Annotated in this window: 75 protein-coding genes, 3 pseudogenes and 1 other annotated feature; of the genes and pseudogenes, 68 read left to right on the top strand and 10 right to left on the bottom strand. The window is 45.5% G+C overall.

The window, feature by feature from the left end; translation table 11 throughout:
- The 4 genes and pseudogenes from lexA to BLR88_RS08390 form a co-directional block, all read left to right on the top strand.
- A partial coding sequence (gene lexA / locus BLR88_RS08405; protein WP_139184947.1) for a transcriptional repressor LexA occupies positions 1-391 on the top strand: 391 nt, incomplete at its 5' end.
- An 11-nt stretch (positions 392-402) separates the two neighbouring features.
- Positions 403-609 (top strand): hypothetical protein, encoded by a 207-nt coding sequence (locus tag BLR88_RS08400; RefSeq protein WP_254778268.1) that lies wholly within the window; start codon positions 403-405, stop codon positions 607-609.
- A 278-nt stretch (positions 610-887) separates the two neighbouring features.
- Positions 888-2,372 carry a recombinase family protein gene (locus BLR88_RS08395; RefSeq protein ID WP_091260428.1) on the top strand — a complete coding sequence of 495 codons (1,485 nt, stop codon included), beginning with the start codon at positions 888-890 and terminating at the stop codon, positions 2,370-2,372.
- Between the two features lie 17 nt (positions 2,373-2,389).
- Positions 2,390-2,476, top strand: a pseudogene (locus BLR88_RS08390) (helix-turn-helix domain-containing protein); the annotation flags it as partial.
- 162 nt (positions 2,477-2,638) lie between these two features.
- On the opposite strand, the gene BLR88_RS08385 reads toward BLR88_RS08390, so the two are convergent.
- The 4 genes and pseudogenes from BLR88_RS08385 to BLR88_RS08375 form a co-directional block, all read right to left on the bottom strand.
- On the bottom strand, positions 2,639-3,424 hold the full coding sequence (locus tag BLR88_RS08385) for a sigma-70 family RNA polymerase sigma factor (RefSeq protein ID WP_057897831.1): 786 nt from the start codon (positions 3,422-3,424) through the stop codon (positions 2,639-2,641).
- Complete coding sequence (gene rsbW / locus BLR88_RS08380) at positions 3,387-3,875, bottom strand: anti-sigma B factor RsbW (protein ID WP_057897832.1); 489 nt, start codon at positions 3,873-3,875, stop codon at positions 3,387-3,389. The genes BLR88_RS08385 and rsbW overlap by 38 nt, the downstream gene beginning before the upstream one ends.
- 139 nt (positions 3,876-4,014) lie before the next feature.
- Positions 4,015-4,158, bottom strand: a pseudogene (locus tag BLR88_RS18990) (IS256 family transposase); the annotation flags it as partial.
- A 141-nt stretch (positions 4,159-4,299) separates the two neighbouring features.
- Entirely contained in the window at positions 4,300-6,150 is a 1,851-nt protein-coding gene (locus tag BLR88_RS08375; RefSeq protein ID WP_091260427.1) for a sigma-54-dependent Fis family transcriptional regulator, read from the bottom strand.
- 734 nt (positions 6,151-6,884) lie between these two features.
- Between BLR88_RS08375 and lipB the strand changes: the two genes are divergently transcribed.
- The 8 genes and pseudogenes from lipB to BLR88_RS08330 form a co-directional block, all read left to right on the top strand.
- Entirely contained in the window at positions 6,885-7,682 is a 798-nt protein-coding gene (lipB, locus tag BLR88_RS08370; protein ID WP_217639382.1) for a lipoyl(octanoyl) transferase LipB, read from the top strand.
- The gene (locus tag BLR88_RS08365; RefSeq protein ID WP_057897835.1) at positions 7,642-8,634 is read left to right on the top strand and encodes a thiamine pyrophosphate-dependent dehydrogenase E1 component subunit alpha; all 993 of its coding nucleotides are present in this window, start codon (positions 7,642-7,644) and stop codon (positions 8,632-8,634) included. Before lipB ends, BLR88_RS08365 begins: the two co-directional genes overlap by 41 nt.
- Positions 8,635-8,663: 29 nt before the next feature.
- Positions 8,664-9,701 (top strand): alpha-ketoacid dehydrogenase subunit beta, encoded by a 1,038-nt coding sequence (locus BLR88_RS08360; protein WP_057897836.1) that lies wholly within the window; start codon positions 8,664-8,666, stop codon positions 9,699-9,701.
- Between the two features lie 82 nt (positions 9,702-9,783).
- Positions 9,784-11,025 (top strand): dihydrolipoamide acetyltransferase family protein, encoded by a 1,242-nt coding sequence (locus BLR88_RS08355; protein WP_057897837.1) that lies wholly within the window; start codon positions 9,784-9,786, stop codon positions 11,023-11,025.
- A gap of 19 nt (positions 11,026-11,044) precedes the next feature.
- Entirely contained in the window at positions 11,045-12,424 is a 1,380-nt protein-coding gene (gene lpdA / locus BLR88_RS08350; RefSeq protein ID WP_057897838.1) for a dihydrolipoyl dehydrogenase, read from the top strand.
- 70 nt (positions 12,425-12,494) lie between these two features.
- The gene (lipA, locus tag BLR88_RS08345) at positions 12,495-13,370 is read left to right on the top strand and encodes a lipoyl synthase (protein WP_057897839.1); all 876 of its coding nucleotides are present in this window, start codon (positions 12,495-12,497) and stop codon (positions 13,368-13,370) included.
- 252 nt (positions 13,371-13,622) lie between these two features.
- Positions 13,623-14,690 carry a 2,3-butanediol dehydrogenase gene (locus BLR88_RS08340; protein WP_057897840.1) on the top strand — a complete coding sequence of 356 codons (1,068 nt, stop codon included), beginning with the start codon at positions 13,623-13,625 and terminating at the stop codon, positions 14,688-14,690.
- Positions 14,691-15,156: 466 nt separating this feature from the next.
- Positions 15,157-15,243 (top strand): annotated as a pseudogene (locus BLR88_RS08330) (helix-turn-helix domain-containing protein); the annotation flags it as partial.
- A gap of 126 nt (positions 15,244-15,369) precedes the next feature.
- Here BLR88_RS08330 and BLR88_RS19505 read toward each other — a convergent pair.
- Positions 15,370-15,510, bottom strand: coding sequence for a hypothetical protein (locus BLR88_RS19505; RefSeq protein ID WP_156423995.1), 141 nt, complete (start codon positions 15,508-15,510; stop codon positions 15,370-15,372).
- Positions 15,511-16,034: 524 nt separating this feature from the next.
- Between BLR88_RS19505 and racE the strand changes: the two genes are divergently transcribed.
- The 12 genes from racE to yihA all read left to right on the top strand — a co-directional run bounded on the left by racE (position 16,035) and on the right by yihA (position 29,512).
- The gene (racE, locus tag BLR88_RS08325; RefSeq protein ID WP_057897842.1) at positions 16,035-16,844 is read left to right on the top strand and encodes a glutamate racemase; all 810 of its coding nucleotides are present in this window, start codon (positions 16,035-16,037) and stop codon (positions 16,842-16,844) included.
- Between the two features lie 78 nt (positions 16,845-16,922).
- Entirely contained in the window at positions 16,923-17,975 is a 1,053-nt protein-coding gene (locus BLR88_RS08320) for a GerMN domain-containing protein (protein ID WP_057897843.1), read from the top strand.
- 180 nt (positions 17,976-18,155) lie between these two features.
- Positions 18,156-18,920, top strand: a complete 765-nt coding sequence (gene rph, locus BLR88_RS08315) for a ribonuclease PH (RefSeq protein WP_057897844.1) — start codon at positions 18,156-18,158, stop codon at positions 18,918-18,920.
- Positions 18,913-19,530 carry an XTP/dITP diphosphatase gene (locus BLR88_RS08310; protein WP_057897845.1) on the top strand — a complete coding sequence of 206 codons (618 nt, stop codon included), beginning with the start codon at positions 18,913-18,915 and terminating at the stop codon, positions 19,528-19,530. Before rph ends, BLR88_RS08310 begins: the two co-directional genes overlap by 8 nt.
- Complete coding sequence (locus BLR88_RS08305) at positions 19,527-20,054, top strand: metallophosphoesterase (protein ID WP_091260421.1); 528 nt, start codon at positions 19,527-19,529, stop codon at positions 20,052-20,054. Before BLR88_RS08310 ends, BLR88_RS08305 begins: the two co-directional genes overlap by 4 nt.
- 47 nt (positions 20,055-20,101) lie before the next feature.
- Positions 20,102-21,163, top strand: a complete 1,062-nt coding sequence (locus BLR88_RS08300) for a tetratricopeptide repeat protein (RefSeq protein WP_057897847.1) — start codon at positions 20,102-20,104, stop codon at positions 21,161-21,163.
- Between the two features lie 145 nt (positions 21,164-21,308).
- Positions 21,309-22,595: a trigger factor gene (gene tig / locus BLR88_RS08295; RefSeq protein ID WP_057897848.1), complete on the top strand. Its 1,287-nt coding sequence runs from the start codon at positions 21,309-21,311 to the stop codon at positions 22,593-22,595.
- Positions 22,596-22,695: 100 nt separating this feature from the next.
- Positions 22,696-23,280 carry an ATP-dependent Clp endopeptidase proteolytic subunit ClpP gene (clpP, locus tag BLR88_RS08290; protein ID WP_057897849.1) on the top strand — a complete coding sequence of 195 codons (585 nt, stop codon included), beginning with the start codon at positions 22,696-22,698 and terminating at the stop codon, positions 23,278-23,280.
- 17 nt (positions 23,281-23,297) lie between these two features.
- Positions 23,298-24,569 (top strand): ATP-dependent protease ATP-binding subunit ClpX, encoded by a 1,272-nt coding sequence (gene clpX / locus BLR88_RS08285; RefSeq protein WP_057897850.1) that lies wholly within the window; start codon positions 23,298-23,300, stop codon positions 24,567-24,569.
- 186 nt (positions 24,570-24,755) lie between these two features.
- Entirely contained in the window at positions 24,756-26,450 is a 1,695-nt protein-coding gene (lonB, locus tag BLR88_RS08280; protein ID WP_057897851.1) for an ATP-dependent protease LonB, read from the top strand.
- A gap of 120 nt (positions 26,451-26,570) precedes the next feature.
- Entirely contained in the window at positions 26,571-28,901 is a 2,331-nt protein-coding gene (lon, locus tag BLR88_RS08275) for an endopeptidase La (protein WP_057897852.1), read from the top strand.
- Positions 28,898-29,512, top strand: coding sequence for a ribosome biogenesis GTP-binding protein YihA/YsxC (gene yihA, locus BLR88_RS08270; protein ID WP_057897853.1), 615 nt, complete (start codon positions 28,898-28,900; stop codon positions 29,510-29,512). The genes lon and yihA overlap by 4 nt, the downstream gene beginning before the upstream one ends.
- A 46-nt stretch (positions 29,513-29,558) precedes the next feature.
- On the opposite strand, the gene BLR88_RS08265 is transcribed toward yihA, so the two are convergent.
- Positions 29,559-30,479 (bottom strand): DMT family transporter, encoded by a 921-nt coding sequence (locus tag BLR88_RS08265; RefSeq protein WP_057900235.1) that lies wholly within the window; start codon positions 30,477-30,479, stop codon positions 29,559-29,561.
- 237 nt (positions 30,480-30,716) lie between these two features.
- Here BLR88_RS08265 and ppx point away from each other — a divergent pair, with 237 nt between their 5' ends.
- The 12 genes from ppx (at position 30,717) to BLR88_RS08210 (ending at position 44,831) form a co-directional block, all read left to right on the top strand.
- Positions 30,717-32,246, top strand: a complete 1,530-nt coding sequence (ppx, locus tag BLR88_RS08260; protein ID WP_057897854.1) for an exopolyphosphatase — start codon at positions 30,717-30,719, stop codon at positions 32,244-32,246.
- A 34-nt stretch (positions 32,247-32,280) separates the two neighbouring features.
- Positions 32,281-33,831 (top strand): polyphosphate kinase 1, encoded by a 1,551-nt coding sequence (gene ppk1, locus BLR88_RS08255; protein ID WP_322787660.1) that lies wholly within the window; start codon positions 32,281-32,283, stop codon positions 33,829-33,831.
- A gap of 6 nt (positions 33,832-33,837) precedes the next feature.
- Positions 33,838-34,455: a polyphosphate kinase gene (locus BLR88_RS20475; protein ID WP_322787661.1), complete on the top strand. Its 618-nt coding sequence runs from the start codon at positions 33,838-33,840 to the stop codon at positions 34,453-34,455.
- A 261-nt stretch (positions 34,456-34,716) separates the two neighbouring features.
- Positions 34,717-36,066, top strand: coding sequence for a glutamyl-tRNA reductase (gene hemA / locus BLR88_RS08250; protein WP_057897856.1), 1,350 nt, complete (start codon positions 34,717-34,719; stop codon positions 36,064-36,066).
- Between the two features lie 30 nt (positions 36,067-36,096).
- Positions 36,097-36,918, top strand: a complete 822-nt coding sequence (locus BLR88_RS08245) for a cytochrome C assembly family protein (protein ID WP_057897857.1) — start codon at positions 36,097-36,099, stop codon at positions 36,916-36,918.
- A 17-nt stretch (positions 36,919-36,935) separates the two neighbouring features.
- Positions 36,936-37,862, top strand: a complete 927-nt coding sequence (hemC, locus tag BLR88_RS08240; RefSeq protein ID WP_057897858.1) for a hydroxymethylbilane synthase — start codon at positions 36,936-36,938, stop codon at positions 37,860-37,862.
- Positions 37,859-38,641 carry a uroporphyrinogen-III synthase gene (locus tag BLR88_RS08235; RefSeq protein ID WP_057897859.1) on the top strand — a complete coding sequence of 261 codons (783 nt, stop codon included), beginning with the start codon at positions 37,859-37,861 and terminating at the stop codon, positions 38,639-38,641. Before hemC ends, BLR88_RS08235 begins: the two co-directional genes overlap by 4 nt.
- Positions 38,642-38,660: 19 nt before the next feature.
- Positions 38,661-39,644 carry a porphobilinogen synthase gene (hemB, locus tag BLR88_RS08230; protein ID WP_057897860.1) on the top strand — a complete coding sequence of 328 codons (984 nt, stop codon included), beginning with the start codon at positions 38,661-38,663 and terminating at the stop codon, positions 39,642-39,644.
- An 18-nt stretch (positions 39,645-39,662) separates the two neighbouring features.
- Positions 39,663-40,952: a glutamate-1-semialdehyde 2,1-aminomutase gene (gene hemL / locus BLR88_RS08225; protein ID WP_057897861.1), complete on the top strand. Its 1,290-nt coding sequence runs from the start codon at positions 39,663-39,665 to the stop codon at positions 40,950-40,952.
- A gap of 196 nt (positions 40,953-41,148) precedes the next feature.
- The gene (locus BLR88_RS08220; protein WP_091260420.1) at positions 41,149-42,819 is read left to right on the top strand and encodes a LysM peptidoglycan-binding domain-containing protein; all 1,671 of its coding nucleotides are present in this window, start codon (positions 41,149-41,151) and stop codon (positions 42,817-42,819) included.
- An 18-nt stretch (positions 42,820-42,837) separates the two neighbouring features.
- Positions 42,838-43,824: a hypothetical protein gene (locus BLR88_RS08215; protein ID WP_057897863.1), complete on the top strand. Its 987-nt coding sequence runs from the start codon at positions 42,838-42,840 to the stop codon at positions 43,822-43,824.
- Positions 43,824-44,831 (top strand): phosphotransferase, encoded by a 1,008-nt coding sequence (locus tag BLR88_RS08210; protein ID WP_057897864.1) that lies wholly within the window; start codon positions 43,824-43,826, stop codon positions 44,829-44,831. Before BLR88_RS08215 ends, BLR88_RS08210 begins: the two co-directional genes overlap by 1 nt.
- Positions 44,832-44,856: 25 nt before the next feature.
- On the opposite strand, the gene BLR88_RS08205 is transcribed toward BLR88_RS08210, so the two are convergent.
- Complete coding sequence (locus BLR88_RS08205) at positions 44,857-45,039, bottom strand: hypothetical protein (RefSeq protein ID WP_057897865.1); 183 nt, start codon at positions 45,037-45,039, stop codon at positions 44,857-44,859.
- A gap of 420 nt (positions 45,040-45,459) precedes the next feature.
- Between BLR88_RS08205 and BLR88_RS08200 the strand changes: the two genes are divergently transcribed.
- The 10 genes from BLR88_RS08200 to BLR88_RS08150 all read left to right on the top strand — a co-directional run bounded on the left by BLR88_RS08200 (position 45,460) and on the right by BLR88_RS08150 (position 61,108).
- Positions 45,460-46,842 carry a cbb3-type cytochrome c oxidase subunit I gene (locus tag BLR88_RS08200; RefSeq protein ID WP_057897866.1) on the top strand — a complete coding sequence of 461 codons (1,383 nt, stop codon included), beginning with the start codon at positions 45,460-45,462 and terminating at the stop codon, positions 46,840-46,842.
- A gap of 20 nt (positions 46,843-46,862) precedes the next feature.
- Positions 46,863-47,357 carry a cbb3-type cytochrome c oxidase subunit II gene (locus BLR88_RS08195; protein ID WP_057897867.1) on the top strand — a complete coding sequence of 165 codons (495 nt, stop codon included), beginning with the start codon at positions 46,863-46,865 and terminating at the stop codon, positions 47,355-47,357.
- 22 nt (positions 47,358-47,379) lie between these two features.
- Positions 47,380-47,802, top strand: coding sequence for a c-type cytochrome (locus BLR88_RS08190; protein WP_057897868.1), 423 nt, complete (start codon positions 47,380-47,382; stop codon positions 47,800-47,802).
- 320 nt (positions 47,803-48,122) lie between these two features.
- Positions 48,123-49,331, top strand: a complete 1,209-nt coding sequence (locus tag BLR88_RS08180; protein WP_091260419.1) for an ABC transporter permease — start codon at positions 48,123-48,125, stop codon at positions 49,329-49,331.
- A complete protein-coding gene (locus BLR88_RS08175) occupies positions 49,331-50,002 on the top strand; it encodes an ABC transporter ATP-binding protein (RefSeq protein ID WP_057897871.1) in 672 nt (223 codons plus the stop codon). Before BLR88_RS08180 ends, BLR88_RS08175 begins: the two co-directional genes overlap by 1 nt.
- A 155-nt stretch (positions 50,003-50,157) precedes the next feature.
- Positions 50,158-50,388: a binding site (T-box leader), on the top strand.
- An 89-nt stretch (positions 50,389-50,477) separates the two neighbouring features.
- Positions 50,478-53,138, top strand: coding sequence for a valine--tRNA ligase (locus BLR88_RS08170; protein WP_091260418.1), 2,661 nt, complete (start codon positions 50,478-50,480; stop codon positions 53,136-53,138).
- Between the two features lie 7 nt (positions 53,139-53,145).
- Positions 53,146-54,474, top strand: a complete 1,329-nt coding sequence (locus tag BLR88_RS08165; protein WP_254778266.1) for a bifunctional folylpolyglutamate synthase/dihydrofolate synthase — start codon at positions 53,146-53,148, stop codon at positions 54,472-54,474.
- 1 nt (position 54,475) lies between these two features.
- Positions 54,476-55,882 (top strand): UDP-N-acetylmuramate--L-alanine ligase, encoded by a 1,407-nt coding sequence (gene murC / locus BLR88_RS08160; protein ID WP_091260434.1) that lies wholly within the window; start codon positions 54,476-54,478, stop codon positions 55,880-55,882.
- A 176-nt stretch (positions 55,883-56,058) separates the two neighbouring features.
- Positions 56,059-58,011, top strand: a complete 1,953-nt coding sequence (locus BLR88_RS08155; RefSeq protein WP_091260416.1) for a methyl-accepting chemotaxis protein — start codon at positions 56,059-56,061, stop codon at positions 58,009-58,011.
- Between the two features lie 202 nt (positions 58,012-58,213).
- The gene (locus tag BLR88_RS08150; protein ID WP_091260414.1) at positions 58,214-61,108 is read left to right on the top strand and encodes an Ig-like domain-containing protein; all 2,895 of its coding nucleotides are present in this window, start codon (positions 58,214-58,216) and stop codon (positions 61,106-61,108) included.
- Positions 61,109-61,118: 10 nt separating this feature from the next.
- On the opposite strand, the gene BLR88_RS08145 is transcribed toward BLR88_RS08150, so the two are convergent.
- Genes BLR88_RS08145 through BLR88_RS08135 form a run of 3 tightly spaced genes read right to left on the bottom strand, consistent with a single transcriptional unit; the run spans position 61,119 to position 64,371 of the window.
- Positions 61,119-63,107 carry a hypothetical protein gene (locus BLR88_RS08145; protein WP_057897876.1) on the bottom strand — a complete coding sequence of 663 codons (1,989 nt, stop codon included), beginning with the start codon at positions 63,105-63,107 and terminating at the stop codon, positions 61,119-61,121.
- A 7-nt stretch (positions 63,108-63,114) separates the two neighbouring features.
- A complete protein-coding gene (locus tag BLR88_RS08140; protein WP_091260412.1) occupies positions 63,115-63,900 on the bottom strand; it encodes a PilW family protein in 786 nt (261 codons plus the stop codon).
- A gap of 3 nt (positions 63,901-63,903) precedes the next feature.
- Entirely contained in the window at positions 63,904-64,371 is a 468-nt protein-coding gene (locus tag BLR88_RS08135; RefSeq protein ID WP_057897878.1) for a type IV pilus modification PilV family protein, read from the bottom strand.
- Between the two features lie 197 nt (positions 64,372-64,568).
- On the opposite strand from BLR88_RS08135, the gene BLR88_RS08130 reads away from it, so the two are divergent.
- The 22 genes from BLR88_RS08130 (at position 64,569) to BLR88_RS08025 (ending at position 86,048) form a co-directional block, all read left to right on the top strand.
- Positions 64,569-65,732: a Yip1 family protein gene (locus tag BLR88_RS08130; RefSeq protein WP_091260410.1), complete on the top strand. Its 1,164-nt coding sequence runs from the start codon at positions 64,569-64,571 to the stop codon at positions 65,730-65,732.
- A 71-nt stretch (positions 65,733-65,803) separates the two neighbouring features.
- Positions 65,804-66,667: a PRC-barrel domain-containing protein gene (locus BLR88_RS08125; RefSeq protein ID WP_057897880.1), complete on the top strand. Its 864-nt coding sequence runs from the start codon at positions 65,804-65,806 to the stop codon at positions 66,665-66,667.
- A 37-nt stretch (positions 66,668-66,704) separates the two neighbouring features.
- Positions 66,705-68,228, top strand: coding sequence for a VanW family protein (locus BLR88_RS08120; RefSeq protein ID WP_139184946.1), 1,524 nt, complete (start codon positions 66,705-66,707; stop codon positions 68,226-68,228).
- Between the two features lie 53 nt (positions 68,229-68,281).
- Entirely contained in the window at positions 68,282-69,904 is a 1,623-nt protein-coding gene (gspE, locus tag BLR88_RS08115) for a type II secretion system ATPase GspE (RefSeq protein ID WP_091260432.1), read from the top strand.
- Between the two features lie 25 nt (positions 69,905-69,929).
- On the top strand, positions 69,930-70,973 hold the full coding sequence (locus BLR88_RS08110) for a type IV pilus twitching motility protein PilT (protein WP_057897882.1): 1,044 nt from the start codon (positions 69,930-69,932) through the stop codon (positions 70,971-70,973).
- Positions 70,974-72,182, top strand: a complete 1,209-nt coding sequence (locus BLR88_RS08105; RefSeq protein WP_091260408.1) for a type II secretion system F family protein — start codon at positions 70,974-70,976, stop codon at positions 72,180-72,182. It abuts the gene before it with no gap.
- Between the two features lie 24 nt (positions 72,183-72,206).
- Positions 72,207-72,653: a type II secretion system protein gene (locus tag BLR88_RS08100; RefSeq protein WP_091260406.1), complete on the top strand. Its 447-nt coding sequence runs from the start codon at positions 72,207-72,209 to the stop codon at positions 72,651-72,653.
- A gap of 92 nt (positions 72,654-72,745) precedes the next feature.
- Complete coding sequence (locus tag BLR88_RS08095) at positions 72,746-73,504, top strand: prepilin peptidase (RefSeq protein ID WP_091260404.1); 759 nt, start codon at positions 72,746-72,748, stop codon at positions 73,502-73,504.
- Positions 73,505-73,538: 34 nt separating this feature from the next.
- Positions 73,539-74,606, top strand: coding sequence for a type IV pilus biogenesis protein PilM (gene pilM / locus BLR88_RS08090; RefSeq protein WP_091260402.1), 1,068 nt, complete (start codon positions 73,539-73,541; stop codon positions 74,604-74,606).
- Between the two features lie 5 nt (positions 74,607-74,611).
- Positions 74,612-75,274 carry a PilN domain-containing protein gene (locus BLR88_RS08085; RefSeq protein ID WP_057897887.1) on the top strand — a complete coding sequence of 221 codons (663 nt, stop codon included), beginning with the start codon at positions 74,612-74,614 and terminating at the stop codon, positions 75,272-75,274.
- Positions 75,275-75,277: 3 nt separating this feature from the next.
- Positions 75,278-76,048 (top strand): type 4a pilus biogenesis protein PilO, encoded by a 771-nt coding sequence (gene pilO, locus BLR88_RS08080; protein WP_057897888.1) that lies wholly within the window; start codon positions 75,278-75,280, stop codon positions 76,046-76,048.
- A 63-nt stretch (positions 76,049-76,111) separates the two neighbouring features.
- Positions 76,112-77,311: a hypothetical protein gene (locus BLR88_RS08075; RefSeq protein WP_057897889.1), complete on the top strand. Its 1,200-nt coding sequence runs from the start codon at positions 76,112-76,114 to the stop codon at positions 77,309-77,311.
- 167 nt (positions 77,312-77,478) lie between these two features.
- Positions 77,479-78,084 carry a Maf family protein gene (locus tag BLR88_RS08070; RefSeq protein ID WP_057897890.1) on the top strand — a complete coding sequence of 202 codons (606 nt, stop codon included), beginning with the start codon at positions 77,479-77,481 and terminating at the stop codon, positions 78,082-78,084.
- A 90-nt stretch (positions 78,085-78,174) separates the two neighbouring features.
- A complete protein-coding gene (gene radC, locus BLR88_RS08065) occupies positions 78,175-78,888 on the top strand; it encodes a RadC family protein (protein ID WP_091260401.1) in 714 nt (237 codons plus the stop codon).
- A gap of 104 nt (positions 78,889-78,992) precedes the next feature.
- Positions 78,993-80,030 (top strand): rod shape-determining protein, encoded by a 1,038-nt coding sequence (locus BLR88_RS08060; RefSeq protein ID WP_057897891.1) that lies wholly within the window; start codon positions 78,993-78,995, stop codon positions 80,028-80,030.
- 14 nt (positions 80,031-80,044) lie between these two features.
- The gene (mreC, locus tag BLR88_RS08055) at positions 80,045-80,950 is read left to right on the top strand and encodes a rod shape-determining protein MreC (RefSeq protein ID WP_057897892.1); all 906 of its coding nucleotides are present in this window, start codon (positions 80,045-80,047) and stop codon (positions 80,948-80,950) included.
- 30 nt (positions 80,951-80,980) lie between these two features.
- Positions 80,981-81,496, top strand: coding sequence for a rod shape-determining protein MreD (gene mreD, locus BLR88_RS08050; protein ID WP_057897893.1), 516 nt, complete (start codon positions 80,981-80,983; stop codon positions 81,494-81,496).
- A 63-nt stretch (positions 81,497-81,559) separates the two neighbouring features.
- Positions 81,560-82,234 carry a septum site-determining protein MinC gene (minC, locus tag BLR88_RS08045; protein ID WP_057897894.1) on the top strand — a complete coding sequence of 225 codons (675 nt, stop codon included), beginning with the start codon at positions 81,560-81,562 and terminating at the stop codon, positions 82,232-82,234.
- A gap of 11 nt (positions 82,235-82,245) precedes the next feature.
- Positions 82,246-83,043, top strand: coding sequence for a septum site-determining protein MinD (gene minD, locus BLR88_RS08040; protein WP_057897895.1), 798 nt, complete (start codon positions 82,246-82,248; stop codon positions 83,041-83,043).
- A gap of 29 nt (positions 83,044-83,072) precedes the next feature.
- The gene (rodA, locus tag BLR88_RS08035; protein WP_057897896.1) at positions 83,073-84,209 is read left to right on the top strand and encodes a rod shape-determining protein RodA; all 1,137 of its coding nucleotides are present in this window, start codon (positions 83,073-83,075) and stop codon (positions 84,207-84,209) included.
- Between the two features lie 140 nt (positions 84,210-84,349).
- Positions 84,350-85,195 (top strand): M23 family metallopeptidase, encoded by an 846-nt coding sequence (locus BLR88_RS08030; protein ID WP_057897897.1) that lies wholly within the window; start codon positions 84,350-84,352, stop codon positions 85,193-85,195.
- Complete coding sequence (locus BLR88_RS08025) at positions 85,188-86,048, top strand: M50 family metallopeptidase (protein WP_057897898.1); 861 nt, start codon at positions 85,188-85,190, stop codon at positions 86,046-86,048. Before BLR88_RS08030 ends, BLR88_RS08025 begins: the two co-directional genes overlap by 8 nt.
- The last annotated feature ends 107 nt before the right edge of the window (positions 86,049-86,155 follow it).

Genomic DNA, 86,155 nt, shown 5'->3' with positions numbered 1-86,155 from the left:
CGCGTCCGTTAAGACTGTAACGATTCCCGTATTGGGGAAAGTTACGGCCGGTATGCCGATTACAGCGGTGGAAAACATTGAGGAATACTTCGTGTTGCCGGAAAACATGGTTGGAAATGATACGGTCTATATGCTGCGTGTGCAAGGAGAAAGCATGATTGATGCCGGTATTTTAGACGGGGATTACGTCATTGTTCGCCAACAACAAACCGCCAACAATGGGGACATTGTCGTGGCGATGACAGAAGAAAATGAGGCAACAGTGAAGCGATTCTACAAGGAGAAAGACCATATTTGTTTGCAGCCTGAGAATCCGACGATGGCTCCGATTCTGCTTCCGGCTGTCACAATACTCGGAAAAGTCATAGGGCTATATCGGAACATTGAATAGGGGTGGGTGATATGATGAACTTTTTCACATACCTGGGCCGGACTGTTGAAATCATCTACTTGGACCGAAATGGGCAATTGAGTCAGAGGAAGATACGGTTGCTGTCGGTGAAAGACGGGAGGATTTGGGCGCATTGTTTCAAGCGACGGGCAACGAGATACTTCTCAGTCGAAAACGTGCTGGCGATGCGGCCTGTGAAAGAAATGAGAGTAAGCTAAAAAAGAAACCCGGCGCAAGGCCGGGTTTTTGTGTGCCGTTTGTGTGCCAACTCATCCATTTTGATAAAAATTCAACAAAACAGCCTACCAAGAAAAGAGTTTAAAAACATAATAATATCAATGCTTACACACACTCAACAAAACTGCACAAAATAAGCCCAGCTACCCTGACTATCTGTTTTTGATAACTTTTCCTTTTTAATTATGAAGCGTTACTTTTATGAAGAAAGCGGTTAGAATGATAATAAAAGTGTACTTTTTGCAAACTGGAGGGAAAAATGGAAAAGCAAAAATATGCGGTCTATGTTCGTGTATCTACAGATAAGGATGAACAAGTATCTTCGATTGAAAATCAAATCGATATCTGTCGGAACTGGTTGGAACGTAACGGCTACGAATGGGATGAGGATTGCATATATAAAGATGAAGGAATTAGTGGAACACTATTCCTAGAACGTCCGGCAATTCAGTTGATTTTAGAAAAAGCAAAGAAGAAAGAAATTAATATGGTGGTATTTAAGTCCATCTCTCGTTTGGCTCGGGATATGAAAGATTCATTGGAGATTCGAGAAGTATTTGCTGCCTACAATGTACGTCTTATTTCAATAGAAGAAGGATATGACTCATTTAAGGCCGGCAAAAACGATATCTCATTTGAAATCTGGAGTTTATTCGCTGCCCAGTACAGTCGAACGCTGTCTGCTGGTGTATCAGCTGCTCTAGCTGCTAAGGTGCGCCGCGGCGAACATATCGGAAAAACGCCATACGGTTATGATAAAGTGGACGGAAAGCTTGTTATTAATGAAACTGAGGCTGCGGTTGTTCAGAAAATATATGGATGGTATAACAGCGGTTGGGGGTTCAAACGTATTACACAGGAACTGAATGACCGGGGAATACCTGCTAAGTTGAATCCAAGATGGCAGGTAACATCTGTACAACGCTTAATCCAAAATTGTATTTACTGCGGTGACTTCATCTTAAATCAATACGGTACAGTTAAAGTAGGGGGACGGAAGAAACAGATCCGGAACCCAGAGGAGCAGTGGCTTATTTTTAAAGATCATCATCCCCCTATTGTGCCAAGAGAAACCTGGGAGAAGGCTAATTCGAAGAAACATAAAGCGACACGTAGAAAAATTACACCGTGGAATGAACTGCGCGGCCTAATGAAATGCTCTGTATGTGGATGTAATATGGTAATCCTTCAAGGAAAAGTAAGAAGAGAAGCTAAGACAGGAGAGCGAAAGTATTTTGCGTATGTAAAGTGTAGCAGCTACAGACGTGCCGGTCAGCACGGATGTGTAAATCACGTTCCAATTCGGTATGAAGAGCTTCGGGAACTGGTTGTTGAAAAGCTGCAGGAAAAGGGACAAACCCTTACAATGAATCTTAAAAGCGAAATAGAGAAGTTAAAGGAAGAAGAAATAAGAAACCTTCAGAGAAAAATAGAAACAATGAGCGAAAAGAAAAAATCTTTGGTGGATTTGTTTTTGGAGAAGCTAATTACAAAAGAAGAGTTCGAGCAGAAGAGGAACGAACTGGATCGTGAGCTTCAATATTCTGAGGAAGAATTATTTATCCTTCAGCGTACAGAGCACGTACAGCAAAACGAACAGAATATAAAGGAAGCTTTTGAACAACTGGAGAATACGGAACAGGATTTGTACCAGGTATTTAATACGCTAATTGATGAGATTGTGATCGAGCCAGACGGAACGGTTAACATTAAATATACCTTCCAACAACCGGTACAGGTATAAGTTTGCAAAAGGTATGCATTAGAAACGTTATGCAGAAACTGAATGTGAAAGGTCGTTCTCAAGCAGTTGTTGAACTTGTCCGTTTGGGTGAATTAAAAATTTAATATCACCTGAAACGGGAAACCCGCCTCGTATGAGGGGGGTTCTTTATTTTTGAAAAAAGCTCGCAGGCGTGGTTCGGTCGTTTTTTTCTACAAGCATTGCGGACACGCACAGCGAGCTTCTCATTATTTATGCGCGCCATTTTCCGATGATAAGCGTCATCGTTAACGGAAGCCATCCGTGTTTTTCATATAGGCTTCTCTCATTTGCTGCAGCGTCCTGCGGAGGATACGGGAAACTTGCATTTGAGAGATACCCAGCTTCTCGCCGATTTGCCGCTGTGACCATTCTTCGTAATATACGTAATGAATTACTTGGCGTTGTTGATCGTTCAATTGTTCGAGCAGTTGGGCCAAATCCATTTTACGATCCACATCCAAAAAACCAGGGTCTTGATCCGGGATCATATCCATTAATGTATGGGAATCCTGCTCATTATTGTCGGATTTTATCGGTGTATCAAGGGAAAGTGCATGGATATTTCCTTTATTCTCCATAATCTCCAGCACTTTTTCTTCGCTGATGCCGAGCCTTTGGGCGATTTCGCTAATGCGTGGCGAACGCTGCAATTCCGCTGTAAGCTCATCGATGGTTTTTTGTAGATGATATCCCATTTCTTTAATCGTTCGCGGTACGCGGATGCTCCATGTTTTATCGCGTAAATAATGTTTCATTTTGCCGATGACAGTTGACAAAGCGTACGCGTCGAAATTTTGGCTGACTTCGTTGTTAAACTTTTTGATAGCGCCCAGCAGAGCGAGCATACCTACTTGATATAAATCGTCCACCAGATGAAAATCACGAGCCATTTTTGAAGCAAGCTTCTTTACGGTCGCCTGATAATTTTTAAGGATTTTCGTCAATATTTCTTCAGAGCCAGTTTCCTGGTAGATTCTAAGTTGTTCGACGATGTCACGGTTGAATGATTTCTTGGTGGACGTTTGGTTCACTTTCGCTCACCCCATCTCTTTTGAGGTATTTGGTTAGTGAAACTTTAACCCCCTTCTCCGTAGTGTCGTATTCGATTTCATCCATTAATGTTTTCATCAGATAAATGCCGAGGCTCCCGATATCGATTTCATCTAGACTTTTCCTATGAAAAGATGAAACTTCCTTTTTTAATTTCTGGGTGTGAAAAGCGGTGCCTTCGTCCGTTACGACGATGCGTAACCGATTTTTTTCCACGTAGAAATCTACTAGCATATCGCCGATTTGCCTGCTTTTGTGCGCACGGCTTACGATGTTGTTACACGCTTCCGCAAGCGCAGCTTTAATGTCCTCAATATCACTGTAAGAAAAGCCCATCTGGTACGCGAGACCGGAGACGGTCAAACGAATAACGCTTATATAATCGGCACGCGCCGGTACATTTATTTTGACGTGATCGTTCAATTCTGGCATACGAAATCCTCCTGTAGAATTACGCAAGCATTATATACTAGTCGACGCCTCAAATTTAGAAAATACGCTGAATTTTTCTGGGACTCTTTTTTTCCTACCATTTTTTCATCAATCGCTTTCCACATCTATTTTACCATAGTGCGGAAAGTTGTTCAGTAACTTGAGCCTTCAAGATCTGGTTCAGAACAGATTCCAGCAATTTGGCCACTCCATCATCTTTTGAATCTTTCAAAAACAGGTGATGCAAAATCTCCGAATCTACGGTAATCTGATATTGAGCCATTGTGAAACCCTCTCCGATTAGGGATATTTGCCAATGCTTATTCTAACCGAGGAATTTCACCATGGCTCACTTATTTTTTGTGAGGACCATTTTTACACAATTATACGGACTTAACTCCGGTACGCTCTTAGGTAACACAGTTTACAGATTAAACTTCTGTAATCTTCGATAAAATGTACTTCGCGGGATGTTCATCAATCGGGCAGCCTGCGTAGCGTTTCCTCCGGTTTTTTGCAACGCCTGAATGATCTTCTCCTTCTGAATCTGTTCTCGCAATGTAAGAGTGTTTGATCCACCAATACTATTTGATTGTTCCCCGGGTGATGACAGATCTGTTGAAGCAAATAACGGAGGTAAATGAGAGAGATCGGGTGACTCATCTCCACAGAAGATGCGCATGCGTTCCAAGGCATTAAAAAGCTCACGGATGTTCCCAGGCCAGTCATATTGGATGAATTTATTCATAATTTCGTCCGGGATCTCAACCGGCCAATTTTTCTGACGACAATAGTATTTAACCAGATAAGGAATATCTTCCTTGCGTTCACGAAGCGAGGGAACATTGATCGGAAAAACAAAAAGACGATAAAATAAATCTTCGCGAAAATTTCCTTGTTGCACCAGTTCCCGAAGGTCATGGTGTGTAGCCGTAATCACCCGGATATCAAGTGGAATCGCTTTCATTCCGCCGAGTGGAATCACCTCACGCTCCTGTAGCACACGCAAAAGTGCAACCTGCATAGCTGGCGGGATCTCCCCGATTTCATCAAGAAATAATGTTCCGTGATTTGCCTGCTCTAGCTTTCCTTTATGTCCGTGGCGTCGAGCACCAGTGAAAGCTCCCCTCACGTAACCAAATAATTCGCTTTCCATCAGGCTTGGCGGAATCGCTCCACAGTTTACGGTGATAAAAGGACCATTCTTGCGGGAACTATTCTGATGAATCGCACGAGCAATGACCTCTTTTCCCGTTCCGGTTTCGCCATGAATATAAATGTCTGCATCGGAGTGTGCAACCAGTTCAATTTCGCGCAATGTCTGCTGAAAAACCTTACTAATTCCGGTTTCACCGGGAAAATGAAGAGATCTCGTGTAGAACTTCTTGCTTGATGTTGATTTTGATGGTGCTTCGAATTGAATACAATACCCGATCAATTGACTGTGCCGGGCAGAATATAAAGGAGTACAAAGACGTTCTCTGTATCCGTATTCCCTTAAATCCGCCAGATTCAGATTAGACCACTCAGGAACAGCCGACTGGAAAGCTTGGTTCACACAAACCATTTGTTTGCGCCTGTTAAAGATTGCCATGAGTTGATTTGTCTGCAACAAGTCGATGGACCGTTGCATGAGTTCCAGTTGATCTTGCTGTTCGCGCAAGCTCCATTGATGTTCAATCGCGTATGCGGTGGATACAACCGTCGCCAACGTATGAGGATGATAGTGCTGAACAGGACTGGAGACATTAAGCACTCCGACCAGATTCCCTTGATCATCGCGAACGGGTGCAGCTGAACATGTCCATACATGAGACGCAATCGAGTAGTGCTCTGCCCCTTTTACATTGATTGGTTCACCTGTCCTCAGTGCCGTACCAATCGCATTGGTTCCAACTTCATCTTCAGTCCATTTGACTCCTTCTACAAAATTGATTTTTCTTGCTCTCCCCAAAATCTCCGCATCACCTTTCATGACCAATACATATCCTTGAAGATCAATCAACAATACAATTGATCTCGAACCTTTCATATGTTGGTTGAGCTTGTCCAAATAAGGTAATGCAATATCGAGCAACACAGAGTTTTCTTCCTTTTTCTGAAGAAATGACTTTCCTGTAAGAATCTCCCGCCCTTCCCCTGAATGCGGATTTACACCTGAATGTTGACAACGATACCAAGATTCAATGATTCGTTTGTTTATTCGGGATGAATCTAATACCCCTTCCTGAATGAATTGTTTCCATAATCTCTTGGACATTGCACCATCCACCATTTATTTACCTCCTTTTCAAATTGAAAAAGAATTTTTGGTCGGAAATGGCTTCGTTTTATTTTCCCTGTTTATCATTTTGTGAATTTTCTATTTATTTGGGTGAAAGAAGTTTGTTGATCGTCGGAGTTAATCCTGTAGGCACAAAAGGTTCTCGAAAGGGTTGATCATGACTGCCGCTGTATATGGCAACTTCATGGAGTTTATTCATGCAATTCATGAAGACGAATGGCAATTTGCTTCTACCTATGAACAGGAAGAAGATTGTCTATCAATATTGTAATGTAAGATTTTGTCTGATGAAATACGGTGTGGGATCGCCGGCTCCGTCCCAATCCAGTTGCGAGTCGCCATCTGCAACCCAGCCCTCCTGCTTCTTTTCAGTTCAATTTATTTTATATAGAAATTGTCGATATCTTTTGTTGTGAGTGATATTTATTAAAATGCTCTCATTCATTATAACAAATATTCAATCTATTATACTCAATAAAATAATGTAAGTGCTGATGGATGAACCATAGCTGCCTGATCGGAAAGAGGAGCTTCCCTGAACAGAGGGTAGACTTCCATGCTGATCAAAACGGTACATCCGTCATTTCTGTGTTTCAGGATGTTTGCTGAGGGGAAGAATCTATCTTCCATATACACGTGACACGGTTTTTTGTTTTATACAAAGTGGGACAAAACGGGACAGTTGTCTCATTTTGTCTAAAAAACTACTCTTTTATGCAAGATGATTGTACCTGATCTCAGGTGAAAAAGAAAAAATCGATGTTGGCACGGGATTTGCGATGGATAAAGTGGCAGAAGGAGGTGAAAAGGGATTGCGGGCTTATGTATGCCAGGAACTAGATTATGAGATCGCGCTTCGTTGGCAAAAGGATCTGGTTGCCAAGAGAAAGTCAGGAGAGATTGAGGATACGCTGATCTTGCTTGAGCATCCCCCCACCTATACGATGGGTTCGGACCAAAAATGGGAGCACTTGCTATATCCTCAAGATTTTCTTAAGAGTCAGGGATTTAGTATTTGCAAGTGTGACCGGGGAGGGGATATTACCTATCATGGCCCGGGGCAGCTTGTTGTATATCCCATTATACGTTTGCGTGACTCCGGGTTAACACCGATCGGATACGTACGATTATTGGAACAGATCATATGTGATGTTCTGACCATGTACAACCTCGAGGGACAACGAAAAGAAGGGTATCCCGGTGTCTGGTTGGAAGACTGCAAAATTTGTGCCATTGGTATAGGAATCAGTCGGGGTGTGACATTCCATGGTCTGGCGTTAAATGTAAACCCTGATCTTACTCACTTTCAAAATATTGTTCCCTGCGGACTCGCAAAGTTTGGAGTGACGTCACTTGCACGGGAACTGGGGTTTTCCCCCGAAATGTTTATAGTCAAACAGCAGATCATCGCTTCGTTTGAACGAAATCTGAATGTGAAATGCAGAGTATCAATTGATCAACGAATGTCAGGAGGAGTCCGTCATGAAAATGGCTCAGAAGAAAAATCAGTTGCTCTCCCGTGAGAAAGCGACTTGGATGTATCGAAAAATGGTGGAAATCAGAAAGTTTGAAGACAAAGTGCATGAACTGTTTGCGAAAGGCAAATTACCCGGATTTGTTCATTTGTACGCGGGTGAAGAAGCGGTAGCCGTTGGTATTTGCGCGCATTTGAATGAAAAAGACAGCATTACCAGCACGCATCGCGGGCATGGCCATTGTATTGCAAAAGAGTGCGATTTGAATGGAATGATGGCAGAGATCTACGGGAAAGCAACAGGTTTATGTAAAGGAAAAGGCGGCTCGATGCATATTGCCGACCTGGAGAAAGGTATGCTTGGGGCAAATGGGATTGTCGGAGGAGGCTTTCCGCTGGCGTGTGGTTCCGCACTGACAGCAAAATTGAAAAAAAACGATGCTGTATCAGTTAGCTTTTTTGGGGATGGCGCAAACAATCAGGGCACATTCCATGAAGGGCTTAATTTGGCTGCCATTTGGAAATTGCCGGTTATTTTCGTGGCAGAAAATAATGGATATGCAGAAGCGACTCCTTTCTCTTACGCTTCCAGTTGTACGGATATTGCACAAAGGGCGGCTGCTTATAACATTCCCGGTGTCGTAGTAGACGGAAAGGACGTAGTTGCTGTTTACAAGGTGGCTCAAGAGGCTGTAGAAAGAGCGAGAAGGGGCGAAGGACCAACCCTTATCGAGTGCAAAACTTATCGTAATTATGGTCACTTTGAAGGGGATCAGCAGACGTACAAGACGAGCGAGGAGTCACAATATCATCGTAACGAAAAAGATCCAATCAATCTATTCCGTGCTTACTTGGTAGAGTCTAAACTTTTGACTGAAGAAGAACTTTCTAACATTGACAGCGATGTGGAGAAAGCGGTTTCAGACGCTGTCAAATTTGCGGAAGAAAGTCCGCTGCCATCTGCAGAAGAACTGTTAACAGATGTTTATGTGTCTTATTAATAAATTTCATAATTGTAGAGGTGTTAAGAATGACCAGAAAAATGAGTTTCGCAGATGCGATTAATGAAGCGATGAAACTGGCGATGCGTGAAGATGAAAATGTGATTCTTTTAGGGGAAGACGTAGCCGGAGGGGCAAAAATTGATCATTTGGCAGATGATGAAGCATGGGGCGGTGTCTTGGGGGTAACCAAAGGATTGGTGAAGGAATTTGGGCGTGACCGCGTGTTAGATACGCCCATTAGTGAAGCCGGTTTTGTGGGAGCAGCAGTGGCAGCGGCTGCCACGGGATTGAGACCGATTGCAGAATTAATGTTTAACGATTTTATCGGTTCATGTTTGGATCAGGTTATGAATCAGTGTGCAAAATTGCGGTATATGTTTGGCGGCAAGGCGCAAGTGCCCGTAACGATCCGAACCATGCACGGAGCCGGGTTCCGCGCAGCTGCTCAGCATTCACAGAGTTTGTATGCGATGTTTACCCATTTGCCCGGCATTAAAGTGGTTGTGCCGTCCACTCCGGCTGATGCGAAAGGTTTGCTTCTGGCTTCGATCGCTGACAACGATCCGGTCATTTTCTTTGAAGATAAGACATTGTACAACATGAAAGGGGAAGTACCTGAAGGTTATTATACGATCCCGTTTGGGAAAGCGGATGTGAAGCGGCAGGGGACTGACCTTACCATCGTAGCGATCGGGAAACAAGTACACACCGCTCTGACTGCGGCGGAACAGCTTGCGAAAAAAAGGATTCAAGTCGAAGTCATCGATCCACGTACGCTGTCACCGCTGGATGAAGATACTATTCTTTCTTCCGTGGAGAAAACCAATCGCCTCATCGTGATTGACGAAGCGAATCCCCGTTGCAGCATGGCAACCGATATTGCAGCTCTTGTAGCAGATAAAGGATTTGACTCGCTGGATGCACCGATTAAGAGAATAACGGCTCCACATACGCCGGTTCCGTTTGCACCGAATCTTGAGGATCTTTATCTGCCTTCACCGGAAAAAGTGATTCAAGCTGTTTCTGAACTTCTTGGTGATGAGTCTATCGTGGCTGTTTCGTAAGCGTATTCATAGAAGTATTCAAGCAATGGAAAGAGGTGGGTTGAGACCCCACCTCTTATCTGGAAAAAGGAGTGTAAAAGACATGGCAACTGAAATAATTATGCCGAAACTGGGAATGGGGATGAAAGTAGGAACCGTCGTCGAATGGAAAAAAAACATCGGCGATTCCGTCCAAAAAGGGGATATCGTTGTTGTTATCAGTTCCGAGAAAATTGAAATGGAAGTAGAGTCACCGGCAGACGGAGTGGTCCTGGATATGTCGGCTCAAAACGGAGAAGTGGTTCCGGTTGGAGAAGTGATTGGCTATATTGGCGTGGAAGGTGAGAAGGTAGGGAGTGTTGAAACGCCAGAGGCGCTCTTCGTGAAAGGGGGAGAGCAGGTGGCTGCTTCTTCTGAAACCGCTGTCCAAGTGGTTGCCCCGCCTAAGAAAAGCCAAGTGAAAATCTCACCGGTTGCCCGAAAAATGGCGGAAGCCGCCGGATTGGATATAGCGACTCTTGTCGGAACCGGCCCACAGGGACGGATTACGAAAGAAGATGTTGAAAAGGCGATTGAAAGCGCTGCACAAACGTCTTCAACCAAAGACGGGAAACAAGCCGTTTTAACAGGAGAGCAAGAAAAGCCAGAATCTGCTGCAATTGAACGTACTCCTGTCGGTGGTATGCGGAAAGTAATCGCTACACGAATGTTTGAAAGTTTGCAGCAAAGCGCACAACTGACGATCAGCATGAGTGCCGATGTGAGTGACCTGCTTAGACTAAGAAAACAAGTTTTGTCTGATGTTCAGGAACGTTATGAAGTCAAACTGACTGTAACCGATTTTATCGCCCGTGCAGTCGTATTGGCCCTGCTTAAGCATAAACAGATGAATAGTGCTTATATTGAAGACAATATCCACACTTATGGAAATGTTCACCTGGGAATTGCAGTCGCTTTGGAAAAAGGGTTAGTCGTACCTGTGATCCGAAATGCGGAGCGTTGTTCAGTTATTGAATTGTCACAGGCTATGAAATCGTTGAGTCACAAGGCGCGAAATGGTCAATTGAGCGCCGAAGAAATGAAAGGTTCAACATTTACGATCACAAACCTGGGAGCGTACGGCGTAGAACTGTTCACACCTGTGCTCAATCCGCCAGAAGCGGGCATCCTGGGTGTTGGTTCGATTCAGGATACACCTGTTTATATCGGGGACTCACTGGAACGCCGCCGTTTATTGCCGTTAAGCTTGACGTTTGATCATCGTGTGCTTGATGGAGCGCCTGCGGCGGAGTTTCTCGCAACTGTCAAGCGATATCTCGAACAGCCGCACACCATGTTGTTATAGGCGAGGAGGGCGTGAAAAAGTGAGTACAGTAACCATTATCGGAGGCGGACCGGCTGGGTATGTTGCGGCTATCACAGCCGCCCGCCTCGGTAAACAAGTCGTATTGGTCGAAGAAGCCAAACTGGGTGGAACCTGTTTAAATGAAGGATGTATGCCGACCAAGTCATTGCTGGAAAGTGCGGAAACGTATGACCGGATCAAACACGCGAGTCGTTTTGGAATCGATTTGCCGCTGGATCAGGTGCACCTGAATTGGAAAAGCGTTCAACAGTATAAAAATAACGTGGTCAAAAAGCTGGTGCTCGGAATCGGGTACTTGATGAAGAAGAATAAGGTGCGTGTGGTAAAAGGAAAAGCTTCTTTTTTGACAGATCACCTCATCCGGGTTCATACAGAAGATGGTATCGAGGAAATTACAGCAGATCAATTCATTATAGCGACAGGAGCCGAGCCGATCGCATTGCCTTTTGCTCCGTTTGACGGGGAGTGGGTGATCCATAACGGGCATGCGATTGCACTGCCGGAAGTTCCTTCTTCATTGCTGATTGTTGGCGGCGGTGTGATCGGTTGTGAATTTGCGAGCGTTTACAGCCGGATGGGCAGTAAGGTGACCATTGTGGAAATGGCAGACCAGATTCTCCCCGGAGAAGATTCGGATATTGCGGCGATTTTGCATCAACAATTAGCAAAAGACGGAGTTCTCATTCATACATCGACAAGTGTGCAGGAGATCGACCGCAATGAACGATCGGTCACACTGGCAATGAATGGAGAAATTACGAAAATTACAGCCGATTATGTACTGGTGTCTATTGGACGTAAACCGCGTGTGGAAGGATTGGGACTGGATCAGATCGGAGTGCTCTATACAAAACAGGGAATTCAAGTCAATGAGCACATGCAGACAAGCATTCCCCACATTTACGCATGCGGCGATGTTGTCGGCGGTATCCAGTTGGCTCATTTTGCTTTTCATGAAGGGGAAGTGGCTGCCGAGAATGCATGTGGCAAGCAAAAGAAGGTAAACCCCCGCGTCGTCCCGCGATGCATTTACACCTGGCCGGAAATCGGCAGTGTGGGATTGACAGAGAAAAAGGCCAGAGAGATATACGGGGATATTCGGATCGGAGAATTTCCTTTCGCCGCAAATGGGAAAGCGTTAATTCTAGGTGAACAAACCGGAAAGGTGAAAGTGATCGTTCATCCGGAATTTAATGAGATCATCGGTTTTTCGATTGTTGGGCCGCGTGCGACAGAGCTGATCGGACAGGGGGCCATGATGTTGCACTCCGAAATGACTGTAGATACAATGGAAGGTTTTATTGCAGCGCATCCGACACTGTCTGAAGCGTTACAAGAAGCGGTCTTGAGTGCAACGGGTCTCGCCGTGCATCTATAACAGCGGATTGATTTTTACTTTTATTATGAAAAAGTCGTCCAAGATTTAGCAACAATTTGGAGTGAGATAAATGTCAACTCGCAAACCGGAATGGTTGAAAGTCCGCTTGAAAGCAAGCGAGAATTATCACGACCTGAAGAAGATGATGCGCAGTAAAGTCTTGCACACCGTATGTGAAGAAGCCCAGTGTCCAAATATCTACGAATGCTGGAGCCAGCGTACAGCCACCTTTATGATTCTGGGCGATATTTGTACACGGGCGTGCCGATTCTGTGCCGTAAAAACGGGCCAACCGACAGAATTGGATTGGCAGGAGCCTGAACGGGTAGCAGAATCGGTTGAATATATGGGTCTGAAGCATGCGGTTGTCACTTCTGTAGCCCGCGATGATCTTCATGACGGCGGGGCAGCGATCTTTGCCGCCACCATACGGGCCATCAGAGACAGGAATCCGTTTTGCAGTGTGGAGGTATTAATTCCTGACTTTATGGGAAATTGGGATGCTCTCCGTACCGTCATGAACGCTGATCCTGACGTGTTGAATCATAATATTGAGACGGTCCGCCGGTTATCGGACCGCATCCGATCCAAAGCCAAATTTGACCGTTCACTCGACCTGCTTCGACGTGCTAAGGAAATGAAGTCCCATATTCCGACCAAGTCAAGCATTATGGTTGGGGTAGGAGAAACGTGGGATGAAATTTTGGAAGCAATGGATGAGTTAAGAGCGGTTCGCTGTGATATCATCACTATCGGTCAGTACTTGCAGCCGACCAAACGGCACGTAAAGATTAAAAAATATTATCATCCAGATGAGTTCAGGGCGTTGAAGGAAGAGGGGATAAAACGAGGTTTTAAACATGTTGAATCAGGTCCTCTGGTAAGAAGCTCTTATCACGCTCGAGAGCATATCCAGGGTGTGACAGCAACATCTCTTCAAAATTAGCATCTCATTCTCTAAGATATGATTTCTTGATGAAATATGGAGACGGCACGCAAAACTCAATCATAAGATCGTGCTGTCTCTCCGGATACAATATCCGGAATATCTAGATAAATGAATGTTTCCGATTTATTTCCAATCCGCCAACCATCCTGTGTCTCTTTAACCCACATGGATGATAGGGTGCTTTTACTCTTTCTCAGACTGGAATGAGAAATTAGTTTCCACAATTGAAAAATGTAATGAGGTGAAAACATGAAAGCAGCACGATGGTACGGAGTTAAAGATGTCCGTGTAGAGGAAATTCCCGAGCAACAAGTAAAGCCGGGTATGGTAAAAATAAGAGTGGAATGGTGCGGGATCTGCGGTACCGACTTGCATGAATATTTAGCAGGTCCCATTTTCCTTCCTTCAAAAGAACCTCATCCTTTAACGAATGAAAAAGTACCTCTTGTGCTTGGACATGAATTTGCAGGTGAAATTGTAGAGATTGGTGAAAGCGTTACCAAATTTAAAGTAGGTGACCGAGTTGCAGTAGAGCCGATTCTTAATTGTGGGGAGTGCGGTGCCTGTAGATCGGGAATTTACAATCTTTGTGAAAAGCTCGGATTTCATGGTCTGGCCGGAGGCGGCGGTGGCTTCTCTGAATACACGGTGGTCAAAGAAAACATGGTTCATAAATTACCGGATCAAATGAGTTATGAACAAGGGGCTATGGTAGAACCTGCCGCGGTTGCGGTACATGCGATAAGACAAAGCAAACTTCAAGTTGGTGACAAAGTTGCGGTGTTTGGTGCAGGACCAATCGGTCTGTTAATGATTCAAGCCGCGAAAGCTGCAGGTGCAAGTCAAATTATTGCTGTCGAACTTTCAGAAGAACGCAGAGAATTCGCCCAAAAAGTCGGTGCGGACATTGTCTTGGATCCGAAAAGTGTGGATGTAGTAAAAGAAATTCAAACCCTTACAAATGGAGGGGTTGACGTAAGTTTTGAGGTTGCCGGTGTGGAAAGGGTTTTAAATCAAGCGATTGAGAGCGCAAAATTTGACGGACAAATTATTATTGTCAGTGTTTGGGAAAAAGCAGCAACCATCCTTCCAAACAGCCTTGTCTTAAAAGAGCGTGAAATGAAAGGGATACTTGGCTATCGAGATATCTTTCCGGAAGTGATCCAACTGATCGCGAACGGCAGCATCAAAGCGGAAGAACTGATTACGAAAAAAATTAACATTGATCACATTATCGAAGAAGGGTTTGAAACGTTGGTGAAAGAGAAAAGCCATGTGAAAATCTTGGTAAGTCCAAGAGCTTTCTATTTAACATGATAATGGGAGTAAAAAATATGAGTAATATTACATTTATGGGTAATCCGTTGACATTACAAGGCAATCAAGGGTTACGCCTCCTATGGGGAAAAGGGTCCAAATGGTGGGTGAAAAAACCGATAATGAACAGTGCAGTGTTGTACCTCAGTGCTTTTCACAAGCCAATTCGTTCTTCATTGCAGTAGATATTAATAAAGCACTCCCCATCCGGTGGGAGTGCTTATTATTTTGTACACGATGAATTAGTACATGACATTGCCGGACTTTAAACGAGGCTTGGTGTATCACTTCAAGAAAGAGATGAAGCAAAGGGGGGATGACCTTTAAACCTGAACCGATTCCACTTTCCGACACCTACAGGAACGAATTGCTGAACAGATTGGAACCAAGGATGGCTAAGATATTTAAAAACTCATTAGTGTTGGTTCAAACCGACAACCCGTCCCAAAGTTTGCAAAAGGTATGCATTAGAAACGTTATGCAGAAACTAAATGTGAAAGGTCGTTCTCAAGCAGTTGTTGAACTTGTCCGTTTGGGTGAATTAAAAATTTAATATCACCTGAAACGGGAAACCCGCCTCGTATGAGGGGGGTTCTTTATTTTTGAAAAAAGCTCGCAGGCGTGGTTCGGTCGTTTCTTCTACAAGCGTTGCGGGCACGCACAGCGAGCTTCTCATTATTTATGCGCGCCATTTTCCGATGATAAGCGTCATCGTTAACGGAAGCCATCCGTATTTTTCATATAGGCTTCTCTCATTTGCTGCAGCGTCCTGCGGAGGATACGGGAAACCTGTTTTGACGTGATCGTTCAATTCTGGCATACGAAATCCTCCTGTAGAATTACGCAAGCATTATATACTAGTCGACGCCTCAAATTTAGAAAATACGCTGAATTTTTCTGGGCCTCTTTTTTTCCTACCATTTTTTCATCAATCGCTTTCCGCATCTATTTTACCATAGTTTTGCACGCATACGCGTACTTTTAGACTGTTGACAACTTCTGTAATTCATGTAATGCGACGCGGGCAGAGCGCCATGATCAAACATGAAGTTTTTCCATATACTATTTTAAGAAGTTGGCACAACGGTTCATGCAGTACAATGAATATGCAGGGGAGTGAAAACTATACACTAGGGATTCTTAGAAACACAAGGGATGATGGTACAATGAATATGCAGGGGAGTGAAAACCCCCTTGACCATTTGCTGACAAAGGCGTATCGTAAAACAGGTTAACGCATGTATAAGCTCTGCTTGGACATATATGAAATTCGTAGCTTGTATTTATTTGGCGAAGTCGTCAAGATAGAAGAGAATGACGAAAAGAAGGAAGCGACAAGAAAAAATGAAACGAGGAATAGGAATTATTGATTCAGGAGTCGGCGGGTTGACCGTCGCCAAAGAAGTATTGCGCCAGTTGCCGAGGGAGGCGATCTACTACTTCGGCGACACGGCGCGCTGTCCGTACGGCCCTAGACCGGCGGAAGAAGTGCGTGCTTTTTCCTTGCAAATGATTGAATTCTTGCTTGAACAGGATATCAAAGCGCTCATGATCGGATGCAATACCGCTGCTGCGGTTGTTCTTCAGGAGGTAAGCGAATGGCTGGATATTCCAGTTATTGGCGTAATTGAGCCGGGAGCCAGAACAGCGATTAAAGAAACGAAGACTGGACAGGTTGCTGTTATTGGTACGGAGGGGACGATTCGCAGCGGCGCTTACGAAAAAACATTAAAAAAGCTGAACCCGCAAATTCATGTTGAAAGCTTAGCGTGTCCCGCGCTTGTCCCTCTAGTAGAAAGCGGAAGCTTTTATGATAGAAAAAGTTTGGAAATCGTACGCGAGACGTTGCGGCCGCTTCAAGATAAAGTATTTGATGCGCTTATCTTAGGGTGCACGCATTATCCGCTTATTGCCCATTTTATTCAAGAAACGGTTGGGCCGGGTGTAACGTTGATCAGTTCGGCAGAAGAGGCAGCGCGGGAATTGAGCGCTGTACTGTCCCACCGGAAGATGCTTGCGAATGGTGGGGACATAGTGAATCCTAAACATCGTTTTTTTACGAGCGGAAATCCGGAATTATTTATGTCTATCGCCGAGGAATGGCTTAATATTCGTGTTCAAGCTCGTCAGGTAAGATTGGGGGAACGAAAATAAAATTCGGACAAAGTATGTATAAAACCCGAACAGGCTCGTATACATAGTAGTACAAAACGAGCCTGAGGAGGGGAATTTATGGCACGAAAGTTACCATTGCTAAGTGCCTTTCTTGGTGTTCTATTCATTATTAGTGCTTGCGGTCTGTTTGGACCGAAGGATATGCCAAGCAATGGACAAATCGATCCGCCGCAACTTCATCCACAGTCAACCGCTGGCGGTGAAAAAATGGACGCGCCTTCAACAAAGCAAAAGAAGACAGCGGACAATCCGGTCAGTATGCACAAAGTATATGTTATTGATGCGGAAGGATTTGTCGTTCCTTGGCCGATGGAGCTGCCAAAAACTGAAGGTATGGTAAAGCAAATTTTAAGTTACATGGTACAGGGCGGAGAAGGGGAAAAAGCGCTGCCACCGGGATTCAGGGCTGTATTGCCGAAAGGTACAAAAATATTGGGTGCAAACATTAAAGACGGGGTTGCTACGGTTGACTTCTCGCCAGAATTTAAAAAGTATAAGCCGGAAGATGAGGAGAAAATTCTCGATGCGATTACATGGGCGCTGACCGAGTTTGATACGGTAAAAGAAGTGAATATTTGGATTAATGGACATCCGCTGGAAGTAATGCCAGTAAAAGGTACGCCGGTAACGCATTTAAGTAGGAAGAATGGGATTAATCTGGAACTGGCCGATACAATTAAGCCGGGCCAGACGATGCCAGTAACGCTCTATTTCCAGAATCAGCTGTCTAACGATCTTACGTATTTCGTGCCGGTGACACGCATGATTCCAAAAACGGAAAACAAAGGCCTGGCAGTTGTTCAACAGTTAATCCAAGGCACGAAGATCAACTCGCCATTATTCTCGCCGCTTTTGCCTACTATGAACGTAAAAAGCGTAAAACAGCAGAAAGATGTTATTGTCGTTAATTTTGACAACAAAATTCTTTCCTATAATCAAGGACAAGCGAATCCTGACGTGTTGGAAGCGGTCGTGCTATCGTTGACCGAAAACTTGGATGCGAAAAAAGTACAAATCATGGTGGATGGCAAAAATACTGTAAAGGCGGGCAATGTAGACTATACGAAGCCGGTGACCCGTTCCATGCTAACTAACAGCAAGGCATATTGATTCGAGAGAAAAGCGGGGGCAACCCCCGCTTTTTATGTAAACTGCTCGCTTATTCTTTAATAGCAAGGCTTGGAGTTCGTACGTTATGTGTATATAGTTTAACATGACACTACGTTCAGTACATGTTATTTTGTGGGTTGTGCTATAATAAGCCAGAAACGAGAATTGGGAGGGAATGGCATGAGAATCGACGGACGGGAATACAATCAGATTCGACCGGTTACTATTACGATGGATTATATAAAGCATGCTGAAGGCTCGGTATTAATTGAGATGGGAGATACTAAAGTAATATGCACAGCTACTGTGGAAGAGAAAGTACCGCCATTTATGCGCGGCCAGGGATGCGGCTGGGTAACGGCCGAATATTCCATGCTACCGCGGGCGACGGAAACACGCAACGCGCGGGAATCCAGTCGCGGCAAGGTAAGCGGAAGAACGCAGGAGATCCAGCGTTTAATCGGGCGTGCGCTTCGCTCGGTCGTAGACCTGGAAGCGCTGGGCGAAAGAACGATCTGGCTTGACTGCGACGTGATTCAGGCGGATGGTGGCACACGTACTGCGTCAATTACTGGGGCATACGTAGCAATGGTATCCGCTATGGACAAACTTGTCGAAAAACAACTGATTCCTAAATTGCCGGTAACCGACTTTCTTGCTGCGGTTAGCGTGGGAATCGTAGAGGAAAAAGTCCATCTCGATTTATGCTATGTGGAAGATTCTCAGGCTAAAGTGGACATGAACATCGTGATGACGGGGAAAGGGAAGTATGTAGAAGTCCAAGGAACGGGTGAAGAATCCCCATTTAGCCCGGAAGAGCTCCAGGAGCTTTTGGCTTACGGTAAGAAAGGGGTTACTGACTTAATCGCCGTACAGAAGGAAGTGTTAGGTGAATTGGGCAACCGAATCGGCGGAAGGGATGAGGAGACGGTTGAGAATGCCTAAACAGACTTTTCCATGGAAAAAGATTGTGCTAGCAACGAAGAATAAGGGGAAAATCGGCGAGTTTAGCCGAATGTTTGCAGTGTTTGACGTAGAGGTGCTCACGGTTGCTGATTTTCCCGATATGCCGGATGTAGTGGAAGATGGGGAAACATTTGAAGCCAACGCACGAAAGAAAGCGGAGACAATTGCGCAAGTGACAGGTCTTCCTGCATTGGCGGATGATTCCGGGCTTGAAGTGGATGCGCTGGACGGGAAGCCGGGGGTGTATTCAGCCAGGTTTGCCGGACCGGATGCGACAGATGAAGAGAATAATGCTAAACTCGTTTCACTTTTGCGCGATATCCCTGAAGACAAGCGGTGTGCACGCTTTGTATCCGTGCTGGCGCTGGCTGTGCCGCAGGGGGAAACATTGCTTGTGAGGGGAACATGTGAAGGACGTATTGTTCTTGCACCGAAGGGGGAAAATGGATTCGGGTACGATCCGCACTTCTTTTTGCCTGAAAAACAGCGGACGATGGCGGAACTCTCTCCGGAAGAGAAAAACCGCATCAGCCATCGCGGCCAAGCTTTAGGTAAATTGGAGGCGGTGCTCAAGGAGCGCTTTGTATGAGGCTTATTGTGATCAGCGATACGCATGGGAGCCTGAAGCATATTCCGGATATATTGGCGCGTCATCCGCATGATGTCGCGTTTCATTGCGGGGACTTTTGCTACCCACGGGAGAAAGCGCCGGAACTTACATATGTCCGGGGCAATTGTGACAGCGATATGGAAGTCCCTGAGGAAAACGTTATCCGAATTGGCCCACTGCTGATTTTTCAGACGCACGGACATTTATATGGCGTAAAGCAAACTCCGATGCGCTTGCGATATAAAGCAATAGAAACGGGAGCAAACCTTGTGCTGTTCGGCCATACACACGAAATTACCGCCATTGAAGACGACGGGATTTTATACGTTAATCCGGGTAGCCTGCTTTTGCCTCGTTCTTATACGCTTCCTACGTACGCGGTGCTGGATGTGGAAGAGGCAGAAAAGGATAAAGTAAAGATTACGGTTTCTTTTTATTCAATGGGAGGGCGCAAACAGCCGGGATTGAGCCGTGATTTTTTGCTGCCCAGAGCCAATGACTGAGAATAAACGGAGGGTGATTCAGAAGGCTTCGAAGAGGTGAGCATTTAATGTCGCAAGGACGTAGAAAAGACAAGGTGATTTTGTTTCCAGGTCTTGTGGAAAGAAAAATTGAGCAGGCGAGGGAAGCCCTTGAGCGCGGACAGCATGATGAAGCGCTTGAATACGCCCAGTCGATTCTTCGATTTGATCCGTATCATTCTGAAGCTTTGCAGACAAGCGCTGAGATATTGATGCGAATCGGACAATACGATGAAGCGCTTCAGTATGCGGAGAGAATGTGGAAACAGAAGCGTGGAGACACGATTCATGCATTTCGTATTTATCTTGCTATCCTTTTAAAAATGGAGGATTTTGCAGGTGTTAGGGAATTATTGGAATCTGCAACAGAGATGAAGGAGCTTGCGCCTTTTCTAAGTGAGATTGAGGCGTTGCACAAGATGCTTCAGGCTGAAAAGACGAATGAAGAAGAGATGACTGACAGGGAATATTTTACACGAAGAACGGTTCTGCGGAAGACAGAAGTAAATCCAGAGTATATATCTCGACTTTATGAAAAGCTGGAAGATGGCACTTTTGAAGAACAGTTAGGAGCAATTGAACAGTTAAAGCACATTTCTTCTCCGGAAATCGTAGCAGCTTTAAAAGAATATTTAATGCTTGTATATCCGGATCCCATTTTAAAAACGTTCGCGTTACGGGCGTTGAAACAGATGGGAGAAACCGGCCCAGTTTTCCTCTACAAATTCGGGGAAAAGTTTGATGTTCTTATTGAGGAAGTGCCGCTATGTGATGAAGAGCTGCCAGCGGAGGAACGACAGGTGCTTACATGTTTGTTTCGTATCGCGCATCATCAGGCGCCTTCTTTTCTATCATTTGCTTTCCAACTTTGGCTTGAATATTTGTTCACGGTCTATCCGTTGCATCCGCAGGTCGATTCGCCGCAAGAATGGGCCGCGGCGCTTCATTATAGTGTGGCCAGACTTTTGGCTACGGCACAGAACGAACAGGAAGTTGCCGAATTGTATAATGTTCCCTCTTTTACTATCAGGCAGCGTTATCAGGTATTAGCGGAAGTGTTGAACTTGGATTCACGTTGTTTGGATAGATGACAAAAACGAGCGAATAGAAAGTTGAAAAGAGATTTGATTATGATATAATGAAGTGGTTATAATGGCAGATGTAGTAACATACATAGTGTGTATTTTCGCAATAGCACTTGTATTGGTTATAGATTTTTAGGAGGGGAAAGTTTAAATGAAGGCAACTTGGGAAAAGTTAGAGAATAACCAGGGCGTGCTCACTGTCGAAGTGGAAGAAGCCCGTGTAGACAAAGCGATCGACCAAGCATTTGTGAAAGTCGTGAAAAAAGTAAATGTTCCCGGATTCCGTAAAGGTAAAGTGCCTCGCAAGATTTTTGAAGCGCGTTTCGGGGTAGAGTCTTTATATCAAGACGCTCTTGATATTATTCTTCCTGAAGCATATACCGAAGCGGTGCAGGAAACGGGTATCGAGCCAGTTGACCGTCCGGAAGTGGATATACAGCAAATTGCCAAAGGCCAGCCTTTGATTTTCAAAGCGACCGTAACGGTTAAGCCGGAGGTAAAACTGGGTGAATACAAAGGTCTAACAGTAGAAGAAAAAGACTTCTCTGTGACCGATGAAATGGTAGAAGAGGAACTTAAGAACATGCAGAACCGCAGCGCCGAGCTTGTTGTTCTGGAAGATGATGCAACGATTGAAAAAGGCGACTATGCCATTATCGACTTTAAAGGTTTCGTGGATGGCGAAGCGTTCGAGGGTGGTGAAGCTGATAACTATCAGCTTGAAATCGGTTCTGGAACCTTCATCCCTGGATTTGAAGACCAGGTTATCGGCATGAAAAAAGGCGAAGAAAAAGATATCAACGTCACGTTCCCGGAAGAATACCATGCAAAAGAATTAGCCGGTAAGCCTGCCGTATTCAAAGTGAAAGTAAACGAAATCAAGCGCAAGAACCTGCCTGAGCTTGATGATGAATTCGCAAAAGACGTGAGCGAATTTGATACGTTGGAAGAATTGAAAGCCGATATCAAGAATAAACTTGAAGAAAAAGCAAAAATTGACGCCGAAAACTACAAAAAAGAAGCTCTGATTGAAAAAGCGACAGAAAATGCGGAAATCGATCTGCCGGAAGTGATGGTAGAGCATGAAGTGAATCACATGGTGAATGACTTTGCGCAACGCCTTCAATTCCAAGGCATGAACCTGGATCTGTACTATCAATTTACAGGTCTTGACGAAGAAAAGCTCCGCGAACAGTTTCAGCCGGATGCTGAAAAGCGCGTGCGCACGACATTAGTGCTTGAAGCGATTGGAAAGGCTGAGAACGTGGAAGTAACGGATGAAGACGTGAATAAAGAACTGGAAGAGCTGTCCGAGCAATACAATCGTCCGGTTGAAGAGCTGCGCAAAATCTTTGAAGCACGTGACAACTTGGAAAGCCTCAAAAACGATATCCGCATACGCAAAACCATCGATCTGCTTGTCGAGAGCAGCAAATGATGTCATAATATAACAACAACCAGAAACAAGGCACGAATTTTCGTGCCTTGTTTTTCAAAACCATAATACATAATGAGTGTTGAAGGGAGGATTGCTCGCTATGAGTGTTATACCTTATGTTGTGGAAAGTACAAACAGGGGAGAACGTGCGTATGATATTTATTCCCGCTTATTGAAAGACCGCATTGTTATGCTCGGCTCTGAAATTGATGACCAGGTGGCGAATGCGGTGGTGGCGCAGCTTTTATTTTTAGCTGCTGAGGATCCGGACAAGGACATACACTTATACATAAATTCTCCCGGAGGCTCGATTACAGCGGGTATGGCGATTTACGATACCATGCAATATATTAAACCGGATGTATCAACCATTTGCATCGGCCTGGCTGCTAGCATGGGTTCGTTCCTGTTGATGGCCGGGGCTAAGGGTAAGCGGTTCGCGCTGCCGCACAGCGAAGTTATGATTCACCAGCCGCTCGGCGGAATCCGCGGGCAGGCAGCGGACATTAAAATCCATGCGGACTGGATTTTAAAGACGAAAGAAAAGATAAATAAAATTTATGCGCAGCGAACAGGCCAGCCGCTTGAAAAAATCGAGCGCGACACGGACCGCGATTTTTTTATGTCTGCCCTTGAAGCGAAGGAATACGGGTTAATTGACGAAGTCATCACTCGTAGGGATTAAAAGTAAGGGGTGATTTCATGTTTAAATTCAACGATGAAAAAGGTCAACTTAAGTGCTCGTTCTGTGGAAAATCTCAGGAGCAAGTCCGTAAGCTTGTGGCTGGCCCTGGAGTATATATTTGCGATGAATGCATCGAGTTGTGTACGGAAATTGTGGAAGAGGAATTGGGTACAGAGGAAGAAATTGACCTGAAAGAAATTCCGAAACCGCATGAAATTCGAGCTTTTCTCGATGATTATGTTATCGGTCAGGACGAGGCGAAGAAGTCGTTATCCGTCGCTGTTTACAACCATTATAAGAGAATCAATACCGGTGCAAAGATTGACGATGTAGAGTTGGCAAAAAGCAATATTTTGATGCTTGGACCTACGGGAAGCGGAAAGACGTTGCTGGCCCAGACGATGGCCCGCATTTTGAACGTACCATTCGCAATTGCGGACGCAACCTCCCTTACGGAAGCTGGATATGTAGGCGAAGACGTTGAAAATATTCTTCTCAAGCTTATTCAGGCAGCGGATTATGATGTGGAAAAAGCGGAACGCGGCATTATTTACATTGACGAAATTGACAAGGTAGCGCGCAAATCCGAGAATCCATCCATTACCCGCGATGTTTCTGGGGAAGGTGTACAGCAGGCATTGCTGAAAATTCTTGAAGGGACGGTGGCTAGCGTGCCGCCGCAGGGCGGGCGCAAGCATCCGCACCAAGAATTTATTCAAATTGATACTTCGAACATCTTGTTCATTGTAGGCGGCGCGTTTGACGGTATCGAATCCATTATTAAGCGTCGTGTCGGTAAAAAGGTTATCGGATTCGGGGCAGAAACTGACTCGAACAAAAAAGATTTAAAATCCGGCGAAATCCTGAAGCAAGTACTCCCGGAAGATTTGCTGAAATTTGGTTTGATTCCGGAATTTGTCGGTCGTCTGCCGGTAATTACTACGCTTGATCCGCTGGATGAAGATGCTTTGGTTCGCATTTTAACCGAACCAAAAAATGCTCTTGTCAAGCAATATCAAAAATTACTTGAAATGGATAATGCCGAATTGGTGTTTACGGAAGGTGCGCTTCGCGAAATTGCGAAAGAAGCAATTAAGCGCAATACAGGCGCGCGTGGTCTGCGTTCCATCATTGAAAGTATCATGCTTGATATCATGTTTGATATCCCGTCCCGCGATGATATTGTTAAGTGCGTGATCACGGAAGAGACCGTCAAACAAAAAGGCAACCCTGAATTGTATACCAAACAGGGTAAACTCATCACGGACAGCAAACCAGAAAGCGCGTAAATGTAGTAAAAGTTGAAAAAAGACGTCGGAATTTTTTCCGGCGTCTTTTTTTTTGGGAAGATGTAATCCAAAAGCAGAAGATATGTCCCGTATTTGCTTTTCGTTTATTCCCTCTCCTTATAGGCAATAATACACCTAGATAACACGGGGCGTTGGAATTCTTGACTTTATACATAGGAGGGACATATGAACTGGACACTTATACTAACATTGATTCAAGTTTTTTTCGCTGTGATTATCGGCATGTATTTCATGAGCTTGCTCAAAAATCAGCGCAGTAGCCGAACCTATGTAGATCGGGAATCGAGAAAAGAAATGGAGCAGCTTCGCAGGATGCGTTCCATTTCTCTTTCTGAACCGCTTGCTGAAAAGACGCGTCCGGCTACGCTAAGCGACATCATTGGTCAGGAGGATGGTCTTCGTGCTTTACGTGCTGCGCTATGCGGCCCGAATCCGCAACACGTTATCATCTATGGTCCTCCTGGGGTCGGCAAAACGGCGGCAGCCCGCGTCATCTTAGAAGAGGCAAAAAAACAGTCTTCTTCTCCGTTTAAAGAAGATGCACAGTTTACGGAAATTGATGCTACAACTGCGCGCTTTGACGAGAGGGGGATTGCTGATCCGCTCATCGGTTCGGTGCATGACCCGATTTACCAAGGCGCGGGCGCCATGGGACAGGCAGGCATTCCGCAACCGAAGCCGGGCGCGGTTACGAAGGCGCATGGTGGGATTTTATTCATAGACGAAATTGGGGAACTTCATCCTGTGCAACTTAATAAATTGTTGAAAGTGCTCGAGGATCGCAAAGTGTTTCTTGAGAGCGCCTATTATAGCGAAGAAAATCAGCAAATCCCTAAACATATTCATGATATTTTTCAGAATGGCCTTCCTGCTGATTTCCGGCTTGTAGGAGCGACAACGCGCACGCCGGATGAACTTCCCCCTGCGCTTCGTTCGCGTTGCTTGGAGATTTTCTTCCGTCCGCTTGTTCCTTCAGAAATTTATACAATCGCAAAAAATGCGGTGGAAAAAATGAAAATGGAAGCGGAAGAAGGAGCGATTGAGTTTTTGACCCGCTATGCTACGAACGGCCGCGAGGCGGTCAATATGATGCAAATCGCTGCTGGAATCGCTATTACGGAACAGCGACAAAAAATTACGAAAGCGGATATCGAATGGGTTGTCAACAGCAGTCAAAAATCCCCACGTCCAGACAAGAAAGTGTTGGGAGGAGCGTACGTCGGACTTGTGAACGGTTTAGCCGTCTACGGACCGAACATGGGCGCTTTATTAGAAATTGAAGTAACGGCCGCGAAAGCTACGGCCCCTGGAATGGGCACGATCACAATTACGGGGGTTGTCGATGAAGAAGAGGTAGGAGGTAGAGGAAGAACGCTGCGTCGTAAGTCAATGGCGCGCAGTTCGCTTGAAAATGTGCTGACCGTTCTTCGGTTGCAGGGAATAGATACATTGGGTTATACGTTGCACGTTAACTTTCCAGGCGGCGTTCCGATTGATGGCCCTTCAGCTGGAATTGCGATGGCAACCGCTATTTATTCTGCGATCACAAAACAGCCGGTGGATAACTACGTCGCTATGACAGGGGAGTTAAGCATTCATGGTACAGTCAAGCCGATTGGGGGCGTGGTTGCTAAAGTGGAAGCAGCCCGCCTGGCTGGCGTCAAAAAAGTGCTGGTGCCGAAAGAGAACTGGCAGGATATTTTTGCGCAGATGGAAGGTATCGAGGTTGTAGCAGTAGAAAAGCTGGATGAAGTGCTGCGCTATGCAATTGTACCACAAAACGAGACGGCGTCCCAGACACTTGAAACCGTTCTGCGCCATACGGGTGAAATGCTCAATCCATCTCCCACCTCCATTTGACGTAGTTTATGTTGCTCTAGGGTTAGACAACCAATAGCAGTTAAGCTAAAATGAAGTGAAGAAAACCTTGTATTGGTACTCATTTCATGCCGAAGGTACAGGGATTTGGAGGTAGAAAAGATGGGAACAAACGAAAAAGAGAGACGAATCCCTCTTCTCCCGTTGCGAGGATTGCTGGTGTTTCCCGGCATGGTTCTACACCTTGATGTAGGCCGTCCCAAGTCTGTGAAAGCGCTGGAAAAAGCAATGGTCGACGATAATCTTGTTCTTCTTTCTACACAGGAAGAAGTGCACATTGAGGAACCTGAAAAAGAGCAGATCTTTACCATCGGAACTGTAGTACGAGTAAAGCAAATGCTCAAATTGCCAAATGGAACCATTCGCGTGCTTGTGGAAGGGGTCAGCCGCGCAAAAATAGAGAATTATGTTCAAGAAGATGAGTATTTTGAAGTTCAGATTTCATATCTGGAAGAAGATCAGACAATTACCCCCGAAATTGAAGCATTAATGCGAACCGTGCTTGCCAACTTTGAGCAGTATGTCAACTTATCGAAGAAGATTATTCCGGAGACATTCGCTTCTGTTGCTGATATTAACGAACCCGGCCGTTTAGCGGATATCATTATATCCCACCTTCCGCTTAAAATTCGTGACAAGCAGGATATACTGGAAACCGTGTCGGTGAAGGAGCGCTTAGAAAAGCTGCTTACTATCCTGAATAATGAACGTGAAGTGCTGGAACTGGAGCGGAAAATCGGGCAACGCGTGAAAAAACAGATGGAAAGAACGCAGAAAGAATACTATCTGCGTGAGCAAATGAAGGCCATTCAAAAAGAACTGGGTGAAAAAGAAGGGCGCGCTGGCGAAGTGGAGGAACTGCGCAAGAAATTAGCAGAAGCGAATCCGCCTGCTAATATTGTTGAGAAGGTGGAACGCGAACTGGAACGCCTAGAGAAAACCCCGCCGACAAGCGCCGAAGGCAACGTAATTCGCACATATATCGAATGGTTGATTTCTCTACCGTGGACTAAACGGACGGAAGATAATCTCGACTTGCAGCATGCAGAAAAGGTATTGGATGAAGACCATTTTGGGTTGGAGAAAGCGAAAGAACGCGTACTTGAATATCTAGCTGTGCAAAAGCTTGTAAACAAGCTGAAAGGTCCCATTTTGTGCTTGGTTGGGCCGCCGGGTGTTGGTAAAACGTCGCTGGCTCGCTCCGTAGCCCGGGCACTTAACCGCAAGTTTGTCCGTATTTCCCTTGGTGGAGTTCGCGACGAAGCGGAAATTCGTGGCCATCGCCGTACGTACGTAGGCGCAATGCCAGGCCGCATTATTCAAGGAATGAAGACAGCAGGCACGATGAATCCTGTATTTTTGCTTGATGAAATCGATAAGATGTCCATAGACTTTCGTGGCGATCCGGGGGCAGCGTTGCTGGAGGTGCTTGATCCAAACCAGAATGACACGTTTAGTGATCACTATATTGAAGAGCCATATGATCTGTCGTCCGTTATGTTCATCACGACGGCAAACGCGGTACATACAATTCCGCGCCCGTTGCTTGACCGTATGGAGGTTCTGTACATTCCAGGGTATACGGAAGTCGAGAAACTGAAAATTTGCCAGAACTATTTGTTGCCGAAACAGATGAAAGAGCATGGGCTTGGGCGTGATCGTCTACAGGTGCAGGAAGAAGCGCTGCTTAAAGTCATCCGCCAGTATACGCGGGAAGCGGGCGTACGTAATTTGAATCGGATGATGGAAACGATTTGTCGTAAAGCGGCCCGCATGATCGTCTCAGGCGTGAAAAAGCGTGTCGTTGTAACCGTGAAAACGTTGGAGGATATGCTGGGCAAACCGAGGTTCCGCTACGGCCTTGCCGAGACAGAAGATCAAGTAGGAGCGGTTACCGGGTTGGCCTGGACGGAGGCCGGTGGCGATACGCTCACTATTGAAGTTTCGGTCGTGCCCGGTAAGGGGAAGCTGATGTTAACCGGCCAGTTAGGTGATGTGATGAAAGAGTCGGCACAGGCAGCGTTCAGTTATATTCGTTCCCGATCCGGCGAATTAAATATTGATCCTGATTTCCATGAAAAGTCTGATATTCACATTCACGTTCCAGAAGGTGCGATTCCAAAGGACGGTCCGTCCGCCGGAATCACGATAGCGACAGCGCTTGTGTCTGCGCTCAGCGGTGTGCCGGTTTCCCGTGAGGTTGGCATGACGGGGGAGATTACGCTGAGAGGTCGTGTGTTGCCAATCGGAGGACTAAAAGAGAAAGCGTTAGCTGCCCATCGCGCGGGATTAAAAAAAGTGATTTTGCCCAAAGATAATGAGAAGGATATTGAAGAAATTCCGGAGAGTGTTCGTCAGGATTTAAAATTTATTCCGGTTGAACATCTTGACCAAGTGCTCGATGTGGCGCTTCTGAAGGCGGCGAAAGCATGAAAGTGACACAGGCTGAATTCGTGATCAGCGCGGTTTCTCCCAAGCAATATCCCCAAGGTTCCCTGCCGGAACTCGCTCTGGCAGGGCGTTCTAATGTGGGAAAATCTTCGTTTATTAACAAAATGGCAAACAGAAAAAATCTGGCTCGAACATCTTCTAAACCGGGAAAAACACAAACATTGAACTATTACTTGATTAATAAAGCGTTGTATTTTGTTGATTTGCCAGGGTATGGCTATGCGAAAGTCTCCAAAGCAGAAAAAGCAAAATGGGGACGGATGATGGAGGAATACTTTCAAACAAGACAGCAGTTAAAGGCTGTTATTCACGTTGTCGACATCCGGCACAAGCCGACGAAGGATGATCAAGAAATGTTTTCCTATCTGAAACATTATGAGATTCCGGTTATCGTTGTCGCAACTAAAACCGACAAAATTCCGCGTGGCAAGTGGCAGAAGCATGCGAAAGAGATTCGTGTGATACTTGGAATGGAGAAAGAAGACACGCTTATTCTTTTCTCTGCTGAAACCGGACAGGGCAAAGAGGAAGCATGGACGGCCATTTGGAAAAAAATTCGTGACGGTTCAAGCGAAAAAGAAGAGGGAATATAAAAGCAGTGAAAAACTCGCGGGTGCGCTCCGCGAGTTTTTCTTATTCTTAATATGAAGTGTTTCGTTTTTTTATCCAACTGGTTAATTGTTCGGTTTGCAGTTCCGAAAGAATCATGCCAGTAAAGATGAAAAGACAGCCAATAAGCGCTCGTCCGCCGAGAATTTCGCCATTGAATAAGTAGGCGGTTATAGCAGCAAATACGGGCTCCATTGCATAAATGAGTGCGACGCGGGTTGTAGTCGTAAATCGCTGACATTCTGTTTGTGCCAGAAACGCCAGCGCGGTGGCTGGAATGGCTGTAATAAGCAGTGCCCAGTATATGGAAGGGAGCGTTAGCGTTTCCCATGTTAGCGAGCTTTGCCAGTCTTCGAAAAAGAAAGCCGCTCCTCCGCTTAATACAGCTACAGTAAGAATTTGCACGAACGCAAGCGCCAAGGAAGGAAAATGCGGCGCGTAGCGGCCGGTGAAAATAATTTGCAACGCGAAGCAAATGGCACACATAAATACGAGCAGGTCTCCCTGGTTAATGGAAAATGTATCGCCCAATGTTAAAAGATAAAGGCCAGCTGTGGCTAGGAGCGCCCCGATGATAGCAGGCATTCTTGGCCGTTGTTTTAAGATCAGAAGCGCAAATACAGGTACAAGTACAACGGACAAACCTGTTATAAAACCAGCTTTAGAAGAGGTCGTATATAACAGGCCGATCGTTTGAAAGGCATATCCTGAGAACAGCCAAGCGCCAAGAATTACGCCAGCCCGTATTAACTTGCCGTTTATCTGGCGCAACTGGGGCCGATAAAAAAGCAACAAAAATAAAAGCAAAAAGATTGAAGCAAGAAAAAAGCGTATGCCGTTAAATGTAAGAGGTGGCAACTTGGCTATTGCGTTTTGCACGACAACAAAGGTCGCTCCCCAAACAAGGGCGACAAGCAATAAAATTCCATCCGCAATTATAGACTTTTTCAACACGCTCACATCCTTCATCCCCTATGATACAGCTCTTTCTAGATATATACAAATAATCTTTATTATACCTGAATTATGTATAGAATAAATAAGGAGAACTTTCTGTAAATATGCATCGTGTCGGTTCGTTTAATTGGGAAGGTAATGCGAGTCTTCACAAAACATTTACAAAACTTCAACATTTTTTTATTACAATAACCAGTAGAACATGAAAAGAAGCGATAAGGTTGTGTGCGGATGGGAAAATATAGTGCCGTTATCGACATGGGCTCTAACTCTGTGAGGCTTGTTATTTATTACGAAGCCGCTGGAGGCGCGGTCTATGAAGTTGATAATATTAAGAATACGATTCGTTTAGGCGCTTTTTTGGATGAAAATAACGATATTACTGAACAGGGGATTCAAGAAGCGATTCGCGTTCTTCGACAATATCGTCAACTTTGTCAGGCACGTGAGGTATCTGCGGTAACAGGCGTCGCTACCGCAGCCGTACGCAATGCGCGGAACTGTGAAGCGTTTCTTGAGCAAATTTATCAAGAAACAGGTTTTACATTGCGCGTGCTTTCAGGGGAAGAAGAAGCGTATTACGGATATTTGGCGGTGGTTAATACAATGAACATCACCGAAGCGTTGACAGTGGATATCGGTGGTGCAAGTTCGGAATTGGTTAAAATCTCCGGTCGGAAGCTCGCGGAAAGCCATAGCTTTCCGTTTGGAGCGGTTACGTTAACGAGGCGCTTTTTTGGTCATTTTTCCCCAACTGAGGCGGAAATAGCAGCGATGGAGGAGTATTTGCGGAAAGAATTTTCCGCTTACCCATGGATAAAGGAAAAAAAATATCCTCTCATCGGTATAGGAGGTACAGTACGAAACCTTGGAAAAGTGCATCAAAAAATGACACGTTATCCGTTTCCCGGTCTTCATTATTACCAGATGAAGAAGTACCAGGTTGATTCAGTCTACCATTATCTAAGAGAACTTTCTCCAGCGCAGATGCAGAATGTAGAGGGATTGTCGAAGGAAAGAGCCGACATTATTGTCGCTGGTATCTCTATTATTAAAATTTTGTTGGAATATATAGGTACGAGTAAGTTTATTATCAGTAATAAAGGTCTTAGAGACGGCGTTTATATGGAAGCGCGTCTTCAAGCAAGGAACTTGCCTTTAATTGAAGATGTGGTTGAAGAAGGGGTAGCCATGTTTATGGCTAATTACAACGTTAACGTCTTACATGCCCGGCATGTGGACAGTGTGTGTCGCACAATGTTTGACCAGCTTGCCCGCCAGGGACTTCATATCTACGGCGAGGAAGAGCGGCGGCTGTTGAGTGTTGCTGCCCGATTGCATGATATCGGTCGTATGATTAATCTTGGTGAATGGCAGCAACATACCTTTTACTTACTTATGCATGTATTGTTGCCGGGTCTGACCCACAGAGAACAGCTTCTCACTGCGCTCATTGCTTCTTATAAAGGGGCAAAACGGCTACAGAGACTTGTCGCACCTTATGAATCGCTCGTTTCTGAAGCTGATTTGCAAATGGTGGAACAACTTGGACTGCTTTTGCTTATGGCCCGTGCGCTCGACCGTACGGAAAGCCAGCAGGTATCCAATGTTAAGCTTACGCGGGAAGGAAAGTGTGTGATACTGCGATGTCAAGGGGTGGATGAACGTTCGCTGGAAGCGCAAACACTTGAAGAACATAGGAAGAAATTTAAAAAGCAATTTGGAATTCCGCTTCATGTGAAGTGGGCAAAAACACCATGAGAAAAATCATTAATTAAAGAAGAGGTATCAGATTATGGGGCAAGGAAGAAAAAGTCTTGAAAATAAAAGAGGTGATACGATCGATTTTGATTGCACGGAATACTATATTAACCGTGAACTAAGCTGGCTCGCCTTTAATCATCGCGTGCTGGAAGAAGCGGAAGATGAAAAAAATCCGTTGCTGGAGCGTCTTAAGTTTCTGGCGATTACAAGCTCAAATCTGGATGAATTTTTTATGATCCGGGTCGGCTCAATGAAAGACCAGGAAAAGCACGGAATTACGACCCCGGATAACAAATCTGGCATGACCCCTCGCCAGCAACTGGAAGCCGTTTCACGGGAGGCGCACAAAATGGTGGAAAAGCAGTATAGACTATTGCACGAAACGTTTATTCCGTTGCTTGCCTCTTACGGCATTTCGTTTGTAAAGCCTGAGGAGTTGACAGAAGAGCAGCACAGATTTGTGAGGACCTACTTTTATGACCGCATTTATCCGGTTTTGACCCCGATGGCGGTTGATGCAAGCCGTCCGTTCCCAATGCTTTTGAACAGAAGTGTTAATCTAGCCGTAACATTGGACAGTGAACGAGATGGAAAAAGCAAGTTGCTGTTTGCTGTGGTGCAGGTGCCTTCGGTATTGCCGCGCTATATTCAGCTGCCCAGTCCGGAAGGAATCGCGCAGTTTATTCTGCTTGAAGATGTCATTTGCCACTATGTGGATTTCCTGTTTAAGGGCAATCGTATTCTTTCAGTCAAACCGTTTCGTATTACGCGTAACGCCGATTTGACGCTTGATGAAGAAGGTACGGAGGATTTATTGAAAGAAATCCAGAAAGAATTAAAAAAGCGCAGATGGAGTTCTGCTGTGCGGCTTGAAGTAACATGTGAAATGGATGAGTACATGAAGGCAATTTTGCAAGAGTCGTTAGAAATCGAAGCGTGCGATATTTATGAAGTTGAAGGGCCGCTGGATTTAACGTTTCTAATGAAGTTTGTTCTGTCGTTACCTGGCTACAACGAATTGCGCTACCGCAGTTTACCGCCGCAGCCGCCGGCCGATTTTATCGGGGAAAATAACATCTTCGAAGCCATTGCCCATAAGGATATTCTCGTGCACCATCCGTATGAATCATTCGATCCGGTCGTCCACTTTGTTAAACAGGCGGCGGATGATCCAAATGTGTTAGCAATCAAGCAAACGCTGTACAGGGTCAGCGGGGACTCTCCCATCGTAAATGCGCTCGCGAAAGCGGCAGAGAACGGCAAGCAGGTTACGGTTCTTGTTGAACTCAAAGCGCGGTTTGACGAGGAAAACAACATCGTCTGGGCGAAGAAGTTGGAAAAAGCGGGATGCCATGTGATTTACGGATTGGTCGGGTTAAAAACTCACTGTAAAATTACGCTTATTGTGCGTCAGGAAGGGCAGAAGCTTATTCGGTACGTTCACCTTGGCACAGGCAATTATAATGATTCCACCGCGCGGCTTTACACCGATTTGGGGATGTTTACATGCAACGAACAGTTTGGTATTGATGCGTCCTATATTTTCAATCATTTGTCCGGTTATTCCAAGCCACCCAAGTAGAAAAAAATAGAGGTTGCTCCGAATGGTTTGCGCAACCGGATTTTGCAGTTGATTGACAACGAAATTGCAAAAAGCACACTGGAAAAGCCAGGACGCATTATTTTAAAAATGAATTCCCTGACCGATAAAAAGTTAATTAAAGCTTTATTCAAAGCGTCGATTGCAGGTGTGCAGATTGATATGATTGTACGGGGCATTTGTTGTCTGCGCCCTGGCATGCCGGGCATAAGCGAGAATATACGCGTGCGCAGCATTGTGGATCGGTTCCTGGAACATTCACGGGTTTTCTATTTCCAAAATGGCGGCAATGAACTGGTGTATCTATCAAGCGCAGATTGGATGACACGCAATATGGAGCGGCGTGTGGAAATTATGTTTCCGATTGAGGTGAAATCGCTCAAAGAACGTGTAAAAGATATTTTACATATATTACTTAGTGATAATGTCAAGGCAAGGACGCTGAAGCCGGACGGCACATATACGAGAGTACAGCCAAGAGAAGGGGAGCCGCATGTGCATGCCCAGTTGTATTTTCACGAACTGGCGGTAAAAAACACGAAAAAAATCCGGCAGACTCCCTATATGAAGCAATTGAAGCCAAAAACCCATGTGGAAGAAGAATGATGGATAAACAGGTGTTCCGTAGATTGACACGGGACGCCTGTTTGTTTGTGTGCGCTTTTCTGATATAATAAATGTTGGGAATATGATGCATGGAATTTAATGTGTCTCCATAAATTTTTCACATTTTGATTCAGTTTTTGATAAAGAAAGTGATATAATTAATAACATGTGAAAATAGGCGCATATTGCGGACGGATAAGGGAACAGAATAATAAATGAATTTGATGGAACGGGAAATATAAAGAGGTAGGGGTGTCAATTATGCACATTCTAACAATCGGGTTGAATTATCGCACAGCGCCAGTCGAAATCCGCGAGCGGTTTGCGTTTGCGGAACAAGACAGGCTGAAGGCGCTGACGAAACTAAAAAATACGAAAAGCATATTAGAGTGTGTAATTATTGGCACCTGTAACCGTACGGAGATTTATGGGGTCGTTGACCAGTTGCATACGGGACGCCATTTCATGAAGAATTACCTTTCTGAATGGTTTGGTGTACCGCGTGAAGAATTTATTGACCATATTTATATAAAAGAAAATGATGACGCTGTGCAGCATCTGTTTCGTGTCGCCTGTGGTTTGGATTCTATGGTATTGGGTGAGACACAAATTCTTGGACAGGTAAAGGATGCATTCCAGTTGGCGCAAACAAACGGCGCAACGGGAATTGTGTTCAACAAGCTGTTTCAGCAGGCGATTACATTGGCCAAGCGTGCCCATTCGGAGACGGACATTAATAAAAATGCTGTCTCGACGAGCTATGCGGCGATTGAATTGGGCAAAAAAGTGTTTGGTTATTTTAATGACAAGACCGTTCTTGTGCTTGGCGCGGGAAAGATGAGCGAATTAACTGCGAAGCATCTGCATGCAAATGGTGCCGCACGCGTGCTTGTGGTAAACCGCACGTACGAGCGTGCGCTGGCGCTGGCCGATAAATTTCGCGGGGTTGCCTTACCGATGGAACGGCTGGACGAGGCGCTTGTACTTGCTGATATTGTGATCAGTTCGACGGGTGCTGACGCTTATGTGGTAACGAGGCGGAACGTGGAAGCGATTATGCGAAAACGCCGTAACCGTCCGCTGTTTATGATAGATATTGCTGTGCCGCGCGATTTGGATCCGGAGATTAATGATTTGGATGGGGTTTATCTGTACGATATCGATGATTTGGAAGGAATTGTTGCGGCCAACCTGCGTGAGCGTGCGCGTGAAGCTGAGAAAATTTGCATAATGATCAACGAGGAATGGCTCGCTTTCAAATCATGGCTAAATACGCTTGGCGTGGGTCCGCTTATCGGGGCGCTGCGCGAAAAGCTGCTTGCTTACCAGCAGGAAGCGCTGCGTAATATTCAGAACAAATGTCCAGAGTTAACCGAGAAAGAAATTCGGATGATCAATAAGCAGACCCGTAGTCTGATTAACCAAATCATGCACGACCCGATCGTCCGTCTCAAGGAAATGGCAGGACAGCCGGGGGCGGATGAGGCGTTGAATATGTTTGTGAAGCTGTTTGCTCTTGAAGGTTTGTTTGAAGAGATGACACAAGCGGAGGAAGAAACAGAAGAATCGTACATTCCGCTTCGACAACGCAGAGCGCAGCAAGCTTTCTAGTTTTGCTCCTGAGGAGAGGAGTTATGTCCATTGTTTCATGAAAGCTTAATTTATGATGTCATTATCTATATTTATGCTTGCAGCATCCTGCTGTATTTTGCTGATTTTCTAAACCGCAGCCGGAAGGTAAATCGTATCGCCTTCTGGCTGCTTGCTATTGTTTGGGCGCTGCAAAGCGTCTTTTTTGTCCTTAGCATGGTTGAGAAAGAGTATTTCCCGGTACTCACACTATTTGAAACGCTCTTTTTTTATTCATGGATATTGGTCACTTTCTCCCTTGTCATCAATTATTTGTTTAGGGTGGATCTGCTGGTATTCTTCACGAATGTTCTCGGATTTTCCGTGCTGGCGCTCAACTTCTTTGCCAACAAAGAAGCGTCGCCGATGGTGGCTGAGCGCCTTACATCGGAACTGCTCTTCATTCACATCAGTCTAGCGCTCGTCTCATACGGGGCGTTCTCGCTTTCGTTTATTTTTTCGCTTATGTATCTTGTCGAGGACAGGATGCTGAAGCAAAAAATGTGGAATAAATGGTTGCAAAGGCTACCAGGACTTGGACTTCTTGATTTGTATTCATATCGACTGAACATGATAGGGGTTCCGCTTTTACTTCTGGCGCTAATTTTGGGAGCGATTTGGGCTCATCTAAAAGTGAATGCTAGCATTTGGCTTGACCCTAAAGTGCTCGTATCCGTTGCTGTGTTTATCGCTTATTCCCTTTATTTGTATCAGCGCGTGACTTACGGCTGGATGGGTCGCAAGCTGGCGTTATGGAATGCGGGAGCGTTTATGCTGATTTTGCTGAACTATTTCATTTCCGGGTCTGTCTTATCTTTTCATCAGTGGCTGTAGGAAGGGAGATATGAATAATGAGAAAAATTGTTGTAGGTTCCAGGCAAAGCGCGCTGGCGTTAACACAGACAAACTGGGTGGTTGACCGGCTAAAAAGCTTTGGTCTTCCTTTTGAATTCGAGATTAAAAAAATTGTGACAAAAGGGGACCGTATTCTTGATGTGACCCTGTCCAAAGTAGGCGGCAAAGGATTGTTTGTCAAAGAAATTGAACAGGCGCTACTTGATGGAGAGATCGATATGGCGGTTCACAGCATGAAAGATATGCCGGCCGTATTGCCGAAAGGTCTTACTATCGGCTGCGTGCCGCAACGCGTAGACGTGCGGGATGTGCTCATTAGCGAACACGGCACTCCGCTGGATAAGCTTCCGGCGGGTTCCGTTGTAGGAACAAGCAGCCTCCGGCGTGCGGCCCAATTGAAAGCGCTCCGTCCGGATCTTGTTATTGAACCGATTCGGGGCAATATTGATACCCGCATGCGTAAGCTGAAAGAAGAAAGCTTTTCGGCTATTGTTCTGGCGGCAGCTGGTCTGGAGCGGATGCAGTGGAACGGGGAAATTACCGAATTTTTCCCGGTTGAAGTGAGTCTGCCCGCAGTTGGGCAGGGAGCGCTTGCGATTGAGTGCCGCGAAGACGACACAGAACTGCTGGAATTGTTAAGTAAGCTTCATCATGAAGAAACAGCGCTTGCCGTCCGGGCGGAGCGCGCCTTTTTACGCACATTGGAAGGCGGTTGCCAGGTACCGATTGCCGCTCATGCTATTGTTACGGATGGAGCCATTTCCCTGACCGGCCTTGTGGCTGACCCGGATGGAGAGAATGTACTCAAAGAAAGTATCAAAGGTACCGATCCTGAGCAGCTTGGGGTGCAGCTTGCCAGGAAGTTAAAAGAAAAAGGCGCCGATACCATTCTGGAAAAAGTGAGTAAGGAAAACCAAGCATGAACGCTGTCCGTCCACTTGAAGGCAAGCGTATTGTCGTGACGAGAGCACGGGAACAAGCGGAAGAGTTTATCCGCAAAATCGAGCGGCTGGGTGGCGAGGCCATCGCCTGTCCGGTTATTCGGTTTGTGCCGCCTTCTGATCCTGCTCCGCTTGATCGCGCCTTGCGCGCTCTGCCCTCATTTGACTGGCTGTTTTTCACCAGTGTAAATGGGGTTGCTTTTTTCTTTCGGCGCCTTGCGGAACTCGGGTATAGCATGGACGATTTTAATGGACAGATTGCCGCCGTAGGGAAAAAGACAGCTGCCGCTCTTGCAGATAGAGGATTTTTCGTGCCGCATATTCCCGGTAAATTTACTGCCGAACATCTGGTAGAGATAATGAAGGATAAGCTAGAGCCGGGGCAAAAAGCGCTGCTGCCCCGGGCAAACATCGGCCGTGAAGTACTTCCGGAAGGACTTAGGGCGCTTGGATTGGAAGTGACAGATGCGCCCGCTTATGATACGGTAAGGGCAGAGGAAAATATTGCTCAAATGAAGAGGCAATTAAAGCAGAAGAAAGTCGACATGGTCACGTTCACCAGTCCGTCTACGGTACGCCATTTTTTAGCTGGTTTTAGCGAACAAGAGAGGCAGGAGTATCTGGCGGGAGTACATATCGGAGTTATCGGTCCTGTTACTGCGAAGGCGGTGCAGGATGCCGGACTTTCTGTCCATGTGATGGGCGACGAATACAGCATTGACGGTCTGCTGCGGGCCATTTTGAATTATACCGGGTGGTAACCCGAAGGAGGATGGAATGATGTCTTTACATTTTCAACGCCATCGCCGTCTGCGTACAACAGCCGCGATGAGGAATCTTGTCCGCGAGACGTATTTGCATACGAATGACTTTATTTATCCGTTATTTGTTGTGGAAGGCGATAATATAAAACATGAGATCTCTTCCATGCCGGGCGTGTTCCATTATTCCTTAGACCGCCTTGAAGAAGAAGTTGCTGAAGTGGTGGAGCTGGGAATTCAGTCGGTGATAGTATTTGGTGTGCCGAACCATAAAGATGAATGCGGGTCAGAGGCTTATGCGGAAAATGGTATCGTGCAGCAGGCGATTCGAAAAATTAAACAGTGGGCACCGCAACTTGTGACGATGGCCGACACTTGCCTGTGTCAGTACACTGAACATGGCCATTGCGGTGTGGTGCGCGATGGTTATGTGGATAACGACCCGAGTTTGGAATTGCTTGTAAAAACGGCGGTTTCCCAGGCGGCGGCTGGCGCTGATATGATCGCGCCTTCCAATATGATGGACGGGTTTGTTGCAGCAATTCGGCAAGGACTTGATGAAGCTGGTTTTATCAATACGCCGATTATGTCGTATGCCGTCAAATATGCTTCCCAATTCTATGGACCGTTTCGTGATGCCGCACATTCCGCGCCGCAGTTCGGCGATCGTAAAACGTACCAGATGGATCCGGCCAACCGTCGCGAAGCGCTGCGTGAGGCGGCTTCCGACGTGGCAGAAGGAGCGGATATGCTAATGGTGAAACCGGCGATGGCTTACATGGATATTATCCGTGAAGTAAAAGACAGCTTTGACCTTCCTGTGGCAGCTTACAATGTAAGCGGTGAGTATTCTATGATTAAAGCGGCGGCTTTGCGAGGCTGGGTTGATGAGAAGGCTATTACGCTTGAACTGCTCACCGGACTGAAGCGTGCTGGTGCTGATATGATTTTAACGTATTCAGCGAAAGATGCGGCCCGCTGGTTGAAGGAAATAGATAAATAATAACAGGGGGGCATGACAATGCATAAAGTGTACAACAAATCAATCGAAAGTTTCGCCGAAGCAAAAAAATATATGCCGGGCGGAGTAAATAGCCCTGTACGCGCTTTCAAATCGGTTGGCATGAACCCGGTGTATATGGAGCGTGGTGTCGGTTCAAAAATTTATGATGTGGATGGAAATGAATACATTGACTATGTATGTTCTTGGGGTCCATTGATTCTGGGGCATTGCCATCCAGCAGTGCAGGAAGCACTCAAAGAAACGCTGGAAAAAGGCACAAGTTTCGGTGCACCGACTGTGCTTGAGACGGAGATGGCCAAGCTTGTATGCGAAATCGTGCCCTCCGTGGAAGTTGTGCGTATGGTTAATTCTGGAACAGAAGCGACGATGAGCGCGCTTCGCTTGGCGCGCGGGTACACGAAGCGTGATAAAATTATGAAGTTTGAAGGATGTTATCATGGACATGGCGACAGTTTGCTTATCAAAGCCGGTTCCGGTGTAGCAACGCTAGGATTACCGGACAGTCCGGGTGTACCTGCTTCCCTGGCAGCCAACACCATTACGGTGCCGTATAATGATTTGGAAAGCGTAAAATTAGCATTTGAGCGTTTTGGACATGAATTGGCGGCTGTTATCGTCGAGCCAGTAGCGGGCAACATGGGTGTCGTTCCGGCGCTGCCGGGCTTTTTGGAGGGGCTGCGTAAACTGACAAAAGAATATGGAACGATATTAATTTTTGATGAGGTTATGACCGGATTCCGCGTGGCGTACAACTGCGGCCAGGGTCGTTTCGGCATTACGCCTGACTTAACGACGATGGGAAAAGTAATCGGCGGGGGTCTTCCGGTCGGTGCGTACGGCGGCAAGGAAGAAATCATGCGCCAAATTGCACCGGATGGTCCCGTGTATCAGGCAGGTACATTGTCGGGAAATCCGTTGGCAATGGCAGCCGGTTACGCGACATTGAAAGAACTCAGCAAGCCAGGTGTGTATGAAGAGTTAGAACGTAAGAGCGCCCGTCTGGAAGAAGGCATTGCCGCTAACGCGAAAGAACTGGGTATTCCAATCCATATCAACCGCGTTGGCTCTATGATAGGCGTCTTCTTTACCGATCAGAAAGTAATCAACTATGAAACGGCAAAAACGTCTGACCTGGATCGTTTCGCCAAATACTTCCGTCTGATGCTAGAAGAAGGCATTTCGCTACCGCCGTCACAGTTTGAAGGGATGTTTGTATCTACGGCCCACACGGACGAAGATATTGAACGGACGATTGCAGCGAACTACAATGCGTTGAAGCAACTATAATTCGATGTGCTAAATACCTGAGACCTTTTCGGTTTCGGGTATTTTTTTATATGTTTATGGCTTTCTTTCGTTTTATGATGCTGTGCGAAAACAGTATTTTGTCGTGTAAAAGTTTCCGTAGGAAATGAGCATATCCCTCTTTTTTTTTCTATATATTTTAAGGAAAGCAATTTAGAGGAGGGAGGATTTCATCAACATGCAAAACAATCGAGCCGCCATTTTGACGTTTCCGGTGCAACATTCGGTTTTTATTTCTCCTGATCAGAGTGAAATTGAACAAATTGATGAGATAGAATTGACACCTCACATTCAAATTCAGGAAACGGTGGATGAGGTTATCGTTTCAGGTTATCTGAAATTAGAAGGGAAATATGTCGGAAAACCGCCCAAATTTCCAGATATTCCATCGAATGAAAAGGAAATGCCTGTAACTGGTTACGTGGATTCTGTTGTATTTAATCCATTTGCTATGAACCCGGACGATTTTGAAGAGGAGAGTGAACGAACCACATTTATAGAAAAAATTCCGGTTCACATTTGCATTGCGCGCAGCAAAATCGAAGACATAGAGCAAATGTATGCTTCGATTTTGTCCTTTGACTATGAAATCCAATCCACACGCAAATTATCTATTATCGCCGAATTGGCATTGAACGGGGTAAAAAACGCAGGTTTCGCAAGCTCTGCCACTGAAGAAACAAAACTGTTGCAAACGAAATTTGAGTATGTTGCTTCCCATCAAGAAGCCGAAGAGACGCAAGAAAGCGAGGCATCATCCCGTCCAGCTGATGACAAAGGAGAAGAAGATTCCACGCAATCTGAGGCCACCCCTGCGATATTCATTCCAAAAGAAGAACAAGCTATAGCAGAAACGGATAAGGAAGATGATGTTGTACAGGAAACAGATGCCGCGGCTCCTCCCCAACCGACTATCCAATCAGTAAAGATGGAAGAAGGAAGAAAAGACGAGGAGATAACTGAACCATCAGTCGAAGCCAAGATGATGAAAGAACAGCCGGTTCAGGCAGAGGCGGTGAAAGCGGAAGAGCAGCCGGTTCAGGCAGAGGCGGTGAAAGCGGAAGAACAGCCGGTTCAGGCAGAGGCGGTGAAAGCGGAAGAACAGCCGATTCAGGCAGAGGCGGTGAAAGCGGAAGAACAGCCGGTTCAGGCAGAGGCGGTGAAAGCAGAAGAACAGCCGGTTCAGGCAGGGGCGGCGAAAACGGAAGAACAGTCGGTTCAGGCAGAGGCGGTAGAAAAGACTATACAAGCGAATGGAACGGAAGAAGAAGCAAGGTCACACACGCCGGAAACGAAACAACAAGAAACGGATGTACAAAGTACAGAAACAGAGGCAGAGCTTACCGAAGAGTCTGCATCCGTGACTGTGCCCGATGTTCAAAGCAAGGCGCACGACGAATGTAATGAAGAAAAAGAGAACCGCGCCGAAGAAAGAGAAGAAGCAAAAGTATCCATTACGTTGAAAGGTACAAAACGTGACCCGGTTACCGTTACGACGCCATTTTTGTCTTCTTATGGACAGCGTGGAGAAAATGAAGCAATAGAGAGAAGTGCCGAAGAGGAAGAAGCGGTTGAAGAAGTAAGGGACGAAGAAGAAGCGCCAGGGGAAGAAGAAGAAACACTAGAAGAGGACAAAAAAGGCAGCGCGTTTTATTTGATGTCGTTCATGAAGCAAAAGGAAGAGAAGTTTACTCGTTTAAAAATGTGCATTGCACAACAGGATGAAACGTTAGAGGAGATTGCGGAAAAATACAATGTAAGTGTGATAGATATCGCTCAAGCGAACGGATTGCATTCAAGCGCAACCGTAGCGAAAGGGCAAGTTCTTTACATTCCTGTTAAAGCTTAGCGGCAGAGGGGGAGAAAGATGAAACTGCAACATGAGACATTACGCAGTCATCTGGAAGAATACCCTTTTGCTGTTATTGAAGTGAAGCAGGAAAAGAACGATTGGTATGTGCTATCCGACAGAGGCAAAAAGCGTATCACTTATTGCACAGATGAAAACTTGCTACGTTGGTCGCATCATTGGCGCGAGTGTTTGGCTGCCAGTGGATTCCGGTATGTGGAACGTTATATAGCGACAAGGAGCGGCACGCATTGGATTTCTGATGATACTGGTTGCTATGCGTTGTCCGATTACTGGGAAAAGGACGATTCGTGGGTAAGGCATCCGTTCTGGCAGATGGAAGGATATTCTGTGCTTGGTATGCTTCTTGCCCGTATTCATGCCTGCTCTGACTACAAAATCAGGATCGTTCCCGGACGCTATTGCACAAAAGGAATACTTACTGAAGCAGCCTTAAGGAATAGTTATCGTTATCTGGATACTATAATGCAAAATCTTTATAACAGGAAAAGCGCTGAGGAAAAATGGCTATTTTACAATCTCTCCCGCACAGTGGAAAGGGTGAGGATGGCGGAGGCATTATACGTAGCAAGCGGGGTGGAACATGATGCAACCCCGCTTTCGTTTGCGTATATGGAGCTGGCTTCTCTTGTGCGCTGGGAAGGAGTATGGTACATTACCGGACTGCATGCACCCGTGCTTGCGCGGCGACATGAAGATACGCTTTCATTGCTTGAGCAAATCTGGCGTGCAGGCGGGGCGGACGGTGTGCAGGCGTTTCTTTCCGCATACGCGGATGAGCGTAGGTTGACAGTAGAAGAAAGAAATTATTTGCTTTCACTGCTGGCTTATCCATTACCTGTTTTATTGCGAATAAAAAGCGCAACCTCCCTGAAAGATGAACAAGAAAGCATTGCTACCGGCTTTCGGCTGCAATATCAAAGGGAACAATTGCTTGCATGTGTAATGGAAATGCACGGGTTATGCGGGGAGGGAAGCGACTGATGGAAAACATAGAGCAGCGGACAAAGCATGTATTACATGAATATGATTTACGCCTGCATAATCTTGTCCAGGAGGGGCAAAACCGCTGGAAAGCGGAAACAGACTGCGGGAGTTTTTGGCTTGAGGTAACGCATGAACACCCATTGCAGCTGAACTTTGTCGCTTCTTGGCTTCGCTATCTTTCGGCGCGCGGTGTGCGAAGCGTGATTCCTTTTTGTCTTACGAAATACGGAGAGCCCTGCGTGGTTACGTATGAAGGAACGTATTTGCTGCTTCCCTGGATTGAACAGATAGCTATGATCAAAGATTTGCCGGATTGGGATATAAAAGTATTAAAAGAGATGGCACGCATTCATAAAATAAGTGCGGAGGCCGGGGAACAATGGCGGGGATATGCTCCGGTTTCGCTTAGACAAGTTCGGCAGCGATGGGAAGAAGGAATCGCGAGAATCGAAGAGATAGCAGAAGCCGGAGGAAAAAGAAAGACTGCTTCCGCGTTTGAAAGAGCAGTAAGAAATAGCGCGGAGCAGGTTCGGCAATTTGCCGAGTGGGGCATACAGGAACTGGAGAAGGTGGCCGTGAGTAGCGATGTTTTACATTTATCCCGCGCCCTGTGTCACGGACGCGTCCATAGCAGGAATATTCTTGTCGGAGCCGGGCGACAGATCTATTTTATCAATTTTGAGCGTGCTAATTTCGATACGCCGGTGCGGGATGTAACGCTATTTTTCCGCCGTTATGGACCTGCTTGGGAATGGCGGAAAGGAAAGGGGAGGGAGTGGCTGTACGCCTACGAATCGGAGAGATGTCTTACGAAGGGAGAGCGAAGACTTCTAGCGTGTTATCTTATGTATCCGGAGCGGCTGATGGAACTTGCGCGCAAATATGTGCGCGCTTCAAAGGAACGGCGAGAGCAAATGGAACAACAACAAGTCCTAGCATGGAAGAAGCATCTCCGGCTTTTGCCGAAGATGCATGAGTTCGCTTTGGGAATCGAACAAAATTGAGCCGCAAACAAGCGACGGTTGCGGCTCATATATAATCAAGTAAAATGGCGGCGTATATCAGAATAAGTAGCGACAGCAGCACCACATCAAATGAAGTTGGAAACAGGATCGTGCGAATGAATTGGAACACGATAAAAGGAATAATGAGCTGCAAAGCACCGAAGCGAATTTTTAGATAGAACGGGTGGTAACGCCAGCGTCCTTTCATTTTTGCTAGGCTCCTTTCCATGCTTTTTCCTGCTTCCAGTATACGTCTCTTTCTAATAATAGGTGCGCGTCTACCGTTACTTTCCTAATACTACAAAGAAAAAAGAGGAGCAAATAAGGCTCCTCTTTTTATAGTATATATAATTCAAATTTTTGTAACGAAGTTGACAAATTTTTTTGATAAATGATCGTTGATCCCGAGAAGTAGGCGATATATCCTAAAATCGTAGCAGGGAGTAGTCACTAAGATATACTTTAACAACATTATCTCATTGTTTAACTTGTATGTCAAGTTAAAACTATCCTTATATTGTTAAATTCCATTATTTATATTTTGTGGGGGTTTTAGTATGTTGTGAAGGAAGAGGTACTTTTTAAGCACAAGGTAATTTCTTAAACAGTAGAGGGGGAGGTTGATAACATGTTAAGTAATGCTCCATTCAGTAGCGCGAAGAATTTCTGGTACAGTGCGATGTTCTGGCTCATCATTTCAATGATCGCCGGGCTTGTTGTGGCGATCAAGCAAATTTACCCTGACTTTCTGTACTTCCCAGGGGCGGATGCTCTTAATTTCGCGTTAACTTACGCACACATCCGCATCATCCATACGAACGGGGTTTTGCTCGCATGGTTGTCCATGGCGATGGTCGGCGCTATGTTTTACATTATTCCGAAGCTTACGCGCACGCAGCTGTGGAGTGAAAAATTGGGCAACATAACGTGTCTGATTTGGAACCTGGCGATCGCTACAGCTGTTGTCGTTATCTGTATGGGATATTCTACCGGCGTGGAATATGCGGAGCTGCCGTTATTCCTTGATGTGGGCGTTGTTCTTTTGTGTGTGCTGATATCGGTTAACCTGTTTATGACGATTGCGAAACGCCAGGAGAAACAGTTATACGTTTCGATTTGGTATTTTATCGGCTCTTTGATCTGGTTGCCGCTCGTTTATACGGTCGGCAATATCCCATCTTCCCTTATTGGCGGCGCCGCGCAAGCCAACATGAACTGGTTCTATGGACATAACGTTCTTGGTTTATGGTTTACAACAGTGGGGATAGGTCAAATCTACTACTTACTGCCGAAATTAACAGGTAAACCGTTATACAGCCATAAGCTTTCACTTATCGGTTTTTGGACAATTGCCACGATTTATGTGTGGAACGGCCCCCATCATCTGGTAAACGGTCCAATCCCGGTATGGTTGATGAAAGCGGGCATTATTCCTTCCGTTCTTTTAATTATTCCGGTTTGGACAGTGCTTGCCAACGTATTTGGTACAATGCGTGGCATGTGGTACAAAGTATCCGAAGACGTAAACATGAAGTTTCTTATTACGGCTTCCATTTTCTATTTGATGGCGTGTTTGCAGGGGCCTTTTCAATCATTGATGCAGGTAAGCGCAGTCGTTAAATTTACGCACTGGGTTGTCGGTCACGCGCATATGGCTCCATTTGCTGCTTTCTCATTTGTTTGCTTTGTGACGATTTATTATGCCATCCCCCGCCTGACGGGCCGCAACATTTATAGCAAAAGATTAATGAATCTTCATTATTATTTTTCTGTTATCGGCTTTTTGATGTTTGCTTTCACGCTCTGGATTGCGGGCGTTATTCAGGGTTTTGCGTGGATGGAGGGAAAACCATTCATGGAAACGGTTCAGTCCGTGCGTTCGCTTATCATCTGGCGGGCGATTGGCGGCACGATGATGATTATCGGTCAGTTCTTCTTCGTATTTAACATTTGGAAAACCGTGAAGTCCGGTACGAAATTTGCGACGGGGAAAGAACGTGTCGTTGCTTAATTTACGACAGGGAGGGGACGATGGTGGAAAGAAATGCATTAGCTATTTATCTTGCTGCGATTGTGCTTTTTATGATGGGGACGTTTGCGACGATTATCTTGCCGTTTTTCGATAAAGAGATGATGATGCCAACAGCGAATGCGGAAGCGCGCGATTACGCGCCGGATTCTCCAGAGGCGAAAGGGCGCCAAGTATATATTGAGAATGGATGTAATACCTGTCATACACAGGTGGTCCGTCCGGTGAAGGCCGATTTGGCGATGAATATTGGACCTGTAACTGTACCTGGTGATTACGCAAATGACCGCCCACATTTATTCGGTTCTAACCGCACAGGCCCGGATTTGATGTGGGTGGGCGCACGCACAAGCAAAGAGTGGCATATCGAACATTTGAAAAATCCGCAAAAAATAGTCCAAGGTTCCATTATGCCTAAGTATGATTATTTGAGTGATGAGGATATGAATAATCTTGTTGCGTACTTGATGAGTTTGAAGCCGGCTCCGGCGAAGTAACCGGGGAGGAGGAGGCGATAATATGTCTGATAAGCACAAAAATCATGAACAGCACGAAGAGCATTATGATGAAGTCATGGGAATGAAGCAAGGACACGGAAAAGTACCTCGTTTCCTAATTATTACGTATGCCGTGTTAGCCGTTTGGGCTGTCGGGTATGCGCTGACCGCCAAAGGGATTGATGAACGTCCGGCCGGTGGAGAAGCGGCACAGGGCGTAAGCGTGGAAAAAGGAAAAGGACTTTCCGGACAGTGTGTAGCTTGTCATGGTGCCGATCTGAAAGGCGGCATGGGGCCGTCTCTTTATGGCATAGTAGATAAGCTAAAGCCTGAAGGCGTGAAGGATGTTCTAACCAAAGGACGGGGCAGTATGCCAGCGTTGGGAGCTTCCTGGACGGAAGAGCAGAAGGATTCCATGGTTGAATTCCTGAAAACGTTGAAATAAATGAAAAAAGACCAGATAGGCCTTTTTCTGGTCTTTTTTGTTTTTCATAACCTCAGTGATATAATAAATGGAAAATATGAAAAAGAGTGGTGGGCAAGCATGCTGAACAGCGTACAGATTGTTTACTATATTCTCTGGTTTACGGTCATTGGAGGTCTGCTCTTCATGATGGTTAAAATCCTATCGTCGCGCGATTAACATAACAATTTGAGTGAATTTCATATTATACGTTTGGCTTGATAACGGCGGTTCAAAGCGGGTCGTATTACCGCATGAATATCGAGCGCCGAATGTGATGCATATAAGAGGTGCGAACAGCAATGAAGAAACTTTCCACGGTAGCCTGGCGTAGTCTTAAGCGAAAAATATCGCGCACCGTACTGCTTTCGGGAAGCGCTGCCATTACCGCTTTTATTTTGTTTGCAAGCTATTTTTTTGTTCTTTCTATGGAGCGAAGCATCGAAGCGAGTTCCAGCCGCTTGGGCGCCAGCTTAATGGTCGTGCCCAAGGGGTTCGGCGCTCAGGCAGGCGATATGATTATTTCCGGAACACCGACCAAATTTTATATGCCGGAAAGCATACTTGATAAAGTGCGTACCATCAGCGAAGTGGAAATTGCTTCTCCTCAGCTTTATCTGGAAACCGTTTCGACGGTATGCTGTCAGACGGCAGGGAATTTTCCGGTAGTCGCCTATGACCCAGAGACTGATTTTACGCTGAAAAATTGGACAGCCGCAGACAAAAAAGTAGGGAAATATGATCTAATTGCAGGCGCGGAGGCGGGCGGCAAAAATTACATTTACCACTTTGACAATGAATACATGCAGGAATGGATTACGCTTTTTGGTAAGGATTTTATATTAAAAAACATGATTTTCCCTACGGGTATGGGAACGGACAGGACGCTGTTTATTACGCTGGATGCGGCGCGCGAACTAAATCATAAAGACAGCAAGCTTGATTTTCCGGAAAACTCTATTTCTATTATCCTTGTAAAAACAAAACCAGGAATGGAGGAATTTGTAAAGCGTCAAATTGAGCGGATGAACTTGGAAGTTGATGTGGTTAAAGGGAGCGGATTGCAAGAAACGGTAAACAAACAGATTTTTCCCGTGAAAATGATGAGCTATATGATGATTGGTCTTGTGCTTATTATGAGCGCACTGCAAGTAATGACCATGTTTACCGCGCTTATTAGCGAGCGTCGGAAAGAAATCGGCATGCTGCGTGCCATGGGTGCTTCCCGCGCTGTTACGTTCCGCTTACTGTTGATGGAAGCAGGTTTTGCCTCCGTGATCGGAGCGGCCATTGGCTCTTTACTGGCTGGCGCGGCTTTGTACGATAATCGGATTTTACTTTTGCAACTGTTACAGTTACCGATGCTGTTTCCTGATTGGGTGACCGGCTTTTTTATCGGCGCGGGCACAACGGCGGCAACGGCGCTGATTGCGGTGCTGGCTGCGTTCTTCCCCGTGCGCTCTACGTTAAAGCTACAGCCATATGAAGCGATTCGGGAGGGGGAGCAATAATGATTTCGCTTGAGAATATTCATAAAACATACCGCATCGGGCGCGAGCGGAAAGTTCATGCCCTTAAGGGCATAAGCGAAACGATTCATGCCGGCGAATTTGTCGCGGTTGTCGGACCTTCCGGTAGCGGGAAATCGACGTTTCTTGCGATAGCAGGACTTCTGGAGCGTCCGACAGAAGGGACGGTGCGTTTCGATGGCAAAGACGTTACCGGTTTGAGCGACAAGGAACGGACGCGCATCCGGGCAGAACAATGTGGCTTTGTGTTTCAGTTTCCAAGCCTTATCCCGACATTGAATACGCTGGAAAATGTACTTCTGCCGAAAACATTGTGCCGCACATACAAAAAAAGCGATGAAGAATGGGGACGGAATTTGCTTGCACGGGTAGGGCTGGACGATAAGCTGGACAATTTACCTTATCAATTGAGCGGGGGCGAACAACGAAGGGTTGCACTTGCCCGCGCGCTCATAAATAAGCCTGACGTGATTTTTGCGGATGAACCAACAGGGGCGGTTGATGAATATAATGCTATTATCATCATCGAACTTTTCAAAGAATGGAACGCTCAGGGCAGAACGGTCATTATGGTGACACACGATATGAAATTAGCTGCTGAAGCCGGTCGTATTATCCAATTAGAGCAAGGACGATTAAAAATCTCTATATGAAATGAATAGCAGAAGCTCTGTCATTTTGCTTTCCTTGTCAACAAAAAACGGCTTCATGTAAAAAAGGCAACAAGCACGAAAAAAAGACGGTGACAGCTTCGTATTGACTATTTTCTCACAAACTGGGTACAATGAATAATAAGTTTATAGCGATAGAATCAGCGATGAAGAGGAAGAGTATATTAGGATGCCATACCAGAGAGTGGGCCAGCGGTGGAAGGTCTGCATGGAAGTACTAATAGAAGGTAGCCTTGGAGCTGTCTGCCTGAACAGATTAAGTAGGGTAGACCGGGATATCCCGTTATCATGAGAAAGCGAGCTGGCATGTAAAAAGCACGTGCAGGCTAACAAAGGTGGTACCGCGAACAAACTCCTTCGTCCTTTGGCTGGGCAGGGAGTTTTTTTTCATGTAGCAGAAGATTTTAGGTAAGCTTTCTATACTATTTATTTGGAATTTTTGATGGAGGTATTACGTATGTCGAATCAGCACAATCAAACTGAAATGCCGACGAAATATGAACCGAAACAGACGGAAGCGAAATGGTATCCGTTCTGGCGCGACAATGGCTATTTTAAAGCGGAGTGCAATCCGAAGAAACAGCCGTTCACGATTGTGATTCCGCCGCCGAACGTAACCGGGAATCTGCATATCGGCCACGCGCTGAACAATACGTTACAGGATATTATGATTCGTTTTAAAAGAATGCAGGGCTATAATGCGCTCTGGTTGCCTGGCATGGACCACGCCGGTATCGCGACGCAGGCACGCGTGGAAGGCAAACTGCGCGAAGAAGGTGTAACACGTCATGAATTGGGCCGCGAAAAGTTTGTGGAAAAAGTGTGGGAATGGAAAAAACACTATGCGAATGTGATTCGGGAACAGTGGACAAAAATGGGACTTTCCCTCGACTACAGCCGCGAGCGCTTTACGCTTGACGAAGGGCTTTCCCGCGCGGTGCGCGAAGTGTTTGTACGCTTGTATGAAAAGGGCCTTATCTATCGCGGTAAATATATTATTAACTGGGATCCGATGACCCGTACAGCACTTTCCGATATTGAAGTGGAGTACAAGGATGTGCAGGGCGCGCTCTATCATATGCGCTATCCGCTTAAAGATGGCACAGGTTATATCGAGGTAGCAACGACTCGCCCGGAAACGATGCTTGGCGACACCGCAGTCGCTGTACATCCGGAAGATGAGCGCTATAAGCATCTAATCGGCAAGACGGTTATTCTTCCTATCGTTGGACGAGAAATTCCGATTGTAGCGGACGACTATGTGGACCGCGAATTTGGAAGCGGTGCCGTGAAAATTACGCCGGCTCACGATCCGAATGACTTTGAAATCGGACAGCGTCATAACCTGCCGCAAATCCTTGTCATGGACGAAGCGGGCAAAATGAATGAAAACGCGGGAGCTTATCAGGGACAGGACCGTTTTGAATGCCGCAAAAATATCGTGCGTGACCTGCAAGAACAGGGCGTACTGTTCAAAATTGAAGAACACACCCACTCTGTGGGGCACAGTGAGCGCAGCGGCGCAGTTATCGAGCCGTATTTGTCTACACAATGGTTTGTGAAAATGAGGCCGCTGGCGGAGCGCGCCATCGAGGCACAAAAGGTAAAAGAGGGCGTAACATTCGTGCCAGAACGCTTCGAAAAAATTTATTTGCACTGGATCGAAAACGTGCGTGACTGGTGTATTTCCCGCCAGTTGTGGTGGGGACACCGCATTCCGGCCTGGTATTGTGATGATTGCGGCGAAATGACGGTATCGCGCGAAGATATTCACAAGTGTCCGAAGTGCGGCAGTCAAAACATTAAACAAGATCCGGATGTGCTGGATACATGGTTTAGCTCGGCGCTGTGGCCGTTCTCGACGCTTGGTTGGCCGGATGAAACGGAAGACATGAAGCATTTCTATCCGAACGATGTACTTGTAACCGGTTATGATATTATTTATTTCTGGGTTGCACGTATGATTTTCACCGCGCTTGAATTTACGGATAAAAATCCGTTTAAGTATGTATTAATCACCGGTCTTGTGCGCGACGCAGAAGGGCGGAAGATGTCTAAGTCGCTTGGCAACGGGGTTGACCCGATGGAAGTTATCGACAAGTACGGCGCGGACGCGATGCGCTTTATGCTGGCGACAGGTTGCACACCGGGGAATGATCAGCGCTTCCGATGGGAACGTGTGGAAGCGGCGCGAAACTTCGCGAATAAGATTTGGAATGCGTCCCGCTTTGCGCTGATGAACATGGAAGGCTTTACGTATGAAGATATTGATGTGACCCGGAATCTTGGGATAGCAGATAAATGGATTCTGCACCGTTTGAATGAAACGATTAAAGATACGACCCGTTTGCTTGATAGTTTTGAATACGGTGAAGTGGGCCGCGTGCTGTACAATTTTATCTGGGATGAATTGTGCGATTGGTATATCGAAGTGGCGAAGCTTCCGCTGTACGGCGATGACGAAGCGGCGAAGAAAACGACGCGTTCGGTACTCGCATATGTGCTTGATCAAACGATGCGTCTTTTGCATCCGTTCATGCCATTTATTACGGAAGAAATTTGGCAGCATTTGCCGCATAAAGGTGACAGCTTAATTGTAGCCTCCTGGCCAGAATACAAGCCTGAGCTAGAAAATCCGGCGTCTGTGAAGCAGATGGAACTTTTGATGGATGTCATCCGCAACGTACGCAATATTCGCGCGGAAGTAAATGTACCGCTTAGCAAGAAAATTGAACTGTTTATCAAAGCAAACGACGAAGAAACGCTCAGCTATCTTGAGGATGGTAAAGCGTATATTGAGCGCTTCTGCAATCCGGATGTGCTGAAAATCGGAACGGATATTCCGGCGCCGGAAAAAGCGATGTCAGCCGTCGTAAGCGGGGCAGAATTGTACCTGCCGCTCGCAGGCTTGATTGATATTGAACAGGAAATCGCTCGCCTCGAAAAAGAATTGAAGGTATTGGACGCCGAAGTGGAACGCGTGCAGAAGAAACTATCCAACAAAGGCTTCGTAGAAAAAGCGCCGGCCCATATTATCGAACAAGAGCGGGCGAAAGAAGCGGACTATCTTGAAAAGCAAGCCAAAGTAAAAGCAAGAATCCAAGAGCTCAGAGGGTGATGGTACGTTGACTGCTAAGTCGTTAGAACAGGCCCTTTCCTGGCTGGCCGGACTGGAGCGCTTCTCCGTCCGGCCTGGCCTTGAGAGGATGGAATATATGATGGAGCGCCTCGGGCATCCCGAGCGTCGCTTAAAGTTTATTCATATTGCCGGCACGAACGGAAAAGGTTCGACTGCTGCTTTTTTACAATCGATCCTGCGAAAAGCCGGGCATGAAGTCGGACTTTTTGTATCGCCTTATGTTGTTTCTTTCCACGAGAGAATTCAGCACAATGGAGAACCGATTGCGCCGGAAGATCTGCTTGCGCTTATTGAAAGAATTCGCCCGATCGTGGAAGAGATGAAAGATGCAGCATGCGGCGCGCCAACGGAATTTGAAGTCGTTACTGCGCTGGCGCTCCTATATTTCGCTACAGTGTCGTACCCGGATATCGTAGTTTGGGAAACCGGCCTAGGAGGAAGGCTGGATTCGACAAATATTGTCCATCCGCTCGCTTGCATCATCACTAATGTCGGTTTTGATCATATGAATATACTGGGAGGGGATCTTCACGCTATTGCCCGGGAAAAGGCCGGGATTATCAAAAATGGTGTCCCGGTTATTACCGGGAAAATGTCCGAGGAAGCGCTGGAAGTAATCGAAAGCGTGGCCCGTGAGCGAAAAGCTTCGCTGTATCGGGAAGGCAAAGAATACGAAGCGGTGAGAATCCGAAAGGGAGACAAAGAAATTCTTGATTTTAGCGGCACGTTTGGCATTTATAATAGGTGCGAACTCGGATTGGTCGGCGAGCACCAGATGCATAACGCCGCTGTAGCTGTAATGGCCTTGCAGGTACTTTCCAATTATTTTGCTCTCTATGTAGAGGAGGAGCACATTAGAACCGGTTTGCGTGAAGCAAAATGGCCCGGCCGTTTTGAAAAGCTTGCCGAAAATCCGGATGTAATTTTAGATGGTGCGCATAATGTAGATGGAGTAAAAGCGCTTACAAAAACGTTGCAGGACTATTATCCGGGTCAAAAAGTTTCTCTTGTTTTTTCCGCGCTCGTCGATAAAAATTACACAGAGATGGCAGAACTGCTTGCCCCTCTGTGCAAACAGGTGTGGGTGACGAAAACTGACCATCCGCGAGCAGCTGAACCGGAGGCGCTCGCTAACGCGTTCCGAACCGCCCGGCCTGATCTGCACATTTATGCTATAACAGAATGGCAGGAAGCCTGGAGACGGGCACTACATACGGTTCATGAGCAGGATGTGCTGCTTGTGGCCGGATCTTTATATTTTATTTCGGATATACGAAACGAGTGGAAAGAAAACAGGAAAGCTGGTGATGAATAAGATGGACACTCAGGTGGAAAAACAGCAGGAACACAAGCGAGAACATGTTCATTTTATTGGCATTGGCGGGTATGGAATGAGCGCTATTGCCCGTGTCATGCTGGATATGGGATGTCATGTCACGGGCTCGGATGTAGCTCGCAAAGAGCTGACAGATAAACTGCAACAAAAAGGAGCTCGTGTGTTCATCGGTCATCAGGCGGAAAATATCACGGGCGCGGATTTGGTTATCTATTCGACGGACATTCCGCAGGAGAATGTGGAATTAATGGCTGCGAAAGAACAGGCGATTCCGCTCATTCATCGTTCAAAAATGCTGGCGCGGTTGTTGAATGAGAAAAAAGGCATTGCGGTGGCAGGTGCGCACGGAAAGACAACAACCTCGTCCATGATTGCACTGGTCATGGAGAAGGCTGAAATCGATCCGACGTATATTATCGGCGGTGAAATCATGGACATAGGAAGCAACGCGAAAGCGGGCAGAGGCGAGTTTGTCGTGGCGGAAGCGGATGAAAGCGACGGCACGTTCCTCGAGTACTTCCCGTATATTGCGGTTGTTACCAATATTGAGCCGGATCATCTTGAAAATTACGATGGAGACTTTGAAAATTTAAAAAAAGCGTATCGTCAATTTCTTTCTCAAGTGAAAGAGAACGGGGCAGCGGTTGTATGCATTGACGATCAATATGTGACGGAGATGATTTCGGAAAAGAAGGAAAATGTATCGTTTGTTACGTACGCGATTAACAAAGAAGCCGATTATACTGCAAGCAATATTGAGCCAGGCGACCGTACGATTTCGTTCGATGTGTTCCATCATGGAAAATTGCTAGGCAGGATGAAACTCTCAGTACCAGGGCTTCACAACGTATATAATGCGTTAGCGACGACAGCGGTGTGCATGCAGGCCGGATTAACGTTTGAGCAAATTGCGGAAGCGATTATATCGTTTCGTGGGGCGAAACGGCGTTTCCAAGTCATCGGAGAAGTTAACGATATTCTCGTAGTAGACGATTATGCACATCATCCGACTGAAATTGAGGCAACGCTGGAAGCGGCCCGTTCAACGAATCGTCGCATTATAGCGATATTCCAGCCACAACGGTATACACGCACATTCTTCCTGCTGGATGCGTTCAGCCAAGCGTTTGGCGATGCGGACGAAGTCATTATCGTTGATATTTATTCTCCAGCAAATGATCCGGAAATTGAAGGTGTAAGTGCTGCAAGGTTAGTAGAACGGATTAGGGAGAACAGCAACCCAAACGCCGCTTATATTCCGACAAAGGAAAAAGTAGTGGAGCGGTTGAAGCAAGCCGTGAAGCCAGGCGATCTTGTCCTTACTATGGGTGCAGGAGATATTTGGAAAGTTGCGGAACAGCTAGTAAAGCATTTAAAAGAAGCATAGATATTTTCCGTTTTGTAAAAAATACAATTTCTTAAAAACGATAAAGAGCCTTTTTTCACTTTTACGAGCTGAAAAAAGGCTTTTTCTGTGGATAGAAAAGTTGACAAGAGGGAATTTTTTAGTAAAATCTTCTCTGTCATATCATAAAAAAGTAACAAAGAAAGAGGGTTCAATACATGAGAAATGTCTCTGTAAAAGTGAGGTTGATCATTTCTTTTTTACTAATCGTATTTATTTCTACTAGTTGTTTAGGATTTGTATCGTATAACGTAGCGAAGAAAGAGGTTATGGAGCAAACTTTATATAGTGGCCAAGAGAGCAATAAAACATTGAATACGTTTGTTAACGGAGTCATATATCCACAGGTAAAAAACATTGAGTTTCTGGCACAAAACATCAACTCTGCTGAAGTTGGAACAGAAGGTTTAAGACAACGATTGAACGATTTTCAATCTGCTCATTCCGAGCTTATCAATGCATTTGTAGGAAACGAGAATGGCTCTTATGTAAATGCGCCTAATGTAAAAATGCCGGATGGGTATGATCCGCGTAAGCGACCCTGGTATAAGCAAGCGATGGAAAATAAAGGGGAAGTTATTATTACAAATCCTTATCAAGCCGTTTCCGTAGATGCTGTAGTGGTAACAATTGCTAAAACAACGAAGGACGGCAAGGGAGTCGTAGGCATTGATTTAAATTTAAACCATTTAACAGATGAAGTGAAAAAGGTAAGAATCGGGAAAGAAGGCTATGCCTTTATTCTGGATGAGCAAGGTGAGGTGATTGTTCATCCGCATGAAAAGTATGGGTCTAAAGTCTCGGGTGTACAATATGAAGAGATCATGAAACAAAATTCAGGGGAACTTACATACATGGAAGGCGAGGAACAGATGAACGCCGTATTTTCCGTCAATCCTTTGACTGGCTGGAAAATTGCAAGTGTAATGCCCGAGTCGGAAGCCGAGCAGGAAGTGGCACCTATTTTTTACACCACACTTGTAGTAGTGCTTGTGTTTTTCGTGTTTAGTTTATTGCTTGCGTATATTGTCATCCGTTCCATTACTCAGCCTTTGCAAGATTTGAGGAATGTCGCCGAAAAAGTCAAAGAGGGAGACTTAACGTCCAAAGTTCAAAGCAAGGGCCGGGATGAGCTAAGCGTAGTGGGAACCAGTTTTAATCATATGATCGATTCTTTGCATTCTGTTTTGCAAACGATTAGCGAGAAATCTCATCTGCTGGCTTCTTCTTCGGAACAATTAGCTGCAAGCGCAGAGCAATCAAGTCAGGCATCCGAACATGTGGCGGCGATGACGCAAGATATAACGGAAGAAACGATACAGCAGACGAAGAGCATCGAGAAAGCTTCTTTATCTGTTGATGAAATGTCGAGGGGGATTCAACAAATCGCCGGAAATTCCCAAACGGTTTCTCTTGCCTCTTCTGAAGCGTTGGAGCGGACGGAAAAAGGAAAACAGGCATTGCAAACGATCAATGAAAATATGAGCATGATTACCGATAAAGTAGGAGAATTGAGCAAAGTTATCGAACGCCTTAGTGAACGTTCTAACCAAATTGGCAAAATTGTTGAAGTGATTACGGAAATCGCTAACCAGACAAACTTGTTGTCGCTAAATGCGGCCATTGAGGCGGCAAGAGCTGGAGAGCAAGGAAAAGGTTTTGCGGTCGTCGCCGATGAAGTGCGGAGTTTGGCTGAGCAGTCATCAAATTCGGCAGAAAAAATCAAAGCGCTCATTGCTACCATTCAGCAGGAAATGAAATATGCGGTTCAATCGATGACGGATAGTACAGATGTCGTACATAAGGGAATGAAAAATGTCCGCGAGGCAGACGAAGCATTTCGTTCGATTTTGCAGTCCATTACGGAAGTAACCACACAAGTTCAGGAAGTATCAGCGGCGGTGCAGCAAATTTCAGCCGGAGCGGAAGAAGTTATGCAAATCACGAAAAATGCCAAGTATTCTCAGGAACAAAACATGGAGAAAATGAGCAGCATTTCGAGCGCAATGGAAGAACAGCTTGCTTCCATGGAAGAGATTTATTCATCGGCCGCTGCGTTGTCAACGATCGCTGAAGAATTAAGAGATAATGTAGATAGGTTTAAAATGTGAAAAACCGGCCTTCTCTTGCCTTTACGACAAGAGAAGGCGTTTTTTATTCAAACTTTCGCGCTTCATTGTTGTTCCATTATTTCATAAATATGAAAGATAATATAAATGTATACACGGGAAAACAAAGTTGACAGTGATATGTATTGTGGTAAAATTTTCCCTGTTATATAGTAAAAATATAACAAGAGAGGGGAGGAAGAAGATGAGAAAAGCATTATCTATGGGACTGTTGTTTTGTATGATGTTTATGCTTTTTTTTACAAGCATTGGGAATGTTTCCGTACGTGCAGAAAATATTGCGGATAACGATGTAGCGTTCATGCAGTATAAAACGAAAATGCAGAAAGGGCACAAGGAAACGTTTACCGTCAATGTTGACCCGAGCAAGGCCGACGCCGTGCGCTGGTCGGTTTCCGATCCGAACGTTTTGCAGTTAAGTCATGACAGGGGGAATTCTGTTGAAGTGACTGCGCTGCAAGAAGGGAAGGCGACGATTACTGTATACTATGAAAAGGGAAGTAGAGGGGATCTTTCATTTCCTGAGCCTCCATCGAATGTAAAGAAAGAGAAACATTTAAAAGAATCCGGGAATCGTTCGCATCAGTATTCTTCCTTGTATGTGGAAGAAACGACAGAAATTAGCGGTAATGCTGATTTCACTGTAAACGATAATGGGTATTTTAGAGGAAACACCGCTATAAGCGGCAACCCTAAGGTGAACATCGGGAAAGATTCTTATTTTGAAACGGTGAAAATTAGTGATAACTCTACTACTACTGTTGGAGCAGATGCTTTTTTCTTTAAAAATCTTACGATTAGCGGGAATGCGGAGCTTACAATCGAAGGTGATGCTTATTTTTTGGATGATGTTGTAGTAAGCGGTCTTCCAAAAATTTGTGTGCGGGGAACCGTATATTATAAGAAAACAAAACCTAATGTTACATGTGCCAAAAACATTGAACCGATGGCTCAAACGAAGACTCTATCTGCAGCGATTACTGTAGAGGTAGGGCCGGCGGAGGAGCAATCACACATCGGACTGAATGGCACCATAGATCCGAAGCAGCAGACAATCGAGACGCAGGATGGGACGGCTGTAGGAGCCGTGAACGTTCAACTTACGCCGTACGGTAAGCCGACCGCCTCTGATTTGGTTCGTGAACCTGTCGATATTGTATTTGTGCTCGACCGCTCCGGTTCTATGGTAAGAAATGAAAACAAGATGGCGAAGGCGAAAGAAGCAACCAAGCACGCCATTGATTTGCTGGCCGATCACTCAGGTAGCAAAAGCGCAGATGATAGAATTGGGCTTGTTTCGTTTAGTACAGAGGCTGAAAAGCTAAGTGATTTAACTACTCATTTTGACACCGTAAAAAAGAGAGTGGAATGGGTTCATGCTGTAGGATGGACGAATTACTGGGCTGCCCTACATATGGCCAAGTCTATGTTTGCAAATAGTACGAACCGTAAGTATATTATCTTTTTAACTGATGGTGTTCCGACACACGGAAAGGGAAAAGATGGGGGAACAGAAGAATGGCAAATTGAAAAAGCGCTGCGGGATGCAGAGGAAGCAGCACGTGAACTGGCAGACAACTCGATTAAATTGTATTCGATAGGTTTTGGCAGAGATGTGCGCATGAAGAATCTAGAACGGCTTTCTTCTCTTACTGGCGGCGCTGCTTACGAAGGAACGATGGACAATTTAAAGTCCCTTTTCGCCCAAATTACAAATAAAATTAAGCAGATTTCCCTGGGGGAAGTCAAGGTGAAAGTGAAGCTGCCTTCTTCTGATGTACAGCTTGCGCCGGATACGGACGCAGTTGTTGATGAATCCGGCTATGTTACGATACGTTTCCCAGATGTGCCCTATACAGAGAATGGCCCTGCGATAGATGCGAACGAATTGAAAAAAGCGCTGAAATTGAAATTTTTAAAAGAAGGAACGTACTCTTTTACAGATGTTTCTCTGTCATATAAAACGTTCAATGGCAATGTGGTAACGAAACCGTTAGAGGCGTTTACGATTACGGTCGTTCCGCAACGGATTCCGGTTAGCGGCATTGTCCTTAACAAGACAAAATTGGATATGGATATCGATCCTGACCCAAACACCGTTCCGGAAACGCATTGGACAGAACAATTAACTGCTGAAGTAAAACCGTCAAATGCTACGAATAAAAAGGTGATATGGAGTTCGACCGATGAATCGGTTGCTAAGGTTGATGAAAACGGAAAGGTAACAGCCAAAGGAGTTGGAACCGCGCAAATTGTTGCCAGAACGGAGGACGGTGGCAAAGAAGCGCGCTGTAACGTTCATGTACGGTTGACGCCTTTATTTAAAGTAAAATCTGATGTAATCGGAGACAACGCATATGTGGTGATTCAGCCACAAAAAGATACAATCCTTCCGACAACGGCATGGTATGTTAAGGAAAAAGGCAAGTGGAAAAAGCTTACTGCAAAAAACGGATATTTTGAGAAGAAACAGATGGTCGTTGTTCTGGATAAAAAAGACGGTCAGCCGGTCAAGACCGATTTGGACATTTGGGCGGTTACATTAGATAAAACCGTGCAGGATGACAGCAACCCGGATGGTAGCAAAATACCTGAAGACAAACGACATGGTGAACGAAAAATAAGAAATGTGTTAGATCCAGAAGGAAATAAAATTGAAGATTATATAGAGCCGCTAGCGGAGATAGCAAAGTCACCGAAGGACAACCGCGCCGCCAGCGTGAAAGCAGGGTATAAGGTAAAGAAACTGCCCCAATTAGTACATTTGCGAATTGTAGATATGAGCATTATCCTGGAAAATACAAAGACGAAAAACACCCAATCGGTGCGACCGGAATTTACACCACCTAAAGAACTAAGTAAAGGCGATAAGGGGTGGGCTGTGCCGAAGCTTTTGAAAGCACCAAACGGCAAAACAGCAACGTATGATGTGAAAATAAAATTAATCATAACATTACAGTCTACCGAAGATTTTAATGTCGATAAAATTGATGCGGTAAAAGAAGAGGGATTGAAACAATTTACAGCGAGTAAAGATGCAGGAAAATTAACGATAAAAGGAACAGAAACTCTGCAATAAGAGGCAGCCGTTATCGGCTGCCTCCGTTTTTGCTCATTATGTCGATGTGCTCATTTCCTGCAATTTGTTTATATTGTGTGTCATATATGTCGATAAAGAAAGTGTCTCCCGCAGGCAATCCAGGTGTTTCCTGTTCAAAAATTCCCCGGTTAAATTGAATGCTCAAGTGAGAAGCGAGCTCTTCTGCCTCTCCTTCCCGTTTTGTATTTAATTCAATATAGCCTCCGCTTGTTCCGATTCCGCCTTTAATACGGTTTACCGATTCCACAGAGTAAATTTCCATTCCTTTTTCTGCTTTGTTGCTATCTGTGGCATCGGTTTCAGGTAAGGAAAAATCCGAATATAAAAAGGCGGACAGGTCAATGTCAGGTGTTGCTATCGGTTTTCCCTCATAACGGTTTGTCAGGATAACTTTTCCGGAAGCGATAATGGCCAAATTTTGTGTTCCCTGATTTGTCTTCTTCTGATTTGTCGCTTCACGAATTGTGACATTGCCGTCAACATAAATCGTACCTGTCATATCAATATCATTAACAATATCCAGATCTCCCTGAATGTAAATCGTGCCTTTATATGTGAAAGGTTCCCCTTCTTTTGTTGGCTCATCTGAAAATTGCCCTTTTTTTCCCATTTCGACTGTGACTTTATGTTCGGAAGGATTTTGCGGAACAATGAATAATTCTGAAACGTTATAGTCGTAAAGGGTTTTTCCCGTAAGCCGGACGGTTAAGGAAGGAGCCTCGATTTCCGGATCATTGGGCTTAGGCTGTCTTGATTCAATGAACATCCGCTCCTTTAGCTTCTTTTCATCTATTTTGCGTAAACCGTCCCCTTCTTCTTCGGAAGACAATGATGTTTCATCTACCACTTCATCAGGCTCCGGTGCGCCCTCTTTTCGTTCTGCTAGTTTCCTGTTTATATATTCACCAACTGTCTCATTATGAAATAGAGACAAAGACTCATCCTCTACGATTTCGATGACAGGCGGCTCCCAACCGGGCAGAAAAGGCTGCTTAGCTTGCAAATCAACGATATGAGAAGGAATGTCCCCCTGTGGCATAAAGATTTGCTTGGCTTTTAGCTCGTTTTTGGTCGTTTTTCGTTCCGCTTTATCCACCGGTGGAATGTTTTCTTTTTCAGGTGAATCCGTTTCTTTCGGGTAATTGGTTACATCATAGACACCTGCATCGTCCTGATCGGTAAGGAATACTTTTCCCTCGATGTACGTTTTGTTTGTCTCGTCCCCTCCGCTGTACCAATTGTTTTCTTTTTTATATCGGTATTGCTGGCTAGTGAGTACTTTGTTCGCCCGTACGTTTCCGATAATGTTGCTTCCTCCGAAAAAGCGTACCTCTCCCGGCGTGCTGATCGCATAATGGAATGGGCCGGGAACGGTATTAATATAAAACGTGGCTGTTATGTTTTCTAGCTTTTGGCCGTTCGGTTGAACCGTTCCATCCTTTTGCATAACAGCGCTCCCCGGCGGAATGCCAATAATAGAGACAGTAATTTTTCGCGAGTATGGTTGACTCGGTTCGGCGAATTTATCTTTGTACGGTATAGCAGCATAAGCGGTATATCCGATGGCAAACCCGCCTTCTTCTTGCTGTGGTAGCGGGATATATACATATTTTTTAATAGATTCTTCTGGTTTGTTAGAATCTAGCAAATCATTTTTCTTAGCTATTTTGTTTATGATCTCTATTATCTTATCATCATCACGCGGGTTCTCGAGCGCCTGTCTTACAGGATGGCTTGTGTTTTTTTCAAAAGCGCCTTCCTTTTGCGCTTGAGCCAGCTCTTTTTCCAGCGTTTCCCGAAAATAGAGCAGTCCGATTTCCGCCAGCATTTTCCCCTTGATTTCGTTGTCAGTAAATGTGCGAACTTTGCTCGATTGAAGCGTAACGCTCATAATTGATAAACCAAGTATGGCGAAACAAATTAAAATAAAAAAAACTGTTAACAGGGCGCCCCCTTGTTCCTCCTTAACTTTTTTCATTACAGCCTCACCCATTCTTCATATTGTTGACAGCAAACTCGGTTTTCACGAAACGGATGAAATGCAAAGGTTCGTTATCGCTTGAAGCGAGTGACTTCCGCTCCGTTTGTAACCGGTTTAATTCATGCAATACATCATTCAGATCGGTAAATTCAGCTTTTTGCCCATTGCGAATCGTTCCACTCTTTCCTTTCGGTGCGACGACAAGATAAATGGTCAGCTTGTCATTATGTTCGGTCACTGTAAACAATCCGCCAACAACATACCCTTCATCATGTTTAAATGTTTTCCAGACGTTATTTGAATCGTTTGTTATGTTTGGGTTACTTTGTGAATCGCCGCTTGAGAGTTGTGGGAATTGATAGAACGTTCGTTTTAGCATCGATTGTTGCTTTTTTGTTTCGGTATCGTAGGCAAGCTTCAAATCATACGTAATCAATCCATCCCGGCTCTTGCCTTCATCTTCAGGCGGAAGCAAGCTTTTACCAGCCAATGAATTTTTAAAAATAGCGACCAATGTGTTGTGCCTTGTTGGATCGAACGAGTCATTAGGTAATTCGAAATAAGAAGCATCCTGCACTGTATTTAAAATGTTTGAAAGAATAAAATCTGTTTCATTTTGTAAATCCGTTTCAATGCGTGTACGGTCATAAAGTGAAATACCAGATATATATATGGAGGACAGTGGAAGAATGATAGCAAGAAAAATGCCAACCGCCACTAGCAGCTCTACAAGAGTTACGCCACGTTCATTGAAAATTTTCTGATGGACAAACTTGCGAAACAGAGACATTGATTATTCTCCTTTCTGCGGATTGGCAATAGCAGTGTGCAGCGTCGCTAATACCTTGTCATCATTTTGTTTTTTGATCGTAACTTTAATGATATAAAGCTGATCGTTTTCCTCGAAAGGTTCAATCGTTATGGATGGCTGATACGTAATGCCATTCAGTGTAACGGTAGATAGCTGGCGTTCAACAGGCATTCCTTTGTCATCAAGCCAATCATTCTTGTGTGCATGGATGTCTTTATATGTAGAGCGAAGCGTGTCTGTTCCGAGCTCAAGCGAGCCGTTTCCCGTCTTCCATTGTTCTGCCACCTGTCTTGCGATATTCATGGCAACGAGCTGCGAGTCTTGTCTTTTAACGGTGGAAAAACTATTGACAAAATATACGTTAAAGAGCAATAGACAAATAGAAAATATGACAATCGCGGCGAGCACTTCAAGCAAAGTTATTCCTTTCTCATCCGAAAATCGCTCCATCTTTCTTTATCCCCCGATATACGATGATAATTTTGGTGAATCCCTCTGCATAGCAAGAACATATGCTGGTTTCAAATAGAAATTATGATAAATTTGTAAATTTGTTCATAAAAATACTTTTCTTCTCTGGAATATTGTACTATATTGATAATAGTTTGTAGAAGTAAATAGTAAAAAACGATCATTTTGGTGATTTCATGGAATTATCTTGGGTATGGGGATATTATCTTATCTATGTTTTTTTTGCTTTTTTGTTTTATGTTTTCATAAAGAGAAAGGTTTATCTCGCGGGAAAACCGGCAGGTTTATTTTACGGTGCGATTGCACTTGGTATGATTGCGCCTTTCATCGTTTTCCTGTTTGGGTTTGTGATAGGTTTTCTCGTTTTGACAGCAGGCGCTTTGATTCTTTCGTTTTTCTTTCAGATTTACAAAGAAAAAGAGCAGCATGATTCATTGATAGAGGAAAGTGTTAGTGAGCATCACAGTGTTAAGGAGACGGATGAAACGCCTCTTATGGTAGAATCCATATTTCAGGATGAAGATAGAGCAGAAGATAGAGCAAAAGAAAAGGGAGGGGAGAATGATTTGGCTACAGTTGAAAAGAAGGAGGAGAGGGAGATGAACAATATGCGAAACATGGAGGAAACAGGGAAAGAAGAGGCACACTCTTTTCAGGTAGCGAATGAGGATAATCCTCTTTACCATTTTGCTGAGAATGAGACAGAAATGGCGGATAGCGAGCCGACAGGGCTCGAAGACGCTCGCCCGGACGCTTCGCGCGAAGAAGAGCTATACTATTCTGTTTTAAGAGAGGCGGCTGAAGAGGAGAGTGAACAGCAACAACAAAATGATTTCTTGTTAGAGCTTCCTTTGGAGGAGACCAATAAGGAAGAAACAGCAAGTGATGCGTTAGAGGTGTCCGAGAGAAACGAAGAACATGATGGCGAAGAGGGAGATTGCCAACTGGCAGATGATGTCCTTGCAGTTTTTTCGGCGGAACATGTGGAGCAAAAAGCGCAAGAGATGGAAGAAGTGGAACGGCATTTTCTTGCAGCACATACGGAGCTGGCAGAAGGAAAGCATGAAAATGCTTTGCAGAGCTTAAAAAAGGCATTGGCTTACAAGATACCTTTTGCCGCCAGGTTGATGATTATGGAAGATTACATCAAAGTATTGCATGAAATGGGGCTGTATGGACAGAGCATTCAGGAACTACAAAGTTTGTTGCTTGAACTGGAAAAGGCGGAGCTGGAAGAGGAACAGCGCAGCAAGTACAAAGCTGACATTATGCAACAAATTCATTACTTTGAAACGAAGCTTCGTTCGCTGGAAACAGAGGAGAACAAGTATCAGTTTTAAACGTTCATCCCTGCTGCCATTCATGTTGGGATAAACAAATAGATAAACGTATGAAAAGGAGTGCAAAGCCAATGAAACGAAGCCAGGAATTAATCGGGATGCCTATTATTAGCATTATGGATGGTAAAGAAATTGGAAAGGTGAAGAATCTTCTAGTGAATCCGGCGTCCGGGGTTGTTGACTTTTTGACTGTTCATAATGAACGTTGGACGCTGGGGATCAAGGTGCTTCCGTTCGCTCATGTGGGAGGATTGGGCGATTACGCCGTGATGACGGAGAACGAATCGTCTGTAATCGACCTATCCGAAGATACGTTGGCCAACGAATTAAAAGCGAAAGGCATCCAGATTATTGATAGCAAAGTCATTACAACAGCAGGCCAGCTTTTAGGAACGGTGACGGAGTATTACGTAAATAAGGAGAACGGAAAGATTGAAGGATATGTTGTTGAAAAAGAAGGGAATGAACCGGGCGTATTAGCTTCAGCGTTTATTATTACGATTGGAAAAGAAATTCTGGTTGTGAAAGAAGAAAGCAACGCCAATCTGTTGGATGAGCAACAGTTTGCAGGTGAAGAACAACCCTTAATCAGTGAAGAACATCCATTTGGAAGGGAAGAAAAAACCTTAATAAGTGACGAACAATCATTTGTGAAGGAAGAACAACAAGTGGCAGGGGACACTGTGACACAGGAAGAAGGTACGATCAAGAAAGAAATACCGTTTGAAAAGGAATGGATGGCAAAGGAGCAGCCGCTTCCTCTTTTCAAAAATTTGCCCAATTTAACAGGCAAGAGGCTGACAACAGATTTATATGATGAACAGGGGAAACTCCTGCTTGCGAAAGGGGACGTTATTACAGCCGAAGTTATGGAGCAAGTAAAGCAGCTTGGCAGAAACAAGCTTTTTGAATTAACGTTGAAACTTGCTGAGTAAAAGAGGCGAAGGAGTGAGGGAGGAGGATGGAGCGGAAATGCTCCAGCGAATACATAACTTACGATTTTTGTTTGCTTTTTTGCTGATAGCGACACCTGCTCTCTTGTTTAGCGGAGGAGCCTTTTATTTATCAGGGGGATGGAAAAGTAAGCCGAAGGCGGAAACATTTTCCCCAGGAATCACGATCGCGGGAGTTGATATTAGCGGTCTTACGTTTACGGAAGCTGAGGCAAAGCTGAATAGCTTCTTGCAAACAAGGGCAGGGGGATCGCTTCAGGTAACGATAGACGGAAAATCCTTTCCTGTTTTATTAAAGGATATCAACGTCAAGTATGATGTGCCTGGCTCGCTTTTGGAAGCCCGCAAAGCATCTGAGGAACGGTCAGGCATATGGGGCATGTGGAAGCGATGGCGCGGGACAGCGCCTTCACCTGAATTGCCTTTGCGCGTAACGTTTAATCGGGAAAAATTGACGGACATGATCACGGAGATTGCGAAAAATGTAGACCGACCGGCCGTACCTGCTACGGCGAAAGTGTCCGAAACAAAAATTACGATTGTCCCGGAAGTAGAGGGATATAAAGTGGATGTGCCGCAGACGGTTTCTGCGATTGATGATGAATTGCAAAGGCAAAGCCGGCATTTGCGCGTTCCGCTTGTCGTAGAAAAAGATATACCCAAGATAACAAAAGAAACTGTAAAAGATATTAAAGTAATGCTGGCTGAGTATAGCACCACCATTTCCCCTTCCGTACCTAATCGTCTTTTGAATGCGGAGCAGGCTGTTCGGCTCATTAATGGAACCGTACTGTTGCCGGATCAAACCTTCTCTTTTTACCAAACAGCAGGTCCTTATACAGAAGGAAAAGGGTATTTATCTGTTCCCATTCTTAAGGATGAAAACGTGCAAGACGGTGTTGCGGGAGGAGCGGTGCAAGTTGCGTCTACTTTATATATTGCAGCGGTCAAGAGCGGTCTGCCGATCATCGAACGACACAATAATGTGCGCCCGGTTGAGTTTATTCCGGCAGGATATGATGCTTTTGTCAGAGGGAAAGAATTTGATTTGCGCTTTGTGAATCGGATGAAGCAACCGATTTACATTCATGCAGAAATTAAAAACCGGCAGCTTAGGATTGCTATTTTTGGAGCCAAGCCGGTTCCTCCTGTTACCATTGAGGCAAAAGAAGAGGAGCAGATCGCTCCGGAAACGATTGTTCGCAGCGATAATACGCTACCTCCAAGAGCAGAAAAAATCATTCGACGCGGTAAAGCAGGGCTCAGGGTTAAAGTGTTTGTTTCCTGTTATAAAGAGGATGGAAGCCTAAAGACTGAGCTATTGTCGGATGATTATTATAGGCCGTTGCACAACATCGTAGCATTTGGCCCGGTTTATGAGGGAATGGCGCTTGAAACGGAGCAAGCAGACAAGAAGAACACAGCGGAAAGGCAGGATACCGCCAGTTCTTCAGCAGGCGAGCAAAAGAATAAAACTGAAAAGCCGAATGGTCAGAATAAAGAGCAGTCGGAACAGCAGGGGAACGTTTATATTTTGGATTAAATGCAGGAGGGAGGAACTTGGAGAAAAAGCGGCTGGGCGATATTTTGATTGAAATGCGGATCATTTCCGAAGCGCAGTTGCAAGAGGCGCTAGAAGAACAGAAAAATACAAAGATGAAATTAGGCGATGTTCTTCTAAAAAAGGGATTCATAAATGAGCAGCAGCTTATCGAAATTCTTGAGTTTCAACTTGGTATTCCCCATGTGAGTCTTTATCGTTATAAGTTAGAACCGGCCTTATCAGGCCTATTATCTGAAGAAATCGCAAGGCGTTATCAGGTCGTTCCTTTAAAACGCGACGGAGATCAACTGACCGTGGCTATGGTTGATCCGCTCGACTATTTTGCGATTGACGAAATGCGGATCAGCACCGGCTGCATGATTGTTCCTGTCATTGCCACAAAAGAAGAGGTACAGCGTGCCATCAGCCGAATATATGGCATGCAGGATTCGGTAAAAGAGCTGATGGATGATATAAGCGGCCATATGACGGTAGAAGAAGAAGAATTATCGGCCGAAGATTCTCCGATCGTCAGACTCGTTACTCAGATGTTTGAACAGGCGATACAGTTACGGGCGAGCGACATCCATATTGATCCTCAGGAGGAGGGGATCAAAATCCGCTACCGGATTGATGGCGTGATGCGGACGGAGCGCATGCTCCCACGTCATATGATGGGCATTTTGACTGCGCGAATTAAAATTATGTCCAACCTTAATATTGCGGAGCGCCGCTTGCCTCAGGATGGCAGAATCGAAATGCACGTAGGGCTTAAGGCGATTGATGTACGGGTATCCACGCTTCCGACGGTGTACGGGGAGAAAATTGTGATGCGTTTGTTGGATACGACAACCGCGTTGCTTGAACTGGATAAGCTTGGACTTACGAAGCGTAATTTGGCTGTTTTTCGCGATCTGATCAGCCGCCCAAATGGGATCTTGCTTGTAACCGGACCGACGGGCAGCGGAAAATCATCCACCCTTTATGCGGCGCTTAATCACTTGAATAACGATACGGTTAATATTATTACCGTTGAAGATCCGGTTGAGTACCAGTTGGAAGGAATTAATCAGGTACAAGTAAATACGAGTATCGGTATGACGTTTGCCTCCGCTTTGCGGTCGATTCTTCGTCAAGACCCTGACATCATTATGGTTGGTGAGATTCGCGATACGGAAACAGCTGAAATTGCTATCAGGGCGGCGTTGACCGGGCATCTTGTACTCAGTACGCTTCACACGAATGATGCGGTTAGCAGCATTACCCGTTTGGTTGATATGGGAATTCCTCCATTTCTTATTGCTTCTTCTATAAATGGTATCCTTGCGCAGCGGCTTGTACGCCGGGTGTGTCCGCATTGCAAACAAAGCTATGCGCCGCGGGAAGATGAAAAAGAGGTGTTTGCTAGACGGGGGTTAACCATCGAACAGCTGTGGCGTGGAACAGGTTGCGGCAGCTGTAATTCCAGCGGGTACCGGGGACGGCTCGCCATTCATGAAGTTTTCCGAATGGATGATACGTTGCGCCGGATGATCGTGCGGCAAATGCCGGCGTCAGAATACAAAAAATACGCGTTGCAGCATGGCATGATTTTGCTGTTTGATGACGGGCTGCTGAAAGTCAAGCAGGGATTAACGACGCTTGAAGAGCTGTATCGCATTACGACGCGGGAATAGCAAGATGGTATAAGGGGTGATAGGGATGTCCGCAATTGATATTGCGAAGTTATTGCGATACGCCTTTGAAAAAAGAGCCTCCGATTTACATATTACTGCCGGATCCGCTCCGATCTTTCGCATGGATGGCGAATTGTACAGACTTGATATGGAGCCATTAATGCCGTCGGCTACGGAAGCGATCGCTAGAGAGGTAATGGGCGAGGAGCTTTTTACCCGGTTTAAGGAAAAGGGAGAAGCTGACTTTTCTTATGGTTTACCGGGAGTTTCCCGGTTTCGCGTGAATGCGTACCATCAGCGGAAAAGCGTCGGTCTTGTCTTCCGGGTCATTCCGACGCAAATTCCAACGCTAGAATCGCTAAACATGCCGAAAGTTTTAGAAAAGCTTTGTCATAAACCGCAGGGGCTGATTATTGTAACCGGGCCGACAGGCAGCGGGAAATCGACGACGCTGGCGGCGATGATCGATTATATCAACCGCACGATGCGCAAACATATTATTACATTGGAAGACCCTATTGAATATTTACACCGGCATAAGCTCTCGATTATTAATCAGCGGGAGATCGGCTTTGATACTGCTGATTTTGCCACAGGTCTTCGCGCCTCGCTCCGTCAAGACCCGGATGTTATTCTGGTGGGCGAGATGCGCGATCTGGAAACGATCAGTACGGCGATCACCGCAGCTGAAACCGGGCACCTGGTGTTTGCTACACTGCATACACCGGACGCACCGCAGACGATCGATCGCATTATTGACGTGTTTCCTGGCAACCAGCAGACGCAGATGCGCATTCAGTTGTCTTCCGTTTTGCTTAGCGTAATTTCACAGAGGCTGTTTGCCAAGATTGGCGGCGGACGTATCGCGGCAACGGAAATTTTGATTAATACACCCGCAGTCAGCAATTTAATTCGGATGGAAAAAGTGCATCAGATTCGCAGCATGATGCAGACGGGACGCGATTTTGGTATGCATACGCTGGAGATGTCTATTAAAGATTTGATCACAAGGGGCATTATTATGAAAGAGTCGGCACAGAACTATATGAATGAAAAGGTGCTGGAGTAGATGACAACGTTCGCTTATGAAGCAAGGGAACGTGGTGGCAAAAAGAAAAAGGGGACGATTACTGCGGCGACCCAAAGTGCGGCCATTGCCGAACTCAAAAAGCGTGGCCTGATTGTGCTGGCTGTGAAAGAAGAGAAAAAAACGATTTTGCATAAAGAGATTACGTTTGGCCGTCCTGTAAAAAATCGTGATTTTGTCGTGTTTTTGCGGCAATTTGCGACCCTCATCCGCGCTGGCGTCGGATTGGTGGATTCGCTGCATACGCTGGCTGCCCAAACGGAAAATAAGCAATTTCGGAAAGCATTAGAAGACATTAAATCGGATATTCGCAATGGGATTCAATTGTCCGAGGCGGCGGCGAAACACTCAAAAATTTTTGAGCCATTGTTTTTGAGCATGGTAAAAGCCGGTGAAGCCTCCGGAAATATGGAAGTCATTCTGGAGCGTTTGGCGCTGTTTTATGAGAAGTCTCATTATACGAAGGAAAAAGTAAAATCAGCGATGACATACCCGCTCGTCCTGCTTGTGCTGGCGATAGGGGTTACCGTTTATTTGCTTACAAGCGTCGTTCCTACTTTTGTTGGGATGTTTCAAAGCTTGAATGCTGAGTTGCCTGCGATTACGAAGTTCGTGCTGGCAGTAAGCAATAGTTTAGTGCATTATTGGTACATTTATACTATTACCATGCTTTTATTATCCATTTTTTCTCTTATTTTAGTAAAAATGGAATATGGGCAGAAAGTCACAAGTTATCTCAAGTTGAAAGTCCCTATTTTTGGTTCATTATACCAGAAGGGGTTGCTGGCCCGAATGAGCCGTACGTTGAGTACGCTTTTTTCTAGTTCGGTGCCCATTTTGCAAGCTTTAACAATCGTGGAGGAGGTGATGCATAATCAAATCATAGGCAAGGCGTTAGCAGACGCGAAAGAGAGTTTGCGGCAGGGACGGCCTTTGTCCGAACCGCTGAAAGAGTCGTGGGTGTTTCCGCCGCTCGTTACGCGGATGATCGCCATCGGTGAAGAGACGGGGGCGCTGGAGACGATGCTTGACAAGGTCGCGGACTTTTACGAGGCCGAAGTGGAAAATACGGTGGACAAAGTGAAGGCGTTGATTGAACCGATTATGATTGTTGTCCTTGCCGTACTCATCGGAACCATTGTCATATCGATTATGGTTCCAATGTTTGAAATGTATTCACATATTAAGTAAAAGAAAAGAGGGAGAGGAAAACACATGCTGACTCAAATGAAAAAAGTGTGGAAAGAGCAACGCGGTTTAACATTGATTGAATTGCTCGCAGTTGTTGTTATTCTTGGTATTATTGCGGCCATTGCCGTACCAGCGATTGGAAACATTATTGAAAATCAGAAATTAAAGACGCATAAGGCGAATGCGATTATGGTACTTGATGCAGCAAAATTATATTATTTGGATAATCCTGAACAAGTCGACAAAGAAGTAGAGTTGGAAGATTTAGCTCAAGCTAATGCAAATAATGGTAAAAAATATCTTGATGCTATACCTATAAATCCAGAAACGAACCAACCTTATACTAATGGTACAATTAAGTATAATAACGGTGATCTTATGATAACGTTAGGAGGAGCTAAATTAGGAAAAGATAAAAAAGAGATTAAAGACATGACTCGACAAGACATATTAAGGGACGGTAATAAATAGGCATATATCATGAATTTCCAAGGCTTCCGCACGCACAAAAGCGCGGAGCCTTGTTTTTTCCAAAATACGTGGATCATGAAGAAAGGAGCACTATGGATTTCGCTATTCTTTTGCTCGTTTTTCTTTTCGGTCTTCTTTTCGGTTCATTTTTCAATGTCGTCGGGTTGCGGGTGCCGCAAGAACAATCGCTGCTTGCTCCGCCGTCACATTGCCCGACATGTAAAAAACAGCTCAAACCGATCGATCTAATTCCGATTCTCTCTTATTTGATTGCGCGCGGAAAATGCAGGTATTGCCGCGCCCCGATTTCTCCGGTATACCCGCTGATCGAGCTGGCAACCGGAATTTTATTCGCTGCGGTGTACGCTGTATATGATTTTACTCCAGTAGCGTGGCTCTATTTGTTATTTATCTCTTTGCTGGTGATCATTACAGTTTCAGACCTGGCATACCGGATCATTCCGGATAAAGTACTGCTGCCATTTTTTCTCGTGTTTCTTGTGCTTCGTTTCTTTATTCATCCGGACGAAACGTATCTTTCGCATTTGATCGGCATGGTGCTCGGGTTTACCATTTTCTATATAATTGCGATTGTTTCAGGAAACGGCATCGGAGGCGGGGATATTAAGTTGTTTGCTGTTGTTGGCCTTTTCCTCGGCTACCCTTTGCTTCTGTTGACGATTCTTCTTTCTACCTTTTTCGGGGCGTTCTATGGGGTATTGCTGATGATATTTCGGGGAGCCGGGCGAAAGACGAAAGTGCCGTTCGGGCCGTTCATTGCGCTGGGCGCGTTGCTTGCTTTGTTCAAAGGCTATGATCTGATTGCGTGGTATTTCAGTTTTTTTTACTAATGCATGGATACAAAAAGACGGAAGAGGGATTGCTGTGAAACGAACGTTACCGAGGATAACATTCCCCAGATTTTCGCTCAAAGATTTCAAAGTCCCTTCTTATTTATTGCGGAAAAAGTCCGGCCATATCGGGATGGTGCTGGAAGATAGAGGATTGCGGTATGCGGAAGTACACCATGATGCCCAGACGATTCATATTAAAAAAGCCGGCTTTTTTGAACTGGATAGCGGTTTAATTGAACGGGGCAAGCTGATTGACTGTGCGCGCATCGAAAGTGAATTGAGCACAAAGGTACAGGAAGAAGGACTAAAAGGAAAAAAAGCAATCATTTCGCTTCCAAGCTCTTCTGTTTTTATCCGGAAAGTTCTCTTGCCACCCGTTCCGGAAAAAGAAGTGCGGATGTTGTTGGAAGTGGAGCTGGAGTCCACGGTTCATGTTCCGTTCCAGCGCCCGTACTTTGATTATTACAAATTGGAACAAGCGCCAAACGGTGAAGCGGAAGAAGAGCAGGAACAGTATTGGGTTGTTGCTGCACCGGGAGATTTAGTCGATCAATATATTGAACTGTTTTCCGTATTGCGTATCGAACTCGTTGCGGCAGAAATCGAGCCGCTGGCGCTATATCGTGTCCTTGCTAAATACCGGGCTGAGGAAGAAGAATTTATCATTGTACAGCTTGGGCTTCACTCGGTCAATGTTTTCTTTTTCAAAGGTGACATTCCGGAGTTTGTTCGCAACATCCCGATTGACTTAACAAACTATAACATTACATTAGATGAAAGAGGCATGCAGTCTTATTCTCTCATTCAATATATGGAAGATAGAGGGATGTTTGACGGATTTGCGAGGGATTTAATACGAGAACTGGAACGTGTGCTTACGTTTTATGAATTTAATATGAAAAAAGATGGTACACGCATTAGCAAGATGTATCTTACCGGTGATTTTCCAAATATCGAAAAAATAATTTCTATTTTACAGGAAAATATTAAGCATGCGGAGGTTACGCGGTTTCCTGCCGAGCATATTTTCCATCCTTTTACCGGGCAGGATGAAGTTCAAGCGTATATGGCTCCGATTGGTTTAGCGATGAGAGGGTAGCGGAAATGGTAGATATTAATCTTCTTCCCCGAAAAAAAACGAGCGTTTCTCGCATGGTTGTTGTGTTTAGCATAATCGGTGTTTTTTGGCTGTTAGCAGCCGGATATTTAGGGATGTTATATGTGACAGGCAAGAAAGAAACGGCCAGCATGCAGGCGGAGATAGAAAGGATTGAAAAGCAATTGAGCGCTATGCAACAACGGCAGGGACAAGCTGTGACGGTTGACGATTATCTGGATTTGTCTAATAAGCTGCAACATGTATTCTATCCGACAACTCTGCTGCTCGATGAACTGGCTTCCCAATTGCCTGAACAAGGAAAAGTAATGTCTCTTTCCTATAATATGGACGGAAAAATCGAAGTAGAAGGCCGTTTTGAACAGTATGAGGATATTGCGGCGTATTTATATAATGTGCAACAGTTACCGCGCGTTATGAAGGCGGATGTTAAAAGGATTACAATAGTTAAGACGGAATGGATTGGACCTAGAGATGAGAAAGGCAACCCGCTTTCCCTCTCGCTGCGACTTATGGGCGGCAAAATTCTCCCTTATTATCAGGCCCGATTTGAATTCATTACTCAGACGATAGATGAAAAAAATTTCCGCAAAAACACTTCGCCTAACAAGCAAAGCGGAGCGACTAAACAGGCAGGAGAGAGGGAGTAGAAAATGGAGGAAAAGCAGCGTCAATATGTTTTGCTTGGATTGGCTCTATTATTTTTGATGCTAGCTGTGTTCTATTATTTGTATGTTATGCCGGTACTAAATCAAAAGCGGGAGGCGGAGATACAGCTGCAACAGAAGAAAGCAGAGCTTGAACTGGCCACAAAGCAAAAGAAAGAAGCAGATACGCGCCCACCGCAGGAGAAATTGCGGCAGATCGCTGAACTGTTTCCGGTAAAATCTTACGATGAGCAGCTGGTTAAAGAGTTTGGAAAGTTGCAGTCTATTAGCAAGATAGCGATAGAGGATGCGTCGTTTGAGGAAAATAAAGAGATAAACGCGGCGGATCTGGCAAAAGAAATTGTCTCTGAAGAAGTCGAAGAGAAGACGGCTGATATACCGAAAGAACAAGCGCCAAAAGTTACGCGTGCGGAGCTTGAGAAGTATTTGCCCCGTTCTTCGATTCGGAATATGAAAATTAAGCTGAGCATAAAAGGGGAATATAAAGACGTTTACAGGTTTGTTACTGAGATTCAGCAGATGTCCAGGTATTTGCGTGTAGATAAGCTTATGTTTAAACAGAAACAAGAGGATGATTTCAAAATTCCAAAAGAAAAGGGGATTGAAGCTAACTTAGAGCTAACTGGATATTACGCGCCGCAGTATGCATCGCTTCTGGACAAACTTCCTTCTGTTCATACAGACCCGCCGTCGGGTAAATGGGACCCGACACAATATCCAGTTATTGAAAAAGAAGATGTACAACCCCATTCATAATGTAAGAGCCTGCCTCATATGGATAAAGTAACGATACTTATCCAAGAGAGGGAGAGGCTTCACATGAAGAAAAGACCGGACTATACGATTCGCATAAGGCCACGGGAAGAGCTGTCCCGATCGGAGGTGAAGGCGTCTGCTGCGTCGCGCCCGAAAATCAAGCTAAATTGTTCGCCTGTTTCTGTTATTCCAGCGAAAGCGGAGGAGCAGAACGAACCGTTATCTCCGCCTGTAGCTGCCGCAGTAACAGAGAGCATGATGAATCATAAGGAAATAGAAGAAGTAGAAAGTATAGGTTTTCGTGCGCCCATTACACCGTTATTCGGACACAAAAAGCGCTCAGGTCGTTCTTTCAAGCCGCCGCGGAATTTTTTTCAACTGTCCGCAGTTGTCGGAGGCGCTGTATCCGTCGGGCTTTTGTTCGGCTATGTTATCTTGCACACATTTACGACCGGGTCGACGCCAACCGTAGAAGATATGACAAAGCCGTCTGTAGCTTTGACACAGAAAGGGGAAAACGGAGCAGCAGGGCGGACAAGCACAGAAATAGGCACGCAAGCTTCCGTGCAAGGGCAGTCGGCCGTGCCCAAGAGAAAATCCTTAACGCTCACACTTCCGGTTATGTCCTTGTATATGGTGCAGGGGGGCGTGTTTAGCACCAGGGCGGGAGCGGAACAGGAAGCCGCCGCTTTGCGGGAGAAAGGTTGGCCGGTGCATATGGTGGAAGAAGCGGGCAAACAAATGCTGTTTCTCGGAGTTAGCGCTTTGCGGGATGATGCGCTTGCGCTTGCCCAAGTGTATCGCGCGGACAAGCAGGAGGTTTATATTAAAGAGAAGAGTCTGCCTGCGGGAACAATAACGGTTGCGGTACCGGAGGAGCTAACATCCTCAACGATGGAAGAAATCAAGCGTTTTGGTCAGACACAGGCGGATTTGTTTCAGAATGTGTCGCTCCTTACCGGAGAAGGATTTAAGACAGGAAAAATCGAGCAGGCCGCCATTCAAAAAATGATGGCCAAACACCGGGAGTTGTTGCAGCAGGGAAGAAGCTTGACAACCGTACTTGCTGAGCAACAGAAAACATTATTGCAAAGTGCTTTAAATGAAATGACGACCGCCGTCACCACATTGCAGCAGTTCTCATCCCAGCCGAACAGGACATATTTATGGCAGGCAGAGGAAAAAATATTACGGTTTATCGCTTTTTATAAGCAATGGCAGGAAGCGATGGCAACACCGGCCGCATCTTCTTCTCCCTTTTAGAAAAGAACAGGATTTTATTTCCTGTTCTGTTTGTTTTTACATGACTAAACGTTTCGCTTTTCGTTATTGTGCTGCTTAAAGGTCTTTGCTAAACTTAATATGATATAAGTCGATAAGGAAGAAGAAGCATATCTTTACAGTACCCAAGTAGGAGCAGGTGAATCACTTTGGCAAAAACAAACCAGCCTTCCATTGTTCTCGCGTCGGCGTCTGCTCGGCGCAAAGAATTGCTGGCCGGATTGGGCCTTACGTTTACCGTGCAGCCGAGCGTGGCGAGCGAAGTGGTGGAGGAAGAAGTATCCCCTGAGGAGTACGTGACCATTCTTGCACAGCGCAAGGCTAGAGATGTGGCATTTTCGCTTGCGGACAATGAGAATGAATCGTTTCTCGTCATCGGTTCCGACACCATAGTGGTATTGGACGATACCATTCTGGGTAAGCCCGGACATGAAGAAGAAGCGTTCCGTATGCTGTCAAGCCTGCAGGGAAGGACGCATACGGTTTATACTGGCGTCTGTATTGTCGAAACTGCGACAGGCAGAGAGAAAAGCGGATACCGGGCTACGAAAGTTACCATGCGGAAGCTAACACCGGATAAGATTCGCCGCTACATCGCTACCGGCGAGCCGATGGATAAAGCGGGCGCGTACGGTATTCAAGGGTATGGAGCGATGCTTGTATCCCATCTTGAGGGAGATTATTTTTCTGTAGTCGGACTTCCAGTCGCATTGGTTAGTGACTTTCTGGAAGAATTTGGTGTAAAATTACTATAGGCGTCCGCCTATGCCGGATATGCCTATGGGGATGCACCATTAGGAAGGCAGCAGGAATGGCCCCGTATTTTTACGAATGGGGGAGTCCATATGCAACAGAGGGACATGCTGTCTCAAGACTATTATCCTATGCTGAAAAATATGCCGGAATCAGACAGGCCGCGGGAACGGATGATGCGGGTAGGGCCAGGCGCGCTTTCTGACGCGGAATTGCTGGCCCTGCTCTTGCGCACCGGGTCTGCGGAAGAGTCGGTGATGTCGCTTGCCTGCCGGGTATTAAACCGGTTTGAAGGGGTGCGTGGTTTAAAATCGGCTTCGTTCGAAGAACTGATCGCGATGAAGGGAATCGGTCCGGCAAAAGCTTTGCTGATTATGGCTGGTCTTGAGCTGGGAAAACGCATGAGCACTGCCCTTCCGTCCGACCGTTTTGCCATTCGTTCGCCGAAAGACGTCGCCGATGTTATGATGGAAGAGTTGCGTTACCACACACAAGAACATTTTGTCTGCTTGTACCTCAATACAAAGAATCACATTATCGGCAGAGAAACAATTTTTATTGGAAGCTTGAATTCATCCATTGTTCACCCACGTGAAGTCTACAAAGAAGCGATTCGCCGCAGCAGTGCCTCCGTGATTTGTCTTCATAATCATCCAAGTGGTGATCCCGCACCGAGCCGGGAAGATATTGACGTAACGCGTCGTCTTCAAGAAGCGGGGCGTATTCTTGGCATTGAATTGCTTGATCACGTTATTATTGGTGATGGACGATTTTACAGTATGAAAGAGAAGGGGCATTTAGCATAATGCTATCCTTTTCCTTATTGAAAAAGTATAGGGTTTCAGTATAATTTTATAGTTGTTGTCGCAAGATTACATATGCGCTTAACATGAAGGGAGAAATTACACCGATGTTTGGTAGCTTTAATAGAGATATGGGTATTGACCTTGGTACGGCCAATACGCTTGTATATGCGAAGTCGAAAGGAATTGTTGTTCGTGAACCATCTGTTGTCGCGCTGCGCACAGATACCGGGAGTATTGAAGCGGTAGGGAATTCAGCCAAAAGCATGATCGGTAGAACGCCGGGCAATATTGTGGCGGTTCGTCCTATGAAAGACGGTGTTATTGCCGATTTTGAAACGACGGCTACGATGTTGCGCTACTTTATTGAGCAGGCGCAGAAAAACCGTGGCCTGTTTTCGCGCAAGCCGAATGTGATGGTATGCGTTCCTTCCGGTATTACTGCGGTAGAAAAACGCGCAGTAGAAGACGCGACAAAGCTTGCAGGTGCGCGTGAAGCGTTTACGATTGAGGAGCCGTTTGCTGCGGCTATTGGCGCAGATCTTCCTGTATGGGAACCGACCGGAAGCATGGTTGTTGATATCGGCGGCGGTACGACAGAAGTAGCGATCATTTCGCTGGGCGGAATTGTGACAAGCAAATCCATCCGTGTTGCTGGCGATGAAATGGATGAAGCAATTATCCAATATATTAAGAAGAAATATAATTTGATGATCGGGGAGCGGACAGCGGAAACGCTGAAGATGGAAATCGGTTCCGCCATTCCGCCAGAGCAGCCGGAAAAAATGGATATTCGTGGCCGCGATTTGATTTCTGGTTTGCCGAAGACAATCGAAATTACAGCTGAGGAAATTGCTGAAGCGCTGAGTGAGACCGTGACAAGCATTGTGGACGCGGTGAAAATTACCCTGGAGAAAAGCCCGCCGGAGCTGGCGGCCGATATTATGGATCGCGGTATTGTACTGACTGGCGGTGGCGCGCTGTTGCGCAATCTGGATAAACTTCTGGCGGAAGAGACAGGTATGCCTGTGCTTGTAGCGGAAAATGCTCTTGATTGCGTGGCAATTGGTACAGGCCGTGCGCTTGAAAATCTTCATTTATTTAAATCAAAATCTGGCATCACGATGCGTTCCAGCCGCAAGTAAGCAGGTGTTGAGGAGTGTCCAGTTTCTTTGGCAATAAGCGGTTAATTGCGATACTCATGGGGTTGATTGTGCTGATTGTGGTGATGGGTGCTACGTTAAAGGAGCGCCCTTTTCCCACATGGCCGGAACGGTTGGTGAAAGACTCCGTTTCATTTGTTCAGGGACTCTTTTACAAGCCGACCATGCTTGTTTCCGGTTTTTTTCAAGATGTTAGGGACATTTATAACGTATACGAAGAGAACAAGGCATTGAAAGCGGAACTGGATAAGCACGCGAAGCTGAAGGGGGAAGTGGAAGAACTTCGCCGCGAAAATGCCCGCTTGCGTTCCATGATTAATATTAAAGATGACAAACTGAGAGGGTATAAGTGGTATGCGGCCGATGTCATCGCACGTACACCAGATCGCTGGAACAACACGCTGATTATCAGCAAAGGAAAAAACGATGGTATCGAACCGGATATGGCCGTCATATCGTCACAGGGCGCGCTTATCGGGCGCATCAAGAACGTCTCCCATTTTTCTTCGCAGGTTGAATTGTTGATGGATATCGAACAGGCAAATCACATTTCAGCAGTGATTCAAGGGAGTCAGGCGATTTACGGAGTCATCGAGAGCTATGACTTAGAAAAGCATGAACTTATCATGCGTAAAATTCCAAAAACAAAAGATTTGAAGATTGTGCCGGGTCAATACGTGACCACTTCCGGTATGGGAGGCGTGATGCCACCGGGCTTAGTTATCGGACGTGTAAGTTCCGTCGAGGAGGGAGATTACGGATTAACACAGACCGCGCGCATCACTCCGTTGGCGAATTTCTATCAGATTGAACAGGTGTTCGTGGTTAAGCGCGATTTTGTCGCCAAGCCGGAATCGATAGAGCAGGAAAAAGAACAACGTGCGAAGAAGGCTAACAAGTAACGGAACCTTTAGAAAGGCAGGGCTTGGCAAGTGAGAATTGGCGCAATATCCGTTGTCATGTTTTTTCTGTTTTTAATTGAAGGTACGATTGCCCAGGTGTTCGCTTCGGAAGTATGGGATCTTCCTTGGCTTATCGTCCCTCGTTTCGTTTTGGTGGGGGTCGTGTTTATCGGGTTATATGGAGGCAGAAGAAGGGGATTTTTTTTCGGCCTGTGTTTCGGACTCCTTTATGATATTGTTTATGCTCAGGTTATTGGTGTGTACGCGTTTTCAACAGCGCTTTTGGGATATCTGGCTGGACTTGCGACCCGGTATTTTCACCAGAATTGGTTGCTTGTGTTCTTTACTGTGCTGCTCGTTATTTTTGTAAACGAGTTGCTTGTATATGAGATTTATCATTTATTTAATATAGTCTACATGAGCTGGATTCATTTATTCACGAAAGAGATAATCCCCACCGTTATTGTTAATGCGCTGTATGCTGTACTCATTTTCCGACCGATGAGCAAGCTGCTTAAGCAATCGCGGATCGAGGAGCTTACGTAAGCATTGTGCAGGAGACCTTCGCTTTCGTAGCGAATAATAAGGATATGGGGTGGATCTTTGGCTATGACGAAAATAAAACAAAAAGTGATGATCAAAGGAACCAAAGAGGGCCTCGTGTTTCACATGGATGACACCTGTTCGTTTGACAGTCTGCTTCAAGAATTACGAGAGAAAGTCGAGAACAGCCATCAGCGGATTTTGACCGGCCCTACCGTTGGGATTACGGTTAAGTTGGGGATGCGCTATGTGTCGGAAGAACAGGAGCAGCAGATTCGGGACATTCTCAGAATGCGCGGCAATCTAGTTGTGAAGGCGATTGAATCCGATGTAATTACAAAGGAAGAGGCATTGCGCGACAAATTGGCCTCCCAGGTACGAATTTATACGCGTACGGTACGTTCTGGACAGGTAATACGTCATGAAGGCGATTTATTGCTGATTGGTGATGTCAACCCCGGAGCGCTTGTCATGTGTACAGGAAATATTTTTGTACTTGGGTCGTTGCGCGGAACGGCGCATGCCGGATGCAACGGCAACAAGGAATCCGTAATTGCCGCGTTTGAAATGTTTCCCGCACAAATCCGTATCGCCGGGATCGTGAACCGTAATTCGGATGGAAGGGAGCCTGAAGAGCTGACTTGGATGGAATTTGCGTATGTTGCCGAGGAGCGTCTGGTGATCGAAAAAATGAATCAATTGCATAAAATCCGGCCTGAATTGGGTCGGTTTGTCATATAGGGGGGATCCTTATGGGTGAAGCCATTGTGATTACATCGGGAAAAGGCGGGGTCGGCAAAACGACGACAACGGCCAATATTGGCACGGCTTTGGCGCAGCTGGGCAAACGCGTTTGTCTGGTGGATACTGATATCGGATTGCGTAACCTTGATCTTGTGATGGGACTGGAGAACCGTATCATTTTTGATCTGGTGGATGTTGTGGAAGGAAATTGTAAGCTTCATCAGGCGATGATTAAAGATAAGCGTTTTGATGATTTATTATACTTGCTTCCCGCTGCCCAGACAAAAGATAAATCAGCGGTTACGCCCGAACAAGTAAAAGAACTTATCGACCAGCTCAAGGCGGATTTTGATTACGTGTTGATTGATTGCCCGGCAGGAATCGAACAAGGATTCAGAAATGCGGTCATCGGCGCCGATAAGGCAATTGTTGTCACAACACCTGAAGTTTCTTCTATTCGTGACGCGGATCGAGTCATTGGTTTATTAGAGAGGGAAAACCTGGAAGGCACCTATTTGATCGTAAACCGTATCCGGCCGCATATGACGCGTACAGGCGATATGATTGATGTAGATGACGTGGTTGCGATGCTGTCGATCGATCCGATCGGATATGTGCCGGATGACGAAGAAGTAATCAAGCATTTAAATTTAAAAGAGCCGGTCGCAATGAATCACGAAGCGAAAGCCGGACTTGCATACCGCAATATCGCGCGCCGCATTTTGGGCGATTCGGTGCCGTTTCTAAATATGGATGAGCCAGAAGGATTTTTCAAGAAAGTGAAGCGTTTATTCGGCATTAGATAAGGTGTGGTGCATGCATCGGAGGATGAAGCATGGATTTTGAAAAAAAATATATACGGAATTTGGATTGGCTCTTAATTTTGCTTCTGGTGTGCTTGGGAATCTTTAGTTTTATCGGGATTTCCGGCGCGACAACAACCGCCAATTACGAATGGAAGCAGGTAGTATGGTATGCCATTGGCTTTCTGATTCTGGCCACCGTTCTTTTGTTTGATTATCATTCATTCGGCAATCTTGCCTATGTGCTTTACGGTATTGGGCTGGTGCTTATTATTGGCGTACTGTTCACGCCCGAGAAGAGCGGTGCGCACAGCTGGTACCAGCTTGGTCTATTTGACTTTCAACCTTCCGAATTGATGAAGATTTTTACCATTCTCGCGGTTGCCAAATACATCTCCAAAAAGGATGAGCAGGAAGAGAAGATCGATAATCTAAAAGCGATGCTTCCGATTTTTCTGCTGATTGGCGTGCCGCTGTTGTTAATTCTTATTCAGCCGGATTTAGGAACATCGCTCGTATTCATCGGAATTTTGTTTTGCATGCTGATCGTGGCCGGTGTTCCTATGCGTTATTTCGTAATGCTTGGCCTTTTAGGCGCGATTTTTTTTGCTTCAATCGCTTATATTTTTATGTTTCATAAGGATTTCTTTTTTGACCATATTATGAAACCATATCAATGGAAGAGGATTGAGGTTTGGCTGGATCCTTATGACCCGAAATACAAGGATGACGGCTACCAGCTTAGACAGTCATTGACAGCTGTCGGCTCCGGACAGCTTCTGGGAAAAGGGATTAACCAAGGAACACAGGCACGCAACGGTTGGGTTCCGGTTGGGGAGAGCGACTTTGTGTTCACTGTAATCGCTGAGGAACTAGGTTTTATTGGCTCCAGCATTTTGATTTTTATTTATTTCTTCTTTATCTATCGGATGCTCCGCATCGCTATGGAAGCAAAAGATACATTCGGCATGTATGTCATTGCCGGGGTTATCGGAATGTATGTGTTTCAGATTTTCGAGAACATCGGGATGACGATTCAGCTGATGCCGATCACCGGACTTCCATTGCCGTTTATCAGTTATGGTGGAAGTTCGCTTGTGACGAACTTTTTTGTGATGGGGATTGTCCTCAGCATTGGAATGCGGCGGAAAAAATTGATGTTTGAATAAGTGCGAAGGGAAGCGCGCCTGTACATCCCGCGAAACGGACAGGCGCGCTTCCTTCTTTCTACAAGATTTAAGTGGGAATAGCCTTCCTTCCTCCCTCATACACTTGTACAAAAGGTAAAGGGAGCGAGGGGTGTGGAAGCATGGCGCGTTTTGATATGGATGGCATTAAGCGACGCAGGGAGGAAAGGCTTCGCCGTTTAAGAGAACAGATGGAAGATACGTATTCTTCTTATTTTTTTGAGGATAGTGGCGAGTTGCCGCCGGTGTATAAAGAACCTATATATCGCCAGCGGGAGTGGGAAGAGCCGTGGGAGCGCTATGGGCACAAGGAAAGCAGTTCACGTTCTATGTTAAGCTTTGGAATGTCTCACAAAACAGTGAAACGGAGAGACAAATTATTTATTAAAATTATAGCGTCGTTTTTTTTGCTTAGTTTGGCGTATGTCATTAACAATGTTTCTTTTCCGGGAGCTGAGAAATACCGGACAGTAATGAATGAGGTTATGCACCGTTCGTATGATTTCGCCGGTATGTCGGCCTGGTATGAAAAGAATTTCGGCTCTGTGCCCACCTTGCTGCCAAATGTGGGCGGTCTTGGCAACGAAGTACAACCTGTGCTGCGAGCGCAGAATATGCTATTAAAAGCGCCTGCTTCGGGCAAAGTCGTACAGACGTTTGCCGAACAGGGGAGCGGGATTTATTTCACGCCAGGTGAAACTTCTATCCGTGCGGTCGATCAAGGATGGGTCACCTTCGTGGGCCAAAAAGAAGGGCTAGGCAACACGGTGATTATCCAGCATGCTAAAGGAATGGAAACATGGTACGCAGGGCTTGCGGAAGTGGAAGTAAAGCAAAATGATTGGGTGGAGATTCAACACACTATCGGAAAAGCGGCGAAAGAAGGACACTTGATTAAGCCGGTATATTTCGCAGTGAAGAAAAATGGGCAATTCGTGAATCCACAGGATGTGGTTCATTTTGAATAATATCTCACTACATGTACACCCGCTGTTCTGGCTAATTATGCTCGGCGCGTTGCTTGTCGGTCAGTTTATGGAGGTCATTACGCTGTTTAGCATTGTGTTACTGCATGAATTGGGACATGTTACAGCCGCCCGCTGGTATGGATGGCGGGTTAAACGTATTGAATTGCTTCCGTTTGGTGGCGTGTTGGAGATCGAAGAGTGGGGAAATACGATGCCGGGGGCGGAATTCGTCGTAGCGCTGGCGGGCCCGCTTGTCAATGCGTTGCTCATCGTTTTCGGCTTGGCGATGATGCAGCTTGAAATATGGTCGTCTGTTTGGACGGCTTTTTTTGTGTACAGTAATTTGCTAATTGGTGGGTTTAATTTGCTTCCTATCTGGCCGCTTGATGGGGGGAGGGTAATGCAGACCGCTTTGAGTCTTGTTTTGCCTTACCGCCAGGCGATGCTATGGTCGATATATATAAGCGGCGCAGGGGCGGCCGGATTGATTGCGTGGAGTTTGTCTTTTGAACCATCGCCGCATTTGAACGGGTTGGCGGTGGCATTTTATCTGCTGTTTAGCGCGTGGATGGCGTATCGGCAGCGTCATGTTCAATTTATAAGGTTTTTGCTTGCACGAAAGACGCAATTAGAGGAAGGATTAGGCCCGGAAATAGAACGTTTAGTATCCGTACCACCTACGCTCACGCTCGCTCAGGCAGTAAAAAAAATCAAGCGCAATTCTTACCAATTTTTTATTGTGCACGGACGCTCGCTGCCTAGTTCTGGTACCGTATTTTCAGAAAAAGTGCTGCTTGCCTATTATTTTTCCGGACGATCACCCCATTGTGCAGTAGAGGAACTTTTGCGGTAAAATTGAGAAGAAAAGAAAGCGTAAGTCCTGCGGTAATATGTCAAGTTCCTCAAACTACGAAATTGGAAATTAAGATGCCTCATTTATCGAAAAAAGGCAGCACTTAA

The organism is Aneurinibacillus thermoaerophilus, from assembly GCF_900099925.1.
GTDB lineage: Bacteria > Bacillota > Bacilli > Aneurinibacillales > Aneurinibacillaceae > Aneurinibacillus > Aneurinibacillus thermoaerophilus.
This window is presented reverse-complemented; position numbering and strand designations above follow the sequence as displayed.

Coding starts and splice junctions, on each gene's coding strand:
- BLR88_RS08400 (WP_254778268.1), top strand. CDS start 403: ATGATGAACTTTTTCACATACCTGGGCCGGACTGTTGAAATCATCTAC.
- BLR88_RS08395 (WP_091260428.1), top strand. CDS start 888: ATGGAAAAGCAAAAATATGCGGTCTATGTTCGTGTATCTACAGATAAG.
- rsbW (WP_057897832.1), bottom strand. CDS start 3,875: ATGCCAGAATTGAACGATCACGTCAAAATAAATGTACCGGCGCGTGCC.
- BLR88_RS08375 (WP_091260427.1), bottom strand. CDS start 6,150: ATGGTGGATGGTGCAATGTCCAAGAGATTATGGAAACAATTCATTCAG.
- BLR88_RS08365 (WP_057897835.1), top strand. CDS start 7,642: ATGAAAATGGCTCAGAAGAAAAATCAGTTGCTCTCCCGTGAGAAAGCG.
- BLR88_RS08360 (WP_057897836.1), top strand. CDS start 8,664: ATGACCAGAAAAATGAGTTTCGCAGATGCGATTAATGAAGCGATGAAA.
- BLR88_RS08355 (WP_057897837.1), top strand. CDS start 9,784: ATGGCAACTGAAATAATTATGCCGAAACTGGGAATGGGGATGAAAGTA.
- lipA (WP_057897839.1), top strand. CDS start 12,495: ATGTCAACTCGCAAACCGGAATGGTTGAAAGTCCGCTTGAAAGCAAGC.
- BLR88_RS08340 (WP_057897840.1), top strand. CDS start 13,623: ATGAAAGCAGCACGATGGTACGGAGTTAAAGATGTCCGTGTAGAGGAA.
- BLR88_RS19505 (WP_156423995.1), bottom strand. CDS start 15,510: ATGCCAGAATTGAACGATCACGTCAAAACAGGTTTCCCGTATCCTCCG.
- racE (WP_057897842.1), top strand. CDS start 16,035: ATGAAACGAGGAATAGGAATTATTGATTCAGGAGTCGGCGGGTTGACC.
- BLR88_RS08320 (WP_057897843.1), top strand. CDS start 16,923: ATGGCACGAAAGTTACCATTGCTAAGTGCCTTTCTTGGTGTTCTATTC.
- rph (WP_057897844.1), top strand. CDS start 18,156: ATGAGAATCGACGGACGGGAATACAATCAGATTCGACCGGTTACTATT.
- BLR88_RS08310 (WP_057897845.1), top strand. CDS start 18,913: ATGCCTAAACAGACTTTTCCATGGAAAAAGATTGTGCTAGCAACGAAG.
- BLR88_RS08305 (WP_091260421.1), top strand. CDS start 19,527: ATGAGGCTTATTGTGATCAGCGATACGCATGGGAGCCTGAAGCATATT.
- BLR88_RS08300 (WP_057897847.1), top strand. CDS start 20,102: ATGTCGCAAGGACGTAGAAAAGACAAGGTGATTTTGTTTCCAGGTCTT.
- tig (WP_057897848.1), top strand. CDS start 21,309: ATGAAGGCAACTTGGGAAAAGTTAGAGAATAACCAGGGCGTGCTCACT.
- clpP (WP_057897849.1), top strand. CDS start 22,696: ATGAGTGTTATACCTTATGTTGTGGAAAGTACAAACAGGGGAGAACGT.
- clpX (WP_057897850.1), top strand. CDS start 23,298: ATGTTTAAATTCAACGATGAAAAAGGTCAACTTAAGTGCTCGTTCTGT.
- lonB (WP_057897851.1), top strand. CDS start 24,756: ATGAACTGGACACTTATACTAACATTGATTCAAGTTTTTTTCGCTGTG.
- lon (WP_057897852.1), top strand. CDS start 26,571: ATGGGAACAAACGAAAAAGAGAGACGAATCCCTCTTCTCCCGTTGCGA.
- yihA (WP_057897853.1), top strand. CDS start 28,898: ATGAAAGTGACACAGGCTGAATTCGTGATCAGCGCGGTTTCTCCCAAG.
- ppx (WP_057897854.1), top strand. CDS start 30,717: ATGGGAAAATATAGTGCCGTTATCGACATGGGCTCTAACTCTGTGAGG.
- ppk1 (WP_322787660.1), top strand. CDS start 32,281: ATGGGGCAAGGAAGAAAAAGTCTTGAAAATAAAAGAGGTGATACGATC.
- hemA (WP_057897856.1), top strand. CDS start 34,717: ATGCACATTCTAACAATCGGGTTGAATTATCGCACAGCGCCAGTCGAA.
- hemC (WP_057897858.1), top strand. CDS start 36,936: ATGAGAAAAATTGTTGTAGGTTCCAGGCAAAGCGCGCTGGCGTTAACA.
- BLR88_RS08235 (WP_057897859.1), top strand. CDS start 37,859: ATGAACGCTGTCCGTCCACTTGAAGGCAAGCGTATTGTCGTGACGAGA.
- hemB (WP_057897860.1), top strand. CDS start 38,661: ATGTCTTTACATTTTCAACGCCATCGCCGTCTGCGTACAACAGCCGCG.
- hemL (WP_057897861.1), top strand. CDS start 39,663: ATGCATAAAGTGTACAACAAATCAATCGAAAGTTTCGCCGAAGCAAAA.
- BLR88_RS08220 (WP_091260420.1), top strand. CDS start 41,149: ATGCAAAACAATCGAGCCGCCATTTTGACGTTTCCGGTGCAACATTCG.
- BLR88_RS08215 (WP_057897863.1), top strand. CDS start 42,838: ATGAAACTGCAACATGAGACATTACGCAGTCATCTGGAAGAATACCCT.
- BLR88_RS08210 (WP_057897864.1), top strand. CDS start 43,824: ATGGAAAACATAGAGCAGCGGACAAAGCATGTATTACATGAATATGAT.
- BLR88_RS08205 (WP_057897865.1), bottom strand. CDS start 45,039: ATGAAAGGACGCTGGCGTTACCACCCGTTCTATCTAAAAATTCGCTTC.
- BLR88_RS08200 (WP_057897866.1), top strand. CDS start 45,460: ATGTTAAGTAATGCTCCATTCAGTAGCGCGAAGAATTTCTGGTACAGT.
- BLR88_RS08195 (WP_057897867.1), top strand. CDS start 46,863: ATGGTGGAAAGAAATGCATTAGCTATTTATCTTGCTGCGATTGTGCTT.
- BLR88_RS08190 (WP_057897868.1), top strand. CDS start 47,380: ATGTCTGATAAGCACAAAAATCATGAACAGCACGAAGAGCATTATGAT.
- BLR88_RS08180 (WP_091260419.1), top strand. CDS start 48,123: ATGAAGAAACTTTCCACGGTAGCCTGGCGTAGTCTTAAGCGAAAAATA.
- BLR88_RS08175 (WP_057897871.1), top strand. CDS start 49,331: ATGATTTCGCTTGAGAATATTCATAAAACATACCGCATCGGGCGCGAG.
- BLR88_RS08170 (WP_091260418.1), top strand. CDS start 50,478: ATGTCGAATCAGCACAATCAAACTGAAATGCCGACGAAATATGAACCG.
- murC (WP_091260434.1), top strand. CDS start 54,476: ATGGACACTCAGGTGGAAAAACAGCAGGAACACAAGCGAGAACATGTT.
- BLR88_RS08155 (WP_091260416.1), top strand. CDS start 56,059: ATGAGAAATGTCTCTGTAAAAGTGAGGTTGATCATTTCTTTTTTACTA.
- BLR88_RS08150 (WP_091260414.1), top strand. CDS start 58,214: ATGAGAAAAGCATTATCTATGGGACTGTTGTTTTGTATGATGTTTATG.
- BLR88_RS08145 (WP_057897876.1), bottom strand. CDS start 63,107: ATGAAAAAAGTTAAGGAGGAACAAGGGGGCGCCCTGTTAACAGTTTTT.
- BLR88_RS08140 (WP_091260412.1), bottom strand. CDS start 63,900: ATGTCTCTGTTTCGCAAGTTTGTCCATCAGAAAATTTTCAATGAACGT.
- BLR88_RS08135 (WP_057897878.1), bottom strand. CDS start 64,371: ATGGAGCGATTTTCGGATGAGAAAGGAATAACTTTGCTTGAAGTGCTC.
- BLR88_RS08130 (WP_091260410.1), top strand. CDS start 64,569: ATGGAATTATCTTGGGTATGGGGATATTATCTTATCTATGTTTTTTTT.
- BLR88_RS08125 (WP_057897880.1), top strand. CDS start 65,804: ATGAAACGAAGCCAGGAATTAATCGGGATGCCTATTATTAGCATTATG.
- BLR88_RS08120 (WP_139184946.1), top strand. CDS start 66,705: ATGCTCCAGCGAATACATAACTTACGATTTTTGTTTGCTTTTTTGCTG.
- gspE (WP_091260432.1), top strand. CDS start 68,282: ATGCGGATCATTTCCGAAGCGCAGTTGCAAGAGGCGCTAGAAGAACAG.
- BLR88_RS08110 (WP_057897882.1), top strand. CDS start 69,930: ATGTCCGCAATTGATATTGCGAAGTTATTGCGATACGCCTTTGAAAAA.
- BLR88_RS08105 (WP_091260408.1), top strand. CDS start 70,974: ATGACAACGTTCGCTTATGAAGCAAGGGAACGTGGTGGCAAAAAGAAA.
- BLR88_RS08100 (WP_091260406.1), top strand. CDS start 72,207: ATGCTGACTCAAATGAAAAAAGTGTGGAAAGAGCAACGCGGTTTAACA.
- BLR88_RS08095 (WP_091260404.1), top strand. CDS start 72,746: ATGGATTTCGCTATTCTTTTGCTCGTTTTTCTTTTCGGTCTTCTTTTC.
- BLR88_RS08085 (WP_057897887.1), top strand. CDS start 74,612: ATGGTAGATATTAATCTTCTTCCCCGAAAAAAAACGAGCGTTTCTCGC.
- pilO (WP_057897888.1), top strand. CDS start 75,278: ATGGAGGAAAAGCAGCGTCAATATGTTTTGCTTGGATTGGCTCTATTA.
- BLR88_RS08075 (WP_057897889.1), top strand. CDS start 76,112: ATGAAGAAAAGACCGGACTATACGATTCGCATAAGGCCACGGGAAGAG.
- radC (WP_091260401.1), top strand. CDS start 78,175: ATGCAACAGAGGGACATGCTGTCTCAAGACTATTATCCTATGCTGAAA.
- BLR88_RS08060 (WP_057897891.1), top strand. CDS start 78,993: ATGTTTGGTAGCTTTAATAGAGATATGGGTATTGACCTTGGTACGGCC.
- minC (WP_057897894.1), top strand. CDS start 81,560: ATGACGAAAATAAAACAAAAAGTGATGATCAAAGGAACCAAAGAGGGC.
- minD (WP_057897895.1), top strand. CDS start 82,246: ATGGGTGAAGCCATTGTGATTACATCGGGAAAAGGCGGGGTCGGCAAA.
- rodA (WP_057897896.1), top strand. CDS start 83,073: ATGGATTTTGAAAAAAAATATATACGGAATTTGGATTGGCTCTTAATT.
- BLR88_RS08030 (WP_057897897.1), top strand. CDS start 84,350: ATGGCGCGTTTTGATATGGATGGCATTAAGCGACGCAGGGAGGAAAGG.